This is a genomic window from Rhodococcus sp. SB1D (assembly GCF_048573875.1).
GTDB lineage: Bacteria > Actinomycetota > Actinomycetes > Mycobacteriales > Mycobacteriaceae > Rhodococcus_F > Rhodococcus_F qingshengii.
Window position 1 is genome coordinate 1 of record NZ_JBMAIQ010000010.1, and the last position, 115,343, is coordinate 115,343.

General features: G+C 62.5%; 108 protein-coding genes and 1 tRNA gene (1 of these 109 running past the window's edge). 33 read left to right on the forward strand and 76 right to left on the reverse strand.

Going from position 1 to position 115,343, the window contains the following annotated elements:
- The coding region (locus tag ACN50D_RS21250; RefSeq protein WP_419970237.1) for a hypothetical protein at nucleotides 1-248 on the forward strand (248 nt) is incomplete at its 5' end.
- Between the two features lie 122 nt (nucleotides 249-370).
- On the opposite strand, the gene tyrS is transcribed toward ACN50D_RS21250, so the two are convergent.
- Nucleotides 371-1,648 carry a tyrosine--tRNA ligase gene (tyrS, locus tag ACN50D_RS21255; protein WP_007736194.1) on the reverse strand — a complete coding sequence of 426 codons (1,278 nt, stop codon included), beginning with the start codon at nucleotides 1,646-1,648 and terminating at the stop codon, nucleotides 371-373.
- Between the two features lie 19 nt (nucleotides 1,649-1,667).
- Nucleotides 1,668-2,276, reverse strand: a complete 609-nt coding sequence (locus tag ACN50D_RS21260; protein WP_003944023.1) for a DNA-3-methyladenine glycosylase — start codon at nucleotides 2,274-2,276, stop codon at nucleotides 1,668-1,670.
- Between the two features lie 86 nt (nucleotides 2,277-2,362).
- Between ACN50D_RS21260 and ACN50D_RS21265 the strand changes: the two genes are divergently transcribed.
- The 3 genes from ACN50D_RS21265 to ACN50D_RS21275 are packed head-to-tail and all read left to right on the forward strand — an operon-like array spanning nucleotide 2,363 to nucleotide 4,463.
- Complete coding sequence (locus ACN50D_RS21265) at nucleotides 2,363-3,097, forward strand: ABC transporter ATP-binding protein (protein ID WP_007736198.1); 735 nt, start codon at nucleotides 2,363-2,365, stop codon at nucleotides 3,095-3,097.
- Nucleotides 3,094-3,849: an ABC transporter permease gene (locus tag ACN50D_RS21270; RefSeq protein ID WP_003944033.1), complete on the forward strand. Its 756-nt coding sequence runs from the start codon at nucleotides 3,094-3,096 to the stop codon at nucleotides 3,847-3,849. The genes ACN50D_RS21265 and ACN50D_RS21270 overlap by 4 nt, the downstream gene beginning before the upstream one ends.
- Nucleotides 3,846-4,463: a TetR family transcriptional regulator gene (locus ACN50D_RS21275; protein WP_007736202.1), complete on the forward strand. Its 618-nt coding sequence runs from the start codon at nucleotides 3,846-3,848 to the stop codon at nucleotides 4,461-4,463. Before ACN50D_RS21270 ends, ACN50D_RS21275 begins: the two co-directional genes overlap by 4 nt.
- On the opposite strand, the gene ACN50D_RS21280 is transcribed toward ACN50D_RS21275, so the two are convergent.
- The 14 genes from ACN50D_RS21280 to ACN50D_RS21345 form a co-directional block, all read right to left on the reverse strand.
- The gene (locus ACN50D_RS21280; protein ID WP_003944045.1) at nucleotides 4,460-4,666 is read right to left on the reverse strand and encodes a Trm112 family protein; all 207 of its coding nucleotides are present in this window, start codon (nucleotides 4,664-4,666) and stop codon (nucleotides 4,460-4,462) included. The genes ACN50D_RS21275 and ACN50D_RS21280 overlap by 4 nt on opposite strands.
- A gap of 39 nt (nucleotides 4,667-4,705) precedes the next feature.
- On the reverse strand, nucleotides 4,706-7,687 hold the full coding sequence (locus ACN50D_RS21285) for an acyl-CoA synthetase (RefSeq protein ID WP_211921100.1): 2,982 nt from the start codon (nucleotides 7,685-7,687) through the stop codon (nucleotides 4,706-4,708).
- Nucleotides 7,688-7,857: 170 nt separating this feature from the next.
- Nucleotides 7,858-9,300 carry an argininosuccinate lyase gene (gene argH, locus ACN50D_RS21290; RefSeq protein WP_003944092.1) on the reverse strand — a complete coding sequence of 481 codons (1,443 nt, stop codon included), beginning with the start codon at nucleotides 9,298-9,300 and terminating at the stop codon, nucleotides 7,858-7,860.
- Nucleotides 9,301-9,303: 3 nt separating this feature from the next.
- Complete coding sequence (locus ACN50D_RS21295) at nucleotides 9,304-10,503, reverse strand: argininosuccinate synthase (protein ID WP_007736221.1); 1,200 nt, start codon at nucleotides 10,501-10,503, stop codon at nucleotides 9,304-9,306.
- Nucleotides 10,504-10,550: 47 nt separating this feature from the next.
- Complete coding sequence (locus ACN50D_RS21300) at nucleotides 10,551-11,030, reverse strand: arginine repressor (protein WP_007736224.1); 480 nt, start codon at nucleotides 11,028-11,030, stop codon at nucleotides 10,551-10,553.
- On the reverse strand, nucleotides 11,027-11,977 hold the full coding sequence (gene argF / locus ACN50D_RS21305) for an ornithine carbamoyltransferase (RefSeq protein WP_021334039.1): 951 nt from the start codon (nucleotides 11,975-11,977) through the stop codon (nucleotides 11,027-11,029). The genes ACN50D_RS21300 and argF overlap by 4 nt, the downstream gene beginning before the upstream one ends.
- Nucleotides 11,974-13,173 carry an acetylornithine transaminase gene (locus ACN50D_RS21310; RefSeq protein WP_007736227.1) on the reverse strand — a complete coding sequence of 400 codons (1,200 nt, stop codon included), beginning with the start codon at nucleotides 13,171-13,173 and terminating at the stop codon, nucleotides 11,974-11,976. The genes argF and ACN50D_RS21310 overlap by 4 nt, the downstream gene beginning before the upstream one ends.
- Nucleotides 13,170-14,093: an acetylglutamate kinase gene (gene argB, locus ACN50D_RS21315; protein WP_125051139.1), complete on the reverse strand. Its 924-nt coding sequence runs from the start codon at nucleotides 14,091-14,093 to the stop codon at nucleotides 13,170-13,172. Before argB ends, ACN50D_RS21310 begins: the two co-directional genes overlap by 4 nt.
- Entirely contained in the window at nucleotides 14,090-15,340 is a 1,251-nt protein-coding gene (argJ, locus tag ACN50D_RS21320) for a bifunctional glutamate N-acetyltransferase/amino-acid acetyltransferase ArgJ (protein WP_051720865.1), read from the reverse strand. Before argJ ends, argB begins: the two co-directional genes overlap by 4 nt.
- 20 nt (nucleotides 15,341-15,360) lie before the next feature.
- Entirely contained in the window at nucleotides 15,361-16,431 is a 1,071-nt protein-coding gene (gene argC / locus ACN50D_RS21325; RefSeq protein WP_211921102.1) for an N-acetyl-gamma-glutamyl-phosphate reductase, read from the reverse strand.
- A gap of 38 nt (nucleotides 16,432-16,469) precedes the next feature.
- Nucleotides 16,470-16,931: a hypothetical protein gene (locus ACN50D_RS21330; RefSeq protein ID WP_058227037.1), complete on the reverse strand. Its 462-nt coding sequence runs from the start codon at nucleotides 16,929-16,931 to the stop codon at nucleotides 16,470-16,472.
- Nucleotides 16,932-17,033: 102 nt separating this feature from the next.
- Nucleotides 17,034-17,969, reverse strand: coding sequence for an SDR family oxidoreductase (locus ACN50D_RS21335; RefSeq protein ID WP_054781544.1), 936 nt, complete (start codon nucleotides 17,967-17,969; stop codon nucleotides 17,034-17,036).
- Entirely contained in the window at nucleotides 17,966-18,877 is a 912-nt protein-coding gene (locus ACN50D_RS21340) for a bile acid:sodium symporter family protein (RefSeq protein ID WP_047270476.1), read from the reverse strand. Before ACN50D_RS21340 ends, ACN50D_RS21335 begins: the two co-directional genes overlap by 4 nt.
- Nucleotides 18,877-20,196, reverse strand: coding sequence for a flavin-containing monooxygenase (locus ACN50D_RS21345; RefSeq protein ID WP_125051144.1), 1,320 nt, complete (start codon nucleotides 20,194-20,196; stop codon nucleotides 18,877-18,879). Before ACN50D_RS21345 ends, ACN50D_RS21340 begins: the two co-directional genes overlap by 1 nt.
- 56 nt (nucleotides 20,197-20,252) lie before the next feature.
- Between ACN50D_RS21345 and ACN50D_RS21350 the strand changes: the two genes are divergently transcribed.
- Nucleotides 20,253-21,314, forward strand: a complete 1,062-nt coding sequence (locus ACN50D_RS21350; protein ID WP_125051146.1) for an Lrp/AsnC family transcriptional regulator — start codon at nucleotides 20,253-20,255, stop codon at nucleotides 21,312-21,314.
- Between the two features lie 58 nt (nucleotides 21,315-21,372).
- On the opposite strand, the gene pheT is transcribed toward ACN50D_RS21350, so the two are convergent.
- The 6 genes from pheT to infC form a co-directional block, all read right to left on the reverse strand.
- Entirely contained in the window at nucleotides 21,373-23,859 is a 2,487-nt protein-coding gene (pheT, locus tag ACN50D_RS21355; protein WP_075833306.1) for a phenylalanine--tRNA ligase subunit beta, read from the reverse strand.
- A gap of 60 nt (nucleotides 23,860-23,919) precedes the next feature.
- Nucleotides 23,920-24,990, reverse strand: coding sequence for a phenylalanine--tRNA ligase subunit alpha (gene pheS / locus ACN50D_RS21360; RefSeq protein ID WP_003944109.1), 1,071 nt, complete (start codon nucleotides 24,988-24,990; stop codon nucleotides 23,920-23,922).
- 170 nt (nucleotides 24,991-25,160) lie between these two features.
- Nucleotides 25,161-25,991: a TrmH family RNA methyltransferase gene (locus ACN50D_RS21365; RefSeq protein WP_007736261.1), complete on the reverse strand. Its 831-nt coding sequence runs from the start codon at nucleotides 25,989-25,991 to the stop codon at nucleotides 25,161-25,163.
- 23 nt (nucleotides 25,992-26,014) lie between these two features.
- Complete coding sequence (gene rplT / locus ACN50D_RS21370; protein WP_003944011.1) at nucleotides 26,015-26,404, reverse strand: 50S ribosomal protein L20; 390 nt, start codon at nucleotides 26,402-26,404, stop codon at nucleotides 26,015-26,017.
- 63 nt (nucleotides 26,405-26,467) lie between these two features.
- Nucleotides 26,468-26,662, reverse strand: coding sequence for a 50S ribosomal protein L35 (gene rpmI / locus ACN50D_RS21375; protein ID WP_003944043.1), 195 nt, complete (start codon nucleotides 26,660-26,662; stop codon nucleotides 26,468-26,470).
- 43 nt (nucleotides 26,663-26,705) lie between these two features.
- Nucleotides 26,706-27,398 carry a translation initiation factor IF-3 gene (infC, locus tag ACN50D_RS21380; protein ID WP_003944008.1) on the reverse strand — a complete coding sequence of 231 codons (693 nt, stop codon included), beginning with the start codon at nucleotides 27,396-27,398 and terminating at the stop codon, nucleotides 26,706-26,708.
- A gap of 369 nt (nucleotides 27,399-27,767) precedes the next feature.
- On the opposite strand from infC, the gene ACN50D_RS21385 reads away from it, so the two are divergent.
- Entirely contained in the window at nucleotides 27,768-28,136 is a 369-nt protein-coding gene (locus ACN50D_RS21385; RefSeq protein WP_007736262.1) for a DUF1844 domain-containing protein, read from the forward strand.
- 1 nt (nucleotide 28,137) lies between these two features.
- Complete coding sequence (locus ACN50D_RS21390) at nucleotides 28,138-28,554, forward strand: DUF1801 domain-containing protein (protein WP_003944044.1); 417 nt, start codon at nucleotides 28,138-28,140, stop codon at nucleotides 28,552-28,554.
- A 5-nt stretch (nucleotides 28,555-28,559) separates the two neighbouring features.
- Here ACN50D_RS21390 and ACN50D_RS21395 read toward each other — a convergent pair whose 3' ends face one another.
- Nucleotides 28,560-29,270, reverse strand: coding sequence for a helix-turn-helix transcriptional regulator (locus ACN50D_RS21395; protein ID WP_054827277.1), 711 nt, complete (start codon nucleotides 29,268-29,270; stop codon nucleotides 28,560-28,562).
- An 80-nt stretch (nucleotides 29,271-29,350) separates the two neighbouring features.
- Here ACN50D_RS21395 and ACN50D_RS21400 point away from each other — a divergent pair, with 80 nt between their 5' ends.
- Nucleotides 29,351-30,058: an alpha/beta fold hydrolase gene (locus ACN50D_RS21400; RefSeq protein WP_054187409.1), complete on the forward strand. Its 708-nt coding sequence runs from the start codon at nucleotides 29,351-29,353 to the stop codon at nucleotides 30,056-30,058.
- Nucleotides 30,059-30,130: 72 nt separating this feature from the next.
- Here the strand turns inward: ACN50D_RS21400 and uvrA are convergent, their stop codons facing one another.
- A complete protein-coding gene (uvrA, locus tag ACN50D_RS21405; protein ID WP_211921315.1) occupies nucleotides 30,131-33,091 on the reverse strand; it encodes an excinuclease ABC subunit UvrA in 2,961 nt (986 codons plus the stop codon).
- 174 nt (nucleotides 33,092-33,265) lie between these two features.
- On the opposite strand from uvrA, the gene ACN50D_RS21410 reads away from it, so the two are divergent.
- Entirely contained in the window at nucleotides 33,266-33,952 is a 687-nt protein-coding gene (locus tag ACN50D_RS21410) for an MBL fold metallo-hydrolase (RefSeq protein ID WP_030536735.1), read from the forward strand.
- Nucleotides 33,953-33,980: 28 nt separating this feature from the next.
- Here ACN50D_RS21410 and ACN50D_RS21415 read toward each other — a convergent pair whose 3' ends face one another.
- The gene (locus ACN50D_RS21415; protein WP_230793111.1) at nucleotides 33,981-34,547 is read right to left on the reverse strand and encodes a DUF2716 domain-containing protein; all 567 of its coding nucleotides are present in this window, start codon (nucleotides 34,545-34,547) and stop codon (nucleotides 33,981-33,983) included.
- A 245-nt stretch (nucleotides 34,548-34,792) separates the two neighbouring features.
- On the opposite strand from ACN50D_RS21415, the gene ACN50D_RS21420 reads away from it, so the two are divergent.
- The 3 genes from ACN50D_RS21420 to ACN50D_RS21430 all read left to right on the forward strand — a co-directional run bounded on the left by ACN50D_RS21420 (nucleotide 34,793) and on the right by ACN50D_RS21430 (nucleotide 38,685).
- A complete protein-coding gene (locus ACN50D_RS21420) occupies nucleotides 34,793-35,725 on the forward strand; it encodes a DoxX family protein (protein ID WP_003944048.1) in 933 nt (310 codons plus the stop codon).
- Between the two features lie 132 nt (nucleotides 35,726-35,857).
- The gene (locus ACN50D_RS21425; RefSeq protein WP_054187411.1) at nucleotides 35,858-38,140 is read left to right on the forward strand and encodes a HelD family protein; all 2,283 of its coding nucleotides are present in this window, start codon (nucleotides 35,858-35,860) and stop codon (nucleotides 38,138-38,140) included.
- Between the two features lie 83 nt (nucleotides 38,141-38,223).
- On the forward strand, nucleotides 38,224-38,685 hold the full coding sequence (locus ACN50D_RS21430; RefSeq protein WP_073513273.1) for a DUF732 domain-containing protein: 462 nt from the start codon (nucleotides 38,224-38,226) through the stop codon (nucleotides 38,683-38,685).
- A 1-nt stretch (nucleotide 38,686) separates the two neighbouring features.
- On the opposite strand, the gene ACN50D_RS21435 is transcribed toward ACN50D_RS21430, so the two are convergent.
- The 3 genes from ACN50D_RS21435 to uvrB form a co-directional block, all read right to left on the reverse strand.
- Nucleotides 38,687-39,139 carry a universal stress protein gene (locus tag ACN50D_RS21435; protein WP_003944055.1) on the reverse strand — a complete coding sequence of 151 codons (453 nt, stop codon included), beginning with the start codon at nucleotides 39,137-39,139 and terminating at the stop codon, nucleotides 38,687-38,689.
- Nucleotides 39,140-39,327: 188 nt separating this feature from the next.
- Entirely contained in the window at nucleotides 39,328-40,203 is an 876-nt protein-coding gene (locus tag ACN50D_RS21440; RefSeq protein ID WP_007728746.1) for an SCO6745 family protein, read from the reverse strand.
- Nucleotides 40,204-40,248: 45 nt separating this feature from the next.
- Nucleotides 40,249-42,411 (reverse strand): excinuclease ABC subunit UvrB, encoded by a 2,163-nt coding sequence (gene uvrB / locus ACN50D_RS21445; RefSeq protein WP_007728743.1) that lies wholly within the window; start codon nucleotides 42,409-42,411, stop codon nucleotides 40,249-40,251.
- An 86-nt stretch (nucleotides 42,412-42,497) separates the two neighbouring features.
- Between uvrB and ACN50D_RS21450 the strand changes: the two genes are divergently transcribed.
- Nucleotides 42,498-43,016, forward strand: coding sequence for a DUF402 domain-containing protein (locus ACN50D_RS21450; protein ID WP_054187412.1), 519 nt, complete (start codon nucleotides 42,498-42,500; stop codon nucleotides 43,014-43,016).
- Nucleotides 43,017-43,020: 4 nt separating this feature from the next.
- Here the strand turns inward: ACN50D_RS21450 and coaE are convergent, their stop codons facing one another.
- Nucleotides 43,021-44,235, reverse strand: a complete 1,215-nt coding sequence (coaE, locus tag ACN50D_RS21455; RefSeq protein ID WP_058037517.1) for a dephospho-CoA kinase — start codon at nucleotides 44,233-44,235, stop codon at nucleotides 43,021-43,023.
- A gap of 159 nt (nucleotides 44,236-44,394) precedes the next feature.
- Here coaE and ACN50D_RS21460 point away from each other — a divergent pair, with 159 nt between their 5' ends.
- Nucleotides 44,395-44,610, forward strand: coding sequence for a hypothetical protein (locus ACN50D_RS21460; protein ID WP_003944056.1), 216 nt, complete (start codon nucleotides 44,395-44,397; stop codon nucleotides 44,608-44,610).
- A 179-nt stretch (nucleotides 44,611-44,789) separates the two neighbouring features.
- Here the strand turns inward: ACN50D_RS21460 and rpsA are convergent, their stop codons facing one another.
- Nucleotides 44,790-46,277, reverse strand: coding sequence for a 30S ribosomal protein S1 (gene rpsA, locus ACN50D_RS21465; protein ID WP_058037518.1), 1,488 nt, complete (start codon nucleotides 46,275-46,277; stop codon nucleotides 44,790-44,792).
- 337 nt (nucleotides 46,278-46,614) lie between these two features.
- Between rpsA and ACN50D_RS21470 the strand changes: the two genes are divergently transcribed.
- The gene (locus ACN50D_RS21470; RefSeq protein ID WP_058037538.1) at nucleotides 46,615-47,460 is read left to right on the forward strand and encodes a class I SAM-dependent methyltransferase; all 846 of its coding nucleotides are present in this window, start codon (nucleotides 46,615-46,617) and stop codon (nucleotides 47,458-47,460) included.
- 3 nt (nucleotides 47,461-47,463) lie between these two features.
- Here ACN50D_RS21470 and ACN50D_RS21475 read toward each other — a convergent pair whose 3' ends face one another.
- The 4 genes from ACN50D_RS21475 to ACN50D_RS21490 form a co-directional block, all read right to left on the reverse strand.
- On the reverse strand, nucleotides 47,464-48,225 hold the full coding sequence (locus ACN50D_RS21475) for an amino acid ABC transporter ATP-binding protein (protein ID WP_019748634.1): 762 nt from the start codon (nucleotides 48,223-48,225) through the stop codon (nucleotides 47,464-47,466).
- A complete protein-coding gene (locus ACN50D_RS21480; RefSeq protein ID WP_019748635.1) occupies nucleotides 48,222-49,178 on the reverse strand; it encodes an amino acid ABC transporter permease in 957 nt (318 codons plus the stop codon). The genes ACN50D_RS21475 and ACN50D_RS21480 overlap by 4 nt, the downstream gene beginning before the upstream one ends.
- Complete coding sequence (locus ACN50D_RS21485) at nucleotides 49,178-50,050, reverse strand: ABC transporter substrate-binding protein (RefSeq protein WP_024487476.1); 873 nt, start codon at nucleotides 50,048-50,050, stop codon at nucleotides 49,178-49,180. Before ACN50D_RS21485 ends, ACN50D_RS21480 begins: the two co-directional genes overlap by 1 nt.
- Nucleotides 50,051-50,256: 206 nt before the next feature.
- Complete coding sequence (locus tag ACN50D_RS21490; RefSeq protein WP_039972997.1) at nucleotides 50,257-51,354, reverse strand: isocitrate/isopropylmalate dehydrogenase family protein; 1,098 nt, start codon at nucleotides 51,352-51,354, stop codon at nucleotides 50,257-50,259.
- Here ACN50D_RS21490 and ACN50D_RS21495 point away from each other — a divergent pair.
- A complete protein-coding gene (locus ACN50D_RS21495; RefSeq protein ID WP_249342902.1) occupies nucleotides 51,320-51,895 on the forward strand; it encodes a 2'-5' RNA ligase family protein in 576 nt (191 codons plus the stop codon). The two genes, ACN50D_RS21490 and ACN50D_RS21495, sit on opposite strands and share 35 nt — an antisense overlap.
- Here ACN50D_RS21495 and ACN50D_RS21500 read toward each other — a convergent pair.
- On the reverse strand, nucleotides 51,840-52,769 hold the full coding sequence (locus ACN50D_RS21500) for a DMT family transporter (RefSeq protein WP_050656519.1): 930 nt from the start codon (nucleotides 52,767-52,769) through the stop codon (nucleotides 51,840-51,842). The two genes, ACN50D_RS21495 and ACN50D_RS21500, sit on opposite strands and share 56 nt — an antisense overlap.
- Before the next feature lie 213 nt (nucleotides 52,770-52,982).
- On the opposite strand from ACN50D_RS21500, the gene ACN50D_RS21505 reads away from it, so the two are divergent.
- Together ACN50D_RS21505 and trxA are read left to right on the forward strand one after the other, a co-directional pair.
- On the forward strand, nucleotides 52,983-53,978 hold the full coding sequence (locus tag ACN50D_RS21505; protein ID WP_003944097.1) for a helix-turn-helix domain-containing protein: 996 nt from the start codon (nucleotides 52,983-52,985) through the stop codon (nucleotides 53,976-53,978).
- 74 nt (nucleotides 53,979-54,052) lie between these two features.
- Nucleotides 54,053-54,424, forward strand: coding sequence for a thioredoxin (trxA, locus tag ACN50D_RS21510; RefSeq protein WP_003944106.1), 372 nt, complete (start codon nucleotides 54,053-54,055; stop codon nucleotides 54,422-54,424).
- Nucleotides 54,425-54,482: 58 nt separating this feature from the next.
- On the opposite strand, the gene polA is transcribed toward trxA, so the two are convergent.
- A complete protein-coding gene (gene polA / locus ACN50D_RS21515; protein ID WP_007728727.1) occupies nucleotides 54,483-57,230 on the reverse strand; it encodes a DNA polymerase I in 2,748 nt (915 codons plus the stop codon).
- A gap of 302 nt (nucleotides 57,231-57,532) precedes the next feature.
- On the opposite strand from polA, the gene ACN50D_RS21520 reads away from it, so the two are divergent.
- From ACN50D_RS21520 to ACN50D_RS21535, 4 genes are read left to right on the forward strand one after another with little or no spacing between them, the layout of a single operon-like run.
- Nucleotides 57,533-58,843, forward strand: coding sequence for a branched-chain amino acid ABC transporter permease (locus ACN50D_RS21520; RefSeq protein ID WP_223304673.1), 1,311 nt, complete (start codon nucleotides 57,533-57,535; stop codon nucleotides 58,841-58,843).
- A 5-nt stretch (nucleotides 58,844-58,848) separates the two neighbouring features.
- Nucleotides 58,849-59,838, forward strand: coding sequence for a branched-chain amino acid ABC transporter permease (locus ACN50D_RS21525; protein ID WP_003944088.1), 990 nt, complete (start codon nucleotides 58,849-58,851; stop codon nucleotides 59,836-59,838).
- The gene (locus tag ACN50D_RS21530; protein ID WP_211921104.1) at nucleotides 59,831-60,859 is read left to right on the forward strand and encodes an ABC transporter ATP-binding protein; all 1,029 of its coding nucleotides are present in this window, start codon (nucleotides 59,831-59,833) and stop codon (nucleotides 60,857-60,859) included. The genes ACN50D_RS21525 and ACN50D_RS21530 overlap by 8 nt, the downstream gene beginning before the upstream one ends.
- Nucleotides 60,856-61,662, forward strand: a complete 807-nt coding sequence (locus ACN50D_RS21535; RefSeq protein ID WP_211921106.1) for an ABC transporter ATP-binding protein — start codon at nucleotides 60,856-60,858, stop codon at nucleotides 61,660-61,662. The genes ACN50D_RS21530 and ACN50D_RS21535 overlap by 4 nt, the downstream gene beginning before the upstream one ends.
- A 71-nt stretch (nucleotides 61,663-61,733) precedes the next feature.
- Here ACN50D_RS21535 and ACN50D_RS21540 read toward each other — a convergent pair whose 3' ends face one another.
- Nucleotides 61,734-63,065 (reverse strand): ABC transporter substrate-binding protein, encoded by a 1,332-nt coding sequence (locus ACN50D_RS21540; RefSeq protein WP_003944031.1) that lies wholly within the window; start codon nucleotides 63,063-63,065, stop codon nucleotides 61,734-61,736.
- A 208-nt stretch (nucleotides 63,066-63,273) separates the two neighbouring features.
- A complete protein-coding gene (locus ACN50D_RS21545; protein WP_003944029.1) occupies nucleotides 63,274-63,891 on the reverse strand; it encodes an ANTAR domain-containing response regulator in 618 nt (205 codons plus the stop codon).
- A gap of 107 nt (nucleotides 63,892-63,998) precedes the next feature.
- Here ACN50D_RS21545 and ACN50D_RS21550 point away from each other — a divergent pair.
- A tRNA-Leu gene (locus tag ACN50D_RS21550) sits at nucleotides 63,999-64,075 on the forward strand.
- A gap of 75 nt (nucleotides 64,076-64,150) precedes the next feature.
- On the forward strand, nucleotides 64,151-64,783 hold the full coding sequence (locus tag ACN50D_RS21555; protein ID WP_211921108.1) for an AMIN-like domain-containing (lipo)protein: 633 nt from the start codon (nucleotides 64,151-64,153) through the stop codon (nucleotides 64,781-64,783).
- Between the two features lie 111 nt (nucleotides 64,784-64,894).
- On the opposite strand, the gene ACN50D_RS21560 is transcribed toward ACN50D_RS21555, so the two are convergent.
- Nucleotides 64,895-65,866, reverse strand: coding sequence for a bifunctional 5,10-methylenetetrahydrofolate dehydrogenase/5,10-methenyltetrahydrofolate cyclohydrolase (locus ACN50D_RS21560; RefSeq protein ID WP_166502344.1), 972 nt, complete (start codon nucleotides 65,864-65,866; stop codon nucleotides 64,895-64,897).
- Nucleotides 65,867-66,144: 278 nt separating this feature from the next.
- Between ACN50D_RS21560 and ACN50D_RS21565 the strand changes: the two genes are divergently transcribed.
- A complete protein-coding gene (locus tag ACN50D_RS21565) occupies nucleotides 66,145-66,648 on the forward strand; it encodes an SRPBCC domain-containing protein (RefSeq protein WP_042923025.1) in 504 nt (167 codons plus the stop codon).
- A 33-nt stretch (nucleotides 66,649-66,681) separates the two neighbouring features.
- On the opposite strand, the gene ACN50D_RS21570 is transcribed toward ACN50D_RS21565, so the two are convergent.
- The 12 genes from ACN50D_RS21570 to ACN50D_RS21625 form a co-directional block, all read right to left on the reverse strand.
- A complete protein-coding gene (locus tag ACN50D_RS21570; protein ID WP_211921110.1) occupies nucleotides 66,682-67,563 on the reverse strand; it encodes an acyl-CoA thioesterase in 882 nt (293 codons plus the stop codon).
- Entirely contained in the window at nucleotides 67,564-68,982 is a 1,419-nt protein-coding gene (gene pyk, locus ACN50D_RS21575; protein ID WP_003944038.1) for a pyruvate kinase, read from the reverse strand. It lies immediately after the preceding gene.
- An 82-nt stretch (nucleotides 68,983-69,064) separates the two neighbouring features.
- Nucleotides 69,065-70,567, reverse strand: coding sequence for a glutamate synthase subunit beta (locus ACN50D_RS21580; protein ID WP_211921112.1), 1,503 nt, complete (start codon nucleotides 70,565-70,567; stop codon nucleotides 69,065-69,067).
- Nucleotides 70,560-75,059, reverse strand: coding sequence for a glutamate synthase large subunit (gene gltB / locus ACN50D_RS21585; RefSeq protein ID WP_211921114.1), 4,500 nt, complete (start codon nucleotides 75,057-75,059; stop codon nucleotides 70,560-70,562). Before gltB ends, ACN50D_RS21580 begins: the two co-directional genes overlap by 8 nt.
- Before the next feature lie 133 nt (nucleotides 75,060-75,192).
- The gene (locus tag ACN50D_RS21590; protein ID WP_211921320.1) at nucleotides 75,193-76,050 is read right to left on the reverse strand and encodes a TM2 domain-containing protein; all 858 of its coding nucleotides are present in this window, start codon (nucleotides 76,048-76,050) and stop codon (nucleotides 75,193-75,195) included.
- A gap of 126 nt (nucleotides 76,051-76,176) precedes the next feature.
- The gene (locus ACN50D_RS21595; protein ID WP_030536756.1) at nucleotides 76,177-76,602 is read right to left on the reverse strand and encodes a TM2 domain-containing protein; all 426 of its coding nucleotides are present in this window, start codon (nucleotides 76,600-76,602) and stop codon (nucleotides 76,177-76,179) included.
- Nucleotides 76,599-77,657, reverse strand: a complete 1,059-nt coding sequence (gene lgt, locus ACN50D_RS21600; RefSeq protein ID WP_172403549.1) for a prolipoprotein diacylglyceryl transferase — start codon at nucleotides 77,655-77,657, stop codon at nucleotides 76,599-76,601. Before lgt ends, ACN50D_RS21595 begins: the two co-directional genes overlap by 4 nt.
- Entirely contained in the window at nucleotides 77,654-78,457 is an 804-nt protein-coding gene (gene trpA, locus ACN50D_RS21605; protein ID WP_003944010.1) for a tryptophan synthase subunit alpha, read from the reverse strand. Before trpA ends, lgt begins: the two co-directional genes overlap by 4 nt.
- A complete protein-coding gene (gene trpB, locus ACN50D_RS21610) occupies nucleotides 78,454-79,803 on the reverse strand; it encodes a tryptophan synthase subunit beta (protein ID WP_058037527.1) in 1,350 nt (449 codons plus the stop codon). Before trpB ends, trpA begins: the two co-directional genes overlap by 4 nt.
- 74 nt (nucleotides 79,804-79,877) lie before the next feature.
- Nucleotides 79,878-80,687: an indole-3-glycerol phosphate synthase TrpC gene (trpC, locus tag ACN50D_RS21615; protein ID WP_003944016.1), complete on the reverse strand. Its 810-nt coding sequence runs from the start codon at nucleotides 80,685-80,687 to the stop codon at nucleotides 79,878-79,880.
- 125 nt (nucleotides 80,688-80,812) lie between these two features.
- On the reverse strand, nucleotides 80,813-81,517 hold the full coding sequence (locus tag ACN50D_RS21620) for a TIGR02234 family membrane protein (RefSeq protein WP_030536757.1): 705 nt from the start codon (nucleotides 81,515-81,517) through the stop codon (nucleotides 80,813-80,815).
- Nucleotides 81,514-83,100, reverse strand: coding sequence for an anthranilate synthase component I (locus ACN50D_RS21625; protein WP_007728697.1), 1,587 nt, complete (start codon nucleotides 83,098-83,100; stop codon nucleotides 81,514-81,516). Before ACN50D_RS21625 ends, ACN50D_RS21620 begins: the two co-directional genes overlap by 4 nt.
- Before the next feature lie 57 nt (nucleotides 83,101-83,157).
- Between ACN50D_RS21625 and ACN50D_RS21630 the strand changes: the two genes are divergently transcribed.
- Nucleotides 83,158-83,616, forward strand: coding sequence for a peroxiredoxin (locus ACN50D_RS21630; RefSeq protein WP_007728696.1), 459 nt, complete (start codon nucleotides 83,158-83,160; stop codon nucleotides 83,614-83,616).
- Nucleotides 83,617-83,674: 58 nt separating this feature from the next.
- Here ACN50D_RS21630 and ACN50D_RS21635 read toward each other — a convergent pair whose 3' ends face one another.
- The gene (locus ACN50D_RS21635; protein WP_050656510.1) at nucleotides 83,675-84,457 is read right to left on the reverse strand and encodes a dioxygenase; all 783 of its coding nucleotides are present in this window, start codon (nucleotides 84,455-84,457) and stop codon (nucleotides 83,675-83,677) included.
- 174 nt (nucleotides 84,458-84,631) lie between these two features.
- On the opposite strand from ACN50D_RS21635, the gene ACN50D_RS21640 reads away from it, so the two are divergent.
- Complete coding sequence (locus ACN50D_RS21640) at nucleotides 84,632-85,141, forward strand: MarR family winged helix-turn-helix transcriptional regulator (RefSeq protein ID WP_030536759.1); 510 nt, start codon at nucleotides 84,632-84,634, stop codon at nucleotides 85,139-85,141.
- A 28-nt stretch (nucleotides 85,142-85,169) separates the two neighbouring features.
- On the opposite strand, the gene ACN50D_RS21645 is transcribed toward ACN50D_RS21640, so the two are convergent.
- Nucleotides 85,170-86,708 (reverse strand): FAD-binding protein, encoded by a 1,539-nt coding sequence (locus tag ACN50D_RS21645; protein ID WP_211921116.1) that lies wholly within the window; start codon nucleotides 86,706-86,708, stop codon nucleotides 85,170-85,172.
- A gap of 220 nt (nucleotides 86,709-86,928) precedes the next feature.
- Here ACN50D_RS21645 and ACN50D_RS21650 point away from each other — a divergent pair, with 220 nt between their 5' ends.
- Nucleotides 86,929-87,519, forward strand: a complete 591-nt coding sequence (locus ACN50D_RS21650; protein ID WP_003943994.1) for a TetR/AcrR family transcriptional regulator — start codon at nucleotides 86,929-86,931, stop codon at nucleotides 87,517-87,519.
- Here ACN50D_RS21650 and ACN50D_RS21655 read toward each other — a convergent pair.
- From ACN50D_RS21655 to ACN50D_RS21750, 20 genes are all read right to left on the reverse strand, one after another.
- Nucleotides 87,516-87,974: a hypothetical protein gene (locus ACN50D_RS21655; RefSeq protein WP_202427395.1), complete on the reverse strand. Its 459-nt coding sequence runs from the start codon at nucleotides 87,972-87,974 to the stop codon at nucleotides 87,516-87,518. The genes ACN50D_RS21650 and ACN50D_RS21655 overlap by 4 nt on opposite strands.
- 5 nt (nucleotides 87,975-87,979) lie before the next feature.
- Entirely contained in the window at nucleotides 87,980-88,516 is a 537-nt protein-coding gene (locus tag ACN50D_RS21660; protein ID WP_307850446.1) for a hypothetical protein, read from the reverse strand.
- Nucleotides 88,483-89,802: an MCE family protein gene (locus ACN50D_RS21665; RefSeq protein WP_211921118.1), complete on the reverse strand. Its 1,320-nt coding sequence runs from the start codon at nucleotides 89,800-89,802 to the stop codon at nucleotides 88,483-88,485. The genes ACN50D_RS21660 and ACN50D_RS21665 overlap by 34 nt, the downstream gene beginning before the upstream one ends.
- Nucleotides 89,799-90,932, reverse strand: a complete 1,134-nt coding sequence (locus ACN50D_RS21670; RefSeq protein ID WP_211921120.1) for an MCE family protein — start codon at nucleotides 90,930-90,932, stop codon at nucleotides 89,799-89,801. The genes ACN50D_RS21665 and ACN50D_RS21670 overlap by 4 nt, the downstream gene beginning before the upstream one ends.
- The gene (locus ACN50D_RS21675; protein WP_007728671.1) at nucleotides 90,929-92,191 is read right to left on the reverse strand and encodes an MCE family protein; all 1,263 of its coding nucleotides are present in this window, start codon (nucleotides 92,189-92,191) and stop codon (nucleotides 90,929-90,931) included. The genes ACN50D_RS21670 and ACN50D_RS21675 overlap by 4 nt, the downstream gene beginning before the upstream one ends.
- On the reverse strand, nucleotides 92,191-93,213 hold the full coding sequence (locus ACN50D_RS21680; RefSeq protein ID WP_245361452.1) for an MCE family protein: 1,023 nt from the start codon (nucleotides 93,211-93,213) through the stop codon (nucleotides 92,191-92,193). The genes ACN50D_RS21675 and ACN50D_RS21680 overlap by 1 nt, the downstream gene beginning before the upstream one ends.
- A complete protein-coding gene (locus tag ACN50D_RS21685) occupies nucleotides 93,210-94,232 on the reverse strand; it encodes an MCE family protein (RefSeq protein ID WP_007728666.1) in 1,023 nt (340 codons plus the stop codon). Before ACN50D_RS21685 ends, ACN50D_RS21680 begins: the two co-directional genes overlap by 4 nt.
- Nucleotides 94,229-95,398, reverse strand: a complete 1,170-nt coding sequence (locus ACN50D_RS21690) for an MCE family protein (RefSeq protein WP_211921122.1) — start codon at nucleotides 95,396-95,398, stop codon at nucleotides 94,229-94,231. The genes ACN50D_RS21685 and ACN50D_RS21690 overlap by 4 nt, the downstream gene beginning before the upstream one ends.
- A 9-nt stretch (nucleotides 95,399-95,407) precedes the next feature.
- On the reverse strand, nucleotides 95,408-96,280 hold the full coding sequence (locus tag ACN50D_RS21695; RefSeq protein WP_003944051.1) for an MlaE family ABC transporter permease: 873 nt from the start codon (nucleotides 96,278-96,280) through the stop codon (nucleotides 95,408-95,410).
- Nucleotides 96,277-97,017, reverse strand: a complete 741-nt coding sequence (locus tag ACN50D_RS21700) for an MlaE family ABC transporter permease (protein WP_030536769.1) — start codon at nucleotides 97,015-97,017, stop codon at nucleotides 96,277-96,279. The genes ACN50D_RS21695 and ACN50D_RS21700 overlap by 4 nt, the downstream gene beginning before the upstream one ends.
- A 34-nt stretch (nucleotides 97,018-97,051) precedes the next feature.
- Entirely contained in the window at nucleotides 97,052-98,305 is a 1,254-nt protein-coding gene (locus ACN50D_RS21705; protein WP_211921124.1) for a cytochrome P450, read from the reverse strand.
- A gap of 60 nt (nucleotides 98,306-98,365) precedes the next feature.
- Nucleotides 98,366-100,003, reverse strand: a complete 1,638-nt coding sequence (locus ACN50D_RS21710; protein WP_211921126.1) for an acyl-CoA synthetase — start codon at nucleotides 100,001-100,003, stop codon at nucleotides 98,366-98,368.
- A 26-nt stretch (nucleotides 100,004-100,029) separates the two neighbouring features.
- Nucleotides 100,030-101,277, reverse strand: a complete 1,248-nt coding sequence (locus ACN50D_RS21715) for a hypothetical protein (protein WP_211921128.1) — start codon at nucleotides 101,275-101,277, stop codon at nucleotides 100,030-100,032.
- 5 nt (nucleotides 101,278-101,282) lie between these two features.
- On the reverse strand, nucleotides 101,283-101,834 hold the full coding sequence (locus tag ACN50D_RS21720; protein WP_054782107.1) for a hypothetical protein: 552 nt from the start codon (nucleotides 101,832-101,834) through the stop codon (nucleotides 101,283-101,285).
- Nucleotides 101,835-101,871: 37 nt separating this feature from the next.
- Nucleotides 101,872-102,063, reverse strand: coding sequence for a ferredoxin (locus ACN50D_RS21725; protein WP_020907945.1), 192 nt, complete (start codon nucleotides 102,061-102,063; stop codon nucleotides 101,872-101,874).
- Nucleotides 102,064-102,065: 2 nt separating this feature from the next.
- Nucleotides 102,066-103,460, reverse strand: a complete 1,395-nt coding sequence (locus ACN50D_RS21730; RefSeq protein ID WP_007728646.1) for a cytochrome P450 — start codon at nucleotides 103,458-103,460, stop codon at nucleotides 102,066-102,068.
- A complete protein-coding gene (locus ACN50D_RS21735) occupies nucleotides 103,457-104,263 on the reverse strand; it encodes an SDR family oxidoreductase (protein ID WP_003944110.1) in 807 nt (268 codons plus the stop codon). Before ACN50D_RS21735 ends, ACN50D_RS21730 begins: the two co-directional genes overlap by 4 nt.
- Complete coding sequence (locus ACN50D_RS21740) at nucleotides 104,263-105,468, reverse strand: cytochrome P450 (protein ID WP_003944019.1); 1,206 nt, start codon at nucleotides 105,466-105,468, stop codon at nucleotides 104,263-104,265. The genes ACN50D_RS21735 and ACN50D_RS21740 overlap by 1 nt, the downstream gene beginning before the upstream one ends.
- Entirely contained in the window at nucleotides 105,465-106,031 is a 567-nt protein-coding gene (locus tag ACN50D_RS21745; RefSeq protein WP_024487471.1) for a TetR/AcrR family transcriptional regulator, read from the reverse strand. Before ACN50D_RS21745 ends, ACN50D_RS21740 begins: the two co-directional genes overlap by 4 nt.
- A gap of 136 nt (nucleotides 106,032-106,167) precedes the next feature.
- On the reverse strand, nucleotides 106,168-107,025 hold the full coding sequence (locus tag ACN50D_RS21750; protein ID WP_065454976.1) for a mycofactocin-coupled SDR family oxidoreductase: 858 nt from the start codon (nucleotides 107,023-107,025) through the stop codon (nucleotides 106,168-106,170).
- Nucleotides 107,026-107,242: 217 nt separating this feature from the next.
- Here ACN50D_RS21750 and ACN50D_RS21755 point away from each other — a divergent pair, with 217 nt between their 5' ends.
- The 5 genes from ACN50D_RS21755 (at nucleotide 107,243) to ACN50D_RS21775 (ending at nucleotide 112,463) form a co-directional block, all read left to right on the forward strand.
- Complete coding sequence (locus tag ACN50D_RS21755) at nucleotides 107,243-108,709, forward strand: aldehyde dehydrogenase (protein ID WP_065352526.1); 1,467 nt, start codon at nucleotides 107,243-107,245, stop codon at nucleotides 108,707-108,709.
- 60 nt (nucleotides 108,710-108,769) lie between these two features.
- Nucleotides 108,770-109,519 (forward strand): SDR family oxidoreductase, encoded by a 750-nt coding sequence (locus ACN50D_RS21760; protein WP_065352527.1) that lies wholly within the window; start codon nucleotides 108,770-108,772, stop codon nucleotides 109,517-109,519.
- A complete protein-coding gene (locus ACN50D_RS21765) occupies nucleotides 109,516-110,451 on the forward strand; it encodes an NAD(P)-dependent oxidoreductase (RefSeq protein ID WP_065352528.1) in 936 nt (311 codons plus the stop codon). Before ACN50D_RS21760 ends, ACN50D_RS21765 begins: the two co-directional genes overlap by 4 nt.
- Nucleotides 110,448-110,909 (forward strand): carboxymuconolactone decarboxylase family protein, encoded by a 462-nt coding sequence (locus ACN50D_RS21770; protein ID WP_003944075.1) that lies wholly within the window; start codon nucleotides 110,448-110,450, stop codon nucleotides 110,907-110,909. Before ACN50D_RS21765 ends, ACN50D_RS21770 begins: the two co-directional genes overlap by 4 nt.
- Before the next feature lie 87 nt (nucleotides 110,910-110,996).
- Nucleotides 110,997-112,463 (forward strand): FAD-dependent oxidoreductase, encoded by a 1,467-nt coding sequence (locus ACN50D_RS21775; protein WP_050656861.1) that lies wholly within the window; start codon nucleotides 110,997-110,999, stop codon nucleotides 112,461-112,463.
- Nucleotides 112,464-112,473: 10 nt separating this feature from the next.
- Here the strand turns inward: ACN50D_RS21775 and ACN50D_RS21780 are convergent, their stop codons facing one another.
- The 3 genes from ACN50D_RS21780 to ACN50D_RS21790 form a co-directional block, all read right to left on the reverse strand.
- Nucleotides 112,474-113,295 (reverse strand): helix-turn-helix domain-containing GNAT family N-acetyltransferase, encoded by an 822-nt coding sequence (locus tag ACN50D_RS21780; RefSeq protein ID WP_211921130.1) that lies wholly within the window; start codon nucleotides 113,293-113,295, stop codon nucleotides 112,474-112,476.
- Between the two features lie 102 nt (nucleotides 113,296-113,397).
- Nucleotides 113,398-114,420, reverse strand: a complete 1,023-nt coding sequence (locus ACN50D_RS21785) for an alpha/beta hydrolase (RefSeq protein ID WP_003944025.1) — start codon at nucleotides 114,418-114,420, stop codon at nucleotides 113,398-113,400.
- A gap of 86 nt (nucleotides 114,421-114,506) precedes the next feature.
- Nucleotides 114,507-115,343: the end of a non-ribosomal peptide synthase/polyketide synthase gene (locus ACN50D_RS21790; RefSeq protein WP_419970238.1), read on the reverse strand. The gene runs 25,959 nt beyond the window's last position; 837 of the gene's 26,796 nt are visible here — the last part of the coding sequence; the start codon falls outside the window, past its right edge; the stop codon is at nucleotides 114,507-114,509.

The following is a 115,343-nucleotide window of genomic DNA, read 5'->3' on the forward strand; positions in this document are numbered from 1 at the left end:
ATACCAAAAAAATTTTGGCACTGACATTCATCGACACACTGTTGAGTTCTCAAAGAACACGCACACACCATCACTTCAACCAGGTTGAAAGCTCCGGGGCAAGGGTTACAATCTTAGCTTGTTCGCTCCAGGGAAGCAAGTTCCCGCTGAGCGTGATTGTCTCCGACTTCGTCCAACCGCGTTTCCCCGGCCTGTCGGTCGGGGTTGGTGTCCGTGTCGCTCTGACTTGGACAAAGTTACGCGAATGAAAACTGAGCGTCAAACGTGCAGGTCGCAGATGTTCGACAGGTTAAATCCGCTGGTAGCCCGCCCGGAGGCGGGCCACCAGCGGCCACAGGAGCCCCGCAAGACAACTGTGACCCCACACACGTCAGTTTGGAAGGATTCTCACGCCGGCGAAGTTGCGCTTTCCGCGCCGGACGACCAACCAGCTGCCGTGAAGCAGATCGGATGCGGTGGGCTCCCAGTCGTCGGCCGACACCTTCTGGTTGTTCACCGAAGCACCGCCCTCTTTCACGGCGCGTCGAGCGGCCCCCTTGCTCTCGCACAAGCCGCTCGTCACGAGCAGATCGATGATCGTGCGCGGCTCCCCCGGCGCCAATTCGCTGACCGATGCTTCTTTCAGCGCCGCGGCTAGCGTCGACTCGTCGAGTTCCGCCAGCTCCGCCTTGCCGAACAACGCCTGACTGGCGAGCTCGACAGCACGGGTGTTGTGTTCCCCGTGAACCAAGGTCGTCATCTCCGCGGCAAGTCGCTTCTGCGCTTCTCGCGCATGCGGCCGCTCTGCCGTTGCAGTCTCCAACTCTGCGAGTTCATCCGCAGTCAGGAAGGTGAACCAGCGCAGGTACTTGATCACGTCGGCGTCGCCGGTGTTCACGAAGTACTGGTACCAGGCGTACGGGCTGGTCATCTCGGGGTCGAGCCACAAACTTCCGCCACCGGTCGACTTTCCGAACTTTTTGCCATCGGCCGAGGTCACCAGCGGAACCGTCATTGCATGAACGCTCTCACCGTCGACACGACGGTTGAGTTCGACGCCGGCAATGATGTTGCCCCACTGATCGGACCCGCCGACCTGCAGAGTGCAGCCGAGGTCGCGTCGCAAGTGCAGGTAGTCGTTGGCCTGGAGCAGCATGTAGCTGAACTCGGTGTACGACATCCCGTCCGACTCGAGACGACGCTTCACGGTGTCACGCGCAAGCATGACGTTCACGGAGAAGTGTTTGCCGACATCACGCAGGAAGTCGATGGCCGACATCTTGCCGGTCCAGTTCATGTTGTTCTCGATGACCGCGCTCGTCGGCGAATCGTCGAAATCCACGAATCGTTCGAGCTGACCACGGATGCGACCTGCCCAGTCCGCGACGGTATCGGCGGAGTTCATCGTCCGTTCCCCGACGTCACGGGGGTCTCCGATCAGGCCCGTTGCACCGCCGGCAAGAACGATCGGGCGGTTGCCGGCGCGCTGAAACCGCTTGAGCGCGAGGAGCGGAACCAGGTGACCTGCGTGCAGGCTCGGTCCTGTCGGGTCGAAGCCCGCATACAACGTGACCGGTCCGGCCTCGAGATCTTTACGCAAAGCGTCGAGATCGGTTGATTGGGCGATCAGCCCGCGCCAGGTCAGTTCGTCGAGAATATTCTCAGTCACGGACTCGATCATCCCATCTTCACGAAATGACCGGCGCTCGCGGGCTTCGGCGATACGCGGACACCGCTCGCGAGTCCGGAATCCACAGGCGCCACGGAACCTCCGCCGCGGTACTGACCCCCACCCGCGGTCCACTGACCCATTCCTTCGACTCCCCCAATTCGAGCCGAATCCGCGAGGCAGGGTTGAACACGTCTGTTCCGTTGTCCGCCAACGTGATTGCGACAGAAGCACCGAGATTACCCGGCCCTCTGGCCCATTGGTGAGATGGTCGATCCGGCGATCTCCGAGCAGACACCACATCGTGACCGGCCTCGATTTCGGCCGCTCGGAGCAGAACACCACCCGCAACACCATCCGGGCCGTACGAGATGTTCATACAAAAGTGCATTCCATAGCTGCGGTAGACGTAGAGACGCCCCGCCCGCCCGAACATCACGCTGTTCCGCGGCGTTCTCCCCCGATACGAATGTGCTGCCGGATCCGGCCATGGCCCGTCCTTCTCCCCTCCGTACGCCTCGACCTCGACGATCCTCAGCGAGATGTCGTCGACGGTCAGGGTCGAGCCGAGAATTGTCAGGCCCGCTTCCAACGGGTTCTCCACATTTTCCAAGGTCTCGATGCTCACCCTTCGATTGTGCCCACGCCGTTGACTCATCGGTCGGCCGAGTCGCATAATTCAACAAGTGATGAATTATTGAAACGAGGCGAACCGTGACCACAACGCCGGCAATAGATATCCGCGGACTACGAGTCGTTCGCGGCAAGCACGAAGTTCTTCACTCGCTTGACCTGCAGGTATCAGCAGGATCGATCACCGGACTGCTCGGCCCGTCCGGCTGCGGCAAGACAACCCTGATGCGCGCGATTGTCGGAACACAGATCGTCGAAAGTGGTGAGGTCAGAGTGCTGGGCGATCTCGCCGGTTCCGTTGCTCTTCGCCACCGGGTCGGATATGTCACCCAATCCCCCAGCGTGTACGGCGACCTGACGGTCACTCGAAACGTCCAGTACTTCGGCGCTCTTTACGGCAAGTCCGGCGCCGACGTCGCAGCAGCGGTCGACGCCGTCGGATTGAGCCGATACGCCGACCAGACCGCCGCCGATCTGTCTGGTGGTCAACGCGGGCGAGTCTCGCTGGCTTGCGCGTTGGTGGCGTCACCTGATGTGTTGATCCTCGACGAACCGACCGTCGGCCTCGATCCGGTGCTTCGCGTCGAATTGTGGGAACGATTCGCTGACCTTGCTCGCAGCGGAACCACCCTGTTGGTCTCCAGCCACGTCATGGATGAGGCCGACCACTGCGCTGAGCTGATCCTGATGCGAGACGGGCACCTCCTCGCTCAACTCACACCCGATGAATTGCGCGCCAAAACCAGATGTGAACGGCTCGAGGACGCCTTTCTCGAGCTGATTCGGACTTCACCCGTCGGAGGCGAAATATCATGAGCATCAGGATCTTCGGTGCTACGACCGTACGCATTCTGCTTCAGCTCCGCCAAGATCACCGCACGGTGGCCATGATCTTGTTGGTCCCGTCGTTACTGATGATTCTGCTCTATTTCCTCTACCAAGACGTCCCGACGCCACCCGGCCAGGTTTCGCTCTTCCAACGAGTGGCGATCACGATGTTGGGAATCTTGCCGTTTGTCGTCATGTTCCTGGTCACGTCCATCGCGATGCAACGCGAACGCAGTTCAGGCACACTCGAACGCCTGCTCACCACACCGATGGGCAAACTCGACCTTCTCGCCGGATACGGGGCGGCATTTTCGCTCTCCGCCGCCGCTCAGGCAGCCCTCGCGTGCGCGGTTGCTTTCGGATTCCTCGGACTCACCATCGCCGGCAGTCTTGCCTGGGTCATCGTCATTGCAGTTCTCGGCGCAATACTGGGCGTTGCGCTAGGCCTGTTGGCCAGCGCATTCGCGAAGACCGAGTTCCAAGCGGTGCAATTCATGCCGGTAGTTGTGGTTCCACAGCTCTTCCTCTGCGGACTCCTGGTACCGCGCGACCAATTGCCGACCTGGCTCGAATGGATCAGCAACGTCCTCCCCTTGAGCTACGCCGTCGACGCACTTCAGCAAGTGTCGATGCATGCCGACGCGACGGGTCAGATGTGGCGTGATCTCGCCGTCATGGCGGGCTTCGCCGCCGCCGCACTCTCGCTGGCCGCGGCCACACTCGATCGCCGCACTCCATGACCGACAAGGACACGAGTCCTGCACCGATTCGTTCGGGGCGACGACCGGGCAAGTCGGAGACTCGCGCGCAGATCCTCGATTCGGCGCGACGGGCGTTCTCCCAGAACGGTTTTCGACGAACAACCGTTCGATCGATAGCTGCGGCCGCTGACGTCGATCCGGCTATGATTCATCACCATTTCGGGAGCAAGGAGCAGTTGTTCACCGCTGCGATCGCGCTACCGATCGATCCAGCAAAGGTACTGGGACCGGTTCACACCTCCCCGACCGAAAACCTCGGCGAAAGCCTTCTCCGGGCGGTGATCGGGCTATGGGATTCGGAACACCAGCCGGCGATTCTGGCGGCTTTTCGATCAGCCATTTCCGGCGACGGATCGCAGTTGATCCAGAGCTTTCTGCTCGATGTCGTATTGCGCGACATCATTCCGCGGGTGGACACACCACCTGGTACCGGCTTGATCAGAGCGGAATTGGTGGCCTCTCAGATGGCCGGACTGCTTGTCACGCGATATGTGCTCGGACTCGAACCACTCGCATCATTGAGCGTTGACGCCTTGGTACCGCTGGTGGCGCCGAACCTCCAGCGGTACCTGACCGGTGAATTACCGATCTAGCCTTCAGCCCGCGCGAGCAACTTCTCGTGTTCGTCGTCCGCTACATCGCGTGCCTCGTCGATCAACAGAACGGGAATGCCGTTCTCGATCGGGTAGGCACGCCGCAGGCGCGGGTTGTAGAGCAACTCGTCCCCGACCAGCAGCAGCGGGCCTTTGTCCTGGGGGCAGGCCAAAATGCTGAGCAACGTCGAATCAATAGCCACGTGTGTCCTCTCGAACCGATCAAACAGAATGTCCTCAGGCTACCGTGCTCCGGTGCTCACCCTCGTCGGCATCAACTGCGCGGCAATTGCCTTGGTCAGCCGCTTGTACGACTGCGACTCGGAATCGAGGAACCAGGTCCGTGGCCCCGGCGCCGGCAATCCGGCCGCAGCCAAAGCAGTGGAGCTCGGACGGTACGACGAACCCACCGGGATCTCGTCAACCACGTGCACGATATCCGGACGAGCGTCGAAAGCGATGCGCGAGAGGGCCTCTGCAAGCTCGGCAGAACGGAACTGCCGCCCCGGACGCCAAGTCACGGCAGCGACCGCCAGCTGATGCGGCGCGTCACCGACTCCGTATGCGACGGCAAGATCCACCCGCGCCACACTCGACAACGCGTCGACGATCGGCTGGGTGAACACGGGACCGCGGACCGTGGAAATGACCGTGTTCTTGTGGTCGATCAGCCAGTAGTCGCCGTCGGCGTCCCGGCGGAAGAGATTTTCGGTGGGAATCCACGAATCGCCGGCTTGGAAGAGACCTCGCATGGCTCCGCCCGAGAGATCGGCGGTGAATCCCGCGCGCCCGAGCAGCAATCCGACCTCGTCTTCGGCGCACTCACGGACAAATCCGTTTCCGTTCTCGAGGAGCCGACCACTCAGCGGGTCGTATGCCGTCAACCGCACCTGCGCGCTACCCGGCAGTGGGCGCCCCTTGGAACCAACTTTGGAGCCTGCAACATTGGCAAGAATCACGTCGCCTTCGGTCGACGCATAGAACTCGAGTACCTGCGCGGGGTCGAACGCCTCCGTTGTCCGCTTCCACAGACCATGGGGCATGCCCGAACCGATGAACAGGCGGACCGGATGACTACCGTCGATGAGAAGAAGATCCTCGTCGAGTATCTCGCGCATCATCGACCACGTGTAACTCACGACCGTCACGCCGTAGCGGTGGATTTCCTCGACGAACCTCGCGGGGTTCAGTCCACGTGAGAGCGCAATGCGTGAGCCACCGGCCATGGCACCACCGATGGTCGCGAGCAGACTCGACGAATGATGGAGTGGCGCAAGGCAGTACACGGTGTCACCGCGATCGAGATCTGCCGCCGTAGCCGTGCCGAAGGCCGACAATGCCCACCGGTAGTTGGTGATCTGCTTGGCCTCGAGCACACCGCCGGATTCCGCAAAGATGATGAAGGCGAGTTCGCGGGCGACACCGGGATCCGGTCGGTACCACCCGGGCAGATTGACCTTCGTCGGATCGATTTGTTCGAGATCGATCACGTCGTGTGACGGATCCACCTCGAGGCCACGGGCATCGCCGCCGCCGAGCACCAGTACCGGCCGACCGGTAACCACTGCAGCATCGACGTTTTCCGGATCGGTGATGATCCGATCGACCGACCCCAGCTTGACCGCCGCCGTTATGTCGGAGCCTGGCGGAAGCATGACCGCGACGGCACCAAGTCGCGACAGGGCCGCGATGGCCGCGAGTGCGCTGGGACGGGTCTCCATCAGGACACCGACATGCGCTGCCGGACGCACTCCCACGGAGATCAATCCACGCACGACATTGTCGATACGCGCGTTGACCGCTTCATACGTGTGCACGCGATTGTCGAAGAGGAAGCACTCGCCGTTCGGCGCCTTTCGACGCTGCTCCGCCAGCAACTGGCTCAGCGAGATCTTGGTGTGCGGCTGAATCTGGTTGAGTCGAGCCAGACGTGGCAACGCTCGTGCCGCTTCTCCCGACAATTCGAAAGTGCCGCGCAACGCACCGGCGGCAAGGTCACTGATTCCCTTGGTGACTCCTGCACCTACTTCAGCGACCGAGGCGACGGTGTGGATGATCCGATTGCTGATCGACACACCGGTCTGGTCTTCGAGGTCGGCGCCGTAGACCATGTTCGCGATACGGTCCGGGAGGGGTCCACCCGTCTCGGTCCACTGTACGAATTCACCGGTGGTCGGCCAGGTGTGATTGGCCGCGGTGGAACCGACAACCAAACCGAAATGGCCTGCACGCAAGGTAGATTCGTAGACCTTCGCCCGCGGAGCGGCTTGACTGATGCCTCGAACCGCTTGCGGCTGGCCGATGTCGTCGACCTCACCGACGAATGCCAGGATGGGGCAGGTGATCTCGGCGAGCGAGACCAATTGATCCTTGATGACGAACCCACCTGTCATCATTCGGTTGTGCACGATGAACTGCTTGAGCAGTTCGGCTACCGCGGGCCCCGACCACGCGACCCAACCCTCGGTCGCGAGGAAGCGGCGTTGCTGCTCCCGCGGAAGCAACGCCTCACGGTCGTGCAGTTGAAGCAGAAAGTCGACGCGCATCTTCAGCGTCTTCACGGGATCGAGCAACTGGAACCCGGTACGGGCCATCCACCCGGTGACCGCCAGGCGATTGAAGACGTGATCGGCGAGGAAATCTGCACCCTTGGTTGCCAATCCCGCCGGGATGCCGAAGGGTAGCGCGGCGAGTGTGTCGACCGGACTGCCGAAGGTGATGACGCTGGCGATGTTTCGACTACGCCGATACGCGGCAGCCTGATAGGCGAACATGCCACCCTGCGAATAACCGGAGATGTGAACATCTTTTCCGGTGTGACGGTGGATGTGATCGACGATGTCGCTGAGAGCGATGATGTGATCGGCGAGATTACGATCCCAACCGCCCTCTTCCGAGTCGGGCGAACCGAAATCGACGACCCAGGGATCAAGGCCCATCTCGTGCAGAATTCCCACAGCGCCCTGGTCACGGGTCACGTCGTACACGTTCGCCGACATCATCATCGGCGGGATCAGCAAGATCGGTGCGCCGACGGTTTCCGAGTCACTGTCCGGGAAGTAGCGCCGTAGCCGATACATCGCTGCGCGTTCGACGATCTCGAACGGCGAAGTGGTCGCATCCGTTTCCAGCCCACCCAACCGGACGACCTCGAGGCCGTTTTGTGCTGTCGCAACCACCCGACGAATCGGGCCCAGCACAGACTTGGAATTCAATCCCACCATTTCACTCCCAAGTTACTCACCATGTGACGTCAGTCTCATTTTTCCCGCGCGCGACAAGCCTACTGACGACGAATACGCGTACGCGGTCAGGGAGCAAATTCTGCTACCTGACCGCGTACGACCGAAGGACTACTGCCGAAAAGAGAGCGACAACACTCGTGACCGCGAGGTCACAGGGTCCATTCCCGCAGTGACTGCGCCACTGCTTTGACTCCGTCCAGCTGCTCGGCAACCCGCACCCCCGCGGTGCCGCCTCGCGCGTTGCGCGAAGCGATGGAACCCTCGACTGTCAGCACCTCACGAACAGCGGGTGTCAGCGCGCTGTCGACGCCGGCCAGTTCCTCGTCCGTGAGATCTTCGAGTCCGACGCCTCGCGCTTCGGCGACACGCACACACGCTCCAGCAGCCTCGTGTGCAACCCGGAACGGCACGCCCTGACGCACCATCCACTCCGCGATGTCGGTGGCCAACGTGAACCCTGCCGGAGCAAGTTCCGCCATGCGTTCGGTGTGGAACTCGAGCGTCTGCACCAGACCGGTGATGGCCGGGAGCAGCATCTCGAGCTGCGCAACCGAGTCGAAAACCGGTTCCTTGTCCTCTTGCAGATCGCGGTTGTACGCCAGCGGCTGAGCCTTGAGCGTCGCCAACAATCCGGTCAGGTTGCCGATCAAACGACCCGACTTACCGCGCGTCAGTTCCGAGACATCCGGATTCTTCTTCTGCGGCATGATCGACGATCCCGTCGACCACGCGTCGGCAAGCGTGATGTAGCCGAATTCCGGTGTGCTCCAGATAATGATCTCTTCCGCCATGCGAGAGAGGTCGACACCGATCATCGCAAGCACGAACGCTGCCTCGGCCGCAAAATCACGCGACGCGGTTGCGTCGATCGAATTCTCGGCCGAGCTGTCGAACTTCAATTCCGCTGCAATGGCTTCAGGGTCGAGACCGAGCGAGGAACCGGCGAGTGCACCGGAACCGTACGGGGACACCGCAGCTCGCACGTCGAAGTCGCGAAGGCGCTGCACGTCGCGCAACAACGGATGTGCGTGAGCGAGCAGGTGATGGGCCAACAGGACCGGCTGAGCCGCCTGCAGGTGCGTCTTGCCCGGCATCACGGCATCCGGATGGGCCCCGGCCTGAGTCGCCAATGCGTCGACCACGTCGAGAACTCCGGTGGAGATGCGGCGGACCGCATCGCGAAGCCACATGCGGAACAGCGTGGCCACCTGGTCGTTTCGCGAACGTCCAGCACGCAGGCGCCCACCGACCTCAGGCCCGACACGCTCGATCAGACCGCGCTCGAGTGCGCCGTGTACGTCCTCGTCCGACTCGCTGGGCCCGAAGGCGCCACTGGCAACATCTGCCGCCAGGCGGTCGAGACCGTCGAGCATTGTCACGAGGTCGGCTTCGCTGAGCAGGCCTGCCTTGTTCAGCACACGCGCATGCGCCTGCGACGCCCGCACGTCGTACGGAGCGAGGACCCAGTCGAAGTGAGTCGACTTGCTCAGCGCCGCCATGGCAGCGGCCGGTCCGGACTCGAACCGCCCGCCCCACAGCGCACCTTCGTTGGTGCCGTGTTTTTGAGCGTCTCCGTCACCGTGAGCCGTCATGGCTCAGAGTCCCAGATCGCGCTTCGCGGCGACCTTCGACGACAGACCGTGGATCTCGACGAAGCCCTTCGATGCGGACTGGTCGAAGCTGTCGCCCTCGTCGTACGTCGCGAGGTTGAAGTCGTAGAGCGACTCCGGGCTGCGACGACCGTTGACGGTGATGGCTCCACCGTGCAGGAAGAGACGGATGTCGCCGGTAACGCGTTCCTGCGTCTTGTTGACGAACGTGTCCAGTGCGTCCTTGAGGGGCGAGAACCAGAGGCCGTCGTAGACCAGCTCGGACCAACGCTGCTCCATCTGACGCTTGTAGCGACCGAGTTCGCGTTCGAGGGTGACGTGCTCGAGTTCCTGGTGTGCGGTGATGAGAACCATCGCGCCGGGAGCTTCGTAGATCTCACGGCTCTTGATGCCCACGAGACGGTCCTCGACGACGTCGAGACGGCCGACGCCCTGAGCGCCTGCGCGCTTGTTCAGTTCCTGAATGGCTTCGAGAACCGACACCGGGCGGCCGTCGATGGCGACCGGGCGGCCCTTGTCGAAGCTGATGATGAGCTCGTCGGGTGCGTTCCAGTTGACCGTCGGGTCCTGGGTGTAGTCGTAGACGTCCTTCGTCGGCGCGTTCCACAGATCCTCGAGGAATCCGGTCTCGACGGCGCGGCCCCAGACGTTCTGGTCGATCGAGAACGGCGACTTCTTGGAGACGTTGATCGGGATGTTGTTCTCTTCGGCGAAGGCGATGGCCTTCTCGCGGGTCCAGGCGTAGTCGCGGACCGGTGCGATGACCTGCAGGTCGGGTGCGAGGGCGCCGAATCCGACCTCGAAGCGAACCTGGTCGTTGCCCTTACCGGTGCAACCGTGCGAGACGATGGTGCCGCCGTGCGAGCGTGCAGCTTCGACGATGTGCTTGACGATCAGCGGACGGCTGATGGCCGAGACCAGCGGGTAGCGGTCCATGTACAGGGCGTTGGCCGCGATGGTCGGCAGGCAGTATTCGTCCGCGAACTCGTCGCGGGCGTCGACGACAACGGATTCGACTGCGCCGCAGTCGATCGCGCGCTGACGCACGACCTCCATGTCCTCGCCACCCTGCCCCAGATCGATGGCGACGGCGACAACTTCAGCGCCCGTCTCCTTACCGATCCAACTGATGGCAACAGAAGTGTCCAGCCCGCCCGAGTAGGCGAGTACGACGCGATCGGCCATGGTTTTTGTGCTCCTTCGGTTGAAAATCTCTATCAAAGAATAAGGGGTCAGGCGAGCGATTCGATCATGGCCGCGAGTTCCGCTCCGGAAAGCGGTTCCCGGGCCACTACGAAGATGGTGTCATCTCCGGCGATCGTGCCCACGATGTCCGGCATCGAGGACCGATCCAGTGCGCTCGCGAGGTAGTGCGCGGCTCCCGGCGGTGTCCGGAGGATCGCCATGTTGCCGCTGAAATCGGTGGAGACCAACAACTCACCCAACAGCCGTGAGAGGCGGTCGGTACCGCCGGCCACACCGCGTACCGGGTTCCCGTCCTCCGGCACCACGTAAACACCGGCGCCGCCGTCGGCGGCACGCAGTTTCACCGCTCCCAGCTCTTCGAGGTCACGCGAGAGCGTCGCCTGCGTTGCTTCGATGCCCTCGGCACCGAGCAAGGCCGCCAGCTCCGTCTGACTTCGGACAGGGTGAGCCGCCAGAAGCGCGATGATGCGCGACTGGCGACCAGCCCGAGTGGGAGCGACGCTCACGCCGGGTCCAGTTGGGTTCGCTGTTCCAGCAGCCACACGAGCAATGCCTTCTGGGCGTGCAGACGGTTCTCCGCCTCGTCCCAGACAACACTCTGCGGCCCGTCGAGAACCTCGTCGGTGACTTCTTCGCCGCGATGCGCGGGCAGGCAGTGCAGGACGACGGCCTTCGGATCTGCCTTTGCGAGCAGCTCCTTGTTGATCTGGAACGGACGGAAAGGTCCGACCCGATCGAGTCCGTCGTTCTCCTGACCCATCGAGGTCCAGGTGTCGGTGACCAACGCGTCGGCGCCGACGACGCCGGCCTGTGGGTCCTGCGTCAGGGTGATGGTCGCGCCGGTTTCCTCGGCGCGTTTGCGTGCTGCTGCCACGACCCAGTCCGCCGGTTCGAAGCCGGCGGGGCTTGCGATGGTGACGTCGATGCCTGCGGTCACTCCGCCGAGCATCAGCGAGTGAGCCATGTTGTTGGCGCCGTCGCCCAGGTAGGTCAGCTTCAGCCCCTTGAGCTCACCCTTCTGTTCGATCAGCGTTTGCAGATCGGCCAGAACCTGACAGGGATGAAATTCGTCGGACAATGCATTGACGATGGGAATCGTTGCGCCCGTAGCCATTTGCTCCAGGCGCTTCTGGCCGAACGTGCGCCACACGACGGCGTCGACGTAGCGGGAGAGAACGCGTCCGGTGTCCGCCAAGGTCTCTTCACGACCGAGTTGAGTGCTGCGCCCGTCGACGACGACAGCGTGACCGCCCATCTGTGCGATGCCCATCTCGAACGAGAAACGTGTACGCGTCGAGTTCTTCTCGAAGATGACACCGACTCCGCGGGGACCCTCGAGCGGACGCCGAGCGAACGGGTCCTTCTTGAGAATCGCAGCGAGTTCCAGAACTTCGGCCTGCTGCGCCGGAGTCAGATCGTCGTCCCTGAGAAAGTGTTTCACCACGGTAGTCACTTCTCCCCCGGCTGGTCAGCCGATAGTGCACTGTCGAAGATGGCAGGTAGTGCTGCCACGAAGGTTTCGGCCTGCTCGTCCGTGAGGATGAGCGGCGGCGCCAACCGGATCACTCCGGGTTGCGCTGCATTCACAAGGTACCCGGCTTCGCGCGCTGCGTTTTCCACCGCCGGCGCGACGTCCTCGGTCAGCACGACACCCAGCAACAGTCCTGATCCCCGTACGTAGTCGACCAACGGATGGCCCAGATCTTCGATGCCCGCCGAGATGGATTTACCCAAGCTGTCGGCGCGTGAGATCAGGTCTTCCGCTGCAATGGTTTTCAGCACGGCAAGTGCCGCCGCAGCACACACCGGATTGCCACCGAACGTCGTACCGTGCTTACCCGGTCCGAACAACTCGGCCGTTGCCCCGGTCGCGATGCAGGCGCCGATCGGCATTCCGCCACCGAGTCCCTTCGCGAGGGTGATGACGTCCGGCACGATGCCGACTGCCTGATGGGCGTAGAACCAGCCGGTCCGGCCAATGCCGGTCTGCACTTCGTCGAGCACGAGAAGTGCACCGCGCTCGGCGGTGATCCGCCGAGCCTCGACGAGGTATCCCTCGGGTGGCACCACGACGCCGCCCTCACCCATGATCGGTTCGAGGAACACAGCGGCGGTGTCGGAATCGACGGCCTGCTCGAGTGCCTCGACGTCGCCGTACGGCACGAACTCGACACCGGCGGGCATCGGTTCGAACGGCGCCCGCTTGGCCGGCTGACCCGTCAGAGCGAGTGCCCCCATCGTGCGACCGTGGAAGGAGCCTTCGGCTGCGATGATCTTCTTCCGGCCGGTGGCGCGAGCGAGCTTGAAGGCAGCCTCGTTCGCCTCGGTACCGGAGTTGCAGAAGAACGCGCGCCCGGTGACGTTGCCGAGATGAGCGAGCAACTGCTCCGCCAACTCGACGACCGGCTCGCTGGCGTACAGGTTGGAAACATGGCCGAGTGTCGACAACTGAGTAGTCACGGCTTCGACGACGGCCGGATGTCCGTGTCCGAGGATGTTGACGGCGATTCCGGCCAGGAAGTCGACGTACTGCTTGCCGTCGGCGTCGGTGAGTACGGCGCCGTCACCGCGGACGAGAGCAACCCGGGGTACGCCGTAATTGTTCATCAGCGAAGCGGACCACCGCTGCTGCAGATCGATCGTGCTCATGAGATAGCTCCCTGCTGGGGACCGGCGACCGAGGAACCCGGCACGACCATCGTGCCGATTCCTTCACCGGTGAAAAGTTCGAGTAGGACTGAATGTTCGAGCCGACCGTCGATCACGTGCGCCGACGGCACACCTCCGCGCACCGCGCGAAGGCAGGCCTCCATCTTGGGCACCATGCCGGCATCGAGACTCGGCAACAACTGAGCAAGGGCGTCGGTGTCGATCTCGGTGGCCAGCGAGGATCGGTCCGGCCAATCGGTGTACAGGCCCTCGACGTCGGTGAGGACAACGAGCTTCTCGGCACCGATCGCCTCGGCCAGTGCTGCAGCAGCGGTATCGGCGTTGATGTTGTGGACGACGCCGTCGGCGTCGGGCGCGATGGTCGAGACCACCGGAATACGTCCTGCCGCAATGAGATCGAGTACCGCGTCTGGGTTCACGGTAGTGACGTCTCCGACCAGGCCGATGTCGGTCTGCTCCCCCTCGACCGCAACAGTGCGTCGAGTAGCGGTGAACAAGTGCGCATCCTCACCGGAGATACCGACCGCGTACGGACCGTGCGCGTTGATCAGCCCGACGAGTTCACGGCCCACCTGACCGAAGAGCACCATCCGGACGACGTCCATCACCTCGGGCGTCGTGACCCGGAAACCACCGCGGAACTCACCCTTCATGCCAAGGCGTGCCAGCATCGCGTTGATCTGCGGGCCGCCGCCGTGCACGACGACGGGGTGGATGCCGACAGTCCGCAGGAACGCCATGTCCGCGGCGAAGGCGGTCTTGAGTGTCTCGTCGATCATGGCGTTTCCGCCGTACTTGACCACGACCACCTTGTCTCGGAATCGCTGCAGCCACGGCAGCGCGTCGGCGAGGACATGCGCCTTCTGATGCTCGCTGATCACGGGATACGTCTCGGTCATGACGAGTACGCCGAGTTCTCTTCGACGTACGCGTGCGAGAGGTCCGTGGTGCGAATGCTCACGGACTCGTTGCCGATTCCCAGGTCGATGTCGAGTTCGATGTCGATCCCGCTCAGGTCCACCTCACGCGCTCCCGGAGCGCCGACGCCGTCGATGCAGACGGGACTCCCGTTGAAGGACACACTGATTCGATCGGGATCGAGCTCGATGGGAGCGATACCCACTGCTGCGAGGACGCGGCCCCAGTTCGGATCGGATCCGAACAGTGCCGTCTTGACCAGGCTGTCGCGGGCGATGGTCCGGGCGCCGATCAACGCATCGGACTCGGACGCTGCGCCGCGAACCGTCACCTTGACCCGCTTGGTGACGCCCTCGGCGTCTGCCATCAACTGATCCGCGAGATCATCACACACGGCCAGCACTGCGGCGTTCAGTTCGTCCTGCGTCGGCGTGACACCGCTGGCGCCGGAGGCCAACAGGAGCACTGTGTCGTTGGTGGACGTGGCGCCGTCGACGTCGAGGCGATCGAAGCTCAGGTGGGTGGCGGCGCGCAGAGCGGTATCGAGCTGCTCGGCCGTTGCGACAGCATCGGTCGTGACGACGCACAGCATCGTGGCCAGCGCAGGCGCGAGCATGCCTGCGCCCTTGGCCATTCCGCCGACGTTCCATTTGTTCGCGTGGTGCAGCGACGCCTGCTTCGGCACGGTATCGGTGGTCATGATCGCGTATGCCGCGTCGGTGCCGCCGGAGATTCCGCCAGCGAGTTCGTGCACTACCTCGGTGACACCGGGGATCAGCTTGTCCATGGGCAAGCGGTCACCGATAAGTCCGGTCGAACAGACAGCGACCTCGATCGCGCCCGTCTCGGTGCCCCAATTACTCAGTGCCGAAGCAACTTCCTCGGCAGTCTTGTGTGCATCCTGGAATCCACCCGCGCCCGTGCAGGCGTTCGCGCCGCCCGAGTTGAGCACCACCGCGCGCAGCTTGCCCGTCGTCAGGACCTGCTGAGACCAGAGCACCGGAGCTGCCTTGACCTTGTTCAGGGTGAAGACGCCGGCAGCGGCCAGATCGGGTCCCTCGTTGAGCACCAATGCGAGGTCCGACTTGCCACTCTTCTTGATACCGGCAGCAATTCCGGCACCGCGGAATCCGGCAGGTGCGGTGACGCCCTGCGTGCGGAGCAGACGTCCCCCGGCGACGTGAACCACGTCTGCAACGGTCGCGTCAGGCTCGGTTGCGTTGTCGATCTGCTGCGGATTGTCGGTGCTCACGGAGCTACTCCCACGGTAGAGAGACCTGCGGTCTCGGGTAGGCCAAGGGCGAGATTCATCGATTGCACCGCGCCACCGGCGGTGCCCTTGGTGAGATTGTCGATTGCCGAGATGACAACGAGCTGACCGGCGTCGGCGTCAACGGTGACCCCGATCTGTACGGCATTGGATCCGATCACGGCACCGGTCTGCGGGAAGACTCCGGCAGGCAGTACGTGGATGAACGGCTCGTCGTTGTATGCCTTGTCGTAGATTTCGCGCGCTTGCTCTTCGGTGGCCGTGGTGGCTGCCGTGCAGGTCGCGAGGATGCCGCGCGGCATGGGCGCGAGGACTGGAGTGAAGGAGACACTGATGTCCTTGCCGCCTGCGGCCGAGAGATTCTGAATGATCTCAGGGGTGTGGCGATGGACGCCGCCGACGCCGTACGCACGGACGGAGCCCATGACCTCGGAACCCAGCAGATCAGCCTTCGGTGCCCGGCCGGCGCCCGAAGTGCCACTGACCGCAACCACGTTCACGTGTGAGTCCACGATCCCCGCGGCAACGGCGGGGGCCAGCGCGAGGCTCGCTGCCGTCGGGTAGCAGCCCGGAACGGCGATGCGGGTTGCGCCTACCAATTTCTCACGGGCACCGGGCAATTCAGGAAGACCGTAGGGCCAGGTGCCGGCATGAGCGCTCTTGTAGTACTTCTCCCAGGCTGCGGGATCCTGCAGCCGGAAGTCCGCGCCGCAGTCAATGATGACCGTCGACTCGGGCAGCAACTTGGCGTACTGAGCCGAATTTCCGTGTGGGAGACCGAGGAAGACGACATCGTGACCCGAGAGGATCTCGACAGTGGTCTCTTCGAGTACCCGCGAAGAGAGTGGAAGCAAGTGCGGATGATGCTCACCGAGCGTCGAACCGGCGTTGCCACCGGCGGTCAGCGAACCGATCACCAGACTGCCGTCGGCATAGGAGGGGTGCCCGAGGAGCAGACGCAGAACCTCACCACCGGCGTACCCACTGGCGCCGGCAACGGCGACTCTGATCGGCTTGCGTGCGTTCTCGGTCGTACCACCTTCAGTCATGTCACACAGTATGCATCATTGTGCATCGGAATGCATAATTACTTACCCATGGATCGCCGGATCTCCTCGAGCTTGGCCTTTGCGGCCTTCTGGCGCTCGTCCCACCGCTCGTCCACGGACTTTCCGGCAGGACTCTCGTGCGCCAGTTCGGACGAACCTATTGAAGTACCGAAGCGCCCCTCTATCTTCTCCCGAACGCGGTCGAAAGTGGGCACTCCGCCTTCGGTGTAGTCGGGTTCGGGAATTCTCGGATCGGTCGCAAGTACCACCGGGACGTCGATGATCTCGTCGACCTCCACAACGGTGTCGGGCAGTTCGACTTCTTCGGCGTCGGTGATCTCGTTCTCGTCCTCGACGCGGTTCGGCTCGAGGCTCGCGGCAGCGGTGTCCACCACGGAAAGAAGGACCGACAAACTCGGACGACGCTCGACCACTGCGCGGACGACCGCGAGGAAGTCCTTGTCGTCGAGTGCACTGGCGGCCTCGACTACCTGGTGCACGGACCCATCATGTTCGGACCCATCATTTCGTGACACTGTCAGTCCCTTCTCGAATACGCCGACGGACAATTCCGATCCTTCCACGACCGTCCGTCGAAGGGGTCAGCGTGACGCGAGATACGCGGCAAACGCTTCCTCGCTCGAATATTCGGGGACGTATCCGAACTGTTCCTTGAGCCGCCGATTGTCGAGAACCGGTCTGTACTGGAGAAATCCGACGCGCTCCGGACCGTGTTCCGTTACACCCAATCGCCGTCCGACGCGTAGAACGCCTCGCAACAACCATGCAGGAAGCGTCACCGTGCTCTTGCCCATCCGGGAAGCCAACTCGTCGACGGTCAGCACGCCGTCGCCCGCGACATTGAAGATGCCCACTTGGTTTCCGGTCACGGCCTCCGCAAAAGCGCCCGCGACATCGGTGTGCCAGACGAAGACGAAGGGGCTGTCGCTCCCGGCAACCTTGAGCAGCTTGCGGCGATCGAACAACGCGGTGATCTGATTGTCGACGCTCTCGCCCAAGATCGTGCCGATCCGGAAGACAACTTGTTCCAACTCCGGGTGTTCGACGCGATATTCGGCGAGCATCTCCTCGACCAGGCGTTTGTGGCGACTGTATGTGAATTCGTCGTTGCCTCGGACAGGTACGTCCTCGGTGATCCACGGTGGGTTGTCGGAGTGGTAGCCGTACGCCGCTCCGGACGAAGACACGACGACCCGTCCAACCCCGTGTTCGACGCAGGCCGCGAGCACGTTTCGTGTCCCGTCGACGTCGACGCGGTACTCCTGCTCTGCTGTCGTTTTCTTGCCGGGATTCACGATGGACGCAAGGTGGATCACGACGTTCGGTCGGTACTGACCGAACACCCGCCCCAATTCTGTGGGGTCGCAGACGTCCGCCCTGACGCGGCGGATGCGATCGTCCGGCGTGTCCTTGACCGTGAGGTCGACACAGACGACGGTGATGCCCTGCGCGATCAGTGCGTCGATGACAGCGGTACCCAGGAACCCGTTTCCGCCCGTGACGAGTGCGACGGTCATGCCGGTACCGCCTTTCGGGCGCGTCGCTTGGACCAGATCGTCGCCAGAGCCAACCCGGCGATGATGTCCCAGATCCCCCACCAGCCGGCCACGACGGCCATGCCACCGAGACCGTCGAAGAACGTGAACACCAGGCCAAGCCCCAGCCCCGCATTGCGGATGCCGACCTCGAAAGAGACGGCGCGACGGCTGTATTCGTTCAACCCGGTGACGGCGCCGCAGAAGTATCCCAGTGCGAGGGCAACCGTGTCGTGCAGGAAGACCGCGAGCAGTACCACCCCGATGTAGTCGACGAAGTACGACGCATTCCCCGACACCCCCGCGACGATGAAGATCAACAACGCCACCAACGAACCGTTTTTCACCCAAGGCTGCGCTTTCGCGGCGATCTCCGGAAACCTTCGTGCCGCCCAGATGCCGAGAACGAACGGCACACCGATGATCAGGGCGATTTGCGCGACCATCTCGAGCGCATTCAGGTTCACGGACTGCAACAGAGCGTCGGTCTCCGGGCGTCGGCTCCCCCAGAACGCAAGATTGAGCGGCATGAGGAAGATCGCGAGGACGTTCGACACCGCCGTCATGGACACCGAGAGTGCGACGTCGCCGCCCGCCCGGTGAGTCAGGACGTTCGAGATGTTCCCTGGCGGGCAGCACGCCACCAGGATCATGCCGAGTGCTACCGACGGAGCCGGCGAGAGAATCAGCGTCAGGAGAAAAGTCACTGCCGGCAACAGCAGGAACTGCGCAGCAATACCCACCGCCATCGCCTTGGGTTTGGTGAGGGCACGACGAAAGTCGTCGACCGAGGTGTCGAGGGCGATCCCCAGCATGATCGTGGCCAGCACCACGTTGAGGATCATCAACGATCCCGGGTTGAAGTTGAGCACCACGTCGTCGATCGGCATCACTGTCCTCCCTTCGTCAGAGCGGCATCAAGCAGTCCGATGTGCCGCTTGATCGCCGAGCGGTAGGCGTCCTTGTTCACGTAGTAGGCCATTCGTCCCAACTTCAGGTACTTGTATCCCCCGGACAGATCTGGAGGAGGACCGGCCGCCGCCGCCGAGAATTCCCGCGCCGCGGCGGGGGCTTCGGTACGTGCGGTGATCAATTTGGCCACCAACTCGGCCTGCTCGAAACGGCCCTGCCACCCGAGACCGGATGCTTCGACCATGCCGAGAACAAAGAGATTGTCGTGGCGGCGACTCGCGACGTTGAGGAACAGGTCCGGGGCAGCGCCCGACCAGTCCAAGTCCTCGCGCGCGATGAAGGGATAGTCGAGGTGATACCCCGTGGCGCAGAGAACGAGGTCGTAGTCGGCAGACGATCCGTCGACAAACCGCACCGTCTTCCCCTCGAACCGGTCGACGTCGGCGCGCACGTGCACATCACCGTGCCCGATGTGGTGCAGGATCAACGAGTTCACGACCGGATGCGATTCGTAGATCTTGTAGTCCGGTGCCGGAAATCCGAACCGCACCGGATCACCCGTGAACTGCTTGAGTACCAAGGCGTCGACGCGTTGTTTGATCCACGGCGGCAACGGCTTTCCCTGATTCAAGGTGTCCGAGGGTCGGCCGAACAGATACTTGGGGACGAAGTAGTAGCCTCGCCGAACGCTCAGGTCGACGCACTCGGCCTGGTGGACGGCATCGACGGCGATGTCGCATCCACTGTTGCCCGCCCCGATGACCAGTACCTTCTTCCCGCGGAAGATCTCGGCGCTGCGGTACTGGCTCGTGTGCATCAACGTGCCGGTGAAGTCGCCCCGGAAAGTCGGCATGTTCGGCTTCGACAGCGTTCCGTTCGCGATGATCACGCCTCGATACCGCGCGACTGTTGTCTCACCGCTGCGACTGCGCGTGGTGACCTGCCACAGCGAATCGACCGGCGAGACGTCGACGACGGTAGTGCCGAAGGCAAAGTGCCTGCGAAGATCGTGAGTATCGGCGTAGTCGCGGAAATAATCGGCAAGTTCCACGTGGCTCGGGTAGTCGGCCACCGAATCCGCCATCGGGAACTCGGCGAATGCGGTGGTGCCCTTCGAAGAGATGAGGTGCGCCGACTCGTAGACGGTGCTGTGCGGGTTGTCGATATCCCAGAGCCCACCGACGTCGTCGTGGCTCTCGAAGCCGTCGAACGCTATCCCGGCCCGATCGAGGTTTCGCGCGCCGGCCAATCCAGACGGGCCCGCTCCGATCAGCGCGTACTTCTCCTCTGTGATCATCCGTCGAGCGTCGCAGATAGTCCGAATCTTGCAGAAATATGCCGGATAATGACGTTATGAGCGCACCAGATACCGGCAACGGTCGCGGGATAGATGAAATCGATCTGAGGATAATCAATGCGCTCCAGCTCGCACCGCGATCGAAGTGGCTTTCGTTGGCCGGACCACTCGAACTCGACGCCGCGACTCTCGCCCGTCGTTGGAATCGACTCTCCGAATCGTCGTTGGCCTGGGTCACGGTCACTCCAGGGCCACAGGTGCTGGGCAGCATCGTCACAGCGATCATCGAAATCGATTGCTCACCTGCTCTTCTCGACACCGTCGCGGCACGGCTGACTCGCTCGGCCCACGCCGTGACCATCGAAGCATCAACGGGCAGAGCAGATCTGCTCGTCACAGCCGGTACCGCGGATCTGGCGTCGATGTCGCGCTTCATCTCGGAAGACGTCGCAACGATCGACGGTGTACTGGCGACACGAACCTCGATCATCACACGCTGGTTCACCGAAGGTGGGCGATGGAGACTCAATGCGCTGGCACCGTCCGAGAAGGGTGTGCTGACCACCAGCGAAAACCGTCCTGCCGTGCGCGCTCGGCCGACCGGGATATCCGAACAGGATCGCAAGGTTCTGACGAAGCTCGCTTACGACGGGCGCACTCCCATGAAGGAGTTGGCCGACGCGATCGGTGTCAGTCCCGCTGCGTGCAAACGCCAGATCGACCGGCTCACGTCTTCGGGGTTGGTGGCGCTGCGGTGTGAATTCGCGCGGCCGCTGGCCGGCCTTCCCGTGCTCGCCACTTTGTGGTGCCGCGTCGAACCCGAGCTTCTCGATACGGCGGGACGAGTGCTGAGTCGGGCGTCGGAAGTTCGAAACTGCTTCGCTGTAGTCGGCCCCGACAACCTGGTGGTTCAGTTGTGGCTGCATTCTCCTGCAGAACTCGATGCATTCGAAACTCGTCTGCGCAAGGAGATTCCGGGTCTTTGCGTCACGGAACGATCCATCGTGCTGTATCTGCGCAAACTGCTCGGCCACGTGCTCGACCAGCAAGGGCGACGGACGGACACCGTTGCGCCAGATGTGTGGCTTTCCGATTCGCCTCAGTCGAAAAGCCGATAACACGACAGAGCCCACGACCACCGGCAACGGTCGTGGGCTCTGTGATCAGTTGAGGAAATCAGCCACGCATCTGCGCACCGACAGCCTTGGAAGCCGCCTCCACTGCTGCATCGCGCGCGGCACTTGCCTCGTCCTCGGTCAGCGTCCGGTCGACACCACGGAATCGCAATGCGAACGCGAGCGACTTGCGGCCTTCACCGACCTGCTCGCCCTCGAAGACGTCGAAGAGGCGGATGTCTTCGAGAAGCTCACCGCCGCCGGAACGCAGAGCTTCCTGCACCTTGGCTGCCGGAATGTCGCGATCGACAACAACTGCCACGTCCTGGAGCACTGCGGGGAAGGGCGAAATGCGCGGCGCCGGCAGGTTCTCGACCAACGGCAAAGCGTCGAGGTCGATCTCCAGTGCGCAGGTGCGCGCGGGCAGTCCCGCACGCTCGAGAACAGCCGGATGCAGTTCGCCCGCATGACCGACTACGTTGCCGTCAACGACAACCTCGGCGCAACGGCCGGGATGCCACGGCAGGTACTGCGCCGCACGCAGTTCCACCTCGACGCCTGCTGCAGCTGCAATGACCCGCACGGCTGCAAAAGTGTCCGAAGCCTCGGCCTGACGGCCAGGACCCCAGGGGCCGCTCGGCTCACGCAAACCACTCAACACTGCAGCGATGTGCACCGGCTGTGCCGGCAACGACGCGATCAGGTTCGCGATCTGCTCGTCCGTCGGGCGACGATCCACCGGCAATGCATCCACCGGTTCGGTGTCAGGGCCCGGCAGGACGACCTGCGCGATGCCGTACAGCGACAGATCACGCTGACCGCGAGAAGCGTTGCGAGCCAGGATCTCCAGCAGACCCGGGAGCAGCGTGGTCGCCAACTCCGGACGATCGGCTTCGAGCGGGTTGAGGACCTTGCTGGTGTTGCGGCGCGGATCATCCGCGTCGAGGCCCCAGACGTCGAAGACGTTCGTAGGCAGGAAGACCGGAGGAAGGACCTCGACGTAACCGGCGTGAGCCACGGCCTTCGAGACCGTGCGCTTTCGCCGCTGCGACGGAGTCAACCCACGTCCGGCCGGAGCGGCGGGAAGCACAGACGGGATCTGCTCGAGACCTTCGAGGCGAAGAACTTCCTCGACGAGGTCCGCAGGCTGCACCAGGTCCGGACGCCACGACGGCGGCGTCGCGACCAACTGGCCGTGTCCCTCTTCGCTGACGCCGACCTCGACGTTGCAGCCAACCTGGGTGAGGCGGCGAGCTGCGGTGCCGTTGGGGTACGTGACTCCGGCGACACGGTCGGGCAGGTCGATATCCATGCGAATGGCAGCGCGAGGGGCGACATCGCCCACGTCGGTCAGGACCGGTTCGATCCGTCCGCCGGCAATCTCGACCAGCAGAGCGGCTGCGCGGTCGACGGCCGCGAGCGGAATTGCCGGATCGACGACGCGCTCGAAACGCTTGCTCGCCTCACTCGGCAGCTTGTGCCGGCGCGCCGTCTTGAAGACTGCGAGCGGATCCCAAGTAGCTCCTTCGAGGAGGATGTCCGTCGTTGCCGTTCCCACCTCGGTGGTTGCGCCGCCCATGACGGCAGCCAGCGAGATGACTCCGGAATCGTCGGCGATGACAACGTCTTCGGGATCGAGCGTGCGTTCGACGTCGTCGAGCGTCGTCAGCTTCTCCCCCGCCTTGGCGCGACGGACCACCAGGTCGCCCTGCACTGCGGTCGCATCGAACGCGTGCAGAGGCTGACCGAGTTCGAGCATCACGTAGTTGGTGACGTCGACGGCCGGCGAGATCGGGCGAACACCCGAGAGCAGAAGTCGACGCTGCAGCCACCACGGGCTCACTGCCTGCGGATCGATACCCGTGATCTTCCGCATCACGAAACGCGAAGCCTTGGACTCCGGTTCGAGGCGCACCGGCCAGGCTTCACCCTCAGCCGGGTGCGCGGGAACCGAAGCAGGATCGGCGTATTCGAGATCGAAGCCGCACGCGAGCTCTCGCGTGAGACCGCGGACCGAGAAGCAGTAGCCACGGTCCGGGGTGATGTTCAGTTCGATGATCGTGTCACCGAGACCGAGCAACTCGTTGCCGTCGGCGCCGGGTTCGGCGGTACCAGGCTCGAGCACCAAGATGCCCGAATGGTCTTTGCCGATACCGAGTTCCGAGACGGAGCAGATCATGCCGTCGGACACCTGGCCGTACGTCTTGCGAGTGGCGATTTCGAATCCGCCGGGCAGCACCGCGCCGGGCAACGCAACGACGACGAGGTCACCCTCGTTGAAATTGCGCGCGCCACAGACGATGCCACGGGGCTCGGGTTCGCCGACCTCGACCTGGCAGAAGCGGATCGGCTTCTTGAACTCGGTCAGTTCGGTGATGGAGACGACCTTGCCGACGACCAACGGGCCGTCGATCGCCTCGAGTGTGTCGAGTTCCTCGACTTCGAGTCCCACCCGGACGAACCCGGCGTCCAGCTCTTCCGGGGTCACCTCCCAGTTGGGAGTTGCCCGCTGCAGGATCTCGGTCAGCCAGGATTGCGCTACTCGCACGTCTGCTCAGCTCTCTCGTTTGTCGATAAGTCTTTGTGAAGGTTCCGCGGACCGGATCGGTCAGCCTGCGACACCGAAGGGCAGCGTGAAACGCACGTCACCTTCGACGATGTCGCGCATGTCCGGGATACCGTTGCGGAACTGCAGGGTCCGCTCGAGGCCCATGCCGAATGCGAAACCCGAGTACTCGTCGGGATCGATACCGCTGGCGCGCAGAACGTTCGGGTTGACCATGCCGCAGCCGCCCCACTCGACCCAGCCTGCGCCGCCCTTCTTGTTCGCGAACCAGACGTCGACCTCGGCCGACGGTTCCGTGAACGGGAAGTAATTGGGGCGCATACGGGTACGCGTCTCGGGGCCGAAAAGGGCACGAGCGAACGCGTCGAGAGTCCCGCGCAGGTTGGCCATGGTCAGGCCCTTGTCGACGGCCAGGCCCTCGACCTGCGAGAAGACAGGGGTGTGGGTCGCATCGAGTTCATCGGTGCGGAACGTGCGGCCCGGGCACACCACGTAGATCGGCACCTCACGCGAGAGCATGGTGCGGACCTGCACCGGCGAGGTGTGGGTACGCAGCACCTGGCGAGAGTTCTCGGGTGCCAGGTGGAAGGTGTCCTGCATCGTGCGCGCAGGGTGATCCGGCAAGAAGTTGAGTGCGTCGAAGTTGAAGTGCTCGGTCTCCACCTCCGGACCCTCGGCAACTTCCCAACCCATCGCGACGAATACGTCGGCGACCTGCTCGGAAATCAGGCTGATCGGGTGACGCGCCCCGACTGGGTGACGATCGGAAGGCAGAGTGACGTCGATTGCCTCGGCAACCAACACCGCGGCGTCACGCTCGGCGAGGAGGACCTCACGACGAGCGTCGTACGCGTTGTTGATCCGAGTGCGGAAGATGTTGACGCGCTTACCGGCGTCCGCCTTTTCCTTGCCCGGAAGGCTGCCGAGTCCCCGGCGAGCGAGGGCGATCGGGGACTTGTCCCCCAGGTGCTCCACCTTGACGTGCGCCAGCGCATCCAGGTCAGCGGCGTCCGCCAGCGCCTTCTCGGCGTTCTCAGCCGCAGCGGTCAACGCCTCTTCGGTGAGTACACTCGCGTCGACCTCCGGCGGTGTCGCGCCCTCATTTTTGGCCACGGCTGTGACGCTCCTGTCGCTTCTCGGTTTACTTCTCGTACTGCGTGCTTCTTGTACTGCTTACTTCTTGTACTGCGAGCGAGCATTCGAACTCGCTCGAGCATTGTCTCTGCTCTTGTATTGTCTCAGGCTTCCGCAAATGGGATTCCGTGAGGTCTTCGCGTGCGTTTTCAGCCGTGATCGGTGGCGCGATTTTGCACCCGCGCGCTTGCGTACAGGCAAATTGCCGCCGCTGTCGCGAGGTTCAAGCTCTCGGCGCGGCCATGGATCGGAATCCTGACCCGATGATCAGCCTGCGCGGCGATCGCCGGATCGAGACCGTGCGCTTCGTTACCGAACAGCCAGGCCGTCGGCTTGCTCAGCAACTCGTCGGCCTCGTCGAGATCGACCTCGCCGTCAGCTGCAGTCGCGAGAATCTGAATGCCGGCTGCGCGAATCTGCTCGATCACCGACACTGTGTCTCGATCGCGGACGACTGGCAGGTGAAACAGGCTGCCCGCCGACGAACGAACGACCTTGCCGTTATGCGGATCGACGCTGTCGCCGGCGAGGATTGCCGCGTCGGCACCCACTGCGTCTGCGATGCGAATGACGGTGCCCGCGTTACCTGGTTCGTTGACCTCGACCGGCACTGCGAGCAGGCGGGTCTCCTGATGGACGGCTGCGCTCAGCGGTACATCCAGTAGATCGCTGACGGCAACGAGTCCGGGCGGCGTGACGGTATCGCTGAGAGCTTTGATGGCTCGATCGGTCACAAGAGCAACACGAACTCCAGCGGTCAGCGCCCGATCGATGACGTGCTGATAGCGCTCGGCTGCGTCCTCGGTGTAGAAGAGGTCGTGCACCGGGCGGGCCTCGCCATTCGAGAGTGCACCGTTCAACAGTTCGGTGACCGAGTTCTCGCCCTCGACGAGGAAACGTCCTGCTTTGCGTCGTTCTGCTGTGCGCAGGAGCTTGACAGCAGAAACGACCCGCGGAGTCCGCTCGGTGAGCGGGTCCACGGGCCGTTGCTGTGATGCGTGAATCAGGCTGCTTCTCCGGCAGGAGCGTTCACGTCAGCCGGCAGAGCGGCCTTCGCGAGTGCGACCAGGCCGGCAAAGGCCTCGGCATCGGAGACAGCGAGCTCGGCCAGGATCTTGCGGTCGACGTCGACCTCTGCCAGACGCAGGCCCTGGATGAGGCGGTTGTACGTGATGTCGTTTGCACGAGCTGCAGCGTTGATACGCGTGATCCACAGCTTGCGGAACTCGCCCTTGCGCGCACGACGGTCGCGGTACGCGTAGGTGAGCGAGTGGAGCTGCTGCTCCTTGGCCTTGGTGTACAGACGCGAACGCTGTCCACGGTAGCCGCTGGATGCAGCAAGAATTGAACGACGCTTCTTCTGGGCGTTGACCGCCCTCTTTACGCGTGCCACTTGAAAAATCCTGTCAATCTAGGGGCTGAAAGTACGGCCCCGGGTGGTCAGTAAGGGGGCGACTCAGATGCCGAGCATGCGCTTGATGCGCGGAGCGTCGTCAGGGCTGACAACAGCGACACCGTCGAGACGACGGGTAACCCTGCTGGACTTGTGCTCGAGAAGGTGGCGACGGCCGGCCTTCTGGCGCATGAGCTTTCCGCTGCCGGACACCTTGAATCGCTTCGAGGCGCCGCTGTGGCTCTTCATCTTGGGCATGGAGTCCTCAGTTCTTGTTACGTGGTGGATCTTGGGAAATCGACTAGCTGGCCGGAGCCTCGGGAGCGGCATCGCCGGTCGCCGGTGCTTCCGGAGCTGCTTCACTGGAAGCCGGTGCGGCCGGAGCCGGACGCGGAGCAGCCTGAGCCACTGGCGCCTGAGCGCTCTCCTGCGCCTTGACACGAGTCTTGGCGCCCTTGTGCGGTGCCAGGACCATCGTCATGTTTCGGCCGTCCTGCTTTGCCGAGGTTTCGACGAATCCGAGATCTGCGACGTCTGCTCCCAGACGCTGCAGAAGGCGGTAGCCGAGTTCGGGGCGTGACTGCTCACGTCCGCGGAACATGATCGTGACCTTGACCTTGGAACCGGCTTCGAGGAAGCGAACGACGTTGCGCTTCTTGGTCTCGTAGTCGTGGTCGTCGATCTTGGGTCGGAGCTTCTGCTCCTTGATGACCGTCAGCTGCTGGTTCTTACGTGACTCACGTGCCTTCTGTGCAGCCTCGTACTTGAACTTGCCGTAGTCCATGATCTTGCAGACCGGTGGACGGGCGTCAGGAGCTACCTCGACCAGGTCGAGGTCGGCCTCAAGGGCCAAGCGGAGTGCATCTTCAACACGCACGATGCCTACCTGTTCGCCGCCAGGTCCGACCAAACGAACCTCGGGAACGCGGATACGATCGTTGATGCGGGTCTCAGTGCTGATGGGGCCTCCTAGGTTGAACGGTGCGGTCTTCATGACCGCACGCAGCCCGTACCGCCCGCACCCCAACAAAAAAGCCCCGCTGTGATGATTGCTCATCCGCGGGGCCCGATGTCGACCGATCACATAAGATCCAGCTCACGCCGAAACCTATCTCCTCGACTGAGCGAGGAACCTGACGAAGAATGATCTCCGATAACAGGTGACCGGAACCACTGAACTGCAGTTTCACCTGCCGCGCAGAGGTGGGAGTCGGACTCCACTTGCTGCCCCCGAACAAGTCGGAGGCGGTCGTTGCAACAAGAGTAACAGGTCGCCACAGATGAAAGAAATCGGTGCCGCTCCCAGTACTGCCGGGAGAGGCCCGATTCAACACCGTCACGGCCTGATGGAATCCTTACATCCATGAGTGAGAACTTCGAGGCAGAACAGAACACCGACGGCGCGAACCCCGACGTCCGCGAACTCTCCGAAGTTCCCGCGGTCGAGGTCATCAGCCGTGCTGCAGTGATGCTGATGAGTTCGGCTGCCGAAAAACTCGGCCTCTCCGACGCCGATCCGTCTTCCAGCCCCTACCTGGACCTCGACGAAGCGCGTCGAGTCATCACGGCACTTGCCGGACTCGTGACTGCGTCGGTCGAATACCTCGGCCCTCATGCCGGACCCATCCGTGAAGGCCTCCAAGCCCTGCAGCGCGCATTCCGTGAGGCCTCCTCGCACCCGGACGAGCCAGGAAAGGGACCGGGCGAGAAGTTCACCGGTCCGGTCTACTGAATTGGCAACCGCCAACAAGACTCAACCGACGCCCGAGGACGTCGACGCATTCATTTCACGCGTCGACGACCGCAAACGCGCCGACGCCGTGGAGCTGATCTCCCTGCTGTCGGCCGCAACCGGCGAGCCTGCTGTCATGTGGGGCTCGAGCATCATCGGATTCGGGGCACGGCACTACCGATATGCGAGTGGCCACGAAGGTGACACCCCACTGATCGGATTCTCCCCCAGGGCCACCGCGCTCACGTTGTACTTGTCGCTGAACTTCGACGACTACACCGACACGCTCGCTCGCCTCGGCAAGCACAAAATCGGCAAGGGCTGCCTGTACGTCAAACGGCTGAGCGACGTCGATATGACGGCCCTGACCGAACTGATCACGGATTCCGTTGCCGCAGCCCGCAACATGATCGACTGAGTCACTCACCTACGGGGAGAAACAGGCCGAGCGTCTTCGGGCGGTTGCCCGAAGACGGTCGAATCGCGTGGTGTGAAGTGATCGTTCGTCAGCGTGGCCCGACGCATTCGATCGAGTCGAAACCACCGCACGGCGTCGCGCTCGCGACACCAGCCGATGAGAAACCACTGACCACGGTCCTGCGCCAGAATGTGCGGCTCAACTGCCCGCACCGTCTCCGCACCGTCCCCATCCACGTAGTGCAACGACACGACGCGACTCTGCTCGAGACCCTGCTCGACGGCCTGCCGGTTCGCGCGCGAATCCGTCAGAGCCCCGCCGTCACCGCGAATCCACACGCGGCCACCGAGCTCCGCGACCTTGCGACGACTCTCCTCGTCCATCACATCGAGCAGTTTCGCCAGCGCTGCTCGCCCATCCGGCGCAAACGGAGCATCACCCATCGCCGTCAAGGCCAACGCGATCGAAACTGCTTGCGGAACAGTGAAATTCACCGGCGGTAGCGTAGCGCGACCTACGAGTCGGTAACCACCCCCGGGGCCTGAGCGCGCTTCGATCGCCGCACCCGACATCATCAGCGTCTCGATATCCCTCTTGATCGTCCGGGTGGTGACACCGAATTCCTCGGACAATCGGGAGCACGTAGTCCCTCGATCGCCCTGTCGCCGAAGTTCCTCGACGAGAGCATGCAATCTCGCAGCTCGATTCACGTTCACCAGTGTCTCAGATTCCGATACCAAACGGTGACATAATTGGTGACACTCTGTTGTCACCAACCCGGGTGCACTGTGAGTCCATGAAAACTCACATCGTTCTTGTTCCCGGATTCTGGCTCGGTTCATGGGCTTGGGATGCAGTACTCCCACACCTCGAACGTTCCGACACCCGCGTGACCAGCCTGACACTGCCCGGGCTCGACGCAGTAGACACAGATCGATCAGCGGTCACCTTCGACGCTCACGTCCGTGCAGTCGTCGACGCCGTATCGGACTCCGACGAGCGCACGGTCTTGGTCGTACACAGCGGCGCCGGCCCGGTGGGGTACGCCGTCACCGATCGCATCCCGGATCGCGTCGCTCGGATCGTCTACGTCGACTCGGGCCCCATGCCCGACGGCGCAGCGCTGCGACCGGATCTGGCCGCTGACGTCGTCGAGATACCGCTGCCGACGTGGGCAGAACTTGAAGCAGACGGCAGCAGCCTCGAAGGACTCGACGAGAAGGCTCTCGAGGCGTTTCGCGCCAACGCCGTCCCCGAACCGGCCGGGCCGGCGCGTGAGCCGATTGTCCTGACGAACGAAAAGCGCTACCAGGTGCCGTCAACCGTCGTTTGCAGCACGTTCCCGTCCGCGGTGATTGCCCAGATGGCCGACGGAGGTCATCCGATGGCCGCCGAACTGGCGAAACTTCCCGTGACGTACGTCGACCTCCCGACCGGCCATTGGCCGATGTGGTCGCGCCCCGAAGACGTCGCCCAGGTGATCCTCGAGGCCGCCGCTTCCTGATCGACAAAGCAGTGATGCCGGATCGGATTCCGACCCGGCATCACTGACCGATTTCTACTTGCTCACGTTCTACTAGCTCACGGAAGCGGCTTTCTTCCGTGGCGCGGCCTTCTTTGCGGCAACTGCCTTCGTCGCACGCTTCTTGGTGATCGGCTTGGCCTTGACCGGCGCGTGCTGTGCGGTGAGAACCTCACTGAGGAACTTGCCCGTGTAGCTCTCGGGGACCGCGGCAACGTCTTCCGGCGTACCTTGCGCCACAACGGTTCCGCCGCCGGATCCACCCTCGGGTCCCATGTCGACGACCCAGTCCGACGTCTTGATCACGTCGAGGTTGTGCTCGATCACGATCACGCTGTTGCCCTTGTCGACCAGACCGTTGATCACGATCAGGAGCTTTCGGATGTCCTCGAAATGCAGACCCGTGGTGGGCTCGTCGAGGATGTACACCGTGCGACCGGTGGACCGCTTCTGCAATTCGGCGGCGAGCTTGACGCGCTGCGCTTCACCACCGGACAGAGTCGGAGCCGGCTGACCCAGTCGGACATAGCCCAGGCCGACGTCGACCAGCGTCTTGAGGTACCGGTGAATTGAGGTGACCGGCTGGAAGAACTCGGCTGCTTCCTCGATAGGCATGTCGAGTACCTCGGCGATCGACTTGCCCTTGTAGTGGACCTCGAGCGTTTCGCGGTTGTACCGAGCGCCGTGGCATACCTCGCAGGGCACGTACACGTCCGGCAGGAAGTTCATCTCGATCTTCAAGGTTCCGTCGCCGGAGCACGCCTCGCAGCGTCCACCCTTGACATTGAACGAGAATCGGCCGGGCTGGTAACCGCGGACTTTCGCTTCCGTCGTGGCCGCGAACAGGGTTCGAATCTTGTCGAACACACCGGTGTACGTCGCCGCATTCGATCGCGGAGTCCGGCCGATCGGAGACTGATCGACCTGCACGAGCTTGTCCAGCTGATCGAGTCCGTTGATTCGTGTGTGACGGCCAGGCACCTGGCGTGCACCGTTGAGCTTGTTCGCCATGACGGTCGCGAGAATGTCGTTGACCAACGTCGACTTGCCCGAACCGGAGACACCGGTGACAGCGGTGAGAACACCCAGCGGGAAACTCACGTCGATGCCGTCGAGATTGTGCTCGCGAGCTCCGACGACCGTGACCTGGCGTTTGCGATCCACCGGCCGACGAATGGCCGGAACCTCGATGAAGCTGCGACCCGACAGGTAGGCGCCGGTCAGAGATTCTTCACACGTCAGCAGTTCTTCGTACGGTCCGCTGTGGACGACCTTGCCGCCGTGCTCGCCGGCGTACGGTCCGATGTCGACTACCCAGTCGGACGTGCAGATAGTGTCTTCGTCGTGCTCGACGACGATCAGCGTGTTGCCGAGGTCGCGCAAGCGCGTCAGGGTTTCGATCAGTCGTCGATTGTCACGCTGATGCAGGCCGATGGACGGCTCGTCGAGTACATACAGCACGCCGACGAGTCCGGAACCGATCTGCGTTGCCAAGCGGATTCGCTGGGCCTCGCCACCGGACAACGTGCCAGCGGCACGCGAGAGGGAAAGGTATTCCAAGCCGACGTCGAGCAGGAACCCGAGTCGTGCCTGAACTTCCTTGAGGACCTGACCCGCAATCGCCTCTTCGCGCGAACCGAGAGTGAGGCTGTTCAAGAAGTCCGCGCAATCGGAGATCGACAGTTCACAGACCTCGGCGATGGACTTACTGCCGAAGTCTCCAGCCGCGATAGTTACCGACAGGATTTCCGGGCGCAGGCGAGCACCACCACACGCCGGGCACGGCGTGTCGCGCATGTACCCGTCGTACCGTTCCTTCATCTGATCCGATTCGGTCTGCTCGAGCCGGCGATGCAGGAACGGCATCACACCTTCGAACTCCGCGTAGTAAGAACGGGTACGGCCGTACCGATTCTTGTACCGGACGTGAACCTGCTCCTCGCTGCCTTCGAGGATTGCTTTGCGGGCCTTCGCCGGCAACTTGTTCCACGGCGTCTTCATGTCGAAACCGAGGATGTCGCCGAGGCCGGAGAGCAACCGTCCGAAGTACTCCGAACTCTGGCCCATCGACCACGGCGCGATCGCTCCGTCTTCGAGGCTCAGGTCGGGATCGGGAACCACCAGATCCGGGTCGACCTCCTTGCGGATACCGAGGCCAGTGCATTCCGGGCAGGCGCCGTAGGGCGAGTTGAAGGAGAACGAGCGCGGTTCGAGATCGTCGATCGCGAGTGCGTGGCCATTCGGGCAGGCCAGCTTCTCGGAGAAACGACGCTCACGATCAGGTGCATTTTCTTCACGGTCGACGAAGTCGAGGACCACGATGCCTTCAGCCAAGCGAAGTGCGGTCTCGACCGAGTCGGTCAGGCGCTGCTTCGAACTCGCCTTGACCTGCAATCGGTCGACCACTACTTCGATGTCGTGCTTTTCCTGCTTCTTGAGCTTCGGCGGATCCGCCAGCGAATGGACGACACCGTCGACGCGCACTCGCGAGTAGCCCTGGGTATTGAGCTGATCGAAAAGGTCGACGAACTCGCCCTTACGAGTACGGACTACCGGTGCGAGGACCTGGAACTTGATGCCCTCTTCCATCTCGAGCACCTGGTCAACGATCTGCTGGGGCGTCTGACGTGCGATCTTCTCACCACACACCGGGCAGTGCGCCGAACCTGCGCGGGCATAGAGAAGTCGGAGGTAGTCGTAGACCTCGGTAATGGTGCCCACCGTCGAACGGGGGTTGCGGTTGGTCGACTTCTGGTCGATCGACACCGCAGGAGACAATCCCTCGATGAAGTCCACATCCGGCTTGTCCATCTGACCGAGGAACTGACGCGCGTATGCCGAGAGCGACTCGACGTAGCGGCGCTGACCTTCGGCGAAGATCGTGTCGAACGCGAGGCTGGACTTGCCGGAGCCGGACAACCCGGTGAAGACGATCAGGCTGTCTCGCGGGAGGTCGAGATCGACTCCTCGCAGATTGTGCTCACGCGCACCCCGCACGATCAGGCGATCCGCCACACCAATTCCCTTCATTGTCAATCGTCCGGGGCCGTCCCCCCGGAGAAGTCTCGAGTGGCCTCGCAAACGCGAGTCCTCGAGCGATCGTCATCGTAGGCCGAGCCACCGACACGTTTTTCTCACCAGGCGAGCCCATCGCTCTACCTGCCCCTATTCGAAGGTAGCCTGCGTTTCATGACGAATCAGCCCATCGTGATCGACGACTCCTACACCGGTCAGGTCTCCCCCGATTCTGCCCCTCAGCGGCGCACAGTCGAAGGCGCCGTCATCACGAAGATGTCGGTCGGCCCCATGGACAACAACACTTACCTCGTCGTCTGTTCCACGACCGGGAAATCTCTCCTGATCGATGCGGCCAACGAAGCCGAGAAGATCATCGCGCTCATCGAACAGGAAGCACCTGTTTTCGATTCCATCGTCACCACCCACCAGCACGGCGATCACTGGTTGGCCCTCGAAGACGTTCACGCCGCAACCAAGGTGCCGACCGCCGCGCACCCCCTCGACGCAGAGGTCCTTCCCGTCACCCCGGACGTGCTCCTCGAAGACGGCGACAAGGTGACCGTTGGCAACTTGAGCCTCGACGTCATTCACCTGTCCGGCCACACGCCCGGCTCCATCGCGCTGGCTCTCACCGAACCGAGCGGACAGGTTCACCTCTTCACCGGCGACTCACTCTTCCCCGGCGGAGTAGGCAAGACCGCCGACCCCGAGAAGTTCACTTCTCTGCTCGACGACGTGGAAAACAAGCTGTTCGGAAGGTACGACGACGCGACCGTCGTCTACCCCGGGCATGGCAAGGACACGACGCTCGGCGCCGAGCGCCCGCACCTGGCGGAGTGGCGCGAACGCGGTTGGTGACGTTTCACCTGTTCCGTACTGGACCCCGCTAACCGACTTGGCTGTCGACCTGTTCACCGTTGACTCGAAGTCGCGGAAGCCAGGTCGACAGAGTCCGGCCCAGTCCTTCGACCATCCGTTCCCCGAACACACACAGCGTGCGTTCCCACGGATGGCCGAAGGTCCCTTCCGTGAAGTCGTCCCGACTGAATATGTAGTAGTCACCGTTCGGATAGACCGGGACACGCCACTCCGCAAGCTCCTTCGCAGCAGCGTGTGCCTCCGCGTCGAAGGTGTAGCCCGGATGCTGCCAATCCAGAACGACGAAGTTGGGATCGTCGTTCCAATCGGTGACAAAACAGCGCAACGCTTCGGCGTTGATCGCATCCACGCGAGCGGCCCACGCCCCTGGAGTCGCAGCTGGCGCCGCACCCAAATCGAAGACCACGGACGGGATGGGCTCGGCGATGGCGGGCCAAGATCGTGCGTCGATGCCGGGCGTGAACCCAAAGCGGTCACGAAAGATCGCCCAGTTTCTCTCGTTCTCCTCGTCCGACAGCTGTCCCCAGCCGGTGGGAAGGGTCGAGCCGAAGTTCTGAGTCATCTTGGTGGTCACAACACCATCGTGCTCGAACGGTGCGCATACTGTGACACCTTCGAACACGCCGTATGCGGATACGCGGTAACGGATACTTCAGAACGGTGTGTCCGGATCAGTGGAGAAGTCATCGTCGCAGTACAGCGCGCTTCGGCGACCAGGAATCCGGCGACCGGGTCAGGCGTGCCGGGATCGCCGAACCGGACCAATTCCTTGTGAGATCGCTAGGGTGGAAAACGAACCTACATCGGGAGGCTTGAAACATGCTGGTACGTCGAATTGCTCGTCCACTGCTTTCCACGATCTTCATCGCCGGGGGAATCGATGCTTTGCGCAACCCTGCTCAGCGAGCAGCCAAAGCGTCACCGCTGATCGACAAATCCGTCGAGACGCTGCCAGGAGCAGTGACGCAGAAGGTGCCTGCTGATCCGGAAACACTCGTCAAGATCAACGCCGCCGTCCAGATCGGCGGCGGTGCCCTGCTGGCCACCGGCAAGGCGCCGCGGCTCGCGTCGTTGGTGCTCGCAGGGAGCCTGGTACCGACCACGCTTGCCGGTCACGACTTCTGGAACGAAACCGATCCGTCACTGCGAGCGATGCAGCGCACAAACTTCATCAAGAACGTCAGCTTGCTCGGCGGACTGATGATCGCCTCCGTCGACACCGAGGGCAAGCCGTCGCTCGGCTGGCGCGGCCGTCGCGCCGCGAAGAAAGCCCAGGCGTCTATCGCCGCAGCACTTCCATTGGTCGCATCGCAGACCGATCACACGAGCGATCGCGTCGAGCATGCTCTGTCGGTGGCGTCCGAACGCGGTTCCGAGCTTGCCGAAACCGCGAAGGCACACGGCACGGATTGGCTCGAACTTGCGAAGGAGCGCAGCTCCGAGTTCGCGGAGATCGCGAGCAAGCGAGCCGCGGAATTCGGAGAGGTCGCCAAGGAACGCGGCCCGGACATCCTCGAAGTCGCGCAGAAGCGCGGCTCCGAACTGGCCGAGACCGCACGCGAGCGCAGCGCCGAACTGGCAGAGCTGGCGAGCAAGCGCAGCTCGGAGTTCGCCGAACTCGCCCTCGAGAAGAGCAACGAGTGGGCCGAAACGGCGTCGGAGCAGACCGAGGTGCTGGGTAAGCGTGCTCGCAAGCGCGCAGAGAAGGCGCTCGAAAAGGCTCGCGCCAAGAAGGACGAATTGACGCACTGAGTGCACCGAAAGACACGGTCAGGCCACCTTCGGGTGGCCTGACCTGTATCTATGCGGCAGTTCATCTGGGGGAACTAGACTGTCTTGGCGCTTTTGCAGCGCGTGAATTTCTCATCAAGCCTAGGAGATCCTTTGCCCGACGCGGACCCGTCACTGAACGAGCAAGAGCTCGAGCAGCAGTACGTGACGATGTTGTACTCCCGTCTCGACGATCTTCGAAAGTATGCCCAAACTCGCTTGAGCACGGTCCTCCTCGAGACCGGCGGAACCCCGCAAGCACGCAGCGAACGCGAATCCTTCAACGCCATGTACACCGAGGATCTCGCCAAGTACGACGCAGCCGAGAACGGAATGTGTTTCGGACGCATCGACTTCGACGACGAGCGACGCTACGTCGGCCGACTGGGAATCCTGGACACCGACAACGACTACGAAACGCTGCTCCTCGACTGGCGAGCTCCGATGGCACGCCCGTTCTATCTGGCGACGCCCGCGGCACCCGAGGGCGTGAAGCGGCGACGCCATATTCGCAGTCGGAGCCGCACAGTCACCGGCATCAACGACGAATACCTGGACCTCGACGCGGCCCGCGCCGCAGGCGTGGTGACCGAAGCCGGCGGCGTCGCCGGTGAGAGCGCTCTCCTGGACGCTCTGAACGCAGCGCGTACGGGTCAGATGAACGACATCGTCGAGACCATTCAGAGTGAGCAGGATGCCATCATCCGCTCCGAGCACAAGAGCGTTTTGGTCGTCCAGGGCGGTCCGGGTACCGGCAAAACCGCAGTCGCCCTTCACCGTGCCGCCTTCTTGCTCTACACCTACCGCCAGCAACTGGCCAAGGCCGGTGTTCTCATCATCGGGCCGAACGCGACGTTCCTCGACTACATCAGCCAGGTCCTTCCTTCACTCGGTGAGACCGGAGTTCTACTCTCGACGATCGGGGACCTGTACCCCGGAGTGCGTGCGACTCGTACGGATTCCCTCGCCGCCGGTGAGATCAAGGGTTCCCTCGCGATCCTCGACGTGCTCAAGAACGCCGTCCGGGATCGGCAGGAAGTTCCGTCGAAGCCGATTACCCTTCGATTCGACACGTACGACTTGAAGCTGGATCGAAAGACTGTCACGAAGGCGCGCGGGCGTGCTCGGTCGTCGCGTCGCCCACACAACCTGGCGCGCCCGATCTTCGTGGCAGCAGTCATCGAGGCGTTGGCACTGCAGATGGCCGAACTCATCGGCGGAAACCTCGTCGACGGTGGGTCACTCCTCAGTCGGGACGACATCGCCGACATTCGCGACGAGATGCGTGAGGACCCGGACATCATGTCCGCCATCGGAAAGCTGTGGCCCGAATTGTCGCCGCAGCAAATCCTCGCGGAACTGTGGACGTCGCCGGCGAGGTTGGCCAAGGCAGCGCCGCAACTCGACGACGCCCAACGCGACGAGCTTCTGCAGAGCGTCGGACCGGGTTTCAGTGCGGCCGATGCTCCCCTGCTCGACGAACTGGCCGAGATTCTCGGCGTCGACGACGCCGCCGAACGCGAACGCGCACAACGTGAATGGCGCGCGCAGATCGCCGACGCCCAGGGCGCCCTCGACATCCTCACCGGGTCTGCACCACAGGATCTCGAAGACGAGATGGATCCCGAGATCTTGATGGCGTACGACTTGATCGACGCCAGCCAACTCGCCCAACGCCACGATCAGGGCCAGCGCCAGACCACGGCAGAACGCGCTGCCGGCGACCGAACCTGGACCTACGGTCACGTGATCGTCGACGAAGCCCAAGAGCTCTCCGAAATGGCGTGGCGAATGCTGATGCGGCGCATACCGAATCGCTGGATGACGTTGGTCGGCGATACAGCTCAGACCGGTGATCCCGCGGGAACTTCGTCCTGGCAGAAGATTCTCGAGCCTTACGTCGCCAAGCGCTGGAAGCTCACCGAACTGACCGTCAACTACCGAACTCCCTCGGAGATCATGGATGTCGCGCACCGTGTGCTCGAAGAGATCGACCCGGAGCAATCCGTGCCCCGGTCGGTACGCGACAGCGGATTCGCGCCGTGGGCGCTCAAGACCACGGCCGAAGAATTGGAATCGACCGTGCGCCGTTGCATCGAGTCCGAGTCGCATCCCGGTATCACCGCAGTGATCGCCGGTTCCGAGGTTGTTGCCGATCTGGCGGGCCTAGCGAGTGACACCGTAAGCGTCCTGTCCGTCAAGGACGTCAAGGGACTCGAGTTCGACACCGTGTTGATCGTCGAACCTGCCGACATTCTCGACGAGTCACCACGCGGAATGAACGACCTCTACGTCGCATTGACCCGCGCTACCCAGAGGCTCGGCATCATTCACGTCGAGTCGCTCCCCGCGGTTCTCGACGGCGTCGAAGCAGCAGAGTTGGCCTTCGATTCGTGAGCATCACGGAGTAGGTTCGTGCGTGACACCACGAATGGTGGTGTCACTCCAATTTGTGTCGACGACTGAAGGAATGACCCCTCGTGCTTGGCCTGCCCGCAAGTTCCGCCGCACCCATCCGCAAGATCGCTCGCGTGGTGATCGGCGTCGGGATGCTTGCGGCGGTGACAGCCGGTTGCTCAGAGGATGATTCGAGTTCGACGGCTGCTGCAGGCAGCGACGACATCGCTGCTGTTGCTGCCGCACCGACCGAAAAACCGGTAGACGTGGCAGAAAGGCTGCGGGCGGCGCTCGCGTCTACCGGGGTCACGCCCGCCTTTTCCGACGACATGTTGCAGGCGCTCGGTGACGGCGTCTGCCAGCAGCTCGCGGCCGGAACGGATCGAGCGATGATCATCGCGAATCTGCGGGCGGTATCGCTGAACGGAGCAAGCGAACCAATGGTCACCTCCGGAAACGGCTCGGCCGCATCGACAACACCCCCCAGCGCCGATCAGCTGGCTGAAGTGTTCGTCGATGCGGCCGAGGCCGAGTACTGCCGGTAGTTCAGCGAACGGTGTGCACGATCAGGACATCGGACGTCGCCTTGCGAGCGGCATCGGAAGGCACCGATCCGAGTAGACGCCCGGTCAACGTGTTCAATCCGCGATTTCCGACGACCAGCAAGTCGCCCTTCACCTCGTCGAGCAAAGCGAGAAGCGATTCGACGGGAGCGCCGACGACGGCGCGCTCGACAACATCCTTTGCCCCCTGGGCATGTGCGCGCTCACGAGCGGTGCGAAGGATCTCGTAGGTCGGAGCGGAACCGGTGACCTGGTAGGCCTCGTTACCCAACGCATCAGCGGCAGCGCTCACGTCCTTGGGATCAGCCGGGTAGTACGCACACGCGATGACGAGCTGAGCGTCCGAGCCACTGGCAATGGCGGCAGCTCTGTCGACTGCCTTCAGTGACGACTCGGAGCCATCGGTTCCTACGACAACGGTCCGGTAGGCACTCATTCATTCCTCCATGGTTACGGGACGGACGGTACGGCCGGCACCGGGCGCAACGCTGTTGCGCCCGCTCGACAACCGCTGCGCTGACATTAGCGGGATTGTGCCGCGGATAGTGTTATTTGCAGTACACGCCACAAGCCCACAGTGAATGTGATTCTTCGTCACAGACACATTTGTTCGGTGGTGACCACTCAGCGAAGTTTGCCAAAGCGGGGCCCGAACAGCGCCGCCGGAAATACTTCCTGCTCGACCAGGGCGGTACGCCACGGCGTCGCCAATTCCAGCAACCGCTTGGCACCCTCCTCACCCAGCGCATCCCACGGAGCCAAAGCGAGGTCGTCCGTCAGGTCTTCGACGACGTCACGCAAGTCCTGCCCGTCCTCGGTCAGCGCACCGGACGAACGATCCAGCAGTTCGCGGTCCTTCAAACTCTCGACGGCCTCGTCCCACTGTTCCTGCGACCATCCGCGACGAGTCTGCGCGAATTTGCGCTGAAACCCGATTCCCGTCGCGGTGTGCGTGATCAACGCGTCCAGGCCGTTCAATCCCGCGGTCTGAAGGGCCGCAATGTGGCCGTCACCGCGATACTCACGCAGCAGTGTCAGCGCGTGCCAGAAACGCAGGTGCGGCTCGGCCGGCCAGTCGAGCGACGCCCAACCCGCGTACAGAGGGCGGCCGTCCACTCCAGGAATGTTCTGGGCAGCGATCGACACGAGTTCGGCGGCCTCGGCCATGTCCGCCGATCCTGTCACGTCTGCACCGAACAGGCGGACGTACGCCGCGTCGATTGCCCGATACCGCGCGGCGACAACCTCTGTGGGCCTTGCCAATTCCCAGGCACGTGGGATAACACTGGCGATCAATTCAGGATTGAAGTTGAAGAAGGTGGCCGTGACGACAGTCGCGGGTGGAGCGCCGAGCGGAGCTGATCGCCCGGCAAAGTACACCATTCGGCCAGGCTCCAACCCGACGCCGACAAGTTCCTTCTCCGTCTCCGGGACGAAGTACGCCAAGGAATGGAGAAGTTCGAGAGTCCGCGCGGTCTTGCCTGCAGTCTGTGCATCCATACCTGAAACCGTAGCGGTCGAAAGCACGAACGCACGCGAGGCGACCTACTTGAGACCCGCGGCGTCCATTCCTCGAAGCTCCTTCTTCAAATCCGAGATTTCGTCTCGCAATCGCCCAGCCAACTCGAACTGAAGGTCGCGGGCAGCGTTCATCATCTGATCGGTGAGTTCCTTGACCAGATCTGCCAATTCGGCCCGAGGCATCGATTTGGTGTCGCGCCCCTCGTACACACCCGCACTGACCGCACGACCGGCCTCACCCTGCGCACGCCGACCACGCGTCGCATTGCGACCCGAACCACCGACGTCCACGGACGCCGCAGTGTCCTCTGCCTCCTCGTACACCTGATCGAGAATGTCCGCGATCTTCTTGCGTAGAGGTTGTGGGTCGACGCCCATCTTCTCGTTGTAGGCGACCTGCTTCTCGCGTCGTCGCTCGGTTTCCTCGATGGCCTGCGCCATGGAAGCGGTGATCTTGTCCGCATACATGTGCACTTGACCGGATACATTTCGAGCCGCTCGGCCGATCGTCTGAATGAGGCTGGTGGAGCTACGTAGGAAACCTTCTTTGTCGGCATCGAGAATCGCGACCAGCGACACCTCGGGAAGGTCGAGTCCCTCACGCAGGAGGTTGATGCCGACCAGCACGTCGTACTCCCCCAGGCGGAGCTGACGGAGCAACTCGACTCGCCGGAGCGTATCGATATCCGAGTGCAGGTAGCGGACGCGAATACCGAGTTCGAGCAGGTAATCGGTCAGATCTTCCGACATCTTCTTGGTCAACGTCGTGACCAGCACACGCTCGTCACGTTCCGCTCGCTCGCGGATTTCGTGAACGAGATCGTCGATCTGTCCCTTGGTGGGTTTGACGATGACCTCGGGATCGATCAATCCGGTCGGGCGGATCACCTGCTCGACGAACTCACCGCCGGACTGACCCAACTCGTACTTACCTGGTGTCGCCGACAAGTAGACGGTCTGACCGATCCGCTGACTGAATTCTTCCCAAGTCAGAGGGCGGTTGTCTGTTGCCGACGGTAGCCGGAATCCGAACTCGACCAGGTTTCGCTTGCGCGACATATCGCCCTCGTACATGGCGCCGATCTGAGGAACCGTCACGTGCGACTCGTCGATGACCAGAAGGAAATCTTCCGGGAAGTAGTCGATCAAGGTTGCGGGGGCAGTTCCAGGGCCACGGCCGTCGATGTGGCGCGAGTAGTTCTCGATGCCGGAGCAGAATCCGACCTGTTTGATCATCTCGAGGTCGTACTGCGTACGCATGCGCAGACGCTGAGCCTCGAGGAGCTTGCCCTTGCCTTCGAGCTCGGCGAGTCGCTCTTCGAGTTCCGCCTCGATGTCCTTGGCGGCACGCTCCATGCGTTCAGGGCCGGCGACGTAGTGCGTCGCCGGGAAGATACGAACCGTGTCGACCTGGCGAACGATGTCACCAGTCAGTGGATGGAGGTAGTACAGTGCCTCGATCTCGTCACCGAAGAATTCGATGCGGACCGCCAGCTCTTCGTACGACGGAATGATCTCGACCGTGTCGCCGCGCACGCGGAACGAACCTCGCGTGAACGCCATGTCGTTGCGGTTGTACTGAACGTCGACGAGCAGACGCAGGAACGCATCCCGCGGCACCTCCACACCGACGTCCAGCTGAATTGAGCGATCGAGGTACGACTGCGGTGTACCGAGGCCGTAGATGCACGACACCGAGGCCACCACGACCACGTCCCGTCGTGACAGAAGGCTGGACGTCGCCGAGTGGCGCAGCCGCTCGACATCGTCGTTGACGGACGAATCCTTCTCGATGTAGGTGTCCGTCTGGGCGATGTACGCCTCGGGTTGGTAGTAGTCGTAGTACGAGACGAAGTACTCGACCGCGTTGTTGGGTAGCATTTCCCGAAGCTCGTTCGCGAGCTGAGCCGCCAAAGTCTTGTTCGGAGCCATCACCAGAGCCGGGCGCTGCAGCTTCTCGATCAACCACGCAGTCGTGGCCGACTTACCGGTACCGGTCGCACCGAGGAGGACTACGTCCTTCTCCCCCTCGTTGATCCGTTTCTCCAGCTCGGCGATAGCTGCCGGCTGATCGCCTGCCGGTTCGTACGGGCTGACGACCTCGAAGCGCGCGTCTGAGCGCTCGATGTCACCAACCGGCCGAAACTCGGAATGCGCGACCACGGGATGTTCGGAAGCAAACGCCATGAAACCAGGGTAAGCGCACCTACCGACACAATGCCCGCTCGTCCGCGTTCAGCCGAAAATGCAGTTCGGCGGTAGGTTCTTCGACCATGAGCGAGGAACGTCCCCACATTCACCGGCCGAAGGTCGAAACCTTCGACATCGCAGCTCGCACCAACGTCGATCCCAAGGGCTTCGTTCGCCCGGTCGAGCACTACCGCGAAGAACCGTGGGGGCTGTACATGGCGCGCCACGCCGACCATCCCCGGTTTCACTACCTGGAGTCCTGGATTATTCCCGAACTCGGAATTCGGGCGTCGATCCTGCACTTCACCCCGGAACACATCCGAGACTGGGATTTCTATGTCGACATCGGCGACTTCATCCGCGGCGACCAGGTCTGGACGTCCGAGGACCACTACCTCGACCTGATCGTGCAGACCGGACGCAGCGTCGAATTGCTCGACGTCGACGAATTGCTCGAGGCGAACACCGCCGGGATTCTCGACCCGAAGACGTCAGAGCGTGCGATGCTGAACGCGGCCCGCGCTATCGACGGCATCGCCGCCCACGGTCACGATCTCGACGCCTGGCTCACCTCGGTGGGCATGCCGGTCACGTGGCGCTGAGTGGTTAGAGGGACCAGCCTGATTTCTCGGCCCACTCCCATGCCCGGTGGAAAGCGGCGTCGAACCACGGCGTCTTGACTCCCAGGTAGGCGTCGATCGCAGCGGCGTAGTCGTCGATGCCGGCGGCACTCTCGGCTGCCTTGACCTTGAGTTCGGCATATTCGGCACGCGCCGACGCATCGGAGCGAAGCCAGTCGCGGAAGAGGATCGCGAACTGCTGACCTGGCCAACCGTCCACCCGAATGTGAATGTTCGCGCGGCGCCCTGGATCGGCACTCCCGTGGATCCGCTTCGCCCACACCGCCGGATCGGTCTCGCCACCGAGGTACGACGGTTTCGGGTCGTCGGCGACGATGTGCTCGATCCGGGGGAACCCGGCAGCGGCCAGATCTTCCGCGAGGTCGTCGGCAACGCCGAGGTGCTCGACAGTGATCTGAATGTCGATCACGTCCTTGGCATCGAGACCAGGCACTGCGGTCGATCCGATGTGATCGATACGGCGCGCGCGGTCACCGGACGCCAACGACAACCGGCCGATGATTCGTTCGGCCTGCGCCGGCCACGACGGGTCGGCTGGAGTCAGCTCGGGCAGTGCGCGCACTACCGTGCCCTCGCGGAGGTTCTTCTCGAAGGGAACAAGTCGATTCGCCCACAAGTCGCGGACCACGTCGTCGAGTGAACCCGGCTCTCCGCTGTTGTCGAGCCACACGTCGGCAACAGCACGACGCTGATCGTCATTTGCCTGCGCTGCGATGCGCGCACGAGCGTCGGATTCAGGCATGCCGCGCGAGCCCACCAAGCGTCGAACTCGTTCCTCCTCGTCGACGTAAACGATGACGACCAGATTGAATGCCGGCGCCATCGAACCCTCGACCAACAGCGGAATATCTTGAACGAGCACTGCATCCGACGGCGCAGACGAAATCTGCTCCATCGTCCGCGCACCGATCAGTGGGTGGAGGATGCCGTTGAGAGTTCCGCGTGACGTGTCGTCGGCAAACGCCAACGACGCCAGCGCGGGTCGGTTGAGGCTGCCGTCCTCGGACAGAATCCCGTCGCCGAATGCATCGACCAGAGCGGCAAGTCCCGGAGTACCGGGCTCGACCACTTCTCGGGCGATCAGGTCAGCGTCGACGATGACGGCTCCCAGTTCGCTGAGGATTTTCGACACTGTCGACTTACCGGCTCCGATGCCTCCAGTGAGGCCAACTCTCAACACACTCGACAGTCTCTCATCTCCGCGCCCGAGAGATTCAGACACGCCTACTGATCGAACACGCCGGGGCGTTCGAGGCTCAAATACCACAATTTTGGTGACCGTGCGGTTATGTTCTAGCGAACGCACCTGTACCTGCACCTTCTCGAGAAAGTGGACGCCATGCGAGCAGATCGCGACCATCACGGTCAGCACCGCCTCGGAATGCCGAACGGCGTGCACTGCATAGAGTTTCCCGAAGTTGCTTTTGCCCTGGCAGAGCACCGTCGTACGTGGTTCACGATGCTCGTGAGCCAAGGCCGACACAGCTTCGCGTCGATGCGTAAGCGCACAGCCGAAGCGACCGCCACCTACTGGGTGCCTGCTCCCGCAAACTGAGTTCTCTTCACAAAGTACAAAATGACCGGCAACCCTACGGTGCCGGTCATTTTTGTGTTCACTCACTGAATTGATTCTTCGCTCGCAAGTGACACCTGGCAGAGAGAAGAACCCCGCCCCTGCACGTGCAGGGGCGGGGTTCTTCACAGATCTCGCCTGATCAGATCAAGCGGTAATCCTTATGCGTTGCCCGACAGCTTCTCGCGAAGTGCGGCGAGCTGTGCATCGCTGGCAAGCGATCCGCCAGCGGACTCGGCCGGAGCGGAGCCGGCAGCAGCCGGAGCCTCGGCGTCCTCTGCAGCAGCCGTCTCCGAGGAGTAGCCGGCAGCAGCGGTGGCAGCCTCAGCGGCCTCGTCTGCAGCGGTCTTCTCCATCTGAGCGGTGTGCATCTTGTGGCGACGCTCAGCCTCGGCGTAGCGGTTCTCCCACTCTTCACGCTGCTTGTCGAAGCCCTCGAGCCATTCGTTGGTCTCGGGATCGAAGCCCTCGGGGAAGATGTAGTTGCCCTGCTCGTCGTACGAGTCGGCCATGCCGTACTTGGACGGATCGAACTCGGCGTTGTAATCCTCGTTGGCCTGCTTCAGCGACAGCGAGATACGACGACGCTCGAGGTCGATGTCGATGACCTTGACGAGTGCATCGTCGCCGACGCCGACAACCTGGTCCGGAACCTCGACGTGGCGCTCAGCGAGCTCCGAGATGTGAACGAGGCCTTCGATTCCCTCTTCGACGCGCACGAATGCACCGAACGGAACCAGCTTCGTGACCTTGCCGGGCACGATCTGGCCGATGGCGTGCGTGCGGGCGAACTGACGCCACGGATCTTCCTGCGTTGCCTTGAGCGACAGGGAGACGCGCTCGCGGTCCAGGTCGACGTCGAGAACCTCGACGGTGACCTCGGTGCCGACCTCGACAACCTCGGACGGGTGATCGATGTGCTTCCAAGACAGCTCGGAAACGTGAACCAGACCGTCTACGCCGCCCAGGTCCACGAATGCACCGAAGTTGACGATGGAGGACACGACGCCCTTGCGGACCTGGCCCTTCTGGAGCTGGTGCAGGAATTCGCTGCGAACCTCGGACTGAGTCTGCTCGAGCCATGCGCGGCGCGACAGGACCACGTTGTTGCGGTTCTTGTCGAGCTCGATGATCTTGGCCTCGATCTCCTTGCCGACGTACGGCTGGAGGTCGCGGACGCGACGCATTTCGACGAGCGAAGCGGGGAGGAAGCCACGAAGACCGATGTCAAGGATGAGGCCGCCCTTGACGACCTCGATGACGGTGCCCTTGACGGCCTCGTCCTTCTCCTTGAGCTCCTCGATGGTGCCCCAGGCACGCTCGTACTGAGCGCGCTTCTTCGACAGGATCAGTCGACCTTCTTTGTCCTCCTTGGTGAGGACGAGAGCCTCGACCGCATCTCCCACGGAGACGACCTCATTGGGGTCGACGTCGTGCTTGATGGAGAGCTCACGAGAAGGGATGACGCCTTCGGTCTTGTAACCGATGTCGAGCAGAACCTCGTCGCGGTCGACCTTGACGATGGTTCCTTCGACGATGTCGCCATCGTTGAAGTACTTGATCGTGGCATCGATGGCGGCGAGGAAGTCCTCGGCGGAGCCAATGTCGTTAATGGCAACCTGCGGCGAGGTGACGGTTGTGGAGGGCATATGTTGAATTGCTCCGGACGAGTTGTGGTCGGTTGATGGATTTTGTCGGACGAGATGCGCAACTGTGGCGTACAAATGTTGGAAGTACTTTGTGAAGTACTAGATCGAAGTACCCAGCTGCATCAATAACGAACAACCGAATACCGGATCACATTCCACACCGCGGAAGCGCACCGCGAGCTCCCTCGGTCCGACCGATTCCGAGACCTTGGTAAAGATCTCGTATAGACAATCGGTCGGATGACAGACACTCGCGTGAGTAAGACTACGCGTCGGCTATCTTGCCGGGCAAACCCGGGTACCCTGCGCCCGCATCACCCGTTCTACTGTGTTGTTCATGTCTGACGAGCGCCATGCCGCTGCCAATTCCATTCTCGGTACCAGCGGCGTCGGCCGAGTCCGTGTCGATTCGAGTTCCAGCGACCGCGCCAGCCGTGCGTGGTGGGACGCCGACGCCGACGATTACCACCGAACCCACGGCGAGTTTCTGGGCGTGAACAGCGCGGAAGGTGAATTCGTCTGGTGCCCCGAAGGGCTGCACGAGGGCGATCACCACTTGCTCGGCGACATAGTCGACAAAGACATATTGGAAGTGGGTTGCGGCTCGGCGCCGTGTGCCCGATGGCTCGCCGGACATGGTGCTCGGGCCGTCGGTCTCGACATCTCGATGGGGATGCTCGCCCGCGGGCAGGACGCGATGAATGCCGGCGGACCGGCCGTCCCGTTGATTCAGGCAAGTGCGGAACTCCTGCCGTTTGCCGACGAGAGTTTCGACATCGTTTGTTCTGCGTTCGGCGCCGTCCCGTTCGTTGCCGATTCGCAGCGAGTGATGAACGAAGTCGCCCGGGTTCTGCGTCCCGGCGGATCGTGGGTCTTTGCCGTCAACCATCCGATTCGATGGATCTTCCCCGACGATCCCGGGCCGAAGGGCTTGACCGCGACCCTCCCCTACTTCGACCGCACCCCGTATGTCGAGGTCGATGACAACGGAGTCCCCACCTACGTCGAGCATCACCGCACCATCGGCGACCGGGTTCGTGAGATCGTCGCGGCCGGACTTCAGGTGCGCGACATCATCGAGCCCGAATGGCCGGAGTGGTTGGACCGCGAATGGGGACAGTGGAGTCCCCTGCGCGGCCAACTCTTTCCGGGCACTGCAATTTTCAGCGCCGTCAAACCCTGACGGCTACAGCAGCTTCGACAGGAAAGCCTTGGTCCGGTCGTGCTGAGGATTGGCCAGGAGTTCCCGCGGCTCGCCTGCCTCGACCACAACTCCCCCGTCCATGAAGACCAACTGGTCGGCGACCTCGCGGGCGAAACCCATCTCGTGGGTGACGACCACCATCGTCATGCCTTCTTTGGCCAACTGCTTCATCACGGTGAGAACTTCACCGACCAGTTCGGGGTCGAGCGCGGACGTCGGCTCGTCGAACAGCATGAGCTTCGGGTCCATCGCGAGAGCGCGGGCGATGGCAACTCTTTGCTGCTGACCACCCGACAACTGGGCCGGGTAGGCGTTGGCTTTGGCGCTCAACCCGACCTGATCGAGGAGGTCCTTCGCTCGTTCGACAGCCTTCTTCTTACTGACGCGCTTCACCTGCGTCGGCGCTTCGATGATGTTCTCGAGAGCGGTGCGGTGCGGGAACAGATTGAAGTGCTGAAACACCATCCCGATGTCGCGGCGTTGTTTGGCCGCTGCTCGCGGGTGAAGTTCGTACAGTTTTCCGTTCTTCTCCGAGTAGCCCACCAGGTCGCCGTCGACGTACAGTCGGCCGGCGTTGACCTGCTCGAGGTGATTGATGCAGCGCAAGAACGTCGACTTGCCCGACCCGGACGGCCCGACGAGACACAGGACCTGACCGGGGTCGATTTCGAGCGAAATCCCTTTCAGGACCTCCAATGCGCCGAAGTTCTTACAAACTCGGTCTGCTTTCACCATGGGGGTCATTTGCGTTCTCCTCCGGGGGTATCCGGAAGCGTTTCCACTACCGTAGCTTTTCCTTGCGCGTCGGCCAGTGCCTGAAGTTGGCGTGTGGTCAGTGCTCGGGTTGCGCCCTTCGAATAGTGACGCTCGACGTAGTACTGCCCGATCATGAGCAGACTCGTGATTGCGAGGTACCACGTCGCCGCCACCATCAACAGGGGAATCGGCTCGAAGTTGGCGCCCGAGATATCGCGCGCTCGACCGTACAACTCGAAGCTGTAAGGGACCGCCGTCACGAGCGAGGTGGTCTTGAGCATGCTGATGACCTCGTTACCGGTCGGCGGAATGATGACGCGCATCGCCTGCGGTAGAACGGTTCGTCGCATCGTCTGACTCCACGTCATACCCAATGCAACAGATGCTTCGGTCTGGCCCTCGTTGACCGAACTCACGCCGGCGCGGACGATCTCGGCCATGTAGGCGGCCTCGTTCAATGCCAAACCGATCACGGCAAACAGAAACGCTGCCTGCAAGTCCTGGAGATTGATGTGCGCAAACTGATGTACGAAGGGAATACCGAGATCGATGCTCTTGTAAATCGACGGGAACAGGCCCCAGAAGACCAACTGCACGTAGACAGGTGTTCCTCGAAAGATCCACAGATAGCCCCAAGCCGCGGCGCGAAGCACCGGGTTGGGAGAGAGTCGCATGACTGCCAGAATCACACCGAGGACGATCGCGATCACCATTGCCAGCACCGTCAGCTGGATCGTTGTCCACGCACCAGCGGAGATGCGTTTGTCGAACAGATACTGACCGTAAGTCCCCCATGCAAAGGCTTCGTTGGTCGCCGCGCCGTAAACGAACAGTCCGAAGAGGACCACGACGACGACCGCGGCAATCCAACGACCAGGTCTGCGTAGTGGAATCGCCTTGATCGGCACCGGATCGCCGGTCTCAGTTGTTGTCATGTTCATCAGCTTTCCGCGCCGTTGATCTTGGATACTTCGATGACGCCGGCCTCGACACTCCAGGTCTGCGCGATCTGTTGATAGACACCGTTGTCGATCAGGTACTGCATTGCCTGCTGCAGGGCGGGACCGAGGGCGGAGCCCTTCACGATCGGCCAGCCGTAAGGCGCCGAATCGAAGGGTTCTCCCGCAGCTTCCATCCGGCCCTTGCTCCGTTTGATCGCATAGCCGGTCACTGGTGAATCAGCGGACAGCGCGTCGACTCGACCGAGAATGAGCGCGTTGGCCGCGTCGTCCTGGCTGTCGTACTTGATCTTGTCGATCGGGGGTTTGCCCTCGGCCACGCAGGCCTCGCTCTTGGCAGGCACCTCGTCGATGTCCTCGGTGGTCGTGGTCTGCACCGCCACCCGAAGCCCGCACGCATTGTTCGGATCGACTGGCTTGTCCGGCCGCTGGGCCCACTGGATACCCGCGCTGTAGTACGTGACGAAGTCGACCGTCTTCTCGCGCTCCTTGGAGTCGGTGAACGAAGACATGCCGAGGTCGTAGCTTCCCGACTGAATAGCGGGGATGATCTTGTCAAAGTCGGCTTGGTTGAAGACAGCTTCGACCCCGAGCACGGCGGCAACGGCATTCATCAGGTCGACGTCGAAACCGACGATGTTGCCGTCCGCGTCCTTGAATTCGTTTGGCGCGTAAGGAATGTTGACCCCGACCTGCAGTTTGCCCGAATCCGTGACCTTGGACGGCAGAAGTGCGGCGATCTCGGGCACCTTCTGGACATCAAGTGGCGGCCCTTCCGGAACGAGACCCTCGTTGTTGGTGACACATCCGCCGCACAATGCGACGATCAAGCCCACCAACAGGACTCGCACCACGTTGGCGCGGATACGCCCGCCACTGCTCGAGCCATAACTCACGCCACGTGGCCTTGGTGCCCGTGCGTTTTCATCGACCACGACTCTGCTCTCCACTCGTCGATCGCCGCACTTGCAACGTCCATCCGAAATTCAGTCGAACGGTAGGTTACGGCAGGAGTTCCACCGTCGCCGACTTCGCAAGATTCCGGCCTGTCGTACAAGAATCAGCGACGCAGAGTGTGTGCGTACACGACTTCGGAAAATTCGCTGGTCGATGCCAAACCGCCGAGGTCGGCGGTCGCGATGCCCGACGCGATGGTCGTGCGAACCGCGTCTGAAATGCGGCGTGCTGCCGCAGACAACAACCGATCGCCACGCGCATCACCGAGCCAGTCGAGCATCATTGCACTCGAGAGGAACAGTGCCGTCGGGTTCGCCCGATTCTTCCCGGCGATGTCGGGTGCTGCACCGTGCGCAGCCTGAGCCATGACCTGCGTCTCGGAAGCGTTGATCGACGGCGCGGTTCCGAGTGAACCGGACAGCTCGCCCGCCAGATCCGACAAAATGTCGCCGAACATGTTTTCGGTCACCACGACATCGAAGTCGCCGCCGCGTCGAACCAGGTGCGCCGCCATCGCGTCGACGTGCTCGTCGTCGACGACTACGTGTGGGTACTCCGCAGCGACGGTTCGGCAGGCGTCACGGAACAGGCCGGTGGTCAGTGTGAGGACGTTGGCTTTGTGGACGATCGTGACGTGATTGCGCCGTCGCGACGCCAACGCGAAGGCAGTGCGTGCGATCCGTTCACACGCAGCGCGGGTGAACACACCGACGGCCAGCGCGATGTCGGGCGTCGGCATGAACTCGCCGCTGCCGACTGCCATGTTCCGATCCGCGTACAACCCCTCGGTGTTCTCGCGGACGATCACCAGATCCATGTCGGGGACCATTGCCTTGACACCGGGGAACGCCGCTGCCGGCCGAATGTTCGCGAACAGCTCGAACTTCTTCCGGATGACGCCGCCGGGTGTGAGTTGTCCGCGAAACCTCTCCGGATAGGACGCACTGTCGTGGGGTCCGAGAATCCAACCCTGCAGCTGCCCCAACCCATCGATGGTCTCGTCGGGAATCGGCGTGCCGTGGCTGTCGATGGCCGTACTCCCGAGCGGAAGCTCGACCCACTCGACGGGCGGAGCATGAACCGCTGACAACGCCGCATCCACGATCTGCCGTGTCGCCGGGACGATTTCGTGGCCGATTCCGTCGCCGTGCATGAGCCCCAGCCGCATGGCCGAAGTACCGATTGCGCTCGCACCTGTCATCAGGCAATCATTGCTCACCATGGTCCAGTCGGTGGAATTGCTCCTCGATCCAGTGAGTGAGTCGGCAGTGCGAGCACAATGGCAGCTACTCGCCGACGCCGGTTTACCGAGTCAGGCCTCTCATCACAGCCCGTCCAACCGTCCGCACATCACGCTGTTCGTCGCCCGTGAGATCCCCGCGGAGATCGACGAACTGTTGAAGCGGCGCTTCTCGGCCCCGGACTTCGAGGTCCGACTCGGTGGCTACGTCGTGTTCGGCGGCAAGCAGATGGTCTTGGCGCGCTCGGTCATTCCTTCGCGCGCACTCCTTCACCTGCACCGAGAAATATCCGAGTCAACAGTTGACTCGACGGCACTTCCCGCCCACGTCGAGCCCGGCGCGTGGACGCCTCATGTAACGCTCGCCCGACGCGTCGAACCTGCACGTCTGGGTGAAGCCATCGCCCTGCTGGGCACCGACGTGATTCAAGGGCGCTGCGGCGCGATCAGGCGCTGGGACGGCGAACAGAAGACGGAGTGGTTACTGACGCCGCCGCTGTGACAGATCGGGTTGCACGTCGGGTCACCAGGATTCCCGCGATCACCGCGAGTGCACCAACCGGCTGATTCCAGCCAACGCTTTCGTTCAAGACTATTGCGCCGAGAGCGACGCCCACCACTGGACTGAGGTAAGTGACGGTGGACGCCGCAGTCGGCCCCCACCCCTGAACGACATTGGTGTTCCAGATGAATGCGAGCCCGGTCCCCAGTGCGCCCAGAGCGATCATCGACAGGACAACTGCCGGCGTCAGGTGCATCGGTGTATTCGCGATGACCGGTGAGGCCAGAACCATCACGAATGCACCGATACTGATCTGCAATAACGCGACCGTGCGGGTGTCGACGCCGAGAGGAAGCACGAAACGTCTGAGGTAGACAAACGAAATCCCGTACGAGGCAGTCGCTCCCAGGCAAGCGACCTGAGAACTGACACTTCCGCCGACGCCGAGATTCCACGGCGCCAATACGATCAGCACCCCACCGAATCCGAGAAGCAACCCCAGCGATTTGTATCGCGTCAGCGTCTCCCCCGGCAGAAAGGCAAGGGAGACAGCCATAGTCATCAGTGGCGTGGTGGCGTTGTAGATGCTCGCGAGTCCCGAGGACATGTTTTGCTCCGCCCAACTGAACAGCAGCCACGGCACGATGCATTGTGTCGCTGCGAGAAAAGCCATGTGTTTCCAGACGCGAAAGTCCCTCGGTAGGCCGATCCGGCTGACCGCTGACACGAGAACCAGCGCGAGCGCACCGAAGACCAAGCGCCACAGAACTACCTGCGTGAAGGACAGACCTTCGAGCCCGATCTTCATGAAGAGGAAACTGGCTCCCCACACCACCGCAGCTGCGGTGTATTGAAAGGCCAGACTTGCCCTCAAAGGGTGAAGTCTCCGTGCGGACTGACGTCGTGACGAGTGTCGGGCGTTCGGCCGGCAAGAGCTAGTACGTTCAGGACCAGTAGGACCAAGACGCTGACGACGATGATTGCCATGTGTCCAGCCTGACGGAATGTCCCACGTGGCAGTAGTGGCAGAAAAGCCAGAATTGGACGATTTTCTGCCACTTTCCTGTTTTTCTGTCACACTCGAAAGATGCTCGCGAAAGTGGTGGTCCCACTGATGCCGATGACCGAGGCGTTCGAACTCGGCGTGGCATGTGAAGTCTTCGGCTTCGACCGATCCGACGACGGCCTCCCCACGTACGACTTCTCTCTGATCGCCGCAGTTCCGGGTCCGATCCGAACGCGGTTCGGGTACAACATCGATGTTCCGTACAACCTCGATTCTCTCGACGACGCCGATCTCATCGTCGTGTCCGCCGGCGGAACCTACGACGCCGGCGACGCGTACATGTGCTCACCGAGTCCCGACTCGAGTGTCGATCCCCTGTTGGTCAAACTCAACGAGGCCGTAGCCCGGGGCGCCAAGGTGGCGAGTCTGTGCACCGGAGCGTTTGTCCTCGGGGCGGCTGGACTACTGGACGGAAGGCGATGCACGACGCATTGGCGGCATGCAGAGAGGCTTGCCCAGACGTATCCGGAAGCCAAGGTCGATCCGGACGTGTTGTACGTGGACGAAGATCCGGTGTTCACCAGCGCAGGCACCGCGGCAGGAATTGACCTGTGCCTGCACATCGTCCGAAAAGAACAGGGTTCTCGCGTTGCCAATGGCATCGCGAGAAGGATGGTGGTGCCGCCCCATCGTGACGGTGGGCAAGCCCAGTACGTTGCCACTCCCCTCGCCTCGACGCCGAGTGCAACCCTTGCCCCGCTCCTCGACTGGATGACGGAGAACCTCGCCCTCGACCTCACTGTGGGCATGGTCGCAGCCCGCGCGAACATGTCCGCGCGCACGTTCGCGCGCCGTTTCCAAGCGGAAACGGGAACAACCCCCGCCCGCTGGCTCAGCGATCAGCGAGTACTGGCCGCCCAACATCTCCTCGAGAATTCCGACCTCTCCGTCGACGTCATCGCAGAACGCGTCGGATTCGGCGGCGGTGCCGTGCTTCGCCAGCACTTCATTCGTCTGCGTTGCACCACGCCGCAGGCCTACCGCCGGACGTTTCGGGCGACCGAGAACGCAAGCTGAAATCGGCTCAGGGAAGAATCAGCGGTTCCGGGGCGTTGCACACACCAACAGCCCGCACAATGGAAAGGACCCCTGTGGCCACCCAGACACTCACCCAGCAGAACTTCGACGAAACGATAAACGGCAGCGACGTCGTCCTCGTGGACTTCTGGGCCTCCTGGTGCGGCCCGTGCCGCCAGTTCGCACCGACGTTCGAAGCCTCTTCGGAGAAGCATGCCGACGTCGTTCACGCCAAGGTCGACACCGAGGCCGAGCAGGGAATCGCAGCGGCCGCCAACATCCGCTCCATCCCCACGATCATGGCCTTCCGCGAAGGCGTACTCGTGTTCAACCAGGCCGGCGCGCTTCCCGCCGCTCAGCTCGAGGAGCTCGTCACTCAGGTCAAGGCACTCGACATGGACGAGGTCCGCAAGCAGATCGCAGAGCAGACCGCATCTGCTGAATAGCGTGAAAAGGCTGGGCCGGAATCGAAGTCGATTCCGGCCCAGCCTTTTTCGTTGCTGCCTAGTGAGCCGCGCTGTCCCAGCTTCGACCGGTTCCCACCGAAACATCCAGAGGTACCGACAGCTCGATGGCTGTGGCCATCTTGTCCTTGACCAGCGCGGTGACCTCCTCCAACTCGGAGGCAACCACTTCGAGCACCAATTCGTCGTGCACCTGCAACAGCATGCGCGACTTCAATCCGGCGTCAGCGAGAGCCTTCTGCACGTTGATCATCGCCACCTTGATGATGTCGGCCGCAGTGCCCTGGATCGGCGCATTGAGGGCAGCACGTTCGGCAACCTCACGACGCTGACGGTTGTCGCTGTTGAGGTCCGGCAGGTAGCGACGACGACCGTAGAGCGTCGAGGTGTAGCCGTCCTTACGTGCCTGCTCGACCACCGCGTGGAGGTAATCCCGCACGCCGCCGAAACGAGCGAAGTACGCATCCATCTGCTGCTTCGCTTCTTCGGTCGAAATCTTCAGCTGCGACGCCAATCCGTAGGCACTGAGCCCGTAGGCCAGACCGTACGACATCGCCTTGACCCGGCGCCGCAGTTCTGGAGTCACCTCTTCGATCGGTACACCGAATGCGCGCGAGCCGACAAAGCTGTGCAGGTCCTCACCGGTGTTGAATGCCTCGATCAGTCCCTCGTCGCCTGACACGTGCGCCATGATGCGCATTTCGATCTGGCTGTAGTCGGCAGTGAGTAGAACGTCGAACCCTTGCCCGACTACGAATCCGTCGCGAATCTCGCGCCCCGCGTCGTTTCGCACCGGGATGTTCTGCAAGTTCGGATCGGTCGACGACAGACGTCCGGTCGCGGCAACCGTCTGGTTGAACGTCGTGTGAATGCGTCCGTCTTCGGCTACGGCCTTGAGAAGACCGTCGACGGTCACCTTCATACGCGTCGCATCACGGTGCGCGAGAAGGTGTTCGAGGAACGGGTGTCCTGTCTTGTCGAACAGACCCTGCAACGCCTCGGCGTCGGTGGTGTAGCCCGTCTTCGTCTTCTTCGTCTTGGGCATGTCGAGTTCTTCGAACAAGACCACCTGCAGCTGCTTCGGCGAACCCAGGTTGATCTGCTTGTCGATCACCTCGTAGGCCGAGTTTGCTGCGTCGGCGACCTGGGAGGCGAAACGGCTCTGAAGATCGTGCAGATGCGCGCTGTCGACGGCGATGCCGGTGGCCTCGATCTGAGCGAGCTCGATCGTCAACGGCAGTTCCATGTCGGAGAGGAGCGACTTGGATTCGATCGACTCCAACTCGGTGTCCAGTGCAGCTGCCAAGTCGAGAACGGCCTGAGCGCTGAGCATCGCGGTCTCGGCCGCTTCGGCATCGAGCTGCTCGGTGTCGTCGAGCAGTGAAAGCTGTTCCTGGCCGGATGTTTCGGCGCGCAGTTCACGCTTGAGGTAGCGGAGCGAGAGGTCGTCGAGATTGAAGCTGCGCTGGCCCGGCCGGACGAGGTACGCGGCCAGAGCAGTGTCGCTGGTCAGTCCACCGAGCGTCCAACCACGCCCACGCAGAGCATGGATCGCCCACTTGGCTTCGTGCAGCGCCTTCGGCTGCGATGCGTCGGCGAGCCAATCACCGAGAGCTGCTTCGTCTTCCGGTGTTGCCGTCGACGCCGCGATGTATGCACATTCACCGTCGGAGGCCGCGATCGCGAGTGCAGTGACGTCGCCGGCGAACGGAGTTCTGGTTCCGAGCACCGTCACGCCGTGACGCTCACCGGTTCGTGCGTGGGCGTCGAGCCACGCGGCAACCGCACCCGGGGCGAGTGCGTCGCCGCTGACCTCGAACCCTTCCTCTGCTTCGGGCTCGGACGACGACAGGGTCGCGAACAGTCGATCGCGGAGAACCTTGAACTCGAGATCGTCGAACAACGCATGAATCTTCTCGCGGTCCCACGGGGCCAACACCAACTGCTCGGGCGTGTACGGCAAGGGAACGTCGCGAACCATTTCGGTGAGCTGACGATTGAGCAGGACGTTCGCGAGGTTCTCCCGCAGTGAGTCGCCCACCTTGCCGCGGACCTTGTCCACGTTGTCGACCAGTCCCTGCAGGTCGCCGTACTCACGGATCCACTTGGTGGCGGTCTTCTCGCCGACGCCGGGGATGCCGGGGAGGTTGTCACTCGGGTCGCCGCGCAGTGCAGCAAAATCGGGATACTGCGCCGGGCTGAGGCTGTACTTCTCCTCTACGGCCGTCGGCGTGAATCGGGTGAGCTCCGAGACACCCTTCTTCGGGTAGAGCACAGTGACGTTGTCGGTCACCAGTTGCAGCGAGTCACGGTCACCGGTCACGACGAGAACCCGGTATCCGAGGGCCTCCGCCTGCGTGGTCAAGGTGGCGATCACGTCGTCGGCTTCGAAACCTTCCTCGGCCATGACCGGGATGCCCAGCGCGCCGAGAACGTCCTTGGTGATGTCGATCTGGCCCTTGAATTCGTCCGGAGCCTTCGCGCGCTGCGCCTTGTATTCGGGGAACAGGTCGGCGCGAAACGTCTGACGCGACACGTCGAAGGCCGCGGCCAGGTGGGTGGGCTGCTCGTCACGAAGAAGGTTGATCAACATCGACGTGAAGCCGTACACCGCGTTGGTGGCCTGCCCACTGTGTGTCTTGAAGTTCTCTGCAGGCAGCGCGTAGAAGGCGCGAAACGCCAACGAATGCCCGTCGAGAAGCATCAAGAGAGGGCGATCGTCCGCCTTGCCGGTGGTGCCGGCTGGAGCGGTGGACGTGCTGGACCGAGTTGTGGTTGCGGGGCTCACGGTTCATCAGTCTAGGGATCGCGACCGACATCGACGCCTTCGCCGTTGTTTACGCAGGAACAGACACAAGAATCGGACAATTGATGCAGCCTTCGGCCTTCGATACGGAACCGAAACATCCCGGAAATCTCAGAACCCCATCTGAAGCGAACGGAGCCGTTAGAGTCCGGAAATCGCAGCAGCGAAACAATCCCTCTGCTGCGCGGCACTTTGTCCAGACGCGCTATTCCCGACCCGCTCGGAGGACGTACGTGGCCCCACCCGTAGTGAAACGGCAGACCCTCGCGACACTCAGCCGACTACTGGCCTTTGCATTACTGACGTTCTTCGCATTACTCAGCCTGGCCGGAACTGCTTCGGCTCAGGAACCGACCACTTCCCCTACACCGCCGACCCCGACAGCATCCGCGCCACCGACAGCACCGGTTCCCGACAACGCTGTCCCCGTCAGCGGCAATCTCAACAACGGCGGCACACGCCTCGAGGGCGTCACCGTGCGTGCACTCGATTCTTCCGGCACGGAAGTCGCCACCGGAGAATCGGCATCGAACGGCCGTTGGGAACTGGCCGTGGCACCGGGCACCTACACCTTCGAGATCGTTGCCGACACACTTCCCGACGGGGTCAGTGTGCAAGCCGCTGTCGAACGCGAGGTGGTGGCCGGCCGCGCGAACACCGTGATCTTCTCGTTCGGCGAGGTACGTACCGCCTCGAATGTCAGCTTCGGCGAGAAGCTGATCCGCACGACGGTCGACGGTCTGCGGTTCGGCCTCGTGATCGCGATCGCCGGTGTGGGTTTGAGCCTGATCTACGGCACCACTGGCCTGACCAACTTCGCTCACGGCGAGATGGTGACGTTGGGAGCCGTTGCTGCCTGGGTGATCAACACGTCCTTCGGCGTTCCGCTGATTCCCGCCACGATCCTCGCGATCTTCGTCGGCATCGGCATCGGCCTGCTGACCAACGGAATCGTCTGGAAACCACTGCGTAAGCGCAAGACCGGGTTGATCGCGCAATTGGTGGTCTCGATCGGCCTCGCGATTTCATTGCGCTACTTGATCCTGATCTTCTTCTCCGACCGCGCCGAACCGTTCGACGACTACCAGGGCCAGGTCGAGAAGAACTGGGGCCCGATCGCACTGACCGACGCCAACGCGATAGTCATGATCGTCAGTCTGGTCGTCCTGGTCGGCGTCGCACTGCTTCTGCAGAAGACTCGCATCGGAAAGGCCATGCGTGCCGTCTCCGACAATCGTGACCTCGCCGCTTCGTCCGGAATCAACGTCGAGCGCGTGATCATGTTCGTCTGGGGTCTCGGCGGCGGATTGGCCGCCCTCGGCGGTGTGCTGTTCGGCATCTCCGAACTCGGCGGACGCGTCCAGTGGGAAATGGGATTCAAACTGTTGCTGCTCATGTTCGCCGGAATCACCCTCGGTGGTCTGGGAACCGCGTACGGGGCGCTACTCGGCTGCGTCATCGTCGGACTTCTGGTCCAACTCTCGACGCTCATCATCAACCCAGACCTCAAATACATCGGCGGACTTCTCGTCTTGATCGTGATCCTCGTGGTTCGCCCCCAGGGCATCCTCGGATCCAGACAAAGGATCGGGTGACGAATATGGACATCATGGGAGCTTTCCAGGTTTCCTTCGCCCAGCTGATCGGGCCGTCGGCAATCTTCTACGCACTGTTGGCAATCGGGTTGAACCTGCACTTCGGCTACGCCGGACTGCTCAATTTCGGTCAGATCGGTTTTGCCCTTCTCGGCGGCTACGGCGTCGGCATCATGACCGTGACCTACGACCAGCCGCTCTGGCTCGGCATCCTCGTCGGACTCACCGCAGCCGGGCTCCTCGCGCTCGTGCTCGGTATTCCGACGCTGCGTCTGCGCGCCGACTATCTCGCCATCGTCACCATCGCGGCCTCGGAGATCTTGCGTCTGATCTTCCGCTCGACCGCGTCGGATTCGGTGACCGGTTCCACCAATGGCCTGTTCGGTTTCGCAGACCCGTTCACCGCACTGAGCCCCTTCGACTCGGCCAAGCAGTACTCATTTCTCGGCGTGAAGTTCTACGGAGACGACCTCTGGTCGATGGTCGTGGGGTGGACGCTGGTCTTGATCTTGTGCGGATTTGTCTACCTGTTGACGCACAGTCCGTGGGGGCGCGTCCTCAAGGCGGTTCGCGAAGACGAGGACGCAGCGCGATCGTTGGGCAAGAACGTCTTCGTGTACAAGATGCAGGCGCTGGTTCTCGGCGGCGTGATCGGTGGTCTGGCCGGGGTGTTCAACGCTTTGCAGACCAAGTCCATCAACCCGGACTTCTACTCGACCGCGCAGACGTTCTTCGCGTTCGGCGCACTGATTCTGGGCGGGGCGGCAACGGTATTCGGCCCGGTGGTCGGCGCAATGTTGTTCTGGTTCCTCCTCGCCATCCCTGATGCCTTGCTGCGTCAGGCGATCTCCGGCGAGAATCCGCTGCTCTCGCTGACCGAACAACAGGTCGGGGCCACCAGGTATGTCCTGCTCGGATTGATGATTGCTCTCCTGATGGTCTTCAGACCGCAGGGAATACTGGGTAACAAGCGGGAGGTGCAACTCAATGCTTGACGCCGATACCAGAGCACAGATCTTTGCCGACGTTCCTCACCTTCCCGGATCGGCGAAACCCGACCCGGTGTTGGTCGCTGACAACGTCTCGCGGACGTTCGGCGGTCTCAAGGCCGTCGACGTCGATCACCTCGAGATTCAACGAGGGTGCATCACGGGTCTGATCGGTCCAAACGGTGCAGGAAAAACGACGCTCTTCAACCTCCTTACCGGATTCGACCGGCCGGACACCGGTACGTGGTCGATGGACGGTCAATCGCTGGGCCGCATGTATCCCCACCAGGTAGCCAGGAAAGGAGTGGTACGGACGTTCCAGTTGACCAAGGCGCTCTCCAAACTCACCGTGCTGGACAACGTACGTCTCGGTGCCACCGGCCAACGTGGTGAACGCATTTTTGCATCTCTAGTCCCGTGGATCTGGAAAGGCCAGGAACGCGAGATCACCGAACGCGCCAACGAACTCCTCGCACAATTCAAACTCGACACCAAGGCCGACGACCTCGCCGGTTCACTCTCCGGTGGGCAGCGCAAACTGCTCGAAATGGCTCGCGCACTCATGACCTCGCCCTCGGTGGTGATGCTGGACGAACCGATGGCGGGGGTCAATCCTGCTCTGACGCAAAGCCTGCTCGGACACATCAAGTCATTGCGCGACGACGGAATGACCGTCGTGTTCGTCGAGCACGACATGGACGTGATCCGAGACATCAGCGATTGGGTGGTGGTCATGGCGCAGGGCAGCGTCATCGCCGAATCCACCCCGGACGAACTCTCGTCCAACACAGCCGTCGTCGACGCATATCTGGGCAGCCACCATGACCAGGCCCTCGAGTTCGACGACAACGGAAATCCGGTGGGCGAGACGGCCGTTCTGGCCGCCGCCCTGGCTGAAGCCGAGGTCGAAACCCTCGAGACGGGCGGGGACCTGTCGGAACCCGACATCGACAACCTTCCGGCCGATCTCGCCGCGACGCTGGAATCGAGTCCCGAGGAACCGCGCGGAAGGCACGAGAAGCCATGAGCGAGAACCACGCACGTTCACTCACGCCTGCAGAGTTCGCCGCGACGGCCGAGGAGCATCAGCGACTGTCGGCAGGTGCCCTGCTCCGCGCCGACAGCCTCGTCGCGGGCTACATTCCCGGCGTCAACATCCTGCGTGAATGCAACTTCTTCCTGAAGGAAGGGGAAATCGTCGGGATCATCGGACCGAACGGCGCAGGCAAATCGACACTCCTGAAATCACTGTTCGGACTGATACCGGTACGCGAAGGGTCGGTCACCCTACGCGAGGACAACATCACGTCTGCGCCCGCTCACGTCCTCGTTCAGAAGGGAGTCGGGTACGTCCCTCAGACACAGAACGTCTTTCAGACTCTGACCATCGAAGAAAACCTCGAAATGGGCATTTATCTGCGGCCCAAGGCATTCGCGGAACGATTCGCCTTCGTGAGTGAACTGTTCCCTCTTCTGAGTGAACGACGAAAGGTGAAGGCCGGCGCACTCTCCGGCGGCGAACGCCAGATGGTCGCGATGGGCCGGGCCCTGATGATGGATCCGTCGGTGCTGCTGCTCGACGAACCGTCCGCGGGCCTGTCCCCCATGTTCCAGGACGAGGTGTTCATCCGCTGCAAGAAGATCAATGCTGTCGGTGTCTCGGTCATCATGGTCGAGCAGAACGCGCGCCGCTGCCTTCAGATCTGCGACCGCGGTTACGTACTCGATCAGGGTAAGAACGCGTACACCGACACCGGCGCCAATCTGATGAACGACCCCAAGGTGATCGAGTTGTACTTGGGAACGCTCGCTGGAAGCAAAGAGAAGTAGGACAGACACGAGAATGGGCCAGGGTCGCGAGACCCTGGCCCATTCTCGTTGGCTGCTTACCTGCCCACGACTTACTTGCCCACCACCACGAATCCTTCTGTGGTCAGGGTGTTCTCAGGGCCGAACTTGAGCTTTCCGTACGAGCCGATGGACGGCTCCCCCGAATCGTTGAAGTCCAACTCACCGGTGATGCCGTCGTAGTCGATGTCGGTTCCCGCCTTCACCAACGGCAGGCACTCGACGTAGGACGTGCACTTGGTGCCGCCTTCGGTGACGCTGTTAATGTTGGCCGCGATGTCGGTACCGGCCGTCGACTTCGCCTGCTCGGCAGCGAGCGCTGAGATCACCACCGCGTCGTATGACTCTCCGGCGTAGTTGAAGTCGATCAGAGAGGGGTTCACAGCCTTCAGACGATCCTGGAAGGCAGCTCCGACGTCCGTCAGGGGCGTCGTTCCCTGCATGGTGTCGAGCAACGGCTTCGCCACGGATTCGCCGAGAGCGTTACCCATGTTGCCGTCGACGCCGTACATCGCCATTCCATCCGACGGGCCGATGCCCACTTCGTGCATGCGCGTGATGATCTTCGCCGACTCTTCGAAGCCCACCAGTGCCACTGCATCCGGATTGAAGTTCTTGACTTGATCGACTTCGGAGTTGAACGACTGCGCGTTCGGGTCGTAGATGATCTTCTCGATCTGATCGGAGGGGACACCCGAATCGATCAGATTCTTTTCGATGTTGTCCGCCAGACCCGTCCCGTACGGGTCGTTGAGGGCCATGATCGCTACGCGCTGACCACCGTCGTCCGAAATGAGCTGTGCGACGGCCTGAGCCTGCAGTACGTCCGTCGGAGCGGTGCGGAAGTACATGCCCTTGTCTGGGTAGCAGACGAATTGGTCCGAGGTGTTGGCAGGCGAGAACATCACGACGCCTGCGCTGGCGATCTTGTCGATCACCTTGAGCGAGACCGAAGACGACGCGGCGCCGACGATGACCTGAGTGCCTGCAGCCAATTCGCGGTCGACGGTGGTATTGGCGGTGTCCGTTGTGGTGTCACCCGAATCGCCGGGAATCAGCTGGACCGGTTGGCCGAGAACGCCTCCGGCTGCATTGACGTCGTTGACTCCCAGCTGGGTGCCCGCGACCATCGGCGGCCCGAGGAACGACAAGCTGCCTGTATCGGGAAGAAGCGTGCCGATGCGCAGCGCTTCCGTGGACGGGGTGGCGCCGGCCTTGGCCTGCTCCGGGGTGCAATCAGTCGTGACGGATGTCGTCGCGGCAGAAGCGCCGGACGTAGAGCCACTCGAAGACGAGTCATCCGACTTGTCCGAGCTACAGCCTGCAAGTGCCAGTGATGCCGCGCCGAGAACTGCAGCAGTACGCACAAGTGTTCGTCTAGCCATCCCACGCTCCTAAGATCAGCCGGTGCTCGCGCCACCCGAACTGGCGCTCGCTGTGGGATCAGACGCTAGACCTTGGAACCGTTTCGCGATCCTTCAAGAAAGCCCTGTGACCTGACTGTTATCTGAAGGTGCACAGTGTTTACACGGCTGTAGCGCTGCGCGACGTTTCGACGGTCGACGCAGCAACCGGGTAACCCGGACACTTTGCTCAAGCGTCCGGTTCACCGCCCAGAGTTTCCAGTACGACCTGTGCGACCGCCTTCATCGTGGAGCGCCGATCCATCGCGGCGCGCTGAATCCACTTGAACGCCTCAGGTTCGGTGAGCGCTTGGCGAACCATCAGAACACTCTTGGCTCGCTCGATCAGCTTGCGTGCTTCGAGCCGGTCCGAAAGATCAGCGACCTCACGCTCGAGCGCCGTCACCTCGCGGAAACGACTGACCGCCAATTCGACAGCGGGAACGAGGTCACTGATCGAGAACGGCTTGACCAAGTAAGCCATGGCGCCGGCATCGCGTGCGCGCTCGACCAACTCGCGCTGACTGAACGCTGTGAGAATGACAACAGGAGCGATGCGTTTGGCGGCAATCTCCGAAGCGGCGTCGATGCCGTCTCTCCTGGGCATTTTCACGTCCATGATGACCAGATCAGGCTTGAGCGACTCGGCCAACTCCACCGCGACCTGCCCGTCACCCGCCTCACCGACGACGTCGTAGCCCTCTTCGCGGAGCATCTCGACCAGATCCATGCGGATCAACGCCTCGTCTTCAGCGACGACAACACGACGGGGTGCGAGCTGATTGCCTTGCGGCTGCGGCGAATTCATGGCCACCATCCTCCTCCATCGAACCGCCCCGACACGAGACGCGAACGATTAGAGGGTACCGGTGTTTGACATTGAAATCGCATCTTCTAATGTAGTCATCGCAACAAGCCCTCGTATCCCAATTGGCAGAGGAAACGGATTCAAAACCCGTCCAGTGTGAGTTCGAGTCTCACCGAGGGCACCACCTGCCGCAGCTGGCCGCACCGCAAGGTTTCGGCATTCGGCTGTACCCCAGATCGACCGCCGTTAGATTCGATCCATGAACGGTCACCGGCTGATTGCTCTGCTCGGAGCCATATCGATTCTCGCGCTGCTCACCGGGTGTCAAACAGACGGCCAATCCAATACTGCCGGCGAATCCAGCACTGCCGGCGAATCTTCCACCCAGGCCGCGCTCGATGCTGCAACACAGACCGGCACCCTTCAGGTCGGCTCTCCCCCTATCGATGCCCCATCCACCGAGATCTCCATGCCTCCCCCGTTCCCGAACGACACGGAGGTCCCTTCACCGACTCCGCGCGTCGACGTGACCGAGATCGACGTGATCGATCACGATGGTTTCACCCGCATCACCTATCGCTTCGACGGAAGCGGATCTGTGTTCTGGAAAACCGAATACGTCAGTGAAGCAATCCGAGCGGGTGACAGCACAGTCGTGGACGTCGGAAGTCGATCGATACTTCAAGTCGACCTGATGGGAGTCCAATCGGATTCGTCGCTCAACTCCGTATCTCACGAGGGCGAAAACATCACGCGCATAGACAGTGCAGCCAGGAACAGTGCGATCCTGCAGTCGTTTGTCGGCACGGTCGACATCCGTCCGGCATACACCGTATCGACATCCGATTCACCGTCCCAGTTGACGATCGACATCCCCAAGGCAGACAGCTGACTGTCGAATACCCAATTGCGCGCTCAGCTCAGCCATTCCAGCGCAGCGGTGCTCGACGCGGTAATTCGGTTATCGCGGGGCGGATGAATACTCCGTCTCGAAACCGAGGTCTCACAATCGATCCGAGGCGATTGCGGGGTCCGGTTCAACACGACTGTCATGATTCTCACTGCATGCCCGAACGTCCGCTGCTCGAACTGCTGCTGCCAGTGTTTGTTCCAGCAGGACTGCCACCGTCATGGGGCCGACGCCACCCGGCACTGGTGTGATCGCACCGGCATGTGGGAGCGCAGCGGCGTACTCCACATCTCCGACGTTGCCCTCGTTGTACCCCGCATCGATCACCACTGCCCCAGGCTTGATCCACGCCCCTTTGATCAGTTCCGGAACACCGACGGCCGCGATGACGACGTCTGCCGAGGCGACGTGGGCGGCCAGGTCGACGGTGCGCGAATGGCAGTATGTCACCGTTGCGCCTCGACGCAGGAGGAGCATTCCCATCGGCAATCCGAGTATCGGGCTTCGGCCGACCACGACAGCATGCTTTCCGGAGAGTTCGACGCCTGTGGCGTCGAGCAGGCGCAGGATGCCACTCGGCGTACACGATTCGAATCCCCCACCGGTCAACGCCATTGCCGCAAAAGATGCCGAAGTGACGCCGTCAACGTCTTTGTCGGCCGAGATGGCATCGAACGCGGCCCGTTCGTCGATGTGGTCTGGCACCGGGTGTTGCAGCAGTATGCCGTCGATCGAAGGGTCCGCCGACAACGCTCTCAGCACGCCGACCAGTTCTTCGGTGGTTGTACTCACCGGGAGTTCGACCGTCCGCGACGTCATTCCGACGGCGACAGATCGTTTGGCCTTCATCTGTACATACGCCTTCGAGGCCGGGTCCGCTCCCACGATGACGGCGGCCAGGCAAGGAACGTGCCCCGCCTCATCACGAAACTGCCTGGTGCGCACTGACAGGTCCGCGAGCGCAGCATCGGCAATTGCGCGTCCGTCGATTATTCGAGCGGGCGCGGTCTGGGTCGACAGATTCTTGGTAGAGACGTTTTCGGTAGGCCGATTCTCGGTAGACATGGATCCCCCTTCACACAAGATGTGTGAAGCACCCAGGCGGTCGATGCCTCGCGATGTGCACTCCCCGGTGGTAATCCCCACCCGCGCCAGTCGTGCGTGGTCAGCGTACCGCGCGGTTGCTTCACCGCCACGAAACGCGTCGAGAACGCCACTCACGAAACGAGACAAATCGACATAACCTATCAATAGGTAACGATCTGACCTGCAGTTATTCCATCCTGTGCAATTAGATGGCACGATGGGGGCAACCGCACGGGCACCAAGCATTGGAGGCACCGATGGACAACGGCAAGATAAACCTGACCTATGACGGTCGGGTGTCACTGAGCTTCCAACTGGCGATTCCGCACGCACCGGACAAGGTCTGGAAAGTGATAACGGAACGCGAGTACCTCGACGCCTGGTTTCCGGCGGACGTCGATTTCGATCTCACTCCCGGCGCGGATCTACTGTTCAAGGTGACACCGGAACAAGTCGAGCGTTTCGGACTGCCCGCAGATCACGTGACGCGCGGGACGGTCATCAGCGTCCACCCGCACCGAATTCTCGAATTCCTCTGGGACGCAGATACTCTGCATTGGGAACTGGCACCGGACGGCACCGGCGGCTGTTGGCTGACTCTCACCCACACGATGGAAGACGAAGAGTCCGCGTACGCGCACGCCGCCGGTTGGCACGCGGGCTTGGAAGTTGTTGCGGCCCAACTCGATGGACGCGAAGTCGACTGGTCTCCGTGGGACCGCGCCGACGAACTCTCACCGCAATATCGCAAGTCTGCTTGATTCTGGGCCCGAGTTCAGTCTCGGGCCCGCATCTCATTCCCCTTTACGCGGGAAATGCCTGATCATTCCTTCTTGGACCACCGTCGCCAACAGCAGTCCTTCCACCGAGAAGTACCGTCCGGTTGCCAGACCGCGCGAACCTGCGGCGACCGGCGATTCGGTGGCGTACAGGACCCAGTCGGTGAACCGGAACGGGCGATGGAACCAGATCGAATGATTGACCGTCGCCGCGACGATACGATCATGACCCCAGGACAAACCATGAGTGGTCAGAATCGAATCGAGCACGGTGGTGTCGGACGAATATGCCAGCGTCGCAGCGTGAATGAGCAAATCGTCCGGCAGATCACCGTCGGGGCGCATCCACACCCGATTGTGGTTGAGTTTCTCGCCGGTGCCCTTGAGGATCCACGCCGGATCGTTGGCGTACCGCATGTCGATCGGCTTGAGCGCTGCACTGAAATGCGGCAGTTTTTCCTCGTACCCCACCAGATGATCGCCGATGGGAGGCAACGACTCCGGAAGTGGAACATCCGGGATCTCGACAGCATGGTCGAGCCCCTTGCCGGAGTCCTGGAACGCCGCGAGCATCACGAACAATTCGTTCTCACCCTGATAGGCAGTCACCTGACGGTTGGCGAACGCCCGCCCGTCGCGATGACGATCCACCCGATACTCGATGGGCGCCTTGACATCTCCGCCGCGAATGAAATGGGCATTCACCGCATGGATGGGGCGATCACCGTCGACGGTCCGCCCGGCGGCCATCAGTGCCTGAGACACCAACTGACCGCCGAACGTCCGCGAACCTACCTGTTTCGGGTGGTATCCACGGAACGCGTCTTCACCGATCTGCTCCAGATCCAACAGACCGAGGAGAGTACCGAGGTCGGTGGACGCGTTCGCGTGGGTCACTCAGTGGTCCTCTTCGCCGATACGGTGGACGTGAATGAGGTTGGTGGAACCGACAGTTCCCGGAGGGGATCCGGCAACGATGACCACGAGGTCGCCCTTGACGTACCGCCCGAGGGAGAGCAACGCACTGTCCACCTGACGCACCATCTCGTCGGTGGTGGCCACCGCATCGACCAGGAACGTCTCGGTTCCCCACGTCAGCGTCAGCTGACTGCGCACCGCGGGCAGCGGTGTGAAGGCGAGCAACGGCAGCGGCGTGTGCAGACGAGCCAGTCGACGCACCGTGTCACCGGACTGAGTGAACGCAACCAAGGCCTTGGCGTCGAGACGTTCGCCGATGTCGCGTGCTGCGTACGAGATGACACCGCGCTTGGTGCGCGGGACGTGGGTCAACGGTGGGACACGGGTCGATTCGTTCTCGACGGCCTCGACGATGCGGGCCATGGTGCGAACGGTTTCCATGACGTACTTGCCCACCGAAGTCTCGCCCGAGAGCATGACTGCGTCGGCGCCGTCGAGAACGGCGTTGGCGACATCGGATGCCTCTGCGCGAGTGGGACGTGAGTTCTCGATCATCGACTCGAGCATCTGCGTCGCGACGATGACCGGCTTCGCGTTCTCACGAGCAATCTGGATTGCGCGCTTCTGAACGAGCGGGACCTGCTCGAGCGGCAACTCGACACCGAGGTCACCGCGGGCGACCATGACGGCGTCGAACGCGAGCACGATGGCTTCGAGATTGTCGATGGCCTCGGGCTTCTCGAGCTTCGCGATGACGGGAACGCGGCGCCCGACTCGATCCATGATGGCGTGAACCAATTCGACGTCCGCCGGTGAGCGAACGAAGGAGAGTGCAATGAAGTCGACACCCAGCTTGAGAGCGAACTCGAGGTCGGCGATGTCCTTGCCCGACAGGGCTGGAACGGAGACGTTCATACCGGGCAGTGAGAGGCCCTTGTTGTTGCTGACCGGACCGCCTTCGGTGACCCGACAGACGACGTCGTTGCCGTCGATGGACGTGACGACCAGGCCGACCTTTCCGTCGTCGACCAGCAGTCGATCGCCGGCCTTGGCGTCGCGCGCCAATTCCTTGTACGTGGTCCCGACGCGATCGTGCGTTCCCTCGACGTCGTCGACGGTGATACGAACCTCTTCACCGTTGGCCCAGGTGGTCCGCTCGTCCTTGAATCGGCCGAGGCGAATCTTGGGCCCCTGAAGGTCGGCGAGAACACCGACGGCCTTTCCGGTGGCGTCCGACGCGGCGCGGACGCGAATGTAGTTTTCTTCGTGATCGGCATGCTCGCCGTGGCTGAAGTTGAGGCGCGCCACGTCCATGCCGCTCTCCACGAGCTCACGGATGCGGTCGCCAGAAGCTGTCGCAGGTCCAAGTGTGCATACAATTTTTGTCCGTCGGTTCACGGCTCGAGCCTAGTCGCTACCCCACCGCACTTCTATCCGGCATTTGCGACCTGCACTTTCTGTACTTACTCGATTCAGTTGGTCAGCTCACGAACAGCGGAAATGCCTTTGGATGAACCGGAGCCGGAAGCGCCGACTCGCCTGTGAGAAACATGTCGACGGCACGTGCGGCCGACCGTCCCTCGGCAATCGCCCACACGACCAGCGACGCCCCGCGATGCGCGTCGCCGCAGACGAATACGCCGGGTGTCCGGGTCTGCCACCCGACATCACACTCGATTCTGCCGAGTGGATCGGTGCCGACATCAAGGTCGGTGAGCAGCGGGGCGGTTTCGACGCCGTCGAAACCCAGAGCGAGCAGGACCATCTCGCACACCAGATCCGTCGTGTCGCCGGTCTCCACCAGGGTCCGTTGTCCGTCCTTCGCTCGTGACACGGCTACCGGAACCATCCGGATTGCGCGGACCGCACCCCCACCGTCGTCGAGAAATTCCTGCGCCGCCCATCGGAATCGTTTGTCACTGCCCTCCTCGTCCGCCGGCGAGGTGCGCAGGACCCGCGGCCACAACGGCCATGGGTCGCGATCTCGATCGCGGCGTGCCGGAGGTGGGACGTGGTAGTCCAATTCCGTCACCGAGAGCGCACCCTGGCGATGCACCGTGCCGAGGCAGTCGGCGGCCGTGTCGCCGCCACCGATGATCACGACGTTTTTACCTCGCGCCGAGATGCTCGACGCACCATCACCCTCGCATTCGCGGTTGGCCGCCCGCAGATACGTCATCGCAGGATGGATTCCACGAAGACTACGACCCGGTACGTCGGTGTCTCTGACACGATCAGCCCCGACCGCCAGGATTACCGCCTCGAAATCCGTCAGGAGGTCGTGCGCGCTCACGTTCACTCCGACGGCGCAGTCGGTGACGAATCGGGTCCCCTCGGCGGTCAGTTGGTCCAGCCGCCGGTTGATGAGGGCCTTGGGCAACTTGAATTCAGGAATTCCGTAGCGAAGCAGTCCCCCGATCCGATCGCTCCGCTCGAACACCGTGACACTGTGTCCGGCTCGTGTCAGTTGTTGAGCCGCGGCCAGTCCCGCCGGTCCCGAACCGACAACCGCAACACGGTTTCCGCTGTGAACTACCGCAGCCTGCGGCCCCAACCAACCCGACTCCCAGGCGTTGTCGACAATCGCCTGTTCGATGCGCTTGATGGTGACACCCCCCGACGTGTGCTCGTCGTCGAGTGCGAGAACGCACGCCGTTTCGCACGGTGCGGGGCACAGATGTCCGGTGAACTCGGGGAAATTGTTGGTGGAATGCAGATTCTCCGAGGCTTCGGACCACCGTCCACGCCGAACCAGGTCGTTCCATTCCGGAATGAGATTGCCGAGCGGACACCCTACGTCGGCCGAATGGCAGTACGGCACAGCGCAGTCCATGCAACGCGAGGCCTGTGCAGATACGTCTCGATTTCGCACGACGGGATCCAGCGACTCGTATACCGACGCCCAGTCGCCGACACGCACATCGGGCGATCTGGTCGGTGCGTCGGATCGTTTCACGTTGAGGAACCCGCGTGCGTCAGGCATGAGCCGGCTCCACCAGTTCGTTCTCTTCCACGACCTTCCGGTAGTCGACAGGCAAGACTTTGGTGAATCTCGGACTCTGGCCAACCCAGTCGTCGAGAAGTTTCGCAGCCACCGGCGAGCCGGTCGCAGCGAAATGCTCGCCGAGAATGTCGACCAGCTGACGACAGTCTTCCGCCGAAGGCCGCTCCAGCACGACCATGTCGCGGTTGACCTTCTCTGCCTTCACATCGAGTACGAAGGCAATTCCGCCCGACATTCCCGCAGCAAGGTTCCTACCAGTTGGGCCGATGATGACGACGCGACCCCCGGTCATGTACTCACACGCATGGTCGCCGACGCCTTCCACCACAGCGACCGCACCCGAGTTTCGCACCGCGAATCGTTCCCCGACACGCCCCCTGGCATAGAGCGCACCGCTCGTAGCGCCGTACAGCAGCGTATTGCCGGCAATCACCTGCTCCTCGGCCACGAAGGGTGCGTCCTCACTCGGCCGAAGCACAATTCGTCCACCCGAGAGCCCCTTTCCCACGTAATCGTTTGCATCGCCGACAACGACCAGCGAGATGCCCGGTGGCAGGAACGCACCGAGTGACTGGCCTGCCGTTCCACGGAGCACGACGTCGATGGTGCCGTCAGGTAACCCGACGGCGCCGTAGCGTCTGGTCACCTCAGCGCCCAGCCTCGTTCCCACCGCTCGATCCGTATTGTGTACTGGCAGTTCGATATGCACCGGTCGAGCGTCCTCGAGGGAGTTCGCAGCCAACTTGATCAGGGTGCGTTCGAGTTCGCTCGAAGTAGGTACATACGGTTGGAAGGCCGCGCCGGCCGGCGCGGCCGGAACGTCGAAGAGTGGTGAGAGGTCCAACGTGCGACTCTTCCAATGTGCCACCGCCGGAGACATTTCCAATACGTCTGCGTGCCCCAGAGCATCGTCGATACTTCGAAACCCCAGTTCTGCCAACAGCCGTCGTACGTCGTCGGCGATGGAGCGAAAGAAGTTCTCGACGTACTCGGGCCGGCCGGTGAATCGCTCGCGCAGTTCGGGATTCTGCGTCGCTACTCCGACAGGGCAGGTGTCGAGGTGACATACCCGCATCATGACGCACCCGGCCGCGATGAGTGGCGCCGTGGAAAACCCGTACTCCTGCGCCCCCAGCAACGCGGCGACGACGACGTCCCGCGCCGTGCGCAAACCCCCGTCACACTGGACGACGATCCGATCGCGTAACCCGTTGAGCACCAGGGTCTGCTGAGTTTCGGCCAGCCCGATCTCCCACGGCGTACCCGCGTGGTGGATGGACGAGAGTGCCGCAGCACCCGTCCCACCGTCGTGACCGGAGATCAGCACCACGTCGGCGTGCGCTTTGGCCACACCTGCCGCAACAGTCCCGACTCCGGCTGCGCTGACCAACTTCACGTGTATCCGCGCGCGATCGTTTGCGCATCTGAGGTCGTAGATCAATTGGGCGAGATCCTCGATCGAATAGATGTCGTGGTGCGGGGGCGGAGAAATGAGCCCGACCCCAGGCGTCGAGTACCGGGTTTCCGCGATCCACGGGTACACCTTGGACCCCGGAAGCTGCCCTCCTTCACCGGGCTTGGCACCTTGGGCCATCTTGATCTGAATGTCGGTGGCATTGACCAGGTAATCGCTGGTCACCCCGAAGCGCCCACTCGCGACCTGCTTGACTGCGCTTCGACGCTTGTCGTCACGCAACCGCTCCGGCGACTCTCCGCCCTCACCGGTGTTGGAACGCCCGCCGAGAGCATTCATCGCAACCGCCATCGTCTCGTGCGCCTCCGCAGAGAGGGAACCGTAGCTCATCGCACCGGTGTTGAATCGAGCGAGAATCATCTCGACGGGTTCGACCTGATCGAGCGGAATCGGCGGACGAACCTCACACCGAAATCGAAACAATCCCCGCGGTGTTCCGCCCTGCGCGCTCAGTCGATCGACTTCATCGCTGTAGCGGCGAAAGATTTCACTTCGCCCCGTCCGGGTCGCATGCTGAAGGAAGAACACGGATTCGGGTGTGAACACATGCAATTCACCATCGCGGCGATACCGGTACTGTCCGCTGTCGGTCAACTGACGATTGTCGAACTGACGATGCTGCACTGCGGACGACGAGAACGCAGCCGTGTGGCGCATCAGAACTTCGCGCGCGACTTCAGTGATACCGATCCCGCCGATCCGGCTCCGTGTGTTGCAGAAGTATTCGTCGACCAACTCTCGACCCAAGCCCACGGCCTCGAATACCTGTGCGCCCGTGTAGGAGTGAACCGTAGCGATTCCCATCTTCGACATCACTTTGAGCACGCCGAAATTTGTTGCTCTCAGGTAGTTGTCCGACGCAGTCTTCGGATCTATCCCGGGAAGTTCGTCCTGCTCGCTGAGGGCTTGGACAGATTCGAGAGCAAGATACGGGTGGACAGCCGCCGCACCGTAGCCGATCAGCAGCGCGATGTGATGAACTTCGCGCGCGTCACCCGAGTCGACGACAAGGGAAACCTTGGTCCGCAGGCCATGACGAACCAGATCGTGGTGCACGGCTGATACTGCGAGCAATGACGGAATGGGAGCCTGCTCAGGGCCTGATCCACGGTCGGAGATCACCAGAATCTCGATTCCGGCTGCGGCGGCTGTTCGGGCGGACTCACGAAGCCTCTCGACGCCTTCGGTGAGACTGCCCCTCGGATCGAAACCTGCGCGAAGGACAGCGCTTCTCGGAGTTCTTGCGCCGTATAGTTCGGCGACCTTCGCCATCTTCCCCGGTCCGATCACCGGTTTGTCGAGAACAATCCTTCGGCACGACAGCGCCGACGCTTCGAACAAGTTCTGCTCAGCGCCGAGGGTGACACCAAGCGTAGTGACGACTTCCTCGCGAATCGCGTCCAAAGGCGGGTTGGTCACCTGAGCAAAGAGCTGAATAAAGTAGTCGTACAACAGCTTCGGCCGATCCGAAAGAACGGCGAGAGGCGTGTCGACACCCATCGATCCCAACGGCTCCGATCCTGAGCTTGCCATCGGGACAAGAATGTCCCGCAGGTCCTCGGCGTGGTATCCGAAGAGCAACTGCCGTTGCAACAGCGGAGCCGGATCGCCTCGGGCAGGCGCAGTCTCGGGGATGTCCTCCAGGTCGACCAATCCCCCGTCGACCCAGTCCCGGTAGGGGGCTGTGCTCGCGAGTTCGGACTTGATCTCCGCATCGGAAACGATCCGATGGCGAGCGGTGTCCACGAGAAACATGCGTCCCGGTTCGAGGCGCCCCTTCTCCAACACCTCGGACGTGGGAGCGTCGAACACACCGCTCTCACTGGCCAACACGATACGGTCGTTCTTCATCCGCCACCATCGCCCTGGGCGAAGACCGTTGCGATCCAACACGGCCCCGACAACAATGCCGTCGCTGAACGTCACGGACGCCGGACCGTCCCACGGTTCCATCAGACAACCGTGAAATTGGTAGAAGGCCTTTATCTCGTCGGGCATCGAAGAATCGTTCTCCCAGGCTCCGGGAATCATCATCGCGATGGCGTGTTGCACACTGCGGCCCCCGAGCGTCAAAAACTCCAGTACTTCGTCGAACGACGAAGAGTCGGATCCTCCCGGGGTGCAGATCGGAAACAGGCGATCGATGTCCCCACCTAAAAGTGTGCTCCGCAGCATCGGCTCGCGAGCGCGCATCCAATTCCTGTTTCCCACAATCGTATTGATCTCGCCGTTGTGGGCGATGCAGCGATACGGCTGAGCGAGTGGCCACGACGGAAATGTGTTCGTGGAGTATCGACTGTGCACGACTGCCAACGCAGTTCGCATTCGGTCGTCGCGTAGGTCGGTGAAGTAACCGGGTAACTGCGTCGGCGTCAGCATGCCCTTGTACACGATGGTTCGGGCGGACAACGAGGGGAAATACACTGCAGTGTTGGCACAGTGAATCCGCTCGACCTGTCTCCTGAGCGCAAACACTCGTCTGTCCAAGGCAATTCCGCCCACACTACGATCTCGCGACTCGGCGCACGTCACAAAACACTGACTGACGTACGGAGCGCACTGCGCGGCAACGGTTCCGACGCAGTCTCGGTCGACCGGCACCTCTCGCCACCCGATAATCTGCAGTCCTTCTGCCGCTGCGTACCGGTGTATCCGAACTACCGCGCGCCAACGTGCTTCCTGATCCACCGGGAGAAAGCAGTTTCCGGCCGCGTAGGTGTTCTCACCCATCGCGTTGGGTGGTGGAAGCTCGAACTCGGTCACCGCGTCGAAGAACTCCGTCGGCAGCTGAATCAGAATGCCCGCGCCGTCTCCGCTGTTGGATTCGCGCCCAACTGCGCCGCGATGGGAGAGATTGCCCAGGACCGCGAGCGCATCGTCGACAATGGAATGCAGGTGGCGTCCAGAGGTGTCTGCTACCACGGCTACACCACACGAATCGGTTTCCTGATCGGGGTCGTACAGGCCCCGAGGTTCAGGTATTCGAGAAAACAGCACTCGGCGACCTCCACGCGGACATGCAGCCGACGTGCGCTAGTTTATCAGCCCATAACCGCAGGTCGCGAGAGCAAAACGGTGACCCCCTGATACCGAGGCATCAGGGGGTCACACTTGCCGAGGGTCGTTTCGATCAGCTACGCAAACGGCGGTTGTACTGATCGCGCACACTGCCGGTCAACATCATGATTCCGTCGATGAGCGGCCAGATGCCACCGATTCCACACGTCAACCAAGTGACCGCGATCTGTGCGACAGCCATGCCGGGCTGGTTGAGATAAAAACGTCCTGCACCGAATCCGCCGAGCAGAATGCCCAGCAATCCGGCAGTCGTCTTCGACTTGTCCGAGTACGGTTCACCGGTCATCGGGTCACGTCCGTATGGTGCGGACGGGTCGACCAGGCCGTAGCCAGGCTGAGGATAACCCTGAGCTTGTGGGTACCCCTGAGGCTGACCGTAACCCGGCTGTGAGTATCCCGGCTGTGAGTATCCCGGCTGGGGGTAGCCCTGCGGCGGAGCCGCGTAGGGATTCGGAGTCTGATCTGCCGGTGCACCGTAGACGGGACCGTCCGTCGGGGTTTGGGTCGGGCTCGAGTAGTCCGGCGCCGGATAGTCGGTCGCCGGATAGTCGGTCGCCGGATAGTTCTGGGCGGCGTAACTTTCCTGCGACGTGTACGGCGCTGTCGGCTGATTCGGGGTGGAATCAGAATCGGCAGCGGGAAACGCTGTGGTCGATTCGGTTCCGGTCGGCGGCGGGTAGATGGGGTGGTTTCCCCACCCCGGACCGTTTCCGACTCCCGAATACGTGTCCCAGCCTGGACCGGTGCCGGTGGTCTCCGTCGACGGCGTCTTTTCGGTGGGTGCCGAGGTTTCCGTCAACGACGCATCCGCCGTCGCGTCGTAGTCGAACGGCGACCCGAACTGCGGTGGAACCGGCGGCTGTGATCCAGACGAGTCCCCCGACTCGGAAGGTTCCGGATTCTTGTTCAAGTTAGGCAACGTACTTTCCTTCGATTCGACGACGGTACGTAATAGCTTTTGTTATCGGACTTCGAGAAGGTTCGACCTTCTCGAGGCCAGTCCCCCACACATGTTTCCTCGGTTCGCGCTCGCGACTCATCCTCGCAATGGCCGGCGAGCACCGTCCCGCGCATTGCCCGAAAGTATCACGATGCCGTCGACGAACGCCCAGATCCAGATTCCGATCGCAAATGGAATTCCGATGAGGAACGCCGACATGAACAGCGCGAAGAACATGCCGAGCAGTTGGCACAATCCGATGCCGACACTTCCGATATAGAGGCGCCCGACTCCACAGATTCCGAAGAAGCCCAGCAAGATCTGCAACAGTCCAGCGGTGGCCTTCGACTTGTCGGAATACGGTTCCCCGGTTACCGGGTGCCGACCGTACGGGGCGTAGGGATCTCCGAACCCGTACATCGATGGAGGCGGCAATGGCTGCTGATATCCGTACGGATTGGGCGCGCCGTAGACCGGTCCCTGATCCTCGGGGAATCCCCCCTGCGAATAGGGACCTGTCACGGCTTGTCTTTCTTCGACAGCTTCACCGCGTCCGACGACTCATCCGACGCTGCCGTGGAGGCGCTTGCCTCACTGGAAGCGGATTCAGCAGCATCGGATTCAGAATCTTCAGCATCGGCCTTCGCCGAATCAGTTTCGGTAACTGGCGCCGCGACTCCTGCTTCGCCGGCAGCTACCGCAGCGACGTAGTCCTTCGACTTCAAATCAGCCGGATCCTCACGACCCTTCTTCGCCAGGAAGAAGTAGGCCAGTGCGGCGAAGAACACGATCCCCGAAGTGAATGTGTTGACGCGAATGCCGGCGATCTCATAGGCGAAATCGTCGCGCATCAGTTCGACGACGAACCGGCCCAGGCAATAGCCCGCGACGTACAGAGCAAACAGACGTCCGTGGCCGATCTTGAATCGGCGGTCGACGAGGACCAGCAGGATCACGATCAGGACGTTCCACACAGCTTCGTAGAGGAACGTCGGGTGAACGACCCGAATGACTTCTCCGTTGGAGACACCTGCCAGTTGATCGAGCTGGCCGGAAGAGTTCACACGCTCGAAGATCTCGAGGCCCCACGGGACGGTGGTCTCGCGACCGTACAACTCCTGGTTGAAGTAGTTGCCGATACGACCGATGGCCTGCGCGAGCAAGATTCCGGGCGCAATCGCATCACCGAGCGCGGACACCGGAATGCCGCGTCGACGGCAGCCGATCCACGCACCGATGCCGCCGAGGAACACTGCTCCCCAGATTCCGAGGCCTCCCTGCCACACCTTGAGTGCGTCGAGTGGCTGACCGTTCTCGCCGAAATAGGCGGGCCAGTCGGTCAAAACGTGGTAGAGCCTGCCACCGATCAGACCGAAGGGAACGGCCCAGATCGCGATGTCGAGAACGGTCCCCTTCTCGCCGCCGCGGGCGACCCAACGACGATCTCCCCACACGATCGCGACGATGATGCCGAGGATGATGAAGAGCGCGTAGGCGCGAAGCGCCACCGGTCCGACGTACCAGACGCCTTGGGGCGGGCTGGGGATATAGGCCAGCAGGTCCACAGTTGAGGTCACGACGCCACGGTAGCCGAGCGGACGCCCTCGGCGAGTTCTTCGGTGAGCGAGCGAACCGCTCCCAGGCCGTTCTCGACCGCGGAGACCAGAGCCGAGCCGACGATGACGGCATCGGCGTATGCCGCGATTTCGGCAGCCTGTGCGCCGGAGCGAACTCCCAATCCGACGCCGACGGGAATGTCGGAATGCGCGCGGATTCGTGCGGTCAGTTCCGGAGCCATCGAAGACACGGCGTCGCGAGCGCCGGTGACACCCATCGTCGAGGCCGCGTAGATGAATCCACTACTCGCATCGAGTGTCATCGCGAGTCGTTCTTCCGTCGAGGACGGAGCGACAAGGAAGATCCGGTCGAGGTGGTGCTCCTCGGATGCTTCCATCCAGGCGCCGGCTTCTTCCGGAATGAGGTTGGGGGTGATCAGTCCGAGCCCGCCGGCGGAAGCGAGGTCTCGTGCGAACTTGTCGACGCCGTACTGCAGTACCGGGTTCCAGTAGGTCATCACGACGGCCTTGCCGCCGACCGAACTGATCTGCTCGATCACGGTGAAGATGTCGCGAAGGCGAACGCCGTTGGTGAGTGCGGTTTCGGCTGCACGCTGGATGGTCGGACCGTCCATGACCGGATCGGAATACGCGACACCGACTTCGATGATGTCGCAGCCGCCGTCGACCATCGCCTTGAACACGTCGATCGATTCGGGAACGGTCGGATAACCGGCAGGCAGGTAACCGACGAGGGCGGCACGCTTGTCAGCCTTGCACGCGGCAAAGGTGGGTGCGAGGCGTGATGGTCGTTCGCTCACTTGTCCGAGCCTTCCGTGTTGTCGTTCTCGTCTGCTGCATCATCCGGAGCGGCTGCCTGACCTGAGGCGCCGTCGAAAAGACCGAACCAGCTTGCGGCGGTGTCCATGTCCTTGTCACCGCGACCGGAGAGATTGACGACGATGATCGCGCCCTCACCGAGTTCTTTGCCCAGTCGGAGTGCGCCGGCGACGGCGTGGGCCGATTCGATGGCCGGGATGATGCCCTCGCGGCGCGAGAGCAGCAGCAGCGCATCCATGGCTTCACTGTCGGTGACGGGTTCGTAGGTCGCGCGCCCGATATCGCTCAGGTAAGCGTGCTCGGGTCCGACCCCCGGGTAGTCCAGACCAGCAGAGATCGAGTGCGATTCGATGGTCTGACCGTCTTGGTCCTGGAGGAGGTAGGAGTAGGCACCCTGGAATGCGCCAGGGGTACCGCCGGCGAACGTTGCTGCATGCCTTCCGGTTTCGACACCGTCGCCGGCTGCTTCGTAGCCAACCAGCCGTACCGACAGATCGTCGATGAACGGGTGGAAGATTCCGATTGCGTTGGAGCCGCCTCCGACGCAGGCTGTGACTGCATCGGGCAGGCGGCCGGTCAGTGCCTGAACCTGGACGCGTGTTTCGAGGCCGACCACTCGCTGGAAGTCCCGAACGATGGTGGGGAACGGGTGCGGGCCTGCCGCGGTACCGAAGCAGTAATAGGTGTTGTCCGCGTGGGAAACCCAGTCGCGCAAGGCTTCGTTGATCGCGTCCTTGAGCGTGCGCGAACCGGTCTCGACCGAAACGACCTCCGCGCCGAGCAGGCGCATGCGTGCGACGTTCAGTGCTTGACGTTCGGTGTCGACAGCACCCATGTAGATGACGCACTCGAGACCGAGCAGTGCACAGGCGGTGGCCGATGCCACACCGTGCTGGCCCGCTCCGGTCTCGGCGATGATGCGGGTCTTGCCCATACGCTTTGCCAGCAGAACCTGACCGAGAACGTTGTTGATCTTGTGAGAACCGGTGTGGTTCAGATCTTCACGCTTGAGAAGGATGCGCGCACCGCCGGCGAACTCGCTCATTCGCGTTGCCTCGAAAATCGGCGACGGGCGCCCGGTGTAATCGCGCTGCAAGCGATCGAGTTCGTTCAAGAACGTGTCGTCCGCTCGAGCCTTTTCGTACTCCGCAGTGACTTCCTCGATAACCGCCATGAGGGCTTCCGGCACATGCCGTCCGCCGTAGACGCCGAAATGGCCTCCGGCGTCGGGATCGTGGGAGCGCTCGGTGAGTCCCGCGCTGGCCGGCGGCAGATTGCCGCCCTTGAATATTGCACCGGAGCCTGGTTCCTGAGTACGTGAAGTCACCCCACCAGTCTGCCCCAACGGTGTCGCTGGTCACCGCCCGGGTGCATCAAAGCACGCCGGGCGGGTGAAGCGATTTATCGAGACGGTTTGGGGCAGGACGGGTGCGCACCTGCATTGACCAGATCTGCGACGGCCTTGCGCGGGTCGCCGCTGGTCACGAGGCCTTCACCGACGAGCACTGCGTCGGCGCCCGCCCCGGCGTACGCCAACAGATCGGCAGTTCCGCGAACACCGGACTCGGCAATCTTGATCGTCTCGGTCGGAAGACCGGGAGCGATGCGACCGAAGGTGTTCTTGTCCACCTCGAGAGTCTTGAGATTGCGGGCGTTCACACCGATCACCTTGGCGCCGGCTTCGAGCGCGCGGTTGGCTTCTTCCTCCGTGTGCACCTCGACGAGGGCAGTCATTCCCAGAGATTCGGTGCGATCGATCAACGAGGCGAGCGCCTGCTGCTCGAGTGCCGCGACGATCAGCAAGATGACGTCGGCGCCGTGAGCGCGAGCCTCGTGAATCTGGTACGGCCCCACGATGAAGTCCTTGCGGAGCACCGGAATGGTGACCGCTTTACGGACTGCGTCCAGGTCGGCCAACGAGCCGTGAAAACGGCGCTCTTCGGTGAGAACACTGATGATGCGTGCGCCACCGGCTTGGTACGCCGCGGCAAGCTCAGCGGGATCGGCAATGTCGGCCAACGCACCCTTTGACGGGCTCGCTCGCTTGACCTCGGCGATGACGCCGATGCTCGATTCCAGAAGTGCTGCTGCAGCATCGAGTGCAGGCGGTGCAGCGGCCGCAGCAGCCTTGACTGCAGCGAAGTCGAGTACGGCTTCGCGGGCGGCGACGTCAGCGCGCACCCCGTCGAGAATCGAGTCGAGTACGGTCATCGTGGCCCGAATCCTTTCTGGGCAAGAGCCCGATGTGAGATACGTCATCAGGGTGGTCTCAGCCTAGTGGGACGAAATTTTGCTACTCCGTCGGGGTACCCACGCAGGTGAGGGTTCAGTCTTACTCAGTGGGACGACCCCGGTTTCGCGCCGTTGTCTCCCCCAACTCCGTCGTCCCCGTCAGTCGCTGTCGGGTCCTCTCCGGCGTCGAGCGCATCCCACAACATCCGTTGTGTCACAGGCTCGTCCGATGCAGGTTTGTCTCCCTGACCAAGCTTGGCCGCGGCCTCGCGGCGCGCGGCAGGGTTGTCGTATTTCGACGACAACCCGCCTCGCACTGGAGGTTTGCGCATCAGAAGTACTGCCGCGCCGAGCGCCGCCACCGCTCCGACCAACGCAAGCAAGGCAGGCAGTACCGAAACAGTCGTCGAGAGATCTTCCGGGTGACCGGACAACTCGGCCAACTCCACCGCTCGGTCCGCAGAGGCTCCGGACACCAACAACTGCACTGCCGGAACCGCTACCGCGACGGCGACGAGGGCAACCAACAGTCCGACTACCCGAAGTGCCCAACCTCGCACCGCAAACGACGCCGCGATCGCCGCCAGAAGCGCGAGCGCGAGCGGAGTCATCGCCGCCGCCCAGGTGCTGCCGTCGAGATCCGTCGTCCTCTCCAGCGTCTTGCCGTCGCTCGAGGTCAGATGAACCCACGTCATTCGTGAGCTGCCCCACAGAGCTGCTGCCGACAACGCCAGCAGAAGCGTTCTCGGCACGGCGGTGCCACGAGAAACGCTTGTAGGCTCCGCTGCACTCGACTCGTTCTCACTCACTGATCGTCACCTCCGATGGTGCGCAGGGTGTGCGCCGACGCAATCGCGCTCAGCACTGCCATCGCCTTGTTGCGGGCCTCGGTGTCCTCGTAGACCGGATCCGAGTCGGCGACGACACCGGCGCCAGCCTGGACGTATCCAATCCCGTCCTTGATCAATGCCGTTCGGATCGCGATCGCGGTGTCGGCGTCGCCGGCGAAGTCGAGGTAGCCGACGATGCCGCCGTAGATACCGCGCCTGGTCGGTTCCAGTTCTTCGATCAGCTGCATCGCACGGACCTTGGGCGCCCCCGAGAGGGTTCCAGCGGGGAAGCATGCGGTGACGGCGTCGAGAGCGTGCTTTCCCTCGGCCAGATGTCCGGTGACCGTCGATACGAGATGCATCACGTGGCTGTACCGCTCGATGTGCCGGTAGTCGTGCACCTTCACCGTGCCCGGGCGACAGACACGACCCAGATCGTTTCGCCCCAGATCGACGAGCATGAGGTGCTCGGAGTTTTCCTTCTCGTCGGCGAGGAGGTCCTTCTCGAGCAGGATGTCGTCCTCCTCTGTGGCACCGCGCCATCTGGTTCCAGCGATCGGGTGTGTTGTCGCGACGCCCTCGGCGACGGTTACCAGTGCCTCAGGGCTCGAACCGACGATCGAAAACGCCGTCTCTCCATCACCGTTCGGCACGTTGAGCAGATACATGTACGGGCTGGGGTTCGACGCTCGCAGCATCCGGTACACGTCGATCGGTGCTGCAGTGCAATCGATCTCGAATCGCTGCGAGAGAACTACCTGGAATGCCTCGCCCGCTTCGATGTCGCCGATCAACTTTTCGACATCGACACCGAAGCTCTCGGTGGTGCGCTGACGACGGTAGTTCGGAGTCGCTTTCGAAAATGTCGACACCGTCGATTTCGCCGGCGCCGCGAGAGCACGAGTCATCGCGTCCAACCTTGCGACTGCGTCGTCGTACGCCGTGTCGACGCGCTCGTCCGTGCCGTCCCAGTTGACGGCATTGGCGATGAGGGTGATCGCCCCTTCGTGGTGATCGACTGCGGCGATGTCGGCGGCAAGCAGCATGACCATTTCGGGGATCTGCAGGTCGTCGACCGCGGAGTCACCCAATCTCTCGAGGCGCCGCACCGCGTCGTAGCCGAGGAATCCGACCATTCCGCCGGTCAGCGGGGGCAGGTCGGGCAGCCGCTCCGAACGAAGCAGCTCGAGGGTGGCACCGAGCGCGTCGATCGGGTCGCCGCCGGCCGGAGCGCCGGCCGGAACGTTGCCGTACCAGGCCGCCTCTCCGTCCACGACGGTCAGTGCAGCCGGACTCCCGACGCCGATGAACGACCACCGCGACCACGAACGACCGTTCTCGGCCGACTCGAGCAAGAAGGTGCCGGGACGATTGCCGGCCAACTTCTCGTACGCCGAGAGCGGAGTTTCGGAGTCCGCCAACACTTTCCGAGTGACCGGAACGACCCGGTGCTCAGCTGCGAGAGCTCGGAACTGCTCCCGGGTCGTGGTGGAATCGGACGCGTCACCGACGATCGCGGTGTCGGATGACCGTGCGGACATGGAGGTGGGCTCGCCGTGCATGGCTCCATCATCCCAGGCTCCCCCATGTGGCCGTCGTGCGCGGGTAACCTCGGCCGAATGAAACCAGGCCAACTCGCTCCCGATTTCTCACTGCCCGACCAGGACGGGACTCCGCGCTCGCTGACGAGCCTGCTCGAGAACGGACCCTTGGTCCTCTTCTTCTACCCGGCAGCCTCGACGCCGGTGTGCACCGCCGAGGCGTGCCACTTCCGTGACCTCGGCAGCGAATTCGCCGCGGTGGGCGCTTCGCGAGCGGGCATCAGCACCGATACGGTCGAAGCTCAGTCCACCTTTGCCACCGCACAATCCTTCGACTACCCCCTACTCGCCGACACCGACGGCAAGGTAGCCGAACAGTTCGGCGTCAAGCGCGGACTCCTGGGCAAGTTGGCTCCGGTCAAACGCTCGACCTTCGTGATCGACACCGACCGCACCGTCCTCAAAGTCATCTCGAGTGAACTACGCGCCAACACCCACGGCGACCAGGCGCTCGAGTTCCTTCGCAATCGAAGCTGACTCACCTGGGCGACCTGATTCTCTGCGCAACCTGACTTCTCTGCGCGATTTGAAATCTCTAGGCGACCTGAATCGAGCGCTTCGCAAGCCCCATCCAGAATCCGTCGATCACCTGGGTGGGCACCTGTTCCGGATCGGACGACGCACCGAGCGTGACGAACAACGGGGCGAAGTGCTCGATGGTCGGATGCGCGTACGGCATCCCGGGAGCTTGAGCGCGGAAGTCGATCAAGGAATCGACGTCACCGGCAGCGAACCTCTCCCCTGCCCACGCGTCGAATTCCGCCGACCATCCCGGGGCCTGCGCCTCCGGTGACGGATCGCGCAGGAACGGTAGCCCGTGCGTGGTGAATCCGGATCCCACGATCAGTACACCTTGCTCACGGAGTGGCCGTAGGCGCTGTCCGAGATGGAGCAAACGCTCGGGATCGAGGGTGGGCAGCGAAATTTGCAGTACCGGGATGTCTGCGTCCGGGTACATCACCGTGAGCGGCACGTAGGCACCGTGATCCAGGCCTCGATTCGGCTGCTGAACCACGCGTTCGTTGTCCGGCATCAACGCGGCAACCTGGGCGGCGAGTTCCGGAGTGCCGGGAGAGTTGTACTTCGCGCGGTAGAACCTCTCGGGAAAACCACCGAAGTCGTAGATGAGCGGGGTGCCCGTGGTCGTCGATCCGATCGTCAGCGGTGCTGATTCCCAGTGCGCCGATACGACGAGGATTGCCGTCGGCCGCGGAAGATCGCCGGCCCACGCCCCCAACTGGTCAACCCACAACGCGCTGTCCACCAGCGGCGGAGCACCGTGGCTGAGATACAGCGCAGGCATGGTTGTGGTGGACATACGGACTCCTCGGGATAGACATTCGTCGTAAGTTGAAGTTTCAACCTAATATAGAACTCAACACTTGCGTCCCGCAACTATTCCCCGCAGGATTCTTCTGGACATGCGTCTGAGACGCTGTACACAAGCACGCTCCGTGCACGAAGAATGCTCGACCCGAAGGAGAAGTCACCGATGAGTGAACCGACCGCGCAGCCCGACGCGCAGTCTCAGACGAAGTGGCTCACAGCCGAGCAGCAAGAAGCATGGCTGACACTGATCGCTCTCGTGACACGGTTGCCTGCCGCACTCGACACTCAACTACAACGCGATTCGGCACTCACACACTTCGAATACTTCGTACTCGCGGCACTCTCGGACGCCCCCGACCACAAGCTCCAGTTGTCGGTACTGGCCCAGCGCGCGAACGCGTCCCTGTCCCGCCTCTCGCACGTGATCACGAAGATGGAGAAGGCCGGCTGGGTGAAACGGGAAGTCATTCGTGGCAGCCGCGGCTCCAACGCAGTGCTCACCGACGAGGGAATGGCAAAGGTGGTCGCGGCCGCGCCGCCGCACGTCGCCTCAGTTCAAGGTCTCCTCTTCGAGGGCCTCGACGATCGCCAGGTCGCCCAGCTTTCGTCGTTGGGTACAGCAATGCTCACCCAACTGGACAAGGGAATCGCCGCCGGACTCGGCAAGGCCTGACCACATCCCCGAGACGAGCGACTGATGATCAAGACGGCAGCTTCGCGAGGTCGAGTGCAGCCAAGTGACTGAACAGCATGCTCGCTCCGATCGGGTTTCCACCGCCGGGGTACGTAGTCCCGCTGGCCGCTGCCATCGTGTTCCCCGCCGCGTACAACCCGGCAATCGCCGTACCGTCGGCTTTGAGCACCCTCCCGGTCGCGTCGGTCCGTAGACCACCTTTGGTCCCGAGGTCGGAGATGCCGAAAGCGGCAGCGTGAAACGGCCCTTGATCGATCGGTACGAGCGGCGAAGCCCCCTCGGAGAAGGCGCGGTCGTACGCAGTGTCTCCTCGACCGAAGTCTGTGTCGACGCCAGTCGCCGCAAACGCGTTGAATCGCTTCACGGTCTCCACCAGTTCCGCTGCGGGAACATCGATCTGGGCAGCGAGGTCTTCGAGCGTCTGTGCACTCTTCCACAACCCCGCAGCCACATACTGCTCCGTCTGGGCCATGGGTACGTTGGGTGCCTTCACCGGCGGCACTGCGCCTTCTCTGTTGTCGTAGATCATCCAGTACGGCGTGGTTACTTTCCCTGCCCGCATGTGTTCGATGACGGCGCGACCCAAGCGGTCGTACGGCGCTGATTCGTTGACGAATCGACGACCGTCGTCGTCCACGAAGATTCCGCCGGTGAACCACAGCGCAAACGCGGAGCGCCCATCTGGATGGGTGAGTCCCGGCGACCACCAGGCCTCGCCCATCAGGTCGGTGTCGACACCCGCGGCGACCGCCGCCTGGTGCGCCTTCCCGAGGTTGCCGGGGCAGCCCATCGTGTCGAGAGCGGATCCGGGGACACCGAATTCGGCACGCATGGTCTCGTTCTGCTCGAATCCACCGGCGGCGAGGATCACTCCTCTGCGCGCCTGAATGGTTCGACGCCGACCATCTCGGTCGACGACGGCTCCGACCACCACTCCGTCCTCGACAACCAGTTCCTCGAGAGTGGTCTTCAGGTGCATGGTGGCGTTCGGGAGTTCCGCAAGAGCCAACAGGAATCGACCGATCAACGACTGGCCGCCGACGAGGTACTTCGGCAACTCCTCCCCCAGCCGTTCCGTCGCCAGCGGCGGACGAAGCGAATCACGAAGCGCACCCAGCTTGTTCGCGTTCATCGGCTTGGGAACAATGTGCCGTCCGCTCGCTCGAGCCTTGGGCTCCTCACCGAAGTAGTCGGGCCACGGCAGTATCTGGAACTCGAAGTTCGAGTCCTCTTCGAGGTAGTCGATCAACCCGGCGCCACCTCGAACGTAGGCTTCCTGAACGTCGGCGGGCGTACGATCACCCACCACTGATCGGTAGTACTCCAGCGCATCCTCGATGGTGTCGACGTCCCCGCCCCGACGAAGAACGGCGTTGCACGGGAACCACATTCCGCCGCCGCCCGAGTACGCCGTTGTTCCGCCGTACTTGTCGGTTGCTTCGATCGCAATGACGTCGAGGCCGTCGCGGGCTGCCGTGTACGCGCCGGTGAGTCCACCACCTGATCCCACAGCGAGTACGTCGCACGTCTCGTCCCACTTCGTCATCGTCAGCCTCTCTGATTCTGGGCACAGTTTCCGAACATGTTCTAGAAATCGTTCTAACACATGGACTTAGCGATCGCGGGGGTTCGAAATTCTGTCCCACCGAGCGGGAGCGAGACATGACACCGAGCGGGAGCGAGACATGACGCCGAGCGGGAGCGAGAACGAGCGGAGATAGCGCACACTTTGCCCGCACGGGTCCGATCCCGTAGTGTCTGGACACATGTCTGGTAAGACCAAGTTCGAGTCCACTCGCCGCCGACTGACCCAGCAGCAAGCCGAAACCGTCGATCGATTGACCGCGGCAGCGATCACGGTCCTGCGCGACAAAGGGTTTGCCGATCTGACTGTGCGAATGGTGGCAGCGGAAGCCGGTGTCGCCGCGGCTACGGCGTACACCTATTTTTCGTCCAAGAGTCACCTTGTGGCAGAACTGTTCTGGCGCCGACTCGACGCGGTACCTCACGAGCCCTCCCCCGAGGCGGAACGAGAAGCGCAGGTCTGCTCGGTCCTTCGAAGCGTCGCACTCCTCGTTTCCGACGAACCGGAGCTGGCCGCGGCCGTGACCACGGCGATGATGGGCAATGATCCCGACGTCGAACACCTTCGGGGACGTATCGGCAAGAACATCCGCGAGCGGCTCATCGAGGCGCTGGGGCCGTCATACGATCCCGACGTACTCGAAGCACTCGAAATCTCCTGGTCCGGAGCGCTTGTTCGAGCCGGCATGGGTTACGAGTCCTATTCGCAGATCGCAGACCGGCTCGAAGTCACTGCCAGGCTGATCATGGCGGGCCGCGACAACCTTCACTAGATGGGGGTCATGGCACTCACCAGCCATGTGCCGTCGACTCGATCGAGTGTCACCTCGACTCGGCTCGACGTCGACGCTGGTGCCGGCCGCGCGGTACTCGTCGTGATCTGATCGACGAACACGAGCACTTCCGCGCGGTCCGCGGCAACGGAGAGCACACCGACATCGACGACTCGGGCTTTCGTGCTGATTCCCTGCTCCTTCGACTGTGGGGCAACTGTTTTCGATCCGAATTCGGTGAAACTGTCCTGAAACGATCCGCCGGCGCCTTCGGCCGCTCGTGCGAGATCGTCGTCGACGGTATCGCTGTTGTAGCTCAAGAGCTTCTCGACGAGCGTGGGCGCCACACCGATCACCTCGGCACGTGCGGTTTCAGCGTCCCCCGAACGGTGGTGACTCCAGATCGCAGTGCCGCCGACTCCCATCAAGACCAACGCTGCAAGCGCTATGACCATGCGCTTCACGGCACGAACTCCACACTCGACATCAGTACCCGCCCGTCGACGTCCTCGACACCGACGCGCAGACGGTAGGTGCGCGCCGAAGACTCTCCCGCTGAATTGCCGACCTGAGCAGATGCCGCGATCAGCACCACCCCCGAGTTACCGGATTCCGATGCCAAGGCTGCGGTGTCGACACGCCCGTCGGAATCGACGGCAAAATCACGGATGGACGCGACGAACGCAGATTCGCCGGACTTCAGTTCGTCGGCAAAGGTTCCCGTACTCAGCGACTGCAGTGTCTCGAGGTCCTCGTCGACTGTGGCGGAGTGAACGTCGATCAGAGCGAGGGCTCCTGCGACCGCACCGTCGACGTACTTTTGACGCTGGGACTCTCGCGCGCGGTCCGATCGAACTGCCAGAGCACCGAAGACGACAACGACGCTCAGAGCCGCGAGTGCAATCCAGACCAGGGCAGTGAGTACACCGCGCTTCCCTCCGACCGGATCCAGCACCTCACCTCTCAACGATTCGTCGGCGTCAGCAACTGTTGCCACGGCTCACCCTCCCCCGAATCGGAAGCAGCAGGAGCTAATTCCGTGTGTTGATAGTCGACACCGTCAGGCCCGGTGTACAACTCGCCGGGAGCATTGGTCCCCGACGGCACGTACGCTTCGGGGCTCCGACAGATCTCCGGGCTCGGTGCTCGTTTGCCCGGTACCTCCATACAGGGAATGTTCCGGGATCCACGAACTGCGAAGACCGAGTTCTGCGGAACTTTGCAGTACAGATCAGCCGGGGTGTCCGGCACACTCATCTGGGTCGGGTCCCGTCGCTGATCGGCCGGAAGGTAACCGGTCGAGCACGCCGCGGGGTCCTGCGCTTGGAGGTGGAAGTTGACGTTCGCGGCGCCGTCCACCTGCCCGCGTTGTACGACGGTTTCCTGTGCCGCGACCAGTGGCGGCAAGATGACGAGCACCTGCTCCAAACCGGCGTTGTACGTCAAAGCCACCTGAGCGGTGCTGGTGAAATTGGCAAGCAGCACAGGCAAAGTGGGTTTGAGGCCTTGAAACAGCAGGTCGGCTTCAGTCGCGAAGCCCGGTCCGGTCTCGAGGATATTGCGCACGGACCCGTCGGCGACCTCCAACTGTCCACTGAGTTGAGCGACACTGGACGCCCACTGGCGAATCTGATCGCCCGTCACCACCTGTGTCTGCAGGAGCGGATCCAACTGCTGTACGAGCGTCGTGGCCGGGGTTGTGGCAGCAGACATCTGATCGACGAACGAGGTGGTCGAATCCAGCAGACGAGCCAGGTCCTCTCCCCTGCCACCGAATGCTGCCGCGGACTCGTCGATCACCGACCGCAACTTGTCCTGCGGTACCGATGCGAGCATCGCCTGCGCCTGATCGAGGACCGGTCCGATCTCGGTCGGGATCGTGACAGCGTCGGGGCCGATCACGTCTCCGTCGGCCAGAAACGGTCCGTCCGCGGTTCTCGGTTGCATGTCGACGTATTGCTCGCCGATGGCCGACACACTTCGCACCGCTACTGCGAGCCCGCTGGAGGGAACGGGAACCGCACTCTCCAAAGATAATTCGGCGCGTACCACTCCCGGAGACAGACGCACCGATCTGACCTGACCGATGGTGTCGCCGCGATAGGTCACGTTCGCGTTCCGATACAGGCCACCGGCGTCGGGCAGTTCGACTGTCACCGAATAGCGCCCGATTCCGAGCATGGTCGGAACTCTCAGGTACGAGATAGCCGCTGCGCTCATGCCTATCACCGCCAGGATCGCGAAGATCGTCAATTGCCTTCGCACCAACTTCGTGAGAATCATCGTCCACCTCCCTGGGCGGGCTGCGCTGTGCCAGGTGGGCCGGGCTGCCCTGTGCCGAGTGGGGCGGTCAAGGGATCGACCAGTACTCCGTTCTCCACGGGGGTTTGCGGCGCCCCGAACGGCGTACCGAAGCCGAGACCTGACTGGAGGCGATTACTCGTGAGGTCGATCAGCGCCCACAGATTGGTGTAATCGCCGCGCATTCCGTCGTCGATGGTCGTCTGGGGGAAGGGGAAGGTACTCAGGTTGCCCAAATTGTTGATCAGGTCCGGTCCTGTTTCGACCACCTTCTGCAGCGTCGATTCCAAGGCGCTCAAATTGGCTTTCAAATCGTCGCGGGTCCGGTCGACCAGATCGGTCCCGACGTCCCCGAACCTGCCGACCGCATCGAGGGCGGTGGTCAGGTCGACGCGTTGGGCGCTGAGTTCCGCCAAGGCCGGATCAAGGGTCTCCAACGCCTCACCGAGAACGTCTCGCTGGGCCGTGATTTCACCGGCGAAGACGTCGAGATTCTCCATGGTCGTGACCATCGCATCACGTTGGCGGTCGAGTGTTTCGGTCACGGTATCCATCTGACTCAGCAGGTCGCGAGCCGCGTCGGTCCGTCCGCCGAGCGCCGTGTTCAGCTCCGTGGTGATGCTGTGAATCTGAGCGAGCCCGCCGCCGTTGAGGACCAATGACAGTGCCGTCAACGCTTCCTCGGTGGTGGGATAGACGCCGGCCGACGCGAGGGGGATCACCGATCCCTCCGACAACCGCCCTTCCGGCGCAACATCGGTAGGCGGCGCAAGCGCAACGTGTTTGGACCCGAGCAGGCTGGTTTGGCCGATCTTGGCCGTCGCATTGGCGGGCAGGGACACCGAGCCGTCGAGCGCAACCGTCACCCGTGCGTGCCAGTTGTCGGTCTCGATCGCACTGATACTTCCGACTGTCACGTCGTTGACCATGACCGGAGAGTTGGGACTGATCGACGTGACGTCCGGCATCTCGATCACGACCGAGAAACTTCCCTCACCGCGGCCGGCCGCGCCCGGCAGCGACACCGAATTCAGCCCGCTCCATTGACAACCCGTCAGAACGAGCACGGCGCTCGCCGCCACACACACTGTTCCCCACCGGCGGCCAGTCATCGTGATCCTGTCGACGGCATGAGCAAGCCGGTCAGATCAGACGCCACCGGTACCGTCGGAAAGCCCAAGGCGCCAGTCGGTTCCAGATCAGGCTCGCTGTACACCAGTTGGTCCGGAAGAGCGCCGAGCGCCCGGGTCGGATTGATGCTCAGGTCCGGGTAGTTGGCCTTGATCGTGTTGAGCAACGGGCCGAGGTATTCGATGCACAAATCCGCGCCCTTCTTCGAGGTGTCGTTGGCCAGGCCGGCGATTCCGCCGCAGATCAAGTCGATCGGGTTGCCGACGTTCTGGAATGCGGGCACACCCACCATCGCTCCTTGGGCCGGCCGGTAGACGTTGTAGTAGTTCGACAACGCTGTCGGAGCCAGATGCAGTACCTTCTCGAGGCCTGCGCGCTTGTCGACCAGTACGTGGGACACGTCGGCCAACTTCGCGATCTGCTCCGTCAAGCCGGTTCGGTTCTGTTCGACGAACCGCTGTACGTCGACGACGGCGGCGTCCAGATCGGCGAGAGCCGGAGCCAATTGCGTCCGGCTCTCGGCGAGCACACTCGAGACATTTGCCAGTCGTCCTTGGAACTGAACGATCTGTTCGTCGCTTGCGGCGAGTGCGGTCGTGAAGGTCTGCAGGCCGCGGATGGTGCCGAACAGATCGGCTCCGCCTTCGTCGAGTGTGCTCATAGCCTCCGAGAGTTCGGTCACCGAGCGCCCCAGCGCTTCCCCGTTGCCGGCCAGTGCGGATCCGGCACCGTCGAGGAAGTTGGCGGCGGGACCGCGATCGTCCCCGACGGGACCCAAAGCATCGGCAGCCCGGCCCAGCTGTTCCTTGATCTGGTCCCACTCGACCGGGACGGCCGTTCTGTCGAGTGGGATCTCCGCACCGTCATTCAGTGCGTCGGCGCCGTCCGTCACCGCCGGCGTCAACTGCACGAAGCGGGCCGAGACCAGCGACTGGGCAACGATCACCGCTTTCGCGTCCTCGGCGACGGGAACCTCGCGCGCCAATTTCAGTTCGACGCGCATTCGATCTCCCTGTGGGGCGATCGCGGTGACGCGGCCGACGTCGACTCCCACGACACGAACGTCGTCACCGACATACAGACCGGTCGTCGAGGTGAAGTAGGCCGTCACGTTGTAGTAGCGCAGATGTTGCACCGCAAGGTATCCCGACACGACGACGATCGCCGCACCGATGACGCTTCCACCAACGACGGCGATTCGACGCCAGTTCACCGGTTTGCGAACTCGTAAGGCACCCATCATCGAACCTCCGGAATCGGTAGCGGCGCAGGTGGTAGCCCGAACATCGCGTTGATCAACGGTTGGGTGTATTGCGCTGGCACCAGGTTCTGGACGTAGGCGTAGTAGAAGGGGCCGCTGGCCACGGTGTCACCGAGCGTGCCCACGTACGTACCGAGACCGTCGATTCCCTGAGAAAGGTTGTCCTTGTTGTTCTGCAGAATTCCGACAACCGTGTCGAGTTTGCCGAGGACCGGCTGCAATTGCGCCTCGTTGTCGTGGACGAGTCCGCTCAGCTGGGTCGACAACGCCGAGATGTTCGTGATCACTTCCCCCAGCGCCGCCTGTCGCCGATCCAGTTCTCCCAACAAGGCGTTGCCGTCGACGAGTAGCGCGTTGACCTGTGGTCCACGCTCGGCCAGCGTCCCGGCGACGTCGTTTGCATCGGACAGCAAGGTGCGCAACATGTCGTCGCGTCTATTGACGCTGTCGGAGATCCGTGCGACACCGTCCAGCGCCGGCCTCAGGTTCGGCGCACTGTCGGACATCACCTGCCCCACTGCGTCGAGCGATTCGGAGAGTTGGTCGAGATCGATGTCCTCGACCGTCGTGGTGAGGTCACCGAGCACGTCGGGCAGCGAGTACGCCGATCTTGTTCGCTCGACCGGGATCTCGCCGCCGACCGCGATCCTTCCCGGACCGTCCAGATCGAGCGATACCGCTCGCTTGCCGAGCAACGACATCGTGGTGACGGCCGCCGATGTGCTTTCTCCCAAACCGATCGAGCCTTCCAGTGTGAAATCCACGCGCGCGAGTCCGTGCTCGACCTCGATCCGATCCACCGTTCCGATCTTCACTCCGGCGGCGTTGACTTCGTCTCCCGGCGCGAGACCGCTGGCGTCGGCGAACACCGCGCTGTACCCGACACTCGATTTCAGGAACTGCAGATTCTGATACTGGAGCGATGCCAATACGACGGCGGCCGTGACGACCAAACCCACGACCCCCACGCGTACGGCCTGGCTCTGTGCCATCTCTCTCATCGTGGTGCGCACCTTCCGGTCGTCTGATCCACCAGGTCGACAGTGAGCGGCGTACCGTCGGCACCGTCGACCTTCAGTGCGATTCCGCACAGATAGAAGTTGAAGAACGACCCGTACGAGCCGACTCGGATCAGCTGCTTGTAGTTCGAGGGCATGGACGCGAGAATCCGATCGAGCTCACTCTGTTGCTCGATCAGCGGATTCAGGCTTGCGTCCAGCTTCGACAGGTTTCCCGCGATGTCCGGGCGAACTCCGGCGAGGAGATCGGCGAAGGTGCCTGATGCGGTGTTCACACTCTCGACGGCAGTCCCGATCATCTCCCGGTCCGCCGCGAGCCCGCTGACCAGCTGTTGTAGGTGATCGAGAGTGTCACTGAACTGACCACCGCGGCTGCGCAATTCGCTGAGCACACCGTCGAGGTTGCCGATCACTCGACCGATCAGTTGGTCGCGGTCTGCGAGAGTGTTCGTAATCGATCCGGTGTGCGCCAGCACCGATGCCACAGTTCCGGACTGGCCTTGAAACACCTCGAGCAAGGACATCGACAACGCGTTGACCTGCTCCGGGTCCAGGGCTTGAAACAGCGGCTTGAAACCACCGAGTAGCGCATCGAGGTCGAGTGCCGGTGCGGTGCGATCGACGGGGATGCTCTCGCCCTCCGGTTGCGGTTCCGCGATCCCCGGATCGTCGAGCAATTCGAGGTATCGATTACCCACCAGATCCTGATATCGAACAGCGGCTCTGGTCGATACGGTCACGGTGTCACCCGTATCCACACTGAAACTCACGTGGGCACGGTGATTCCCACCGAATTCGACGGAGCCGACAGAACCGACCGGCACACCGGCGATGCGCACCTTGTCGCCGGCTCTGAGCCCGGAGGCGTTGACGAACTCCGCCGAGTACGACCTCGCGTCGCCACCTCGCATCTGGCCGAACACGAGGATCAGCCCGGCGTTGACGAGGATCATCACCAGAACAAAAATTCCGAACTTGACGGTGTACCCACGAACTTTCATCGGATCTCCGTCCCGAACAGGTAGCTCATCAGATCCGGGACCGTGTTCATCGGTTGCCCACCATTCGGCTGACGCTCGGGCGCAAACGGATTCACCCCGGTGTCGGTCACCAGGTACGGAGCATTGACGTTCGGGTCGCGCAGTGGAAGGCCCATACACTGCGGGCCACCTGTTGCCGCGACCTTCGGGAGGTCGTCGGGATATCGGTACGGTTCGGTTCCGGCGATCAGACCGATCGACATCTTGATTCCTGGTTGTCCGTTGTAGGCGCCGTCGCCGATCTTCTTGCTCTCCTGCAGTCCGTGGAACATGCAGGGAATCACCGGGGAGTATTCCTCGAGCAGTGCGGTGGTCGGCCGCAGTAACGACAGAACGGTGTCGACGCCGTCGGCGTTGGCTCCCAGTATGTCCTCGCCGGTGCGGGCCAGCCCGATCACGTTGAGCAAGAGGAGATCAAGATTCTGCTGCTCGTCGAGAACAGTGGATCCCGTCGTCGTGAGCGAGTCGAGGGTGTCCATCAAGTCGAGAACAGCGTCGCGGTAGGTCTGCGTGACGGCTGGCAGGTCCGTCAACACATGATCGAGAGCCTCACGTGCAGTGTTGAATTCGAGCAAGGAGGAATCTGCTTGTTCGAGTGCGACCCCGAGCCGTTCGCCGCGTCCTTGCAGAGCAGTCGAGAGGGCACCCAATGCCGAATCGAGTTTGCCCGGGTCCACCGTCCGGAGCACGGTGGTGAGTTTCTCGAACACCGTGTTCAGCTCGACGGTCACCCGGGATGCGTCGATCGTCGCTCCGGCGGCAAGTCGCGCACTACTCGGCTGCTCCGGCGAGGACAGGCTGACGAACTTCGCGCCGAAGGCCGTGTTCGACGTGATCGCCACATTCACGTTTGACGGAATCGATTCGAGCGCTTCGGGATCGATCGACAACGACAGTTGTGCGGTGGCGTCGTCAGTCGGCGTGATGGACTCCACCGAGCCCACGGTCACCCCGGCCATCTTCACCCGCGCGCCCGGATCCATCACGAGCCCCGCGCGCTCCGCGATCACCGTGATCGGGACGCGAGCGACAAACACCTGGTTGAAAGACGCGACCGACAACGCGATGACCCCGACGATCGCCGCAGCCAAGCCCAGAGCAGCCAACTTGTAGCCGTATCTGTGCACGCAGTCCCCCTAACCGGACAGATTGAAGTTGCCGGAACCGCCGTAGAGCGCGAGTGAGACGAGCAGGGTCACCGCCACGACGCAGATCAGCGAGAGCCGAACCCCGCGGCCCACTGCAGTTCCCACGCCCGACGGTCCCCCGGACGCGTTGTATCCGTAGTACGTGTGGATCAGCATCACCAGTAGTGCCATCACGAGCACTTGAACGAAGGACCATGCGACATCGACCGGATCGAGGAACGTCGTGAAGTAGTGGTCGTAAAGACCGGAGGACTGACCGAACAGCACCACCGTGGTGAACCTTCCGGCCAGAAAAGATCCTACGAGCGCCAATGAGTACAGCGGCAAGATCGCGATCATCCCTGCGGTGACGCGGGTGCTGACGACGTACGGGACCGAACTGATCGCCATCGATTCGAGGGCGTCGATTTCCTCACTGATGCGCATGGCACCGATCTGCGCGGTCGAACCTGCGCCGATCGTGGCCGACAGGCCGATTCCCGCGATGACCGGCGCAGCGATACGAACGTTGATGAAGGCGGAGAAGAATCCGGTGAGCGCTTCGACTCCGATATTTCCCAGTGAGCTGAAACCTTGGATCGCAATGGTGCCGCCCGAGGCGAGAGTCAAAAATCCTACGACCGCAACCGTGCCGCCGATCACTGCCAAAGCTCCGGTGCCCATGCTGATCTCGGCTACCAGTCTCAACACTTCCTTAGGGTGTTTGCGAATTGCCCACGGGATGTGAGCGATGGCGCGCGCGAAGAAGACAGCTTGTCGCCCGACGTCGTCGATCGAGCGTGACGTTCGAGCCACCCGCGCCCGCGTGCGTCCGAACTTGCCGATTTGTGCCAGCGAATCCGACAGCGTCACCTCGATCACCCCGCCGTCAATCGGATGCCGACCGCGGTGACGATGGTGTTGACGACGAACAACGCCATGAATGCGTACACCACCGTTTCGTTGACGGCCTCCCCCACGCCTTTCGGCCCACCCCGTACCGACAGTCCGCGATAGCAGGCCACCAATCCCGCCAGCATCCCGAACAGTGCAGCTTTGACCATCGACAACGCCACCTCGGGCAGGCCGGTCAGCAACGTGATTCCCTCGACGAAGGCGCCAGGGTTCACGCCCTGGAGAAACACCGAGAAGGCGTAACCGCCGGCGATGCCGATGACGCAGACGAGTCCGTTGAGCAGCAAAGCCACCACGGTCGACGCGACCACCCGAGGAATCACCAGCCGAGTGATCGGATCGATCCCGAGCACCTCCATGGCGTCGATCTCTTCACGAATCGTTCTCGATCCCAGATCGGCGGCGATGGCTGTCGCGCCCGCACCTGCCACGATCAGCACCGTCACCACCGGACCGACCTGAGTCACGGCGCCGAGCGCGGCCCCGGCGCCGCTGAGGTCGGCGGCACCGATCTCGCGGAGAAGGATGTTGAGGGTGAAACTCACCAGGACCGTGAACGGCACGGCTACCAACACTGTCGGCACGATCGACACCCGGGCGATCATCCAACTCTGCTCGAGAAACTCTTGCACCTGAAAGCGGGTGCGGAACAAGCCCACTGCGACATCGGCGCCCATCCGGTAGAACTGGCCGAGTTCGCGCATCGGGCCCGCAAGTGCAACTCTTCCGCTGTACACGTCAATGCCCCGAAGGGCATGACGTGGAGTTGCCGTAGTCGACCTTGAATTCCTTGATCCCGTTGAGCCAACCGGACGAGAGCCTGCTCGGATCGCCGAGCTTGCTGATGTCGGGCATGTGATCGGCGATCTTGCCGAAGATCAGATCGACCTCCATTCTGGCCAGGTTGGCGCCGACGCAGTAGTGCGGCCCGGTTCCTCCGAACGCGAGGTGCGGGTTCGGGTCTCGGGTGATGTCGAAGACGTCGGGGTTCCCGAAGACGGTTTCGTCGAAGTTCGCCGAGCCGTAGAGCAGTACGACGCGCTGCCCCTTCGCAATCGCAGTGCCGGCAATCTGTGTGTCCACCACTGCTGTTCGTTGCATCGACGTCAGTGGCGAAGCCCAGCGGATGATCTCGTCCGCGGCGGTGCGCGGACGCTCGCGCTTGTACAGTTCCCACTGATCCGGATGCTCGAGGAATGCCATCATGCCGAGTGTCGTTGCGTTTCGCGTCGTTTCGTTGCCTGCGACAGCCAACATGATGACGAAGAAACCGAACTGTTCCGGGGTGAGTTTCTGCCCGTCGATGTCGGCATGCACCAAGCGCGAGATGATGTCGTCGAGCGGTTCCTCCCGTCTCACCTCAGCCAGTTGATAGGCGTAGCCCAATATCTGCGCCGACGCCATCCGAGACTCGCCGGCGAGTGACTCGTCGTCGTATCCCGTCATCTGATTCGACCATTCGTACAGCTGACGGCGCCCGTCCTGCGGTACACCGATCAGCTCCGAGATCGCCTGCATGGGTAACTCGCTGGCGACCTGGCTGACAAAATCACCGCTACCTTCCGCCACGGCAGCCGACGCTATGTCTTCTGCCCGCGCTTCCAACCCGGCCCGCATCGCTTCCACCGACCGCGGAGTGAACAAGCGTGCCACCAACTTGCGCAGCTGTGTGTGCTCAGGGGCGTCCTTGTTGATGAGGACGTGTTTTGTCGCCTCCAACTCCTCCGCCGAGATGTTGTCTTCATGCCGCGGAATGCAGCCGTTGACGTTGCTCGAGAACTCCTCGCTGCGCAACGAGACGTCGCGGACGTCTGCGTGGCGGGAGACAACCCAGCAACCACCGTCGTGAAATCCGCCGGTACCCGGTTCCTGGGCGTTCCACCAGACCGGAGCGCATCGTCGTAGTTCGGCGAACTCGGCAAGCGGGACGCGCTCGCCGTACAGATGCGGGTCGGTCACGTCGAACCCGTCGGGAAGGTCGATCTCAGGCATTGCAGATGCTCCTTTACGGATGGGTGCCGGGTGCCGGGTGCCGGGTGTTGCGTGTGAGCGCTAGTCGATCCGGTGGACCGGGTCGCTGTTCTGTGAGAACTCCTTGGCCCAGCGGTAGTCCGGCTTGCCGCTCGGCGCTCGAACGACCTCGTCGGCGATCCAGAAGGAACGCGGAATCTTGTAGCCGGCGAGGTGACTGCGGGCGTGCTTCTCGATGGATTCGAAATCCGGTTCCACACCGTCGCGGATGCGAAGCACCGCCGCCACCCGATTGCCCCACCGCTCGTCCGGAACACCGATCACTGTCGCGTCGTAGATGTCGGGATGGGCCTTCACCACGGCTTCGACTTCTTCCACGAAGACCTTCTCGCCGCCGGTGTTGACCACCATGTTTCCCCGTCCGAGGAGGGTGACCGAGCCGTCGTCCTCGATCCGCGCCCGGTCTCCGGTCACCACTGCCCGTGCGCCGTTCACCTCTCGGAATATCTCGGCCGACTTCACCGGGTCCTTGTAGTAGCCGAGTGGAACGTTTCCGAGTTTCGCCAGCCATCCTTCGGCGCCCGAGCCCGGCTCCAACACTCGGTTGTCATCGTCGACGACGACCGTGAATCTGTTGGCACCCACTTTGGGTCCGCCACGCTGCTCCAACCCTTTGGTTGCGAATCCGATTCCGCCGAAGCCTGTTTCGGACGATCCAACCGAATCGGAGATCATCAGATTCGGAAAGACGTCGAAGAACGCATCTTTGACCGATCCGGAGAAGAGCGCAGCGCCGGAGGCGAGCACAGCCAGGCTCGACGCGTCCGGCTGCAATTCGTGATGGGCTTCGACCAGTGGACGGCCCATGGCGTCGCCGGTGATGACCATGACCTGCGGGCGATATTCGGCGACGACCTTCCAGACCTGTGCCGCATCGAATTTAGGTTCGAAGATGACGGTGTTACCAGAGAACAGAGCGTTGAACGTCGGCATCAGTGCCGAGGTGTGGATCAGCGGTGGAAGCATGCACCACCGCATCGGTTCGGCTGCCGCGGCGCCACCGCGCGACTGCTGGTACTCGTCGGCGATCGGCTCACCCGAATAGAAGTCGTAACCGCCGGCCAATACGCGCCAGATGTCTTCCTGCCGCCAGACGACGCCTTTCGGTCGTCCGGTTGTTCCGCCGGTGTAGAGAACGTAGACGTCGTCGCCGGAACGCTCGGGAAATGCATGTTCACCTGTGCGCAGCGGGGATTGGTTGCCGAGCGCATCCTCGTACGCCACTGCCCCCGGAATCGACGGTTCGTTCCCGAGAGCGAGTTCGTCCGCCGCCTCGATCACGTACTTGACCCGCGGCGTGGCCACCAACGCCTCGGCGACCCGCTCAGCGAAACCACGATGGAAAACCAACGCCGTGAGATCCGCGTTCTCGTACAGGTAAACCAATTCGTCGCTCGTGTAGCGGTAGTTCACCGTGATGGGAACCCCGCGGATCTTGAAGGCCGCGAGGACAGCAACCATCGCCTCGATCGAGTTGTGCAGTTGAATACCGATGTGCGAACCGACACCTAACCCGACGGACTGGAAGTAATGCGCCAATCGGTTGGCCCGCTCGTCGAGCTCACGGTATGTCACCTCCTCGCCGGAAACGATCAGCGCGAGGCGATCGGGCATCGCATCGACGGAATGCTCGAACAGGTCTGCAAACGTGTACGCCATAGGTTGAGTCCTTCGGGTTCGGCCGGTCAGACGACGAAGAGAGGCAAAGGGATTCCGCGATCTTCGAATACGAATGCCGCGCCGGTACTGACCTTCGTGATGGCGACTTCGACGCATTCCGGAGCGGGAGCTTCGGTGATGTCGACGGCCAGAAGGAGCCCCGCGGCATCTTCGGCCACCACTCTCACGGTGAAGTGCGGATTCACGCCGCGGACCAAAGCCTGGAGGGGATCGAGGTGCTCGCTGCCGAGCAAGGTCGGCCAACCGCCGTCGCGGTCGACAAGAGCTTCTCGCGAGATCCGCAGCTCCAGAGCACCGCCGTCCTGTCGGACCTCGCTCTCCACATACTGCTTCGGATTCAGCAAGGGATGCACGGACAGGACCAATGCCAACGATTCCAGCGTCGAAGGAAGCCCGAGCGCATCTCGAATACGCTGTGCCGCAACTCCCGCGATTCCGGTCAATTGCTTTCGCGTGATCTCGCGAGCCTTGCCTTCGTCGGCACGGCGGCGAACCGCTGCCAGAAAGCCCAACGCCAATAGATGATGCTGCACGCAGATCTCCTCTGCGATGCGAACCAAGGCTGATCGCGAGAAGTCGGAAAACCTCAGGTCGGACAACAACGGACCCGAGTAGTCCGCCCTACCGTCCCCACCGTGATCGATCGGGCTCAGCTCGACCGTCACCGCGGCGGTGCGTCCGATCTGCTCGGTGTGCGCGGTCATCACGGGAGGCGTGTGCGACGGGTCGATGGAAACGGTCCAGGCGCAGTGCGGATGTCGGTCCGCGGGCCTGCGCGGTGGTCGGTGAATCGGCCGGATCTGGGTGTGCGGGTTGGTCGCGATGGCTGTCGCATCGAAAGTCGGATCCTCGATGTCGTGACACATCGAGGTCACGAACTCATCACCCAACGGCTCGACGTCCATGAGTGCTCCGCAATGATCGAGCCAGAACTCACCGTGCAGCGGATCGTCGACCCGGTATCGAAAGTCCATGAACTGTGGCGGAGCGCCGATGTCGAGTTGTAACCCTTTGAAGATCGTCACGACGTCGTCGCCCTCGTATCCGAGAGCCTTCTGCATGCGGCGGGTGTACCAGGGGCTGGCCGATTCCCACTCCTCGACGGCCACCTGCGCCATACCCTCGCGTCCGAATTCGACGATCAGATGCGCCATGCCCGAGCGATCGATCAGCTGCCCGCACAGGAGCAACTCGGGCACCAACACGGCAAGGTCGCGCTGCGAGAGTGTCTCGAAGGAATCGCGCACCGTCATCGGACTCACCACAGCGGGACCGGCGCGGTGCCCACCGGATACCAGCCCGGTAGCGGGTCGCCCGAGATCGATCGCTGGATCCGCCCCTGCATCCCCTTCGAGAGAGCATTGTTGCCGATCATCTCCATGAACAGTGCCGACACGTTCCCGAAATCGAAGAAGTCACGCTGCCAGGACCATTGGAAATCCCCGCCGTAGCGGAACCAACTACCACCGATACCGTAGACGGAGTAGTTGCTACCGTCCTCACGCTTGGCATCGGAAATCTGCTTCCACAAGCCGATCACGTTTCCGCTACGGTCGTCGATCACAAAGTCTTGATACGGATACTCCCAGCCTTCGAGGCCCTTCATCTCGAGACCGAGCGCGACTTCACGAATCTCCCCGCGCCCCACCGCCATGAAATCCTGCTTGGGGCCGTAGTTCCACCCGTACGTGGCGTCCTCGGTATACATGTCCGCCAACGGTTTCCAATCGCCGGCGGCTTCGGCCTTTTTGTTCGCCTCGATCCAGCGTTGGACCATCTCGTCGAGCTCTGCGCGGTCGAAACCCGTCATCTGAACTTCCTCCCTCGAGCACATGAATTCGCTGCAATCAATCGACAATTCTCAGGGCGCCGGTCGGGCAGTACCTGACCGCCATCTCGGCTTCACCGCGGAGCGACTCGGGTGGGTCGGAGTCCAGAAGACTGACCTTCCCCCGCTTCGGGACGACAAAGATCTCCGGTGCCTCCAGCTCGCATGCCGCATGGCCTTGGCACAGGTCGAGGTCGACTTCGACGTGCATGATCACCCCTCACGCCCGGGACGTGTTCTGCGCCGGTACCTCACCGCGCACGGCTGCTGCAACTGGACGACCATCTTGCTGTGGTCGTTTCGGTAGGATTCCGACGGCTGCGCCATCTCGAACTCGAAGTCCCGCAGCAGGATCGAGAAGATCGCTTTGAGCTGCATCTGGGCGAACGCAGCGCCGACGCAGCGATGCCGGCCGGCTCCGAACGGAATCCACGTCCAGCGGTTGACGATGTCCTCTTGATTCGGGTCGATGTACCTCCCGGGATCGAAGGTGTCCGGCCGGGGAAAGTCCTCGGCGATTCGATTGGAGATCGCGGGTGTCGCGGCGACAAGATGGCCCTCTCGGATCTCGAAGCCGCCCACTTCGAAATCTCCACGTGCCACCCGCAACAGGATGATCAACGGCGGATGCAGTCGAAGGGTTTCCTTGACCACAGCCTCCAGAACCGGAATCTGGCGCAGGGCATGAAAACTGATGTCGGCGCCGTCGGAGTACAGATTGTCGAGTTCGTCGACGACGTCCGTCATGGTGTCGGGATGCCGCAACATCTCGATCAGCGACCACGCTGCCGTGCCGGAAGTCGTGTGGTGGCCGGCGAACATCATCGAGATGAAGATTCCGGTGATCTCGTCGGCACTGAACCGGAGGTCGCCGTTCTCGTCCTTGACCGAGACCAACACGTCCAACATGTCGCGGTCATCCTTGCCCTGCGGAGGATTCGCGATGCGCCCGTTCATGATGTCCTGTACCAGAGCGACCAACGCCAACCGGGCCTCGTCGCGGCGGCGGAAACTCTCGATCGGCGCGTACGGATCCACGAAAGCCAATGCATCCGTTCCCTGTTCGAGCTCGTGATACAGCTTGGCGAAGCTATCATCCAGTTCGTCGCGGAACTTCTTGCCGATCAGGCACGCCGACGAGGTGTAGATGGTCAGCTCGGCGAAGAAGTCGAGCAGATCGATCTCGCCTTCGTCTCCCCACTGCGCGACCATCGCCTCGACTTCCCGGCCGATCGTGGCGGCGTGCCCGCGCATCTGTTCGCCGCGCAGAGCCGAGTTGTGCAGCATCTCTTTACGCCGCTCCGGGCTGGCGTCGAAGACGACGCCTTCACCGAATATCGGCTTCATGAAGGGGTAAGCCGCTTGTTGGTCGAGATCCTCGTCGGTGGAGCGGAAGAAGAACTCGTTTGCCTCGGCTCCGGACAGCAGGATCACTGTGCGGTCGGCAAGTTGAAAGGCGCCGACGTCACCACATTCCTCACGCACCCGGCGCATGAGCGCTATCGGGTCGGTTCGCAGTTCCTCGAGATGCCCGTGCGGGAGATCCCCGCCGGACACCCGCGGCGGCTCTGGCAGTGTTCGCGACGTCTCTTGCACTCCGTGCGTCATGTCGTCTCCTGTGAGTTCGCAGTGGGAAGTTTGTCCAGTGGCGCCTCGGGCTGAACTTCGACGAGCACGATGTGTGCTCCTCGCGGCGCCGACACAACGGCGACGATGGCATTGGCGATGTCCGAGGCGCGCAGAAAGTAACCATGGCGGGCGAACCCCCACTTGCTCCACGATTCCCCGACCGGTCCGATGATCTCCGGCGTCGTGTCCATCCCCATGCCGGTCAGTGTCGGCCCGGGTCGCACGATCGACGCGCGAATGCCTGTTCCCTCGAGCTCCATTCGCATCTGACGCCCCATTGCCTCGAGCCCGGCCTTCGCCGCGTCGTACGCACCCATGAGTGGACGCTGGCGCTCGGCACAATCCGAGCCGATCAGTACGAAGTCACCGCGCTGTCGTTGCCTCATGCCGGGGAGTACGCGATGCGCCAATCGCTGCGCACCGACGAGGTGAACTTGGATCTGCCGTAGAAACGCCTCAGGATTCATCTCGTCCGCAGCCCCGAATTCGAGGTCTCCGGCACCGGAGACGACGATTTCCGCGGGGCCGTGGACTGCCTCTGCGGCCGAGACGAACCCGTCGACCGAATCACCGTCCGTGACGTCGAGGAAGTGGGCGAACGCTTCACCACCGTTGCTGCGGATCTTCTCGGCGATGGCTTCGCATTCGGCGACTCGACGCGCACCGAGTGCAACCGGATGCCCGAGTTCGGCCAGGGCATACGCGGTGGCTGTGCCGATTCCCGACGACGCACCACTGATCAGTGCCGGCCGGCGAACAGGATTGGGTTCGAAACGAGGCATCAGCGCACCTGCACTTTCACCGGCAGGGCCGCAAAGCCCCGGACATTTGTCGAATGAACACGCTCGATTCCGGACTCGACGACTTCGTAGTCGCTGACCCGACGCCCGAACTCCGCCAGGGCGATCTTGGCTTCGAGCTTGGCAAGGTGGGCACCGAGGCAGAAGTGCACGCCACCACCGAAACTCGCGAGTTTTCCCGACGAACTCCGGCCGATCTGGAAGCTGTCGGCATCGTCGAAGACGTCGGCGTCTCGGTTGGCCGATCCGATCAGGAGCAGGACCTTCTCCCCCGCTGGAATGGTGCGCCCGTGGTATTCGAGGTCGACAACCGAAGTCCGAGCCACGATCTGACTCGACGTGTCGTAGCGAAGAGTCTCTTCCACCCATTCCGAGGCTCGTTCGGGATCGTCGAGGACCGGTGCGATCTGCTCCCGGTGGTGCGAACCCCAGTACAGAGCGTTTCCGAGAAGCTTGGTCGTGGTCTCGTTTCCGGCCACGACCATCAGAAACATGAATCCGAGGATCTCCTGGTCCGAAAGCTTGTCTCCGTCGATCTCGGCGTCGAGCAAGGCCGAGGTCAGATCGTCCGTCCGCGATCGGCGACGCTGCGCGATCATCTCCTTGTAGTAGCCCATCAAACTGATCGAAGCCTCCACCGCAGGTTGCGGCACGTCGAGAACACCCGCCTCTCGATGCACCACCAGATCCGCCTTGCGCCGCAGTTCGGCTCGGTCGGGTTCGGGGACACCCATGAGTTCGGAGATGACGTCCATCGGCAGCTTTCCCGCCACCTCCGTAATCCAGTCGAACTCCCCCGCGCCCAGCGCGGGTATCAGATGTTGCTTCGTCAGTTCGAGTATCCGGCCGTCGAGCTCCGCAACACGCCGCGGTGTGAATCCGCGAGAAACCAACTGGCGCAACCGCATATGGCGGGGATCATCCATAGCGAGAAACGACATCACATAATGCGCGTGTGGACCGTATGCAGCGGGGTCGAGTGATACTCCGTTTGCGCTCGACAGACGCTTGTTGTCCTTGAATCCGTCGACCACGTCCGCATATCGCGACAATGCCCAAAAGCCCACGTCCGGATTGTGATACAGGGGTGATTCTTCGCGCAGACGCTTGTACGTCGGATACGGATCGTCGTGAAAGTGGTAGTCGTACGGATTGAAGACCACCGGATCGATCAAAGCTTCTGTCATGATTTCTCCAGGATCAGTAGAGCTGAGGCCTCGAGGCGTCCAGCGATTTGCGCGTAGGTTCCGTAGCCGATCCCTGCCCGCAGAAGCGCCCCGGCATAAAGCATTTCGAGCGCTTCCAACACTTCGGGTTCGCCATTCGGATCCAACGCCGAGGCGAGTCGTTGATGGATCTCGAGCCCGATCCGGCCGCGAAGATGTTCCACTTCAGGGTCGGATCCGAGCAGTGCATTGGTCACGGCGGCCGATACCTCCGGTTCGTCCGCGAGAAGCAGCGCGATATTTCGAAGTACAGACAGCACGTGCGCGGTGCGATCCAACCCTGAGCCATCAGGCGCCGACGAGTTCTGAAGTCTTCGCCAGAAAACCTCTGCGACGAGATGCTCCTTGGACGCGAAATACGTGTAGGCGGTCGCAGTTCCTACGCCCGCTTCGGCCGCAACCGAACGGACAGTCAGTCCGGAAAACTCTTGTTTGCGTAGAACTTTCACTGTTGCTTCGGCAAGCCTGGCCACAGTTTCCGCCTGTTTGCCCGTGAGGCGCCTGCGAGTGGATTCGTAGACAATCGATCCCCCGCCACTTGAATCGCCCCGTTTGCTGGACACGTGTCTGGACGTTACTACAGCGTCCTGTCCAGGGCAACGAAATGGGGAAACTTGGAAAATTCACCACGAACAGGCAGCAGCGACGCGAAAAGTTCTACTACAGACCGATCTTCATCCCGGCACCAGCGTCCACGCGCAGTTGCTGGCCGGTGACGAATCGCGACTCGTCCGAGGACAGGTACACGACTGCATGCGAGATGTCCGCGGGTTCGACCCACGGGATCGGCATCGCCTGCATGAACGGGAACGTCACAGCCGCATCCTCGGCGGTCGGATTCTCGAGGTCGGGACGGAACGTCCGGTACATCGGCATGCTCTGCAACATGTCGGTGTTCACATTGGTCGGATGAATCGCGTTGACGCGAATGGAACTCGGCCCGAGGGTCAGCGCCAACGAACTGGTGTAGGCCTGAATCAGCTTCTTGGCCAACCCGTATCCGTCGCCACCCGGACCCTGGAGCGCCTGTTGCCCGTTGAATCCGGTCTGCGGCACCAAACCGGCAACAGAGCCGATCGCGATGATCGAACCCCCTTCGCCGAGGTATTCCATCGACGCGTGCACTGTATTGACGACACCGAGAAAGTTCACATCGAAGGCGTCGACGAAACCGGCGGTCGACACGTGTTTGCCCAGCGGACAGATACCGGCGTTCGCCACGACGACATGCAATCCGCCCAACTGCCCTACCGCCTCGGCAAGTGCTGTTTCGAGTCCGGCGCGATCACGGACGTCGACACGCGCCGTCACCACCTGCTGCCCGGCCTCTTTCACCAGGCGAGCGGTTTCCTCCAGATCGGCTGGACTGGCGAGCGGGTATTCGTTGCTGGCGATGTCTGCGCACAGATCGAAGGCGATGATGTGCGCGCCCTCCCGCGCGAGACGGACGGCGTGACTGCGCCCCTGACCTCGAGCAGCGCCGGTCACCAACACCACTTTTCCGTCAACTCTGTTCATTTCGACCTCTCTCCTGTGGATGTGAAGACGTGGTTGTGAATGTGCGGTGAACCGTAGCGGCGCCGCACCGGACACGAGGCGCTTTTCGTCGAAGCAGATCCGAGACCCTCTCGAGACCGCTGGGCTCTCGAAATCTCTTATGCCCCAAAAACCATTGCCTCAACCACAAGTGTGAACTAGAGTCCAGACACATGTCCAGAAAGAGAGGGTTTGCGCTATGACGCTTCGACCCGCAGACAGTTCTGCACTTCTCGTCGACGGAAAACTGGTTCCCGGATCCGGCGGGACCTTCGAAGTTTTCAACCCGGCGACCGAGGAACTGATCGGCCGTGCGGCCGAAGGCACCGCCGCGGACATGGACGCGGCCATCGCCGCTGCGCGCCGTGCGTTCGACGACACCGAATGGGCACGCGATCACGGGTTTCGCGCTCGCTGCCTGCGCCAACTGTGCGATGCACTCCAGTCCCACATCGAGGAGTTGCGTGAGATCACCGTCGCCGAGGTCGGCGCACCGGTCATGCTGACGAGCGGTCCGCAACTCGAAGGCCCGATCGAAGATCTTCGCTACTGGGCCGATCTGATCGAAACCTATTCGTGGGAACAAGATCTCGGGCACGCGTCTCCCATGGGGATTCCGACCCATCGCCGACTGCTCAAGGAAGCCGTCGGCGTCGTCGGCGCAATCACACCGTGGAACTTTCCGCACCAGATCAATTTCGCCAAGCTCGGTCCCGCCCTCGCAGCCGGCAACACCGTCGTTCTCAAACCCGCGCCGGACACGCCCTGGTGCGCCGCGCTGGTCGCCAAGGTGATTGCAGAAGAAACCGAGATCCCGGCCGGCGTAGTCAACGTCGTGACGTCGACGGATCACTCCCTAGGCGCGCAGCTGTGCAGCGATCCGCGCGTCGATCTCGTGTCCTTCACCGGTTCCACCGCCACCGGACGCACAGTGATGGCCACGGCCGCGCAAACTCTCAAGAAGGTCTTCCTCGAACTCGGGGGTAAGTCCGCATTCATCGTCCTCGACGATGCGGACATCAAGGGTGCATGCTCGGTTGCCGCGTTCTCCGTCTGCGTTCATGCCGGTCAGGGATGCGCGCTCAGTACCAGACTTCTGGTGCCGCGCGCTCGGTACGACGATGCTCTGGCCGCGGCATCTGCCGCGATGGCGGGTATCCGAGCCGGCGACCCCAGCGCGCGCGGAACGGTGTGTGGCCCGGTCATCTCGGCGCGCCAGCGCGCCAGGGTGGAGAGCTACCTCGCCCTCGCGGTCGAAGAGGGCGGCACGATCGTGACGGGTGGGGGCCGTCCCGACGATCGCGAGAGGGGTTTCTTCGTCGAACCCACTCTCATTGCCGGGCTGGACAACTCGTCTCGCGTAGCGCAGGAGGAGATTTTCGGGCCCGTCCTCGTGATCCTTCCGTACGACAACGACGACGACGCTATCCGGATTGCCAACGATTCCCCCTACGGCCTGTCCGGGTCGGTGTGGGGCACCGATCCCGATCGCGTCGCGCACGTCGTTGCCGGTGTCAGAACCGGAACGCTGAGCGTCAACGGCGGCGTCTGGTATTCGGCCGACGCACCGTTCGGCGGCTACAAACAATCAGGGATCGGCCGCGAAATGGGCCTCGCGGGTTTCGAGGAATACCTCGAAACCAAGCTCGTCGCTTCACCTTCCTGACATTCCACACCCTCACCCCACACCCTCACCACAGAATGATCACCACGAAAGTAGGTCGACATGGGACGTTTCGACGGTCGCACCGCGATAGTCACCGGAGCAGCGCAGGGTATCGGAGAGGCGTATGCCCGCGCTCTGGCCGCGGAGGGGGCCAACGTGGTCGTGGCGGACCTCAATCGCGAACTCGGCGAAGCAGTCGCCAAGCAGATCAACGCGGACGGCGGAAGTGCCGTGTTCAAGGACGTCGACGTCGCCGACGGGGAGTCGACTGCGGCACTTGCCGACTTCACGATCGAGCAGTTCGGCAGCATCGAGCATCTGGTGAACAACGCTGCCATCTACGGCGGAATGAAGATCGATTCCCTGTTGACGGTGGACTGGGACTACTACCGAAAGTTCATGAGCGTCAACATGGACGGCGCACTGCACGTGTGCCGGGCGGTCGTACCTCACATGCGAGCGAAGGGCGGTTCGATCGTCAACCAGTCCTCCACAGCAGCCTGGCTGTACTCGAACTACTACGGACTCGCGAAAGCCGGCGTCAACAGCCTGACACAACAACTCGCGACCGAACTCGGCTGGTCGAACATCCGGATCAACGCCATCGCTCCCGGTCCCATCGACACGGAGGCGACTCGAACCGTCACCCCCGGCAACATCGTCAAGGACATGGTGAAGCGAATCCCGTTGCAGCGCATGGGAACACCGGAGGATCTCGTCGGCATGTGCCTGTTCCTTCTCTCCGACGACGCAGGCTGGGTGACCGGGCAGATCTTCAACGTCGACGGAGGCCAGGTGTACCGGTCATGACGGAATCGGCGCCGAAAGCCAGCGCTTCGAAAACCAGACTGGGATACATCGGCCTAGGCAACATGGGCGCGCCGATGGCGCAGCGCCTCCTGGACTGGCCGGGCGGACTGGTGGTGTGTGATGCCCGCGCAGAAGCGCTCGAACCGTTCACCACTGCGGGCGCGAGCGCAGCATCGACGCCCGCCGACGTTGCAGCGCAGGCGAGCATCATCTCCGTCACGGTGCTCGACGACGCGCAGGTACGCGAGGTTGTGTGCGGGCCGCACGGGATTCTGTCGACCGCACAGCCAGGCACTGTCGTCGCGATTCACTCCACTATCTCGGACACCACGGCGGTGGAACTCGCTGACATCTGTCAACAGCGTGGTGTTCTGCTGGTCGACGCGCCGATCAGTGGCGGTGCCGGCGGCGCAGCGCAGGGCAGGCTGGCAGTGATGATCGGCGGCTCCGACGAGGCGTTCGAAGCCGTCCGCGAGCCCTTCGGATCCTGGGCCGAGCTGGTGGTTCACGCCGGTGACGTCGGCGCGGGAACGCGAATGAAGCTCGCACGCAACCTTCTTCACTTCGTCTCGTTCACCGCCACGACCGAGGCCGCGCGACTCGCCGAAGCAGCAGGACTCGATCTCCGCACGCTCGGAAAGGTCGTCAGGCACACCGATGCGATCACCGGTGGCGCGGGCGCGATCATGCTCCGCGACACCACCGCACCGGTCTCGGAGGACGACCCGTGGTTCTCGATACTGCGGCATGTTCGCAATCTCGGGGAGAAGGACTTGGCCTTGGCCATCAACCTCGGTGATCGGCTGAATCTCGACCTGCCGCTCGCGCACCTTGCGCTCGCCGGACTCGGTGCCGGTCTGGGCGTCGGGAATGACAGCGAAGTCAGGCCGGCCGAACCTTCAACGGCATCTACTACTCGGGAGCACGCATGACCGACACCACTCACATGACCGATGCCGGTGGAACCGACGAAAGCCGCATCTCCGAGGCCCGTGCTCGTGGCGTCGCGAAGATGAACGAGGTGTACGGCTGGGAGCTTCCCGCCGACGTTCCCGGCGACTTCTTCGCGGTCACCGCCGACCACCTCTTTGCCGACATCTGGACGCGACCGGGACTGTCGGTACGTGATCGACGACTACTCCTGATCGGTGCCATCACCGCCCAGGGGCAGAACGATGTGGCGAAGATCCAGATCAACGCTGCTCTCCACAACGAGGAGTTGACCGAGCAGCAGTTCGAAGAGGCCGCAATCTTCCTGTGCCACTACGTCGGCTGGCCGCTGGCCACCGGGCTCAACAATGCGCTGATCGCCGTGAAGGCCGACAGACGTAAAGCCGCGCGCGCCAAGGAGAAGGCCGCGGCCGATTCCGCGAAAACGGACACCGACTGACTTTCGGTCGAGATACTGCCATCAGGGCATCGATCACACCCACCGATTCCCCCACCAACCAACCAGAAGAGCGAAGGATCCGAATCCATGGCCGAGGCCAGCTCAATCCGTCCGCAGTCCTCCGCAAACATCGAGCAGTGGCACTTCGAGGCTGACGTCGTCGTCGCCGGCTACGGCATTGCCGGAGTGAGTGCTTCGATCGAGGCCGCGCGAGCGGGCGCCGACGTGTTGGTGCTCGAGCGCACGAGCGGCTGGGGCGGCGCTGCGGCGCTGGCAGGCGGATTCATCTATCTGGGCGGCGGGACCCCGTTGCAGCAGGCACTCGGGTTCGAGGACTCCCCCGCCAACATGAAATCGTTCATGATGGCCGCACTCGGTCCCGGCGCCGACGAGGAGAAGATCACCGACTACTGCGAAGGCAGCGTCGAGCACTACAACTGGCTCGTCGACAACGGTGTGCCGTTCAAGGAGAGTTTCTACGGCCAACCCGGCTGGGAAACACCCTTCGACGACGGACTCATGTATTCCGGCGGCGAGAACTCGGCACCGTTCAACACGATCGCGACACCGGCCCCTCGCGGGCACGTTCCACAGATGAGCGGCAAGCGCACCGGGGAGAAGGGCGGTGGTTTCATGTTGATGAAGCCACTGATCGAGACGGCCGAAAGCCTCGGCGTACGAGCAGAATACGACATGCGAGTCCAGCGCCTGGTCGTCGACGGAGATCGAGTGGTCGGCATCATCGCCAAGCAGTACGGCAAGGAAGTGGCAGTTCGAGCACGCACGGGTGTCGTACTGGCGACGGGAAGCTTCGCCTACAACGAAGCGATGATCCAGTCGTACGCCCCACGGCTGATCGGGCGCCCCGGTGCGGCTATCGAAGAGCACGACGGAAAGTCCATCCAGATGGCGCAGGCTCTCGGGGCCGACCTCGCGCACATGGACGCCACCGAGGTCGCATTCTTCGGCGACCCCCAGTTGATGATCCGCGGCATTCTCGTCAACGGACGCGGCCAGCGCTACGTCAACGAGGACACGTACCCGGGAAGAATCGGCCAGGAGACGCTGCTGCGCAACGAGAATCAGGCCTACCTGATCATCGACGAAGCTTCCTACGAAGAGGGCTGCGCCGCCGACAGTTCCACACCGTTCTTCAGATTCCAGCCCAAGTGGGTGGCCGAGACCGTCGAGGAACTCGAATCCGACATGGGTCTGCCGGAAGGCACCCTCCAGTCGACCGTCGAGGTCTACAACCGCCACGCCGCCCGTGGTGAGGACCCGGTATTGGGAAAGAAGAAGGAGTGGGTCAAGCCGATCGGCTCACCCGTCGCTGCGCTCGATCTTCGCAATTTCACCGCCGGATTCACGCTCGGCGGTCTGCGCACGTCGATCAACTCGGAGGTCATCCACGTCTCCGGCGAACCGATCCCGGGTTTGTTTGCCGCTGGACGCTGCACCGCCGGCGTCTGCGCCGGTGGATACGCCTCCGGAACGTCCCTCGGTGACGGCAGCTTCTACGGGCGACGCGCCGGAGTCAGCGCTGCTAAGGGCTGAGCGTCTCTTCTCAGATGTCAGCGTCCTCGCTGCGACGTTCGAGGAACAACGTGTCACGCCACCGCCCACCCAGTTGAGCGATACGCGACCGAGTGCCGACGACTCGGAATCCGACGGCCTGATGCAAGGCGACGCTTGCCCGGTTCTCCGGGAAAATCGACGACTGCACTGTCCATATCTCACTGGCGTCGGCGGCTTGCACCTGTCGGCGAAGCAGCAGCTTGCCCACGCCGCGCCCGCGAGCGCCGCTACCGATGTAGATGGAGTTCTCGGCGACCCCGCGGTAGCAATCACGCGAGGACACCGGGCTGAGGCTCGCCCAGCCTTCGACGCGGCCGTCGATCTCGGCCACCCATCGATGATCGGGTAACCATTGCGCGTCGAGCTTCTCGACGGATGGCACCGAGGTGGTGAACGTCGCGGTTCCGGTGTCGATTCCTTCGCGGTAGATCGAGCGGACGGCATCCCAGTCGCCGGATTCCATGCGGCGCACCACCACGTCATCGGGAAGAACTCCCAGTGTGTCTTCGACCGGACCACGAGCAGCCACGACGGCGGCCGCTGCCATCAGATCGGAGTATGCCGTTCCGGCAACACTGACAACCGAAGTGCCTTCACGCACCGAAGCCTCGACAAAACCGACCTCGATCAAGGCCTCGAGGTGAGCACTCAACGCCGACGGCTCGAGTGATGCGGCGTGTGCAATCGTCTCGACGTCGATCGGACCGCCGGCAGCAAGTCGAAGCACTCGCAGCCGCGTCGGATCACCCAGGCACGCAAACCTGCGCGCAAGTACGTCGGTGTCGAGGGGAGCGAGTGTTTCTGAACTCATGAGGCGACTATAACGCCGCTGACCTGCAGTTCGGTCGGCTAGGTTCGGCAAGAGTGTCCCGGAGTGAGAAACAACTCAGCCACCGACCCCAGGGTTCGCCGGCTAACGCGCACCGATCGACGCGGCAATCATCGACCACGAGTTGTGAAGATCGTCCTGCCAGTAACCCCAAGAGTGAGTGCCAGTTGCCCGGAAATCATAGGTGGCCGGGATGCCCAAGGAGTCGAGCCGCTCGGCCAAACGCTGGGTGCACTGGTTCGTCCCGGCCTCGATGACTCCACCCACGATCACCTGGTTCGCCAGAACGCCGAGGTCGCCGTTGACCATCGGTCCGCCCAGATTCTCGTGTGGGCCGGGCAGGCCCGATCCATTGCTGATGTAGAGGTCGACCCCCCGCAATCTCTCGGCATTGACCACAGGATCGTTGGCTACCCAGCCCGGACCGCCGGGAGGACCCCACATGTTGTCCACGTTGCCGCCGCGGAATCCGACCACGAATCTCACGTAGTCCTGACCGGGTTGAGTACTCGTCTCGGCACACCCGCTGAAAGCACCGACGGCACGGTAAACGGATGGCGCCGCCTCGGCCAGGCTCAGAACCGAGGTACCTGCCATCGACAATCCGGCAACGGCATTCGTACCCGTAGTCCCGAGCGTGGCATCGACGATCGGTGGCAACTCCTGGGTGAGAAATGTGGTCCACTTGTTCAGTCCGAGAACAGGATCGGGCTTCTCCCAGTCGGTGTAGTAGCTGTAGGCACCGCCGATCGGGTTGACGACGTTGACGTTCTTGTCGCCGAAGAAGTCGACGACGTCTGTCCGTGTCTGCCACGTCGCCGTGTCCTCGCCTCCGCCGGCCCCATTGAGTAGATAGAGGGTCGGCCGGGGCGCACTTGTGTCTGCCGGCCGAATCACCTCGAGCGGAATCACCTTGTCCATCGCAGCCGAGTAGACGTACATAGTCAGCTGACGGGCGTTGATCTCCTCGACGTGATCGAGAGCTGAACCGCCTGAAGGGGATGTCGGGGCCGGGTCAGCCGAGGCCAACGCTGCTTCGCCGAACAGTCCCGTCCACGCGACGAGGGCGACGACAAGCATTGCCCGAGTACGTCCGATTCTTCTCATTGCCGCTCCTCGTGCTCGATTGCGGTGCCCGGCAACAGCTCGGTGGCGCTCGCTTCGCGGGCGTGCGGCTTGGTGGCTTGAAGTTGTCATGCCCGTTCGGAGTATCCGGAAAACATCGAGAGCACCCGGGCGAGCACCGGTCCGATGACCGCCATGGCCGGAGGTTCGATCATCTCGTTGTGTTCGCAGCGCACGGGCACCTCCACGATCCGGCCCGTCACGAGTGGGCTCCATTCCTGCGGCGACCTGTCGCGCGGAATCGTGTCGTCTTCTCCGGATGCCAGGAAGATCAGCAGATCTCCTTCGTAGACCTGGGGAACGAACTGGTGCGTGATTCTCTGCGAAGTCTCGTACCCTCGGGCAATCCGTTCGAGGTCCCGACCGTCGACTCCCGTCTCGGGCCCGAGCCTCCGGGCCAACACGGCCGCCGCCTCGTCGAAGGTCAGATCTCGGTCGGTCTCGATCTCGAGGCCGAGTCCTCGCAGTAGATCTCGGACGTCGAGTTCGGCTGACGCAGGGGCATTGCCGTTGTCGGGGTAGCTGTCCATCATCGCCAGTGTGGCGACGTCGCGGCCGGACGATTGCAGTTCGACGGCCATGGCGTGCGCGATGACTCCGCCAAGGGACCACCCGAGTAAGTCGTACGGCCCGTCCGGCGAAACGGCCTCCACCTCTTCGACGTAGCGATGGGCTAACTGTTCGATCGACTGATAGTCACCGTCGTCGCTGAGAGCGGGGAGCTGAAGTCCGTACACGGGTCTGTCCTCGGGCAGATACCGCACCAAGCCGGCATACCCCCAGGACAGGCCGATACCGGGGTGCACACAGAACAGCGGTCGCCCAGTCCCTTTCGTCCGCAGTGGAACAACCACGGCGAGAAGCTCTTCCATACCGGCGTCGGCTGTCGGCATGTCGAGGCGTCG

Coding starts and splice junctions, on each gene's coding strand:
- ACN50D_RS21420 (WP_003944048.1), top strand. CDS start 34,793: ATGCTGGTACGTCGAATTGCTCGTCCACTGCTTTCCACGATCTTCATC.
- rpmI (WP_003944043.1), bottom strand. CDS start 26,662: ATGCCCAAGATGAAGAGCCACAGCGGCGCCTCGAAGCGATTCAAGGTG.
- ACN50D_RS21385 (WP_007736262.1), top strand. CDS start 27,768: ATGAGTGAGAACTTCGAGGCAGAACAGAACACCGACGGCGCGAACCCC.
- ACN50D_RS21705 (WP_211921124.1), bottom strand. CDS start 98,305: ATGCCTGAGATCGACCTTCCCGACGGGTTCGACGTGACCGACCCGCAT.
- ACN50D_RS21285 (WP_211921100.1), bottom strand. CDS start 7,687: ATGGTGGGATTGAATTCCAAGTCTGTGCTGGGCCCGATTCGTCGGGTG.
- ACN50D_RS21480 (WP_019748635.1), bottom strand. CDS start 49,178: ATGAACATGACAACAACTGAGACCGGCGATCCGGTGCCGATCAAGGCG.
- ACN50D_RS21475 (WP_019748634.1), bottom strand. CDS start 48,225: ATGACCCCCATGGTGAAAGCAGACCGAGTTTGTAAGAACTTCGGCGCA.
- ACN50D_RS21715 (WP_211921128.1), bottom strand. CDS start 101,277: ATGACGGTGCGCGATTCCTTCGAGACACTCTCGCAGCGCGACCTTGCC.
- ACN50D_RS21555 (WP_211921108.1), top strand. CDS start 64,151: ATGAACGGTCACCGGCTGATTGCTCTGCTCGGAGCCATATCGATTCTC.
- ACN50D_RS21640 (WP_030536759.1), top strand. CDS start 84,632: ATGAGTGAACCGACCGCGCAGCCCGACGCGCAGTCTCAGACGAAGTGG.
- ACN50D_RS21720 (WP_054782107.1), bottom strand. CDS start 101,834: ATGACGGGTTTCGACCGCGCAGAGCTCGACGAGATGGTCCAACGCTGG.
- ACN50D_RS21560 (WP_166502344.1), bottom strand. CDS start 65,866: ATGTCTACCGAGAATCGGCCTACCGAAAACGTCTCTACCAAGAATCTG.
- argB (WP_125051139.1), bottom strand. CDS start 14,093: ATGACCGAGACGTATCCCGTGATCAGCGAGCATCAGAAGGCGCATGTC.
- ACN50D_RS21630 (WP_007728696.1), top strand. CDS start 83,158: ATGAAACCAGGCCAACTCGCTCCCGATTTCTCACTGCCCGACCAGGAC.
- ACN50D_RS21270 (WP_003944033.1), top strand. CDS start 3,094: ATGAGCATCAGGATCTTCGGTGCTACGACCGTACGCATTCTGCTTCAG.
- ACN50D_RS21495 (WP_249342902.1), top strand. CDS start 51,320: ATGGCCGAAGTACCGATTGCGCTCGCACCTGTCATCAGGCAATCATTG.
- uvrB (WP_007728743.1), bottom strand. CDS start 42,411: ATGGCGTTTGCTTCCGAACATCCCGTGGTCGCGCATTCCGAGTTTCGG.
- argC (WP_211921102.1), bottom strand. CDS start 16,431: ATGACTGAAGGTGGTACGACCGAGAACGCACGCAAGCCGATCAGAGTC.
- ACN50D_RS21760 (WP_065352527.1), top strand. CDS start 108,770: ATGGGACGTTTCGACGGTCGCACCGCGATAGTCACCGGAGCAGCGCAG.
- ACN50D_RS21710 (WP_211921126.1), bottom strand. CDS start 100,003: ATGGCGTACACGTTTGCAGACCTGTTCGAGCATTCCGTCGATGCGATG.
- ACN50D_RS21735 (WP_003944110.1), bottom strand. CDS start 104,263: ATGCCTCGTTTCGAACCCAATCCTGTTCGCCGGCCGGCACTGATCAGT.
- ACN50D_RS21490 (WP_039972997.1), bottom strand. CDS start 51,354: ATGACAGGTGCGAGCGCAATCGGTACTTCGGCCATGCGGCTGGGGCTC.
- ACN50D_RS21785 (WP_003944025.1), bottom strand. CDS start 114,420: ATGAGAAGAATCGGACGTACTCGGGCAATGCTTGTCGTCGCCCTCGTC.
- ACN50D_RS21755 (WP_065352526.1), top strand. CDS start 107,243: ATGACGCTTCGACCCGCAGACAGTTCTGCACTTCTCGTCGACGGAAAA.
- ACN50D_RS21765 (WP_065352528.1), top strand. CDS start 109,516: ATGACGGAATCGGCGCCGAAAGCCAGCGCTTCGAAAACCAGACTGGGA.
- ACN50D_RS21770 (WP_003944075.1), top strand. CDS start 110,448: ATGACCGACACCACTCACATGACCGATGCCGGTGGAACCGACGAAAGC.
- ACN50D_RS21535 (WP_211921106.1), top strand. CDS start 60,856: ATGAGCGAGAACCACGCACGTTCACTCACGCCTGCAGAGTTCGCCGCG.
- trpC (WP_003944016.1), bottom strand. CDS start 80,687: ATGACCGTACTCGACTCGATTCTCGACGGGGTGCGCGCTGACGTCGCC.
- ACN50D_RS21295 (WP_007736221.1), bottom strand. CDS start 10,503: ATGGCCGATCGCGTCGTACTCGCCTACTCGGGCGGGCTGGACACTTCT.
- ACN50D_RS21400 (WP_054187409.1), top strand. CDS start 29,351: ATGAAAACTCACATCGTTCTTGTTCCCGGATTCTGGCTCGGTTCATGG.
- ACN50D_RS21650 (WP_003943994.1), top strand. CDS start 86,929: ATGTCTGGTAAGACCAAGTTCGAGTCCACTCGCCGCCGACTGACCCAG.
- ACN50D_RS21340 (WP_047270476.1), bottom strand. CDS start 18,877: ATGCCGATCGACGACGTGGTGCTCAACTTCAACCCGGGATCGTTGATG.
- ACN50D_RS21680 (WP_245361452.1), bottom strand. CDS start 93,213: ATGAGAGAGATGGCACAGAGCCAGGCCGTACGCGTGGGGGTCGTGGGT.
- ACN50D_RS21470 (WP_058037538.1), top strand. CDS start 46,615: ATGTCTGACGAGCGCCATGCCGCTGCCAATTCCATTCTCGGTACCAGC.
- ACN50D_RS21525 (WP_003944088.1), top strand. CDS start 58,849: ATGGACATCATGGGAGCTTTCCAGGTTTCCTTCGCCCAGCTGATCGGG.
- ACN50D_RS21275 (WP_007736202.1), top strand. CDS start 3,846: ATGACCGACAAGGACACGAGTCCTGCACCGATTCGTTCGGGGCGACGA.
- ACN50D_RS21505 (WP_003944097.1), top strand. CDS start 52,983: ATGCTCGCGAAAGTGGTGGTCCCACTGATGCCGATGACCGAGGCGTTC.
- ACN50D_RS21725 (WP_020907945.1), bottom strand. CDS start 102,063: ATGCACGTCGAAGTCGACCTCGACCTGTGCCAAGGCCATGCGGCATGC.
- ACN50D_RS21410 (WP_030536735.1), top strand. CDS start 33,266: ATGACGAATCAGCCCATCGTGATCGACGACTCCTACACCGGTCAGGTC.
- ACN50D_RS21685 (WP_007728666.1), bottom strand. CDS start 94,232: ATGAAAGTTCGTGGGTACACCGTCAAGTTCGGAATTTTTGTTCTGGTG.
- ACN50D_RS21440 (WP_007728746.1), bottom strand. CDS start 40,203: ATGGATGCACAGACTGCAGGCAAGACCGCGCGGACTCTCGAACTTCTC.
- ACN50D_RS21335 (WP_054781544.1), bottom strand. CDS start 17,969: ATGACCGTCGCACTCGTCACGGGCGGAAACGGGTTCCTGGGTACCGCT.
- ACN50D_RS21635 (WP_050656510.1), bottom strand. CDS start 84,457: ATGTCCACCACAACCATGCCTGCGCTGTATCTCAGCCACGGTGCTCCG.
- ACN50D_RS21345 (WP_125051144.1), bottom strand. CDS start 20,196: ATGATCACAGAGGAGAAGTACGCGCTGATCGGAGCGGGCCCGTCTGGA.
- ACN50D_RS21435 (WP_003944055.1), bottom strand. CDS start 39,139: ATGAGTGCCTACCGGACCGTTGTCGTAGGAACCGATGGCTCCGAGTCG.
- ACN50D_RS21730 (WP_007728646.1), bottom strand. CDS start 103,460: ATGACGCACGGAGTGCAAGAGACGTCGCGAACACTGCCAGAGCCGCCG.
- ACN50D_RS21740 (WP_003944019.1), bottom strand. CDS start 105,468: ATGACAGAAGCTTTGATCGATCCGGTGGTCTTCAATCCGTACGACTAC.
- rpsA (WP_058037518.1), bottom strand. CDS start 46,277: ATGCCCTCCACAACCGTCACCTCGCCGCAGGTTGCCATTAACGACATT.
- ACN50D_RS21655 (WP_202427395.1), bottom strand. CDS start 87,974: ATGGTCATAGCGCTTGCAGCGTTGGTCTTGATGGGAGTCGGCGGCACT.
- ACN50D_RS21665 (WP_211921118.1), bottom strand. CDS start 89,802: ATGATTCTCACGAAGTTGGTGCGAAGGCAATTGACGATCTTCGCGATC.
- ACN50D_RS21530 (WP_211921104.1), top strand. CDS start 59,831: ATGCTTGACGCCGATACCAGAGCACAGATCTTTGCCGACGTTCCTCAC.
- ACN50D_RS21450 (WP_054187412.1), top strand. CDS start 42,498: ATGAGCGAGGAACGTCCCCACATTCACCGGCCGAAGGTCGAAACCTTC.
- ACN50D_RS21670 (WP_211921120.1), bottom strand. CDS start 90,932: ATGACTGGCCGCCGGTGGGGAACAGTGTGTGTGGCGGCGAGCGCCGTG.
- ACN50D_RS21625 (WP_007728697.1), bottom strand. CDS start 83,100: ATGCACGGCGAGCCCACCTCCATGTCCGCACGGTCATCCGACACCGCG.
- ACN50D_RS21750 (WP_065454976.1), bottom strand. CDS start 107,025: ATGAACAGAGTTGACGGAAAAGTGGTGTTGGTGACCGGCGCTGCTCGA.
- ACN50D_RS21580 (WP_211921112.1), bottom strand. CDS start 70,567: ATGCCTGACGCACGCGGGTTCCTCAACGTGAAACGATCCGACGCACCG.
- ACN50D_RS21545 (WP_003944029.1), bottom strand. CDS start 63,891: ATGAATTCGCCGCAGCCGCAAGGCAATCAGCTCGCACCCCGTCGTGTT.
- ACN50D_RS21675 (WP_007728671.1), bottom strand. CDS start 92,191: ATGGGTGCCTTACGAGTTCGCAAACCGGTGAACTGGCGTCGAATCGCC.
- ACN50D_RS21700 (WP_030536769.1), bottom strand. CDS start 97,017: ATGCGCGAACTCGGCCAGTTCTACCGGATGGGCGCCGATGTCGCAGTG.
- ACN50D_RS21350 (WP_125051146.1), top strand. CDS start 20,253: ATGAGCGCACCAGATACCGGCAACGGTCGCGGGATAGATGAAATCGAT.
- argH (WP_003944092.1), bottom strand. CDS start 9,300: ATGACGGCTCACGGTGACGGAGACGCTCAAAAACACGGCACCAACGAA.
- ACN50D_RS21645 (WP_211921116.1), bottom strand. CDS start 86,708: ATGACGAAGTGGGACGAGACGTGCGACGTACTCGCTGTGGGATCAGGT.
- infC (WP_003944008.1), bottom strand. CDS start 27,398: ATGAAGACCGCACCGTTCAACCTAGGAGGCCCCATCAGCACTGAGACC.
- ACN50D_RS21540 (WP_003944031.1), bottom strand. CDS start 63,065: ATGGCTAGACGAACACTTGTGCGTACTGCTGCAGTTCTCGGCGCGGCA.
- ACN50D_RS21775 (WP_050656861.1), top strand. CDS start 110,997: ATGGCCGAGGCCAGCTCAATCCGTCCGCAGTCCTCCGCAAACATCGAG.
- ACN50D_RS21310 (WP_007736227.1), bottom strand. CDS start 13,173: ATGAGCACGATCGATCTGCAGCAGCGGTGGTCCGCTTCGCTGATGAAC.
- ACN50D_RS21460 (WP_003944056.1), top strand. CDS start 44,395: ATGCGAGCAGATCGCGACCATCACGGTCAGCACCGCCTCGGAATGCCG.
- ACN50D_RS21565 (WP_042923025.1), top strand. CDS start 66,145: ATGGACAACGGCAAGATAAACCTGACCTATGACGGTCGGGTGTCACTG.
- ACN50D_RS21780 (WP_211921130.1), bottom strand. CDS start 113,295: ATGAGTTCAGAAACACTCGCTCCCCTCGACACCGACGTACTTGCGCGC.